Annotated in this window: 89 protein-coding genes, 5 tRNA genes and 1 pseudogene (1 of these 95 only partly in view); 15 read left to right on the forward strand and 80 right to left on the reverse strand. The window is 64.4% G+C overall.

What is annotated here, in order from left to right:
- The 56 genes and pseudogenes from EPO34_04430 to EPO34_04705 all read right to left on the reverse strand — a co-directional run.
- Positions 1-949: the 5' portion of an aspartate--tRNA ligase gene (locus EPO34_04430; protein ID TAK03282.1), read on the reverse strand. It extends 473 nt beyond the left edge of the window; only the first 949 of its 1,422 coding nucleotides appear in the window; the start codon lies at positions 947-949; its stop codon lies off the left edge, out of view.
- A 1-nt stretch (position 950) separates the two neighbouring features.
- The gene (locus tag EPO34_04435) at positions 951-2,246 is read right to left on the reverse strand and encodes an asparagine--tRNA ligase (GenBank protein ID TAK03283.1); all 1,296 of its coding nucleotides are present in this window, start codon (positions 2,244-2,246) and stop codon (positions 951-953) included.
- 140 nt (positions 2,247-2,386) lie between these two features.
- Complete coding sequence (locus EPO34_04440; GenBank protein ID TAK03284.1) at positions 2,387-3,049, reverse strand: hypothetical protein; 663 nt, start codon at positions 3,047-3,049, stop codon at positions 2,387-2,389.
- A 190-nt stretch (positions 3,050-3,239) separates the two neighbouring features.
- The gene (gene recO, locus EPO34_04445; GenBank protein ID TAK03285.1) at positions 3,240-4,013 is read right to left on the reverse strand and encodes a DNA repair protein RecO; all 774 of its coding nucleotides are present in this window, start codon (positions 4,011-4,013) and stop codon (positions 3,240-3,242) included.
- Positions 4,013-4,285, reverse strand: a complete 273-nt coding sequence (locus EPO34_04450; protein ID TAK03286.1) for a hypothetical protein — start codon at positions 4,283-4,285, stop codon at positions 4,013-4,015. Before EPO34_04450 ends, recO begins: the two co-directional genes overlap by 1 nt.
- Positions 4,286-4,441: 156 nt before the next feature.
- A complete protein-coding gene (ruvX, locus tag EPO34_04455; protein TAK03287.1) occupies positions 4,442-4,846 on the reverse strand; it encodes a Holliday junction resolvase RuvX in 405 nt (134 codons plus the stop codon).
- Positions 4,843-5,619, reverse strand: a complete 777-nt coding sequence (gene map, locus EPO34_04460; GenBank protein TAK03288.1) for a type I methionyl aminopeptidase — start codon at positions 5,617-5,619, stop codon at positions 4,843-4,845. The genes ruvX and map overlap by 4 nt, the downstream gene beginning before the upstream one ends.
- 2 nt (positions 5,620-5,621) lie before the next feature.
- Positions 5,622-6,254, reverse strand: coding sequence for a nucleoside monophosphate kinase (locus tag EPO34_04465; GenBank protein ID TAK03289.1), 633 nt, complete (start codon positions 6,252-6,254; stop codon positions 5,622-5,624).
- A gap of 101 nt (positions 6,255-6,355) precedes the next feature.
- Positions 6,356-7,627, reverse strand: coding sequence for a preprotein translocase subunit SecY (gene secY / locus EPO34_04470; GenBank protein TAK03290.1), 1,272 nt, complete (start codon positions 7,625-7,627; stop codon positions 6,356-6,358).
- A gap of 67 nt (positions 7,628-7,694) precedes the next feature.
- Positions 7,695-8,135, reverse strand: a complete 441-nt coding sequence (gene rplO / locus EPO34_04475; protein ID TAK03291.1) for a 50S ribosomal protein L15 — start codon at positions 8,133-8,135, stop codon at positions 7,695-7,697.
- 10 nt (positions 8,136-8,145) lie between these two features.
- A pseudogene (locus tag EPO34_04480) lies at positions 8,146-8,631 on the reverse strand (30S ribosomal protein S5).
- A gap of 163 nt (positions 8,632-8,794) precedes the next feature.
- Positions 8,795-9,181 (reverse strand): 50S ribosomal protein L18, encoded by a 387-nt coding sequence (locus EPO34_04485; protein TAK03292.1) that lies wholly within the window; start codon positions 9,179-9,181, stop codon positions 8,795-8,797.
- 13 nt (positions 9,182-9,194) lie between these two features.
- Complete coding sequence (locus tag EPO34_04490; protein ID TAK03293.1) at positions 9,195-9,749, reverse strand: 50S ribosomal protein L6; 555 nt, start codon at positions 9,747-9,749, stop codon at positions 9,195-9,197.
- A gap of 1 nt (position 9,750) precedes the next feature.
- Positions 9,751-10,143, reverse strand: coding sequence for a 30S ribosomal protein S8 (locus EPO34_04495; protein ID TAK03294.1), 393 nt, complete (start codon positions 10,141-10,143; stop codon positions 9,751-9,753).
- Between the two features lie 11 nt (positions 10,144-10,154).
- Entirely contained in the window at positions 10,155-10,340 is a 186-nt protein-coding gene (locus EPO34_04500; protein ID TAK03295.1) for a type Z 30S ribosomal protein S14, read from the reverse strand.
- A 7-nt stretch (positions 10,341-10,347) separates the two neighbouring features.
- A complete protein-coding gene (locus EPO34_04505) occupies positions 10,348-10,893 on the reverse strand; it encodes a 50S ribosomal protein L5 (GenBank protein TAK03296.1) in 546 nt (181 codons plus the stop codon).
- 4 nt (positions 10,894-10,897) lie between these two features.
- The gene (gene rplX / locus EPO34_04510; GenBank protein ID TAK03297.1) at positions 10,898-11,224 is read right to left on the reverse strand and encodes a 50S ribosomal protein L24; all 327 of its coding nucleotides are present in this window, start codon (positions 11,222-11,224) and stop codon (positions 10,898-10,900) included.
- A 6-nt stretch (positions 11,225-11,230) separates the two neighbouring features.
- On the reverse strand, positions 11,231-11,602 hold the full coding sequence (locus EPO34_04515; protein TAK03298.1) for a 50S ribosomal protein L14: 372 nt from the start codon (positions 11,600-11,602) through the stop codon (positions 11,231-11,233).
- Between the two features lies 1 nt (position 11,603).
- The gene (locus tag EPO34_04520) at positions 11,604-11,855 is read right to left on the reverse strand and encodes a 30S ribosomal protein S17 (GenBank protein TAK03299.1); all 252 of its coding nucleotides are present in this window, start codon (positions 11,853-11,855) and stop codon (positions 11,604-11,606) included.
- 10 nt (positions 11,856-11,865) lie between these two features.
- Positions 11,866-12,069, reverse strand: a complete 204-nt coding sequence (locus EPO34_04525) for a hypothetical protein (GenBank protein TAK03300.1) — start codon at positions 12,067-12,069, stop codon at positions 11,866-11,868.
- Between the two features lie 10 nt (positions 12,070-12,079).
- A complete protein-coding gene (locus tag EPO34_04530; protein TAK03301.1) occupies positions 12,080-12,499 on the reverse strand; it encodes a 50S ribosomal protein L16 in 420 nt (139 codons plus the stop codon).
- A gap of 9 nt (positions 12,500-12,508) precedes the next feature.
- Entirely contained in the window at positions 12,509-13,186 is a 678-nt protein-coding gene (locus tag EPO34_04535; GenBank protein TAK03302.1) for a 30S ribosomal protein S3, read from the reverse strand.
- A gap of 1 nt (position 13,187) precedes the next feature.
- Complete coding sequence (locus EPO34_04540; GenBank protein ID TAK03303.1) at positions 13,188-13,634, reverse strand: 50S ribosomal protein L22; 447 nt, start codon at positions 13,632-13,634, stop codon at positions 13,188-13,190.
- 6 nt (positions 13,635-13,640) lie between these two features.
- Entirely contained in the window at positions 13,641-13,973 is a 333-nt protein-coding gene (locus EPO34_04545; protein ID TAK03304.1) for a 30S ribosomal protein S19, read from the reverse strand.
- A gap of 12 nt (positions 13,974-13,985) precedes the next feature.
- Positions 13,986-14,843 carry a 50S ribosomal protein L2 gene (locus EPO34_04550; protein ID TAK03305.1) on the reverse strand — a complete coding sequence of 286 codons (858 nt, stop codon included), beginning with the start codon at positions 14,841-14,843 and terminating at the stop codon, positions 13,986-13,988.
- 1 nt (position 14,844) lies between these two features.
- Positions 14,845-15,273 (reverse strand): 50S ribosomal protein L23, encoded by a 429-nt coding sequence (locus EPO34_04555; protein TAK03306.1) that lies wholly within the window; start codon positions 15,271-15,273, stop codon positions 14,845-14,847.
- Position 15,274: 1 nt separating this feature from the next.
- Positions 15,275-15,910: a 50S ribosomal protein L4 gene (locus EPO34_04560; GenBank protein ID TAK03307.1), complete on the reverse strand. Its 636-nt coding sequence runs from the start codon at positions 15,908-15,910 to the stop codon at positions 15,275-15,277.
- The gene (gene rplC, locus EPO34_04565; GenBank protein ID TAK03308.1) at positions 15,898-16,524 is read right to left on the reverse strand and encodes a 50S ribosomal protein L3; all 627 of its coding nucleotides are present in this window, start codon (positions 16,522-16,524) and stop codon (positions 15,898-15,900) included. Before rplC ends, EPO34_04560 begins: the two co-directional genes overlap by 13 nt.
- Positions 16,525-16,828: 304 nt before the next feature.
- Positions 16,829-17,164, reverse strand: a complete 336-nt coding sequence (locus EPO34_04570; protein ID TAK03309.1) for a 30S ribosomal protein S10 — start codon at positions 17,162-17,164, stop codon at positions 16,829-16,831.
- A gap of 31 nt (positions 17,165-17,195) precedes the next feature.
- Entirely contained in the window at positions 17,196-18,389 is a 1,194-nt protein-coding gene (tuf, locus tag EPO34_04575; protein TAK03310.1) for an elongation factor Tu, read from the reverse strand.
- A gap of 129 nt (positions 18,390-18,518) precedes the next feature.
- Positions 18,519-18,989, reverse strand: coding sequence for a type II toxin-antitoxin system Phd/YefM family antitoxin (locus tag EPO34_04580; protein TAK03311.1), 471 nt, complete (start codon positions 18,987-18,989; stop codon positions 18,519-18,521).
- Between the two features lie 260 nt (positions 18,990-19,249).
- The gene (locus tag EPO34_04585; GenBank protein TAK03312.1) at positions 19,250-20,761 is read right to left on the reverse strand and encodes an ATP-dependent DNA helicase RecQ; all 1,512 of its coding nucleotides are present in this window, start codon (positions 20,759-20,761) and stop codon (positions 19,250-19,252) included.
- Between the two features lie 104 nt (positions 20,762-20,865).
- Positions 20,866-21,867 carry a hypothetical protein gene (locus tag EPO34_04590; protein TAK03313.1) on the reverse strand — a complete coding sequence of 334 codons (1,002 nt, stop codon included), beginning with the start codon at positions 21,865-21,867 and terminating at the stop codon, positions 20,866-20,868.
- 41 nt (positions 21,868-21,908) lie between these two features.
- On the reverse strand, positions 21,909-24,005 hold the full coding sequence (gene fusA, locus EPO34_04595) for an elongation factor G (protein ID TAK03314.1): 2,097 nt from the start codon (positions 24,003-24,005) through the stop codon (positions 21,909-21,911).
- Positions 24,006-24,026: 21 nt separating this feature from the next.
- Positions 24,027-24,494 carry a 30S ribosomal protein S7 gene (locus EPO34_04600; GenBank protein ID TAK03315.1) on the reverse strand — a complete coding sequence of 156 codons (468 nt, stop codon included), beginning with the start codon at positions 24,492-24,494 and terminating at the stop codon, positions 24,027-24,029.
- Between the two features lie 121 nt (positions 24,495-24,615).
- Positions 24,616-25,041, reverse strand: coding sequence for a 30S ribosomal protein S12 (locus tag EPO34_04605; GenBank protein TAK03316.1), 426 nt, complete (start codon positions 25,039-25,041; stop codon positions 24,616-24,618).
- Between the two features lie 59 nt (positions 25,042-25,100).
- The gene (locus tag EPO34_04610; protein ID TAK03317.1) at positions 25,101-25,790 is read right to left on the reverse strand and encodes a site-2 protease family protein; all 690 of its coding nucleotides are present in this window, start codon (positions 25,788-25,790) and stop codon (positions 25,101-25,103) included.
- A 12-nt stretch (positions 25,791-25,802) separates the two neighbouring features.
- Positions 25,803-27,107: a UDP-N-acetylglucosamine 1-carboxyvinyltransferase gene (murA, locus tag EPO34_04615; protein ID TAK03318.1), complete on the reverse strand. Its 1,305-nt coding sequence runs from the start codon at positions 27,105-27,107 to the stop codon at positions 25,803-25,805.
- A 92-nt stretch (positions 27,108-27,199) separates the two neighbouring features.
- Complete coding sequence (gene uppS, locus EPO34_04620) at positions 27,200-27,913, reverse strand: di-trans,poly-cis-decaprenylcistransferase (protein ID TAK03319.1); 714 nt, start codon at positions 27,911-27,913, stop codon at positions 27,200-27,202.
- A gap of 158 nt (positions 27,914-28,071) precedes the next feature.
- Positions 28,072-28,147 (reverse strand) — tRNA-Pro (locus tag EPO34_04625).
- A 472-nt stretch (positions 28,148-28,619) separates the two neighbouring features.
- On the reverse strand, positions 28,620-29,144 hold the full coding sequence (locus EPO34_04630) for a hypothetical protein (protein ID TAK03320.1): 525 nt from the start codon (positions 29,142-29,144) through the stop codon (positions 28,620-28,622).
- A gap of 315 nt (positions 29,145-29,459) precedes the next feature.
- Positions 29,460-30,596: a hypothetical protein gene (locus EPO34_04635; protein TAK03321.1), complete on the reverse strand. Its 1,137-nt coding sequence runs from the start codon at positions 30,594-30,596 to the stop codon at positions 29,460-29,462.
- A gap of 95 nt (positions 30,597-30,691) precedes the next feature.
- The gene (locus tag EPO34_04640) at positions 30,692-31,159 is read right to left on the reverse strand and encodes a nucleoside-diphosphate kinase (protein TAK03322.1); all 468 of its coding nucleotides are present in this window, start codon (positions 31,157-31,159) and stop codon (positions 30,692-30,694) included.
- Between the two features lie 39 nt (positions 31,160-31,198).
- Complete coding sequence (locus EPO34_04645) at positions 31,199-32,104, reverse strand: MBL fold metallo-hydrolase (protein TAK03323.1); 906 nt, start codon at positions 32,102-32,104, stop codon at positions 31,199-31,201.
- A complete protein-coding gene (locus tag EPO34_04650; GenBank protein TAK03324.1) occupies positions 32,080-33,246 on the reverse strand; it encodes a ComEC/Rec2 family competence protein in 1,167 nt (388 codons plus the stop codon). Before EPO34_04650 ends, EPO34_04645 begins: the two co-directional genes overlap by 25 nt.
- Complete coding sequence (locus EPO34_04655; GenBank protein TAK03325.1) at positions 33,224-34,675, reverse strand: UDP-glucose/GDP-mannose dehydrogenase family protein; 1,452 nt, start codon at positions 34,673-34,675, stop codon at positions 33,224-33,226. The genes EPO34_04650 and EPO34_04655 overlap by 23 nt, the downstream gene beginning before the upstream one ends.
- A 148-nt stretch (positions 34,676-34,823) precedes the next feature.
- Positions 34,824-35,120 (reverse strand): GIY-YIG nuclease family protein, encoded by a 297-nt coding sequence (locus tag EPO34_04660; protein ID TAK03326.1) that lies wholly within the window; start codon positions 35,118-35,120, stop codon positions 34,824-34,826.
- 211 nt (positions 35,121-35,331) lie between these two features.
- Positions 35,332-37,755, reverse strand: coding sequence for a leucine--tRNA ligase (locus tag EPO34_04665; protein ID TAK03327.1), 2,424 nt, complete (start codon positions 37,753-37,755; stop codon positions 35,332-35,334).
- Between the two features lie 3 nt (positions 37,756-37,758).
- A complete protein-coding gene (locus tag EPO34_04670; protein TAK03328.1) occupies positions 37,759-38,100 on the reverse strand; it encodes a rhodanese-like domain-containing protein in 342 nt (113 codons plus the stop codon).
- Positions 38,101-38,120: 20 nt separating this feature from the next.
- A complete protein-coding gene (gene trxB, locus EPO34_04675; GenBank protein TAK03329.1) occupies positions 38,121-39,047 on the reverse strand; it encodes a thioredoxin-disulfide reductase in 927 nt (308 codons plus the stop codon).
- A 70-nt stretch (positions 39,048-39,117) separates the two neighbouring features.
- A complete protein-coding gene (gene trxA, locus EPO34_04680; GenBank protein ID TAK03330.1) occupies positions 39,118-39,438 on the reverse strand; it encodes a thioredoxin in 321 nt (106 codons plus the stop codon).
- A 3-nt stretch (positions 39,439-39,441) separates the two neighbouring features.
- A complete protein-coding gene (locus EPO34_04685) occupies positions 39,442-41,463 on the reverse strand; it encodes a translation initiation factor IF-2 (GenBank protein TAK03331.1) in 2,022 nt (673 codons plus the stop codon).
- A gap of 130 nt (positions 41,464-41,593) precedes the next feature.
- A complete protein-coding gene (locus EPO34_04690; protein ID TAK03332.1) occupies positions 41,594-42,049 on the reverse strand; it encodes a hypothetical protein in 456 nt (151 codons plus the stop codon).
- On the reverse strand, positions 42,046-42,453 hold the full coding sequence (locus tag EPO34_04695; protein TAK03333.1) for a response regulator: 408 nt from the start codon (positions 42,451-42,453) through the stop codon (positions 42,046-42,048). The genes EPO34_04690 and EPO34_04695 overlap by 4 nt, the downstream gene beginning before the upstream one ends.
- Entirely contained in the window at positions 42,438-42,962 is a 525-nt protein-coding gene (locus EPO34_04700; protein TAK03334.1) for a response regulator, read from the reverse strand. The genes EPO34_04695 and EPO34_04700 overlap by 16 nt, the downstream gene beginning before the upstream one ends.
- Positions 42,859-44,043, reverse strand: coding sequence for a HAMP domain-containing histidine kinase (locus EPO34_04705; GenBank protein ID TAK03335.1), 1,185 nt, complete (start codon positions 44,041-44,043; stop codon positions 42,859-42,861). Before EPO34_04705 ends, EPO34_04700 begins: the two co-directional genes overlap by 104 nt.
- A 29-nt stretch (positions 44,044-44,072) precedes the next feature.
- Between EPO34_04705 and truB the strand changes: the two genes are divergently transcribed.
- Together truB and rny are read left to right on the forward strand one after the other, a co-directional pair.
- Positions 44,073-44,798: a tRNA pseudouridine(55) synthase TruB gene (gene truB, locus EPO34_04710; protein TAK03336.1), complete on the forward strand. Its 726-nt coding sequence runs from the start codon at positions 44,073-44,075 to the stop codon at positions 44,796-44,798.
- Between the two features lie 214 nt (positions 44,799-45,012).
- Complete coding sequence (gene rny, locus EPO34_04715) at positions 45,013-46,602, forward strand: ribonuclease Y (protein ID TAK03337.1); 1,590 nt, start codon at positions 45,013-45,015, stop codon at positions 46,600-46,602.
- 102 nt (positions 46,603-46,704) lie between these two features.
- On the opposite strand, the gene EPO34_04720 is transcribed toward rny, so the two are convergent.
- The 5 genes from EPO34_04720 to EPO34_04740 all read right to left on the reverse strand — a co-directional run bounded on the left by EPO34_04720 (position 46,705) and on the right by EPO34_04740 (position 49,689).
- On the reverse strand, positions 46,705-47,001 hold the full coding sequence (locus tag EPO34_04720; GenBank protein ID TAK03338.1) for an HU family DNA-binding protein: 297 nt from the start codon (positions 46,999-47,001) through the stop codon (positions 46,705-46,707).
- A gap of 79 nt (positions 47,002-47,080) precedes the next feature.
- Positions 47,081-47,590 (reverse strand): hypothetical protein, encoded by a 510-nt coding sequence (locus EPO34_04725; protein TAK03339.1) that lies wholly within the window; start codon positions 47,588-47,590, stop codon positions 47,081-47,083.
- A gap of 1 nt (position 47,591) precedes the next feature.
- Complete coding sequence (locus tag EPO34_04730; GenBank protein ID TAK03340.1) at positions 47,592-48,869, reverse strand: hypothetical protein; 1,278 nt, start codon at positions 48,867-48,869, stop codon at positions 47,592-47,594.
- A gap of 49 nt (positions 48,870-48,918) precedes the next feature.
- Positions 48,919-49,506 carry a hypothetical protein gene (locus EPO34_04735; protein ID TAK03341.1) on the reverse strand — a complete coding sequence of 196 codons (588 nt, stop codon included), beginning with the start codon at positions 49,504-49,506 and terminating at the stop codon, positions 48,919-48,921.
- A 107-nt stretch (positions 49,507-49,613) separates the two neighbouring features.
- Positions 49,614-49,689, reverse strand: a tRNA-Lys gene (locus tag EPO34_04740).
- Between the two features lie 70 nt (positions 49,690-49,759).
- Here EPO34_04740 and EPO34_04745 point away from each other — a divergent pair.
- Positions 49,760-49,836: transfer RNA gene (locus EPO34_04745), tRNA-Arg, on the forward strand.
- 62 nt (positions 49,837-49,898) lie between these two features.
- Positions 49,899-50,450: a methyltransferase domain-containing protein gene (locus tag EPO34_04750; GenBank protein ID TAK03342.1), complete on the forward strand. Its 552-nt coding sequence runs from the start codon at positions 49,899-49,901 to the stop codon at positions 50,448-50,450.
- A 47-nt stretch (positions 50,451-50,497) separates the two neighbouring features.
- Here EPO34_04750 and EPO34_04755 read toward each other — a convergent pair whose 3' ends face one another.
- Entirely contained in the window at positions 50,498-50,953 is a 456-nt protein-coding gene (locus tag EPO34_04755) for a type II secretion system protein (GenBank protein TAK03343.1), read from the reverse strand.
- Between the two features lie 193 nt (positions 50,954-51,146).
- Here EPO34_04755 and EPO34_04760 point away from each other — a divergent pair, with 193 nt between their 5' ends.
- Genes EPO34_04760 through EPO34_04785 form a run of 6 tightly spaced genes read left to right on the forward strand, consistent with a single transcriptional unit; the run spans position 51,147 to position 56,304 of the window.
- Complete coding sequence (locus EPO34_04760) at positions 51,147-52,448, forward strand: type II/IV secretion system protein (GenBank protein ID TAK03344.1); 1,302 nt, start codon at positions 51,147-51,149, stop codon at positions 52,446-52,448.
- Positions 52,449-52,451: 3 nt separating this feature from the next.
- Positions 52,452-53,585 (forward strand): type II secretion system F family protein, encoded by a 1,134-nt coding sequence (locus EPO34_04765; GenBank protein TAK03345.1) that lies wholly within the window; start codon positions 52,452-52,454, stop codon positions 53,583-53,585.
- 1 nt (position 53,586) lies between these two features.
- Complete coding sequence (locus EPO34_04770) at positions 53,587-54,036, forward strand: prepilin-type N-terminal cleavage/methylation domain-containing protein (GenBank protein TAK03346.1); 450 nt, start codon at positions 53,587-53,589, stop codon at positions 54,034-54,036.
- Complete coding sequence (locus EPO34_04775; GenBank protein TAK03370.1) at positions 53,996-55,426, forward strand: prepilin-type N-terminal cleavage/methylation domain-containing protein; 1,431 nt, start codon at positions 53,996-53,998, stop codon at positions 55,424-55,426. Before EPO34_04770 ends, EPO34_04775 begins: the two co-directional genes overlap by 41 nt.
- A 1-nt stretch (position 55,427) precedes the next feature.
- The gene (locus EPO34_04780) at positions 55,428-55,922 is read left to right on the forward strand and encodes a hypothetical protein (GenBank protein TAK03347.1); all 495 of its coding nucleotides are present in this window, start codon (positions 55,428-55,430) and stop codon (positions 55,920-55,922) included.
- On the forward strand, positions 55,915-56,304 hold the full coding sequence (locus EPO34_04785) for a hypothetical protein (protein ID TAK03348.1): 390 nt from the start codon (positions 55,915-55,917) through the stop codon (positions 56,302-56,304). The genes EPO34_04780 and EPO34_04785 overlap by 8 nt, the downstream gene beginning before the upstream one ends.
- A 40-nt stretch (positions 56,305-56,344) precedes the next feature.
- Here EPO34_04785 and EPO34_04790 read toward each other — a convergent pair whose 3' ends face one another.
- From EPO34_04790 to EPO34_04845, 12 genes are all read right to left on the reverse strand, one after another.
- Positions 56,345-57,388, reverse strand: a complete 1,044-nt coding sequence (locus EPO34_04790) for a type IV pilus twitching motility protein PilT (GenBank protein ID TAK03349.1) — start codon at positions 57,386-57,388, stop codon at positions 56,345-56,347.
- A 12-nt stretch (positions 57,389-57,400) separates the two neighbouring features.
- Positions 57,401-58,090, reverse strand: coding sequence for a ribonuclease III (gene rnc / locus EPO34_04795; protein TAK03350.1), 690 nt, complete (start codon positions 58,088-58,090; stop codon positions 57,401-57,403).
- 19 nt (positions 58,091-58,109) lie between these two features.
- Positions 58,110-58,613, reverse strand: coding sequence for a transcription antitermination factor NusB (gene nusB, locus EPO34_04800; protein ID TAK03351.1), 504 nt, complete (start codon positions 58,611-58,613; stop codon positions 58,110-58,112).
- Positions 58,614-58,670: 57 nt separating this feature from the next.
- A complete protein-coding gene (locus tag EPO34_04805) occupies positions 58,671-58,952 on the reverse strand; it encodes a 50S ribosomal protein L32 (GenBank protein ID TAK03352.1) in 282 nt (93 codons plus the stop codon).
- A 192-nt stretch (positions 58,953-59,144) separates the two neighbouring features.
- Complete coding sequence (locus EPO34_04810) at positions 59,145-60,200, reverse strand: hypothetical protein (GenBank protein ID TAK03353.1); 1,056 nt, start codon at positions 60,198-60,200, stop codon at positions 59,145-59,147.
- Between the two features lie 32 nt (positions 60,201-60,232).
- The gene (gyrA, locus tag EPO34_04815; protein TAK03354.1) at positions 60,233-62,716 is read right to left on the reverse strand and encodes a DNA gyrase subunit A; all 2,484 of its coding nucleotides are present in this window, start codon (positions 62,714-62,716) and stop codon (positions 60,233-60,235) included.
- 3 nt (positions 62,717-62,719) lie between these two features.
- Positions 62,720-63,106 (reverse strand): hypothetical protein, encoded by a 387-nt coding sequence (locus EPO34_04820; GenBank protein ID TAK03355.1) that lies wholly within the window; start codon positions 63,104-63,106, stop codon positions 62,720-62,722.
- Between the two features lie 2 nt (positions 63,107-63,108).
- Complete coding sequence (locus EPO34_04825; protein ID TAK03356.1) at positions 63,109-63,732, reverse strand: hypothetical protein; 624 nt, start codon at positions 63,730-63,732, stop codon at positions 63,109-63,111.
- A 135-nt stretch (positions 63,733-63,867) separates the two neighbouring features.
- A tRNA-Ala gene (locus tag EPO34_04830) sits at positions 63,868-63,944 on the reverse strand.
- 175 nt (positions 63,945-64,119) lie between these two features.
- On the reverse strand, positions 64,120-64,617 hold the full coding sequence (locus EPO34_04835; protein TAK03357.1) for a metal-dependent hydrolase: 498 nt from the start codon (positions 64,615-64,617) through the stop codon (positions 64,120-64,122).
- Between the two features lie 356 nt (positions 64,618-64,973).
- Entirely contained in the window at positions 64,974-65,651 is a 678-nt protein-coding gene (locus EPO34_04840) for a hypothetical protein (GenBank protein ID TAK03358.1), read from the reverse strand.
- A gap of 143 nt (positions 65,652-65,794) precedes the next feature.
- A complete protein-coding gene (locus EPO34_04845) occupies positions 65,795-67,102 on the reverse strand; it encodes a hypothetical protein (GenBank protein TAK03359.1) in 1,308 nt (435 codons plus the stop codon).
- Between the two features lie 286 nt (positions 67,103-67,388).
- Here EPO34_04845 and EPO34_04850 point away from each other — a divergent pair, with 286 nt between their 5' ends.
- From EPO34_04850 to EPO34_04865, 4 genes are all read left to right on the forward strand, one after another.
- Positions 67,389-68,513 carry a S1 RNA-binding domain-containing protein gene (locus EPO34_04850; GenBank protein ID TAK03360.1) on the forward strand — a complete coding sequence of 375 codons (1,125 nt, stop codon included), beginning with the start codon at positions 67,389-67,391 and terminating at the stop codon, positions 68,511-68,513.
- A 39-nt stretch (positions 68,514-68,552) separates the two neighbouring features.
- On the forward strand, positions 68,553-70,376 hold the full coding sequence (locus tag EPO34_04855; protein TAK03361.1) for an ATP-dependent metallopeptidase FtsH/Yme1/Tma family protein: 1,824 nt from the start codon (positions 68,553-68,555) through the stop codon (positions 70,374-70,376).
- Between the two features lie 27 nt (positions 70,377-70,403).
- On the forward strand, positions 70,404-71,384 hold the full coding sequence (locus tag EPO34_04860; protein ID TAK03362.1) for a hypothetical protein: 981 nt from the start codon (positions 70,404-70,406) through the stop codon (positions 71,382-71,384).
- 96 nt (positions 71,385-71,480) lie between these two features.
- On the forward strand, positions 71,481-73,193 hold the full coding sequence (locus tag EPO34_04865) for a type II/IV secretion system protein (GenBank protein ID TAK03363.1): 1,713 nt from the start codon (positions 71,481-71,483) through the stop codon (positions 73,191-73,193).
- 20 nt (positions 73,194-73,213) lie between these two features.
- Here EPO34_04865 and tsaE read toward each other — a convergent pair whose 3' ends face one another.
- Complete coding sequence (gene tsaE / locus EPO34_04870; GenBank protein ID TAK03364.1) at positions 73,214-73,651, reverse strand: tRNA (adenosine(37)-N6)-threonylcarbamoyltransferase complex ATPase subunit type 1 TsaE; 438 nt, start codon at positions 73,649-73,651, stop codon at positions 73,214-73,216.
- A 5-nt stretch (positions 73,652-73,656) separates the two neighbouring features.
- Positions 73,657-74,679 carry a tRNA (adenosine(37)-N6)-threonylcarbamoyltransferase complex transferase subunit TsaD gene (gene tsaD, locus EPO34_04875; protein ID TAK03365.1) on the reverse strand — a complete coding sequence of 341 codons (1,023 nt, stop codon included), beginning with the start codon at positions 74,677-74,679 and terminating at the stop codon, positions 73,657-73,659.
- Between the two features lie 72 nt (positions 74,680-74,751).
- On the opposite strand from tsaD, the gene EPO34_04880 reads away from it, so the two are divergent.
- Positions 74,752-74,826: transfer RNA gene (locus EPO34_04880), tRNA-Glu, on the forward strand.
- A gap of 37 nt (positions 74,827-74,863) precedes the next feature.
- Here EPO34_04880 and EPO34_04885 read toward each other — a convergent pair.
- From EPO34_04885 to EPO34_04900, 4 genes are read right to left on the reverse strand one after another with little or no spacing between them, the layout of a single operon-like run.
- Positions 74,864-76,657: a hypothetical protein gene (locus tag EPO34_04885; GenBank protein ID TAK03366.1), complete on the reverse strand. Its 1,794-nt coding sequence runs from the start codon at positions 76,655-76,657 to the stop codon at positions 74,864-74,866.
- Complete coding sequence (locus EPO34_04890; protein TAK03367.1) at positions 76,618-77,541, reverse strand: hypothetical protein; 924 nt, start codon at positions 77,539-77,541, stop codon at positions 76,618-76,620. The genes EPO34_04885 and EPO34_04890 overlap by 40 nt, the downstream gene beginning before the upstream one ends.
- Positions 77,542-77,544: 3 nt before the next feature.
- Positions 77,545-78,858: a hypothetical protein gene (locus EPO34_04895; GenBank protein TAK03368.1), complete on the reverse strand. Its 1,314-nt coding sequence runs from the start codon at positions 78,856-78,858 to the stop codon at positions 77,545-77,547.
- Positions 78,859-78,861: 3 nt separating this feature from the next.
- Entirely contained in the window at positions 78,862-79,332 is a 471-nt protein-coding gene (locus EPO34_04900; GenBank protein TAK03369.1) for a hypothetical protein, read from the reverse strand.
- Positions 79,333-83,926 lie beyond the last annotated feature (4,594 nt).

Consider the following 83,926-nt stretch of genomic DNA (forward strand, 5'->3'; position numbering starts at 1 on the left):
TCTCAAAGAACGGGAAGTCGATCACCCAGCAGAACGCGAGCAGGTTCGGGTCATTCTTGTCCTCGCGGATGTCCGGCCGATCATTCCCATATTTCTCCATCGACTCCTTGTAGCTCATGCGCGGGAACGGTACTTGCTGGATGCGTTTCTCCGGCGACTGCTCCTTCACGAGCTTCACGAGCATCCCCTCGATGAGCCCCATCACGTCCTCGCGCTCCACGAAGCTCATCTCGAGATCCACCTGCGTGAACTCCGGCTGGCGGTCGCCGCGCTGGTCCTCGTCGCGGAAGCACCGGGCGATCTGGAAGTAACGCTCCTTCCCGGCCACCATCAGGAGCTGTTTGTGCTGCTGGGGCGACTGCGGGAGCACGTAGAACTTGCCCGGATGCACGCGGCTGGGCACCAGGAACTCGCGCGCGCCCTCGGGCGTCCCCTTGGTGAGAATCGGGGTTTCCACCTCGGTGAAGTGCTCGCCATACAGGTGTTCGCGGATGAACCGCGTGATGGCGCTACGCTTCCACATGTTCCTGTGCATCCGGTCCGAACGCAGGTCGAGGTAGCGATACTTGAGGCGCAGCTCCTCGTTGATCCCGCTCGTGTCCTTATCGATCTCGAACGGCGGCGTCTCGCAGGCGTTGAGGATCGCCACGCGCTTGGCCGAAAGCTCCACGGCGCCGTTGCGCTCCCCTTCCTTCGCCTGCTTCGCGCCGCGCGCCTTCACCTCGCCCTCGATCTCGAGCACGTACTCGGTTTTGATCGAGTCCACCGCCGCGGCCACTTCAGGCGACAGGTCGGGCTTGTAGCAGACGACCTGAAGGATGCCGCTGCCGTCGCGCAGGTCAATGAACACCAGCTTGTCGCCCATCACGCGCACCGACTTCGCCCACCCCTTGAAGGTCGCCGTCTGCCCGGCCATGTCCGCCGCGTCGTGAATCCAGGTTCGTTCCATATTACGGGGTGAGTCGGTTAATGAGCCTCGGGAACGGGATGGTCTCGCGGATGTGCTGCACTCCGCAGATCCAGCCCACGATGCGCTCGAGGCCGTAGCCGAAGCCGCTGTGCGGGACCGAGCCGTACTTGCGCAGGTCGAGATACCACTGGAATTGGTCGACGGGCAGCGCGTGCTCCCTGATGCGGGCGAGCAAAGCGTCGTGGTCGTCCTCGCGCTGGCTCCCGCCGATGATCTCGCCGTAGCCTTCGGGCGCGAGCAGGTCGGCGTTGAGCACGCGCGTGGGATCGGCCGGGTCCCGCTTCATGTAGAACGCCTTCACGACGGCCGGGTACTTTTCCACGAAGATGGGGCGGTCGTACTGCTTGGTGAGGATCGTCTCGTCGTCGGCGCCCAAATCGTCCATGTCGCCGATGTCGCTGCCCAGCTCGCGCAGCTTCTTCACCGCCTCGGCATGCGTCATGCGCACGAACGGGGCCTGCACCTTCTTGAGCGGCTCGACGTCACGCTCCAAGATCTTGAGCTCGTGCGCATTCTTCGCGAGCACGTCCGCAACGATGCGGCATATGAGCCCTTCCTGGATGGCGAGGTTCCCCTCGTGCTCCACGAATGCGGCCTCGGCGTCCATCATCCAAAACTCGGTGAGGTGCCGGCGCGTCTTCGATTTCTCGGCGCGGAACACCGGCCCGAAGTCGAAGCAGCGCCCGACGCTCATCACGGCAGCTTCAAGATACAGCTGCCCTGACTGCGACAAGTACGCCTTGCCGAGCTCGAAGTAATCCATTTCGAAAAGCTCGGTCGTCCCTTCGCACGCGTTCGGTGTGAGGATCGGCGAATCGATCTTGATGAATCCCTGCTCGTTGAGATAAGCGAAAGTAGAATTGATGATCGTGTTGCGCACGCGCTGGATCGCCCACTGCTTCTCGCTGCGCAGCCACAGGTGGCGCTGGTCGTGGAGGAAATCCGGCCCGTGGTCCTTCTTGCCGATCGGATAATCGTCCGGCGCGATTTGGATTGCCTTGAAGGAGGTCCCGTCAAGTTCAAACCCGGTCCCGGCACGATCCGGCTTCACCGTCCCCGTGACGATGACCGACGACTCCAGGCGGATGCTCTCAAGGATCGCCCACTGCTCTTGCGAAAGCGCCGCCTTGGAATAGACGACCTGCACGCGCCCGGTCCCGTCGCGGAACTGCAAAAAGAAAATCTTCCCGCTGGAGCGGAAGTTGTACGCCCAGCCTTTAAGCTCGATTTCTTGGCCAACGTGAGCGCCGATTTCGGAGACGGTCGTCGAGGTCATAGCATCCAAAGTCAGCGCAAATTGTAGCGAAAAGACTCGGAAAAGGCAATGAAAAAACTCGGAGTCTAGGGTTGGGGCCCATAGAGATCCGAGCTTTGAGCAGTTCAAATCACAGGTTCACCGTGAAGAGTCGGTTCAGATCAGGGGAAGTGACCATACTTCTCAAATTCCCCCGGCTCGGCATCGAGTTTGTAGCCACCAAGCTGGAGCGCGGGGTGGTCGGCGTTGTGGCCGATGTGCTCATGGTAGAGCCAAACGATGGTGAGACTCTCATCGGTAAAGGTGTACCACATGGTGGAATACTTGGCATAATCCACCACAGCCCACTCCACTGTGGGTTTGTGGTTGTCGGTGTCATGACCCATCAGGCGGTTCTTGCCGGATTTCAGACAGTCCAAGCGTCGCGTAAGAAATCCGCGCACGCGCTCGATGCGGTTCGCATGCATCTCGAAGGTCTGCTCGACTCCCTTCTCCCCTTCCCCTTTGCGGATGCGTAGGGTGAGGAACGTTTGGCGGCCCTTTGGGAGCTCCGGTGCGCTCTTCGCGAGCGCGTCGAACGTTTCTTCGCCGTATCCCCAGCCCTCTTCCTCGTTGGCGATCCGGAACCGATTGATGAGCTCCTCCACCGGCAAGGCGAAGGGGTTGGAGTCCCTAAACGACCGATAGGACTCCAACATTTGGCCGAACAACGACGGGTCCTCAACGATGTTTTTGACCTCCTCGGCCGTCATGTTCGACGCAACGATCACGCGCTCGAACGCCATCCATTCTCCGAGGGTCAATTCTTTCGGAAGGCGAGCCATGTGGCGAGCCCCTTTCTTGTTGCCGCGTGGCGAGTATGAGTCGTCCAACCATCTGAACACCCATGCGAACCATTGTTTGAACGCGGCCATTTATGGCCGAGATTCAGCCCCAAATTACCGCGTTCAAGCACGACTCTTTATTAAAAGAACGACTGCTAAGAGTAGATGAAAAGGAGACTTTTGTCAACCCTTAGACAATGCACGCGGCGCGGAGGGAGTTCGCTGGAATCGTCGGGAAATGGGAGATGATGAGGCTTTCCACGGCCTCGTGGAACGCCTCAAGCGTGTCGGCGGGGAGGTGCGGGCGCAGCTGGTGCTCGAACCGTTCGGCAAGCGCGAAGCGGATGAGCTTGAGCGTCTCGTCCTTCATGGGCCGGGCGGCGAACCATTGCGAGGCGTCGCGCGTGGCGCACCCGTCGCACACCACGCCGCCTTTGGGGGCGTACCAGCGGTAGGAGCCGGGGCGCAGCGCGTCCTTGCACGCGAGGCAGTTGGCGAGCTCGGGACGGTAGCCGATGATGGCGAGAAGCTTGAGCGCGAACGCGGCGAGCAGGAACCCGGCGCGTTCGGCGGAGAGCGCCGGCGCCTCGTCCACGGCCGAAAGGAATCGCTTGAGTTCGTCGTAGAGCACCGGATCGGCCTCGTGCGGCTTGGTGCCGATGTCCACCAGGTGCAATGCGCCGGAAACGAGCGTGAGCTTGCCGGGGTCGGTGTACAGATTCGAGAACGCACGCACGCGATCCGACGCGGCCACGGTGAAATATTGCCGCCCGTCGACCAGTAACAGGTCGATCTCGGCTGGCATCTCAAGGTGCGGCGTCAACTTCGCAAGCGGCTTGTGCCCGCCGCGCGCCAAAAACTCCACCTTCCCGTACCCGTCCGTGAACGCCGAATACCACCGATCGGCTTCCCGGTGGTCCCGCCGCGAAAGCACGACGCCGGTTGTCCGAAAGAGGGTGGCCATCAGGGGGACGTCTTCGCGGGCATCTTTTTCCTCACGACCAAGACCGCCACCCAGGCTCCGGCCATAGACGGCAGCGCCTGGACGGCTTGGTGGAGCCTGTCGTCCGCTGACGCGAGCAGAGATACGGAATATAGCGTGATGAACGCGGCGAGCGAGACGGCTGTCCGCATCTTATGGCCGGGTGCCGTCGCGGTGCCGAAAAAGACGAAACAGAAGGCTGCCAAGCCCCAGACGAGCGCGAGGATCCCCTCTCGGACGAGAAGGTATCTCATAAAGCCGCTCGTCCATGAGACGCCGAACTCCGGGATAAGCCGCGCGAGCAAGAATGCCAAAGGGACGATGCAAATGACGAACAAGCATCCGGCAGAAAGGAAGGCGACGGGAAGGATGAGGACCCATCTCAGGATGCGCGTTGATCGGTTCATAGCCTAGGTGCGTTCGATCCGCCGGCCCAAATACTGCTGCACGATGAGCATCGCCGCGAGCGCATCCTCTTCCGCGTCCGACCCCTCTTCGCGCTGGAGACGGATGCTTTCGGCCGTCGTATAACTTTCGTCTTCTTCGACAACGGGAATCGAGATAGCTCCCTCAAGGGCTTTGATGAACGCGCGCGTCTTGTCGAGCTGCGCCGAGCTGTGATGCCCGCCGGTCGAAAGTGGGACCCCGACGACGATCATGTCGATATCCTCCGCACTGACCCGCTTCGCGAAGACGCGGATCGTCTCCTCCCCACGGTTCGGCACCACGTCGAGCGGCACAGCGACACCTACGGTGCTGTCCCCGAACGCGAGCCCGATCTTCTTGTCGCCGTAATCGATGCCGAGGATCCTCATACGGGCAACGGCGTGATGATTTCCGGCCCATCCTTTGTGACGACGATCGTCACCTCAAAGTGCGATCCGCGCTTGCCATCCGCCATCACCACGGCCCAACCGTCGTCGGCGGTCTTCACGCGGTAGTCGCCTTCGCCAAGCATCGGCTCGAGCGCAAGCACCATCCCCTCCTTGATCTTCACCTTGGGGTGGTGCGGGCTCGTGAAATTCGGCACGTGCGGCGCCTCGTGCACCTTGTGGCCCACGCCGTGGCCCGTGAGCGCGCGCACGATCCCATACCCGTGCGGGCCCACGGACCTCTCCACCGCGCGGGCGACGTCTTCGATCTCCCCGCCGACCTTCACGGCCGCGACCGCGTCCATGAGCGCCTGACGCGTCACGCGAATCAGCTTCGCCGCCGCCGCGTCCACCTTCCCGACCGGAACCGTGACGGCCATGTCCGTGCACAGCCCCTCAAACCAGCACCCGATGTCGAGCCCCACCACGTCGCCTTCCTTGAGCGTGAGGTCGCGGTTCCCCAGGCCGTGCACCACTTCCGCATTGATGGATACGCACACCGTACTCGGGAATGGCGGGTCGTCCTTGTCATTCTGATAGCCAAGGAACGACGGCGTCCCTCCCCCGTCACGGATCACCTTCTCCGCGACCGCGTCGATGTCTTTCACAACGGCCCCCGGCTTCACGGCATCCACCGCCGCCTTCAATGCGCGCGAAAGCAGCGCCCCGCCCCGGCGCAGTTTCTCGATCTCTTCCGGGGTCTTGGTCATGGACATAGCTACCGATCGATTGCCTTCACGATGCGATTGTGGATCTCCTCGACCTCGCCGACCCCGTCGATGCGGCGCACCAGCCCTTGGCCGCCATACACCGCGATGAGCGGTTCGGTCTCTTCTTCGTAGATCCTGAGGCGCTTCTCGATGGCCTCTGGCGTGTCGTCCTTGCGCACATCCATGCGACCGCCGCATTCGCAGGCGTCGCCCGGCTTGCGGCCGTCCTTCATGCTGTACACGGTGCCGCATGTGAAACAGGTCAACCGACCGGACAGGCGGCGCAACGATTCCTCTTTCGGGACCTCGATGACGACCACGTGCGTGGGCTTGTCGAAGGTGAACGCCTTGGCCTGCTCCTTGCTTCGCGGATAGCCGTCGAGAAGATACCCGTTCTTGACATCCGACTGGCCGAGACGCTTGCGCAGTACGCGCGCCGCGGTCTGGTCGCTCACCAGGTTGCCGGGGGCGATGATGGCGTCGATTTCCTTGCCGAGCGCCGAGCCGGTGGCGATCTCGTCGCGCAACAGCTGCCCCATGCTGAACGCCGGGATCCCGAGCTCGCGGGCGACGAGCTTGGCTTGGGTCCCTTTGCCGCTTCCTTGCGGGCCGAGCAGGAGGATTTTGAGGGGGGCATTCATACGAAACCGATGATAGCAGCGTTACGAACCAAGGAACAGCTACTAAACAACGAAACTACGATCAGTTCGTAGTTTCGTAATAGTTCGTTGGTTCGTAACGATTACAGCTCGTACTCCCTCATCGTCAGCTGCGCCTCGATCTGCTTCACCGTGTCGATCACGACCGAGACCACGATGAGCACCGAGGTGCCGCCGATGATCAGGCTCGCGTTCCCGCTGGTCGCCTGGACGACGTTCGGCAATACGGCGACGATGGCAAGGAACGTGGCGCCGGCGAGCAGCAGGCGGTTGGTGATCCACCCGAGATACTGGGCGGTCGGAACCCCCGGACGGATGCCCGGGATGAACCCGCCTTGCTTCTGGAGGTTCTCCGCCACGCGGTCCGGATGGAAGATCACGCTCGCGTAGAAGAAGGTGAAGGCGAACACGAGGACCGCGAACGTCGTCGCGTACACCGTCTGGTTCTCGAACATGCGTATGATCCACTGGGCGGCCTCGCGCACGGCCGGGGTGGTGGCGTTCACGAAGAACTGGGCGAGCGTGGTCGGGAACAGGATCATCGAGATGGCGAAGATGATCGGGATCACGCCGCCGAGGTTCAGCTTGAGCGGGAGGAAGCTTGAGACCGCGCCGGCGAGCCGGCTGCCGCGCATCTGGCGCGCGTATTGCACCGGGATCTTGCGTACCGCCTCGTTCATCACCACGATGGCGACCACGGTGACCACGACCACGGCCGCGAACCCGAGGACGGTGACGAGCTGCGAACGGTCGTACGTGGCGAACGCCTGCGAAAGCCCGCTCGGAAGCCCGGCGATGATGCCGGAAAAGATGATGATCGAAATGCCGTTGCCGACGTTCTTCTCGGAAATGAGCTCCCCGAGCCACATGAGGAACACCGTGCCGGCGGTCATGGCCGTGATGGCGAGCACAACGGTGAACGCCGTGCTGTCGGTGAAGATGGCCTGGCCGGAGGCCTGGGAGCCGAACAGGAGGATGAGGCTGTACCCCTGGAGGAACGCGAGCGGCACGGTGAGCAGGCGGGTCCAGCGGTTGATGCGCGCGCGTCCCTGCTCCTCCTTCTGCATCTCCTCCATGCTCGGGACGATCATCGCGAGGAGCTGGAAGATGATGGACGCGGTGATGTACGGGCCCACCCCGAGGGCGACCACGGAAAAGTTCGTGAGCGTGCCGCCGGAGACGAGGTTCAGGAGCCCGAACAGCTGGTTGCCGCTCGCGAGGCTCGTGAGCGCGTCCGGGTTCACCCCCGGCACCGGCACGTGCGCGGCGAACCGTGTCACCACGAGCAGCGCGAACACGAACAGGAGGCTCTTGCGGACCTCGGGGGATTTCCAGATGCGGCGGATGGGAAGCATAGGGGGATATTTAGAATGTAGGATGTAGGATGAAGGATACCATCCTACAGTCTTCATCCTTCAGTCTTCAGTTCAAGATGCTGCCGCCCGCCTTCTCGATCTTCGCCCTGGCGCCGGCGGACACCGCGAGGCCGGACAGGGTGAGGGCGATGCCGATCTTCCCGTCGCCGAGCACCTTCGCGGGAGCGGTCGGCGAGGAGATGAGTCCCTTCTTGCACAGGAAGGCCGGCGTCACCTTGGAGCCGTCCGCGAAGGCGCGGGCGAGGTCGGAGACGTTCACGGCTTCCACCTCTCGCGCGAGGCTCTTGAACCCGCGGCGCTTCGGGATGCGCATCATGATGCGGCGCAGCCCCATGAGCTTGAGCCCGGCCTTGCCGCCGGCGCGGGCGCGCTGACCCTTGGCGCCCCGACCTGAATACGTGCCGCCTTTGGACAGGCCGCGGCCCACGCGCTTGCCAGCGCGGCGGGAACCCTTCTCAGGCTTGATGGAATGCAGGGTCATCGACATAGGATTGGGGTTAGGCCTTGGGCTCTTCCGTGGGGTTCTCCGCCTTCGGCGAGCGGGCCGGACGGGCGCGCAGCTCGCGGATGGCCGCGAGCGTGGCCTGGGCGATATTGATCTTGTTGCTCGAGTTCATCACCTTTGAGACCGCGTTCGGGACGCCGGCCATCTCGAGCACGATGCGCGCGGCCCCGCCGCACTTGAGGCCGACCCCCTTCGGGGCGGGCTTCAGCAGCACCTCGGCCGAACCGAACTTGGCATGGACCGCATGCGTGATCGTGTCGTTCTCAAGCGTGATGCGCACCATGTGCTTCTTGGCCTGGCGGTACGCCTTGTCCATGGACAGCTGCACGTCGGCCCCTTTCGCGACGCCCAGGCCCACGCGACCTTTCTTGTCGCCGATCACGAGCGCGGCACGGAAGGACATGCGCTTCCCGCCGGCCGTGACGCGCGTCACGCGGTCGAGCGCGAGCGTCTTCTGCTCGAACTCCCTCGCTTCACGGTCGGAACGGCCGCCGCTCCTGCGCGGACCGCCGCGACCGGCACCGCCGCCTTGTCCGCCGCGACCGGGAGCGCCACCGGGGCGCGAGCTTCCGCGCGCGGAGGCGCGAGGAGCGGAGCCGGCGGCGGGAGGCGTTGCGTTGGGTTTCTTGTCGTCCATAGCATTAGAAATTCAATCCGGCTTCGCGGGCGCCGTCGGCAAGTGCGGCCACGCGGCCGTGATAACGGTAGCTCCCGCGGTCAAACACGGCCATGGTGACGCCGAGCGCCTTTGCCTTCTCGCCAAGGGCCTTCCCCACCGCGCGGGCGACCTCGACCGGCTTCATATGTTCCTTTCCGCCGGAGGCGGATCCGCCTTTGGCGGACACGTCGCGATCGGAAGCGGCACAAAGGGTGCGGCCGGCCCCGTCGTCGATGAGCTGCACGTACACGTGCTTGGCGCTGCGCTTCACCGTGAGGCGCGGAGCTTCCTTGGTGCCGCGCACCACGGCACGCACCCGGGCGGCGCGGCGCATGGCGGAAGCGCGTTTCTTCGCAATGAGGTTGGTCATACGGGATTCGCGTTTATTCGGCGGCCTTGCCCGCGGCCTTTCCGGCCTTGCGGCGGATCGTCTCGTCCAAGTACTTGATCCCTTTGCCCTTGTACGGCTCCGGCTTCTTCAAGGAGCGGATCTGGGCCGCGATCTCTCCCACCTGGATCTTATCAGGCCCGCTCAGGGTGATCACGTTCTTCTCCACCTTGGCGGTGATCCCTTCCGGGATCGGGAAATCGATGTCGTGGCTGAACCCGAGCGCAAGGACGAGCTTCTTGCCGGAAAGGGTCACGCGGAAGCCGACGCCGTTCACTTCGAGCGCCTTGGTGAACCCGGCCGTGACGCCTACCACCATGTTGGCGATGTTGGCGCGCCAGGTCCCCCAGAGGGAGCGCTCAAAGACGTCCTCCTGGTCCTTCACCGTGAGCTCCACGGCTTTCCCGCCCTCCGCGAGGGTCACGGACACGGCCGGGTGCACGGTGGCGCGAAGCTCGCCCAGAGGCCCCTTCACGCAGACCTGCTGGCCGTCGATCGTCACCGTGACAGCCTCGGGGACGGGGATGGGTTTCTTGCCGACGCGGGACATATCAGGAAATTTCGCAAATCACCTCGCCGCCGAGCCGGCGGGAGCGCGCTTCGCGGTTCGTCATGAGGCCGTTGGGGGTGGAAATGATGGAGATGCCCATGCCGGACATCACCGGGCGGATCTCGCCGGTCTTCATGTACACGCGGCTTCCGGGCTTGCTCACGCGCCGCAGCGTGCGCAGGCGCGGACGGTCGTGCTCGTAGGCGAGCGCCACGCGGATCATCGCATGCGGGACCTGCCCGGTCTTCTCGACCGAGGACAGGTACCCTTCGCGCTTGAGGATGTTCGCGATGGCCTCCTTGAGGTTTGAGTGCGGCAGCTCCACGACGTCGCGACGCACGGCAAGCGCGTTGCGCAGCCGGGTGAGCATGTCGGAAACGGGGTCGGTGATCATAGGAGGTGGGCTTACCAGCTGGCCTTCGTCACCCCGGGGATTTCCCCGCGGTTCGCGAGCTCGCGGAAGCAGATGCGGCACAAGGCGAACTGGCGCATGAACGCGCGCTTGCGCCCGCAGCGCCAGCAGCGGTTCACCACGCGCGTGGTGAACTTCGGCTTGCGGGCGGACTTGGCGACCTGGTTTTTCGTGGCCATAGGGGGTTTAGGCGTTCTTCTCCTCGATGGGCATCCCGAGCGCTTTCAGGAGCGCCAGGGCCTCGGGCTTCGTCTTCGCGCTGGTGCCGATCGTCACTTGCAGCCCGTGCACCACCTCGATCTCGTCGCTGCGGATCTCCGGGAACGCGATGTGCTCCTTGAACCCCATCGTGTAGTTGCCCTGGCCGTCGAATCCCCTCTCCGGCAGGCCGCGGAAGTCGCGCATGCGCGGGATGGAAACCTTGATGAGCTTCTCCAGGAAATCCCACATGCGCGCGCCGCGCAGGGTCACCTTCATCCCGATCACCATCCCCTCCCGGATCTTGAAGTTGGAGATGGAGATGCGGGCCTTGGTCTTTACCGGCTGCTGCCCGGTGATGCGCCGCAGCGTGGACTCGGCGGTCTCCAGGAACTTGGCGTCCTTGAGCCCCTTGCTCAATCCGACGTTGAGGGTGACCTTGGTGATTGCGGGCACCGCATGCACGTTCTTGTACCCGAACGCCTGGCGCAGGGCCGGGATCGCGACGGTCTTGTAGTGTTCTTTCAATGCCATACGGTTAGCCGATATCCTCCGTTCCGCCCTTCGTCCGAAGGACGCGCACCTTCGTCCGCTTGCCGGCGGTCTCGAGGAACTTGTAGCCGACGCGGCCCGTCTTCCCGCCCTTCCCGACCACCATCACGTTGGAGGCGTGGAGCGGCGAGGGGAACTGGATCTTCTGGCCTTTCCCGCCGGAGGCGCGGTTGCCGCGCAGGTGACGCGTGGCGAGGTTCACGCCCTCGACCACCACGCGATTGAGCGACGGGAACACTTGCAGGACCTTGCCCTGCTTGCCCTTGTCCTTTCCCGCAATCACGCGGACGATGTCTGTGGTCTTGAGTTTCATAGGGGTCTAGAGCACTTCCGTGGCGAGCGAGATGATCTTCCCGAATCCGCGGGCGCGCAGCTCGCGCGCCACCGGCCCGAAAATGCGCGTCCCCTTGGGGTCCTTGGTCTTCGGGTCGACGATGACGCCGGCGTTCTCGTCGAAGCGGATGTAGGTGCCGTCCTTGCGGCGCGTCTCCTTATGGGCGCGCACGATCACCACGTGCACCACGTCGCTCTTCTTGACGGTGCCGTGAGGCGCGGCTTCCTTGACGACGGCGTTCACCACGTCGCCGATGCCGGCCACGTCCTTCTTGTACCCGCCGCGCACGCGGATCACCTGGAGCTTCTTCGCCCCGGTGTTGTCGGCCACTTTCAGCATTGTGCGATGTTGCACCATATCAGGCCTTGTTGATCACGCGCCACCGCTTGTCGCGGCTGAGCGGGCGGGTCTCCACGAACGAGACGGTCTCCCCGGCCTTGTGGACGTTCCCCTCGTCGTGCACCTTGAACTTCCGGCTTTGCACGTAGCGCTTGCCGTATTTGGGGTGCACGACGGTGCGGTCCACCCGGACGACGATGGTCTTGTCCATCTTGTCCGAGACGACCGTCCCGACGAACGTGCGGGCCGTGGTCTTTTGAGGATGTTCCATAACGGGTCGGTTAGGCGGAAGCCTTCTCGGCGAGGACCGCGTTCACGCGGGAAAGGCGCAGGCGCGTCTCGCGCACCTCGCGCACGTCCTTCACCTGGTTGCTCGAGAGCTTGAACGCGCGGTCGCGCAGCCGCGTGCGCAGGATCGCCCGCTCGCGCACGAGCGCCTCGGACGACTTGCCGCGCAGCTCCTTCAATTCGTCGGTACGCTTCATATCGCGGGGGCTAGAGGACGTCGCGGGTGACGACGCGGGTCTTCATCGGGAGCTTGTGCCGCGCGAGCTCCATGGCCTCGCGCGCCACCTCGCTCGTGACGCCGTCCATCTCGAACATGACGGTGCCCGGGCGGACGATGGCCACGTAATGGTCCACCGCGCCCTTCCCCTTGCCCATCGGCATCTCGGCCCCCTTGGTGGTGACCGGCTTGTCGGGGAAGATGCGGATCCACAGCTTGCCGCCGCGCTTCATCGCGCGGGTCATGGCGCGGCGCGCCGCCTCGATCTGGCGCGAGCTCACCCACGCCTCGTCCATGGCCTTGAGCCCCCACGAACCGAACGCGAGGCGGATCTTGCGGGTCGCGACGCGCTTGCCGCGCGCGCGGCCCTTGTGCCACTTGCGATGCTTTACTTTTTTGGGGATAAGCATACGGGGACGTTAGGCGGCCCTGGCTTCGGCCTGGGCGGCGGTCTTGGCCGCGAACTTCTCCCCGCGATTCACCCATACCTTGATGCCGATGGTGCCGTAGATGGTATAGGCGGTCTCGCGGGCGAAATCGATGTCCGCGCGCAGGTTGTGCAGCGGGATCTTGCCGCTCGCGAGCGTCTCCACGCGGGCGATCTCGGCGCCGTTGAGGCGTCCGCCGATGGTGATCTTCACCCCCTCGGCGCCGCTCTTCAGCACCCGCTCGATCGCCATCTTCATGCTGCGACGGAACGGCATGCGCTTCTCGATGTCGGCGGCGATCTGCTGGCCGATCAGGGAGGCGGAGAGCGACGGCTGGGCGATCTCCTTCACGTTCACCGTGAGGTTCACCTTGCGGCCGCGGAAGAACTCTCCCTTGATCTTCTTCACGAGCTCCTCGATGCCGGCGCCGCCGCGGCCGATGACGATGCCGGGCTTCCCCGCATGGACGTTGACGGCAAGGATGCCGCGGCTGCGGTCGATCACGATGCGGTCGACCAGCGCGTCCTTGAGCGCCTTCTTCAGGAAGCGGCGGATGGAGACGTCCTCGCGGAGGTTCTGGCGGAACGCGTCCTTGGACGCGAACCACGTGGCGTCCCAGTCCTTGGTGACGGCGAGCCGGAAGGATTTCGGATGGACTTTGTGACCCATATCAGGTGGTGGCCTTGGCCTTCTTCATGGCCGCCGGCTTTCCGACGGAGGCGGATCCGCCTTTGGCGGGCTTGGCGGGTTTCTTTTTCGTCTCCGGCGCCTTCCCTTCCATCCCCGCGATGGGCGCGAGCGTGACGCTCACGTGGCTCATGCGCTTGCGGATGGGGGCCGCGCGGCCGAAGGCGCGGGCGCGCCAGCGGTGCAGGACCGGGCCGCCGTCGGCCATGATCGACTTCACGTACAGGGAAGAGGCGTCGAGGCCGAAATTGTGCTGCGCGTTGGCGGCCGCGGAGTTGATGAGCTTGATCACGGGGAGCGCCGCCGCCTTTTTCATGAAGGTAAGCTGCGCGATCGCGCGGGCGACCGGCATGCCGCGCACGAGATCGATAATGAGGCGCACCTTGCGGGGCGACACGCGGACGTAGCGGGCTTTTGCGTGGACTTCCATAAGCGGTTACTTCTTCGCGGCCGGGGCGGCCGCAGCGGGCTTCGGCGTGCCGCCGGCTGCGGCGGCTTCGGTGTCCTTCTGGAGCTTGCCTCCGTGGCGGACGAACTTGCGGGTCGGGGAGAATTCGCCGAGCTTGTGCCCGACCATGTTCTCGACGACGCGCACCGGGACGTGGTCGCGGCCGTTATGCACCGCGATGGTGAATCCCACCATCTCCGGCGTGATCGAGGAGGCGCGCGCCCAGGTCTTGATCACCGTCTTGTCGCCGGCCCGAAGCTTCCCCACTTTCTTGAGGAGCTTCTGGTCGACGTACGGGCCTTTCTTGGAACTGCGAGACATAGGGAGTACGGCTTAGGCGCCCACGAACCGGCCCTTCGGGCGGCGGGAGACGATGAACTTGTCCGAGGCCTGCTTGCGGCGGGTCTTCACGCCCAGCGCGGGCTTCCCCTGAGGGGTCTTGGGATGGACGAGGCCGATGGAGTTCTTGGCCTCGCCGCCGCCGTGCGGGTGGTCGACCGGGTTCATCACCTTGCCGCGCACGCTCGGGCGGATGCCGCGATGGCGCATGCGTCCGGCCTTGCCCCAGCGGACGAGGCGGCGGTCCTGGTTGGACGCGCTTCCGATCGTCGCCATGCACTCGCGCGCGACGAGGCGGACCTCGCCGGACGGGAGCTTGAGGGTGGCGTACGCGCCTTCGACGGCCATGAGGGCCACGGAGGCGCCGGCGCCGCGGGCGATCTGGCCGCCCTTGCCGGGCATGATCTCCACGTCGAACACGTTGATGCCGGCCGGGATGTGCTCGAGCGAGAAGCGGTTGCCCACCTTGATCTCGCCCTTCTGCTTGGAACACACGATCGTCTCGCCCACGGGGAGGTCCGCCGGGGCCACGATGTAACGCTTCTCGCCGTCCTGGTACTGCAGCAGCGCGAGACGCGCGCCGCGGCTCGGATCGTACTCGATGGCGATCACGCGCGCGGGCACGTCGAACTTGTCGCGAACCGCGTCGACGACGCGCAGGCGGCGCTTGGCCCCGCCGCCCTGGTGACGGACGGTGATCTTGCCGCTTGCGTTGCGGCCGGCCTTGCGGCGGCGCGCCGTGGTGAGCTTCTTCTCCGGCCCCTTCTTCCCTTTCTTCGTAAGGTCGGCAAAGGCGTCGACGCTTGAGTGGCGGCGACCGGCGGTGGTCGGGTTGTATTGTTTCACGGGCATATCAGACTCCTTCGTACACGTCGATCGTCTTGCCCTTAGGCAGGGTCACGACCGCCTTCTTCCAGGTGCTGCGCATCCCTTCCCGGCCGCCGAAGCGGACCACCTTGCCGCGCACGCGCATGATGTTGACGCTCGTCGGCGTGACGCCGTACATCGCCTTCACCGCGTTGCGGACGTCCACGCGGGTGGCGTCCATGCTTACGACGAAGGAGTACTGGCCCGCATGCGCGATCGTCGCGGCCTTCTCGGTGACGAGCGGCGCGGTAATGACGTTCACCAGATTCTCCGGGAGCGCCTTGCTCGTGGCCTTCGGCGATACGCCCTTGGCGGACGGCTTCCCTGCGGCCTTCTCGGCCTTCTTGGGAGCCGCGGCGACGTCGCCGGCGATCTCCTGTTCCTTCTTTGATTTGAATCGGTCAAGGATTCCCATATCAGGCGCGCTTATAAGTCTTCACGAGCGCTTCGAGCGCGGCCTTGGAGGCGACGATCGTCTCGTGGGACAACAGGTCGACGACGTTGAGGCTCCCGACGGAGATGGTGGACACGCGCGGCAGGTTCTTGGCCGCGCGGGCCACGCCCCGGTTCTCGGCCTCGACCACGATGAGGGTCTTCGAGCCTGCAAGCGGAAGCTTGGCAAGCATGAAGGCCACGCGCTTGGTCTTCGCCTCCGGAAGCGCGAGCGAATCCACCGCCACGAGCCTCTCGCCGGCCACCTTGTCGGAAAGCACCATCGCGAGCGCCTTGCGGCGGGCGGCGCGGTTCATCTTCACCGAGAAATTGCGCTCGCTGGTGGGACCGAACGTGACGCCTCCGCCCACCCAGATCGGGGAGCGGCGCGACCCGTGGCGGGCACGACCGGTGCCTTTCTGCTTCCACGGCTTCTTGCCGGTGCCGGCGACCTCGCCGCGGTCCTTGGTGTGCGCCGTGACCACGCGGGAGTTGGCGGTCTGGGCCACCACCGCCTCGTGCACGAGCGCCGGGTTCGCCTTCACCTCGAAAAGCGCCGGGTCGAGCGCGAGCTCGCCCACCTTGGCGCCTTCCTGGTTATAGAGGGTTACTTTTGCCATACGGTCTTCCCTTCACGGCCGACGATCATGAGCAGCGTCCCATGGGCTCCTGGCACCGCGCCTTTGATGGCGAGCGTGCCTTTCGCCGCATCGACGGCAACCACTTCGAGGTTCTTGACGGTCACGCGCGAGGCGCCCATGTGGCCGGCCATGCGCTGGCCCTTGCTGACCGGACCCTGGCGCTGCGAGGCGATGGATCCCGGCATGCGCATCTGGTCCTTCTGGCCGTGCGTAGCCGGACCGCCGGAGAACCCGTGGCGCTTCATCACGCCCTGGAACCCCTTTCCCTTGGAAATCCCCGTCACGTCGACCATGGTGCCGGGCACGAACGCGTCGACGGTCACCGCGTCGCCCCGCTTGAGGTCGGTCGCGGAAACGCGGAATTCGCGCAGGGTGCCGACCTGCGGCAGGTCCTTAAGGTGTCCCGCTTCTGACATGGGCAGGGCCTTCTTCACGCCGGTCCCGATCTGGACGGCAGAATACCCGTCAATCTCGGTGGTCTTCACCGCCGTGACGACGTTGGGCTGCGTGGTGACGATCGTGACAGGCACGACGGTCCCGTCCTCCCTGAAATGTTGCGTCATTTCGAGCTTGCGCCCGATGATGAATGGCATAGCGTCCATGTATTGGTCCGTGGATGGTCACGGACATACCCCGGCTTCCTAAGCGAAAAGCCAGAAGTCGAGAGACATCCGCACGATGCATCCCGGCTTCTGACCCTTGTTTTCCCACAGACAGGCGCGGGAAAGGCAAGGTTGTATGGGGTCGATGGTAATGAGAGGGACTCCTGAATGCAGCCGTTTGAAGCTCCGGAAGGTTTTCCAATGGATCTTTCTTCCGTGTTCTTCGAGCTGTTCGCGGGATGGACCCACGGAACGGGCCGGGTCAACGACCTAGCCACATCCGTGGATCAATCACTTAGGTCTTTATCTCTACGTCCACTCCAGCCGGCAAGTTGAGGCTCATGAGCGAATCCATGGTGCGCTCGGTCCATTCGCTGATGTCGATGAGCCGCTTATGGATGCGCATCTCATACTGCTCGCGGCTGTCCTTGTCGATGAACGTCGACCGGTTCACCGTGAACTTGCGCTTCTCCGTGGGGAGAGGCACGGGCCCCAGGATCTTCGCTCCGGACCGCTCCGCCGTCTTGATGATGGTCTGGGTGGCCTGGTCAATGATCTTGTGGTCGTACGCGCGGATCTTGATGCGGATCCTCGACTTCTCCTCCTGGTCCTTTTTTGCTGGTTGCGCCACAGGGGAAGGAACGGTTAACCGGAACGGTGAGTTACTTGAGGATCTTGGTCACCACGCCGGCTCCGACGGTGCGGCCACCTTCGCGGATGGCGAACTTGGACTTCTCCTCGAGCGCCACCGGGACGATGAGGGCCACCTTCAGCTTCACGGTGTCACCCGGCATCACCATCTCCACGCCTTCCGGGAGGGTCACCTCGCCGGTCACGTCGGTGGTGCGGATGTAGAACTGCGGCTTGTATCCCTTGAAGAACGGCTTGTGGCGGCCGCCTTCCTCCTTGGAGAGGGCGTACACCTCGCCTTCAAATTCGGTGTGCGGGGTGATGGAACCGGGCTTGGCGAGCACCATGCCGCGCTCGACGTCTTCCTTCTTGACGCCGCGCAGGAGCAACCCGGCGTTGTCGCCGGCCATGCCGGACTCGAGCTGCTTGTTAAACATCTCGATGCCGGTGACCACGGTCTTCGTGGCCTCCGGTCGCAGGCCGATCATCTCCACGTCCTCGTTGATCTTCACCTGTCCGCGCTCGATGCGGCCGGTCACGACGGTGCCGCGACCCTCGATGGAGAACACGTCCTCGATCGGCATCAGGAACGGCTTGTCGGTCTCGCGGACCGGGTCCGGAATGAAGGAGTCAAGCGCGGCCACGAGGTCGAGGATCGGCTTGGAAGCCGCCGGGTCGGACGGGTTGGCAAGCGCCTTGGAAGACGAACCGCGGATGACCGGGGTGGTGGCGCCGGGGTATTGGTACTTGGTAAGGAGGTCGCGGACTTCCTGCTCCACGAGGTCGATGAGCTCCGGATCATCCACCATGTCCACCTTGTTGAGGTACACGACGATGGCGGGAACGCCCACCTGGCGGGCGAGCAGGATGTGCTCGCGGGTCTGCGGCATGGGGCCGTCAGCAGCGGACACGACGAGGATCGCGCCGTCCATCTGGGCGGCACCGGTGATCATGTTCTTGATGTAGTCGGCGTGTCCCGGACAGTCCACGTGCGCATAGTGGCGCTTTTCGGACTCGTATTCCGTGTGGGCCGTGGCAATCGTGATGCCGCGGGCCTTGGACTCCGGTGCCTTGTCGAGATCATCCACGCCCTTCTTCTGGGCAATGCCGCCGTGCGCGGCGAGCACGGCCAAGATGGCCGCCGTGGTGGTGGTCTTGCCGTGGTCGACGTGGCCGATGGTGCCGACGTTCACGTGCGGCTTGCTGCGTTGAAAGACGTCTGCCATACGCGTAATGAGGTCGAGCCCAATGGGCGAAAAGAGCTCTTTAATTAGCGAATTATTGATGTAGATGAAAGATGTGGCCAAGTATAGCAGGGCCCCCTGAACTGCGCAAGTTTGCTGGGGTCCCTGCGTTTATTCTACCGGTTCGAGGTAAAACTGATCCTCATCGAAGGAGTCTTTCTTGGCTGAATTAAGGTTCATTCCAGGGCTCTTGGGGGCGTCTTTCTCCTCCTCGCCCTGATAGGCCATGAACTGGCGAAGCACGTCCTCCCGTTCGCCGTCGCTCATTTTGCCTATATCCCAGGTGTCTCCGGCCTCGTTTGCCGGTTTCATGAGGTCAAAAAGGTCCGGCGGAGGCGCATCTTCGTCCTTAGGCTGCAATGGTCGGATGTCCCGATCTTGACGTAGGCTCGGACCATCCATCCTCCCCGTCCTTTCCACCTTTTCAGTATTTTCGACCCTTTCAACCTTTCCGGGCCCCAAAAGCCCTTCATACTGGTCCAAACCCATCACCACGAAGGCGTCCTCGCCTTCCGGATCGGTGATAATCACCCGATCTCCGGTGCGTTTCGACAGTTCCAGGATGCGGCGGATATTCTTCATAATGCGAGCATCTTACCGTTCGCATCTCCCCTGTCAACCGACCAAATATTGGCTAACCTTGGCATAAGGGTTGACAAAATCCCCTCGGTATGGTATTCTACCCCTCGTGCTGAGTTATCTCAGGTCTGAGAGATCCTCCGAATACGAAGGAATCTACACAGGACTGGAAGAAACGACAGGAAATAGAAACATTGTTTTAGCCTGACTTACGAGCTTCCCTCTTAGACAACAAACCCCCGGCCTAGGCCGGGGGTTTTGTTTTACGTCCTTGCGCGCCGCGGATGTATACGTTCAGCGAGTCGGTGCGAACGTGTGTACGTCTGGATGTGCCCGAGAAACGTCTCGCCATACTGCGCGAGCTTCCGAGAACCGACGCCGAACACCTGCGCGAGCGCGCCGAGGGTCTGCGGAAGGTAGTACGCCATCTCCTGCAGCGTCCTGTCGCCGAAGATGACGAACGGCGGGACGTTCTGCGCGTCGGCCAACGTTTTCCGTTCCCGGCGGAGGATCTGGAACAGGTCTGCCTCGAACGGAAGTCCTTCGGGAGATTTCGAGGGGGCGACGACGGCATCGATCGCCTGTTTTGGCGGAGGGACGCAGACATCGCACGAATCACACGTCGCGGATTCGCCGCGTTCACCGAAATATTCAAGAAGGAACTTGCGGCGACAGGTGCGCGTCTCGCAATACGAGATGACCTGGGCAAGTTTCTGGATCGCGAGCGCCTTTTCCGGCCCGTTCTCCATCATGTTGATGAAATAATCCTGCTTGCGCTTGTCACCATACGTGTAGAACAACACGCACTCGCTCGGGAGCCCGTCGCGGCCCGCGCGGCCGGTTTCCTGATAATACGACTCGATGGTCTTCGGCAAATCCATGTGCACGACCAGACGCACGTCGGGCTTGTCGATGCCCATGCCAAACGCGATGGTGGCGACGATGACGGGAACCTCGTCGCGGATGAACTTGTCCTGCGTCTGCGCGCGCACGTCGCGATTCAATCCGGCATGATACGGAAGCGCCTGGAACCCGGCGCGACAGAGTTGCTCGGCGACCTCTTCCGTGTTCTTGCGGGAAAAGCAATATACGATCACCGGCTTTTCCTTATATGATTCCAAAAGCCCGACGAGCTGCCCGACCGCGTTCCTTTTTGGACGGACGGCATACCGAAGGTTCGGTCGGTTGAAACTCGACAGGAACACGGATGCATCTTCCATCCGGAGTTCCTTCAGGATGTCTTCCTTGACCCTCGGCGTGGCCGTTGCCGTAAGGGCGATTACCGGCACGCCGGGAAACACCCTCCGCAGCTCCTTCATGTTGCGGTAATCCGGCCGGAAATCGTGTCCCCACTCCGAAATGCAGTGCGCTTCGTCGATCGCGATGAGGGAGACGTTCAGATGCGACAAAAATACTTGGAACGCGGGCTGGGCCAACCGTTCCGGGGCTACGTACAGCAGCTTCAGCTCGCCTGACAGCGCACGCGCCTCCACGTCGTCTGACACGTCGCCATCCAACGTACTGTTCAGGCAGGCCGCACTGATTCCGTTTGCCGTGAGGGCATCCACCTGGTCCTTCATGAGCGCGATGAGCGGCGAAACGACGAGGGTGATCCCTGGAAACTTGAGTGCCGGCAGCTGAAAACACAGCGACTTCCCTCCACCGGTCGGCATAAGCACCAACACGTCCTGCTTCTTAAGGACGGTGTCGATGATTTCTTCCTGCAATGGCCGAAATGCGTCGTAGCCAAAATGCGTCTTAAGCAACTCCCGCATAAATAAAATTACTGGCCCGGTGAGCCAGAGTGTTTGAAAGCTTGATGAGACAAGCGTACCCGTTTTTTTCGTCGTTGTCAATCGAGATGTGTGGATATCCTGTATCAGCGTAGCAGCTCCGCAACCCTTTCACTGAATTCGTCGCGATGCTTGGCGAGATACGGATACAAGCGCGACCTTCGCTCGATGTTATCACGCATCTGGAACTGACCGCTCAGGTATTCCTTCTCGGCCCAGAGCGAAAACAACCCCTTACGGAACCCGCATTCGAACGCCAGCTCGCGTTCGAGATCGGTAAGCGCTGCTTGCTTTCGGTACGCGCCGAGATACGTCTTCACGCGATCCCAATCCAATGTTCCCCGGGCCATCCGGCAATTGAACATCACGGAACGCATCACCTCGAATCCGCGCCAGCCCCATCCGGCCTTTTCCCAGTCGAGCACAGCGGCCACCTTCCGTCCGCGCACGAGCACGTTCATGATGTGATAATCATTGTGGCAGACGCGGACCGGGAGGCGACGGAACGCTTCCTTGTCCCAGCCGCCGATCGCGACCGCGTTTTCGTGCGCGTCGAGGGAACGGGCGACCGTCTCCCGGACGACCTTCGGCTTCGACCTCAGCGAGCGCCGCATGGAGACGATTTCGGACAAGAATGATTCCGGATTCCACGAAGCCATATCCTCGAATGCGGGCTTCTGCATTCGGAATTTGAACGTCTCGAGCGTCGCGTCGATGCGTCCAAGCATTTCTCCCATGGGCCGCATGAGCGGCGCATTCCGATACCGTGACGGATGCGTCCCTTCGACGAAGGGGTACAGGGCGACGGCATGGCCGCCCACCTCTCCGCTTGCGACCGGCAACGGGACCGGAATGCCCTTTCCGACGGCATGCGCCATCATCCGATGCATCTCGCGCATGGCCTTCAGCGAGACTTTCGGCCGATAAGCTTTCAAGACGTACCGTTCGCTCCCGACGCGAACGACAAGGTTCTGATTAAGAAGACCGCTCAGAAGCGGACGCATCGAAACGCGCCGTGCGGGAAACACGGCTTGAACGAATTCCTTGAGATGATCATTCGGGACAAAGGCGAGCATGGAACAAAGCATAACAAAAGGCCCCGCGATCAGCGAGGCCTTTCCTCTTACGATCAGGCGGCGCGACGCGTCACTCCCGAACGCTCCTCGATGATCTTCTTGCTCACGTTGCCGGGCACTTCCTCGTAGTGGTCGAATTCCATGGAGTAGCTGGCGCGGCCCTGGGTGTTGGAGCGCAGCGTGGTGACGTAGCCGAACATCTCGGCAAGCGGCACGAACGCGGTGACGATCTTCGCCCCCCCGACGCGGTCGCCCATCTCCTGGATCTGGCCGCGCTTGGCGTTCAAGTCGCCCACCACGGTGCCCATGAACTCCTCGGGCATCACCACTTCCACCTTCATCATGGGTTCAAGCAGCGAGATGCCGGCCTTCTTGCAGGCGTCCTGGAACGCCATGGACCCGGCGATCTTGAACGCCGCCTCGTTGGAGTCCACGTCGTGGTAGGAACCGTCGAACACGGTCACCTTCACGTCGATGAGCGGGAAGCCGGCGAGCACGCCGCGGTCGGCCGCCTCCTCGGCGCCCTTGGCGATCGGCTTGATGAACTCGCGGGGGATGGCGCCGCCCTTGATCTCCTCGACGAACTCGAACCCCTTGCCAGCCTCGTTCTTTTCCACGCGCAGCCAGCAGTGGCCGTATTGGCCGCGGCCGCCGGACTGGCGGATGTACTTCCCTTCGCTCTCGGCTTCGCCCTTGATGGACTCGCGGTAGGCCACTTGCGGCTTGCCCACGTTCGCTTCCACGTTGAACTCGCGCTTCATGCGGTCCACGATGATGTCGAGGTGGAGCTCGCCCATGCCGGAGATGATGACCTGGTTGGTCTCCTCGTCGGTGCGCACGCGGAAGGTGGGATCTTCCTCGGCGAGCTTCTGCAGCGCCACGCCCATCTTCTCCTGGTCGGCCTTGGTCTTGGGCTCGATGGCGATGGAGATGACCGGCTCCGGGAACACGATGGACTCGAGCACGATCGGACGCTCCTGGTCGCACAGCGTGTGGCCGGTGAAGGTCTCCTTGAGGCCCACGGCCGCGGCGATCTCGCCGGCGTACACCTCGTCCACGTCCTCGCGGGTGTTGGCGTGCAGGCGCACGATGCGGCCGATGCGCTCCTTTCCGCCGGTGCTCGAGTTGAGCACGTAGGAGCCGGCGGCGATCTTGCCGGAGTACACGCGGAAGAAGGCGAGCTTGCCCACGAACGGGTCGGCGGCGATCTTGAACGCGAGCGCGGCGAACGGCTCGTCATCGGAGGCCTTGCGCTCGATGAGCTCCTCCGAATCCGGGGCGTGTCCCTTGACCGGAGGGATGTCAAGCGGGCTCGGCAGGAATTCCACCACGGCGTCGAGCACCTGCTGCACCCCCTTGTTCTTGAGCGCGGAGCCGGTGAGCACCGGGAAGATGTCATTCGCGATGGTGGCCTTGCGCAGTCCGGCCTTGAGCTCCGGGACGGGAATCTCCTCCCCGGCCAGATAGCGCTCCATGAGCGATTCGTCGGTCTCGGCGATCGCCTCGACCAGTTTCTTCCGCCACTCCTCCACCGATGCCTTCATGTCCTCCGGGCAGTCGGACACCTCGATGTCCTTTCCGAGGTCATCCTTGAAGATGTAGGCCTTCTTGTCGAACAGGTCCACGATTCCCTGGAAATTGGATTCCGACCCGATCGGGAGCTGGATGGGGTGGGCCTTCCTCGACAGGCGGGTGTGGATGGACGCGAGGTCCTTGAAATAGTCCGCGCCGGTGCGGTCGAGCTTGTTGATGAAGCACACGCGCGGCACGGCGTAGCCGTCGGCGTAGCGCCAGTTGGTCTCGGACTGCGGCTCCACGCCGGCCACGCCGTCGAACACGACGAGCGCGCCGTCGAGCACGCGAAGGGAACGCTTCACTTCCACGGTGAAGTCCACGTGCCCGGGGGTGTCGATGAGGTTCATCCGATGTCCCTTCCAAAAACAGGTGGTGGCGGCGGCCGTGATGGTGATGCCGCGTTCCTGCTCCTGCGCCATCCAGTCCATGGTAGCTTCGCCCTCGTGCACCTCGCCGATCTTATGCTTTTTGCCCGTATAAAACAGGATGCGTTCGCTCGTGGTGGTCTTGCCCGCATCGATGTGGGCGATGACGCCGAAGTTGCGCGTCTTTTCCAGGGAATACTCGCGTGCCATAGGAAAAAAGGGGCGTGGGGATTAACGGGCGAAGTGCGCGAAGGCGCGGTTGGCCTCGGCCATGCGCTGCACGTCCATCTTCTTCTTGACCGCGTCGCCCTCGCCCTTGGCCGCGGCGATGAGCTCGTCGGCGAGTTTCTGGGCCATCGGGCGGCCCTTCTTTGCGTTGGTGGCCGCGAGGATCCAACGGTAGGCCAGCTGGTAGCGGCGTTCGCCGCGCACGGGCATCGGCACCTGGTAGTTGGCGCCGCCCACGCGCTTGCTTTTCACCTCGAGGCTCGGCATGGCGTTCTTGAGCGCCTTGTCGAGGGTGTCGACCGGGTCCTGCTTGGACTTTTCCTGGATGAGCTCGAACGCCTCGTACACGACCGCCTGCGCCGTGGCCTTCTTGCCCTTGCGCATGATCATGTTGATGAGCTTGGAAACGTAAATGTTCCCGAACTTGGGGTCGGGAATCTGTTCGCGCTTTGGTGCCTGCTTGCCACGCATAGTGTTATTCGTTTGGGCCGGTTATAAGGCTTCCCCCTGCGTAGAGGTACTCCGGCTTGATTCATTTTCACGAGATCCTTCGGACCTGATGGTCCTCAGGATAATTCGGCCTAAGGCCGAATTACTTCTTTTCCTTGGGCTTCTTTTGTCCGTACAGCGAGCGGCCGCGGCGGCGATCGGCGACGCCCTGGGTGTCGTAACGCCCGCGCACCACGTGGTAGCGCACGCCCGGAAGGTCCTTCACGCGGCCTCCGCGCAGCATCACGATGGAGTGCTCCTGCAGGTTGTGGCCTTCGCCCGGGATGTACGCCGTGACCTCGATGCCGTTTGAGAGACGCACGCGGGCGATCTTGCGGATCGCCGAGTTCGGCTTCTTCGGGGTCATCGTGGTGACCTTCACGCACACCCCGCGGCGGAACGGGCTCCCCTTGGCGAGTTCGGTGCGGCGGCGGTGGAGCGAATCGAGCCCGAACTGCATGGCGGGAGACTTGCTCTTCGCCTTTTGGGAGTGACGCCCCTTGCGGATGAGTTGAGAGATGGTGGGCATATCGAAATAAAGATGCGCGAAGGTTAGCATGGCATCCCCGGAGCGTCAACCTATGCCCGTCACCGGGAAACGGCGCTCAACATCGCCCCAAAGAAGCCGCGGCAGTCCTCGGACAGCAGGAAATCACAGGCGGCCTGGGTGGGGATGTCCACGAAGAAGAACGGGTTGAACGGGGTGACCAGCGACAGGACGACGAGCGCCATGAGGATCTGGGACCCGTACGTCCCCACGATCCGACGAAGCTCGAAATGCTTCGGGTGGTTGAACAGGACGAAGAACATCTTCGACCCGTCGAGCGGATGCACCGGGATGAAGTTGAAGAACGCGAGTCCCAGGTTGATGAACACGAGCAGGAACAGGAAGATGACCAGAAGGTTGAGCGATGAGACGATCCCGCTCCAAACGAGGAGCCGGAGGACGAGCGCGGCGACCGTCGCGAGGATGAGGTTCGAGACCGGGCCCATGAGCGCGACGGCCACCTGGTCCCACTTGGCGTCCTTCAGGTTGTTGGGGTTGTACGGCACGGGCTTGGCCCAGCCGAACCCGACGAGCAGCAGCGACAGGAAGCCGATCGGGTCGATGTGGGACAACGGGTTCAGCGTGAGGCGCCCTTCCCACTCGGCCGTGCGGTCGCCGCGGAACTTGGCCATGAGCGCATGGCTGAACTCATGCACCGTGAGCGCCGCGAGGATGGCGGCGACCCACGCGAGCGCGATGGCCGGAGCGGCGGCGAGGAGGGTGAAGAGCATAGGAAGGCTATTTTACATCTTCACGCGCTCGATGCGGGCCCCGATGCCCTCGAGCTTTTCCTGAAGTCGCTCATATCCGCGGTCGAGGTGCTCGATGCCGGTGAGCGTGGAAGTGCCTTTGGCCACCAACGCGGCCACGACGAAGGCGAGACCGGCGCGGATGTCGGGGATGTCGACCGTGGCCGATACGAGCTCGCGCGGCCCCTGGATGACGGCGCTGTGGCGGTAGTTGCGCCCCTTGAACCGGCACGGGATCTCGCCCAGGCAGTTGCTGAACAAGGTGACGTCCGCGCCCATGCGCTTGAGCGCGTCGGTGTAGCCGAACCGCTCTTCCCACACGGTCTCGTGCACGATGGACGTGCCCTTGGCCTGCGTGAGCACGGCGACGAGCGGCTGCTGCCAGTCCGTCATGAATCCAGGATGCGTGTCCGTCTCCAATTCTATCCCGCGCAGGTCCGACGTCCCGCGAAACCGTATGCCGTCATCCTGCACCTCGTATTCCCCGCCGATCTTCCGTACGGTGTTGAGGAAGGTGATGAGATGCTCGTGCTGGGCTTCTCGCACGAAGATGTCGCCACGGGTCCCGAGCGCCATGCACGCGTAGCTTGCCGCCTCGATGCGGTCGGGCATCACCCGTTCTCGGCATCCGTGCAGCTTCTCTACCCCCACGATCTCGATGGAACGGTCGGCGCCCACCTGGATGATCGCCCCCATCTTCTGGAGCATCATGATGAGCTGCTGAACTTCGGGTTCCACCGCCGCGTTCGTGATGGTGGTGCGGCCCTTGGCGAGAACGCCGGCGAGCAAGGCGGTCTCCGTGGCGCCCACCGACGGGTACGGGAGGTCGATGCGCACGCCTCGCAACTTCCCCTTCAGGGCAGCCCGATACCCTTCGGGCGTCTGCTCGACGGTCGCACCCATCATCTCGAGCGTATCCAGATGGAAATTGACCGGTCGCGGGCCGATCGCGTCCCCGCCGACGCGAGGGAGATACGCCTCGCCGGCACGATGCAGCAGCGGCGCGAGAGCGAGCACGGAAATCCTATTCTTGCGCGATTGGCCCATCACGGAAGTCGATCGGATGTCCGACGTCTTCAGGCGCAACTCGTGGTCCCCCGTCCACGACGCTTCCGCGCCGATGGTCGTCACGATCTCACGCGTCAGTCCGGTCTCGTGCTGGCGCGGGACGTTTTCCAGTTCGACGGCCTCGTCCGTAAGCAAAGACGCGACCATCAGCTTGCTGGCCGCGTTCTTGGCTCCGGAGAGCGTCACTTCGCCTGTGAGCGGCACCCCGCCCTCGATACGAAAAGCGTCCATACAATGGACGCTATCGTACTGTTTTTTGGCGATAGGTCAAGCCTCGCGTTCGTGATCGCCGCATGCGCCCTCCCCCGCTCCTTATCCATGAATCACTTCCCGTGTCGACGTTCGCGGGAGCGGTAGTCCTTGAGGGCGGCGAGGAAATCCTCTTCGCCGAAATCCGGGAACATCTTCTCCGAGAAATGGAGCTGCGCGTCGGCGATGTCCCACATCATGAACCCGCCGCTCAAGTGCGGCTCCCCGCCCGTGCGGATCAGCAGGTCGACGGGAGGGAGGTCCTTGGTGAGCAGGTGCCGCTTGATGGTCTCGACATCAACGCGGAGCGACGGATCCTTGCGGCCTTCTTCTACGATCTGCTCCACCGCTTGCGTCATCTCGCTGATGCCGTCGTAGCCGTCGAAAATGTTCAGCAGGTGCCGGTCGTTGGATTTCGTCTTCTCAATGACGCCCTCGATCGCCTTCACGAGGCTCGCCGGCTGGGATTCACGCCAGGACCCGAACGCCTGCACTCTCACGCCATATTCATGCACCTCCGGCATCTCCTGGAGATCCAGAAAAAATTCCTCAAGCACCTTATACAGGAAGTCGATCTCGATTTTCGGACGGTTCGTGAGATTCGAGACGGAGGCGACCCAGGCGGATACGCAATATACGCCCTCCTTGAAGGCGGCGTTCAGGATCGGCCGGAACCGGCGCGCGCCGGCGTCATGGCCTTCCCACGGGTTGAGGCCGTGCGCCTTGGCCCACCGGCGGTTGCCGTCGGGGATGATCGCGACATGACGCGGGGTTTGGTCGTCTGGCATATCAGATTCATCGCGCGACCCTCCGCGTCGTTGCTCATCGAACGTTCTGTCGGGCTAGCGGGACTTGAACCCGCGGCCTCCCCCGACGCCCCTGATGGGGGTCGGGGCTCCGACCTCCCCTCCGGGAGCGTCGGAGTTGCACCCCATGCTTCAAAATTTGGTCGGGCTAGCGGGACTTGAACCCGCGGCCTCTTGCACCCCATGCAAGCGCGCTACCAACTGCGCCATAGCCCGACCAAATTTTTAAGCATCCCGAGCGCGTACCAGGTCCGACGCGCTGATGCGGTCGGACCCCCGACCTCCCCCGACGCTCCGCTGCGGCGGAGGTCGGGGGAGCGTCGGGGCTGCGCCATAGCCCGACACAAGGTTCGATGAGTCGCGTGAACTCTAGCCGAAAACGAAAAAATGGCCAAGGCCATGGCGCCTCGCCAGTCGATCGGACCATTCGCGGAAGGATCCGATACGGCTACGGCACGTCCGGGTCACGATGATGAGAGCTTGTCGGCCCACCATGCACGTTCCCGTACGCCGGTTTCAGTCAGGGATGCGAAGTGATTCTGGAACGCATCCGATCGACTGGGAGACTCCTACACCGTACCAGACCATCGAAGGCTGGCAAGCGTCGGAGCCGGACCATTATCCCCGAACTGTCCACGGAGTTATCCACATGGCATTTCATCGCTAAGACAAAGAAAAATCCCGACAGCTAGTGTCGGGAAAGCGGGATGGACGACTCGCTTAAGAGCGAGGAGAACGGGACGAGCATCACCGTGAGGCGCGCGGGCAGCCGTGCCGGATGGCCTTGCACGCGCGCGTACAGGTCGTCGAGCATTTCGGCGTGCGCGAGCATGCCCGGCAGGTCCTGGTCGTCCACCACCAGGTACACCGGATGTCCCGACTCGATCGCCTCGCACAGGACGACGAGGAACAGGTCGAGGACGTCGCGACGCAGGCCGCTCCCGGCCGGGCTGACGGACTTCACGAGCTTGGCACGGGCACCGAGATACGCGCTGCGCGTGAAGGCCTGCGCCTTGGGGTACGCCTTGCGCAGGTCCGCGAGCGCCTGCTCCGACGTGGCGTCTGGACACAACAGGCGGAGGCCGGCTTTCGCGAGCGCGCGATCCGCGAGCAGCGACGCATCCTTCGCGATCCGGAGCACGCCGCGGCCGGACGCCTGCTCGTTCGTGAGGTCGCGCAACGAACAGCGCTTGGTAAAAAGGGCGATACGCATGTGTTTCTCCGTCTTCAGAGGTAGGTCGCGGCTTCTCCCCTGTGGAGCAGCCGCGATGGAACATCTGAAAAGCCACCGCGCGAGACGGTGGCTTTTGCATGTCAGCGTAAGAGTCCGTGGGCTCTACCTGTCATGTGCCACCGCGCTTCCCTTCCAATCAAAGGAGACGCAAACGACGCCGAGGCAAATGCCCGTCGTCATCGTCGCGTACATGTTGCTGGCGGTGGTTGCCATAACGATATCCATGCTAATCCCGCCCCAGAAGGGCGTCAAATGAAAAACGACTTGCCTTGTGGACAAGTCGTCGTGCCGTCTTCAGTCGTCCCACTCTACGTGCCGGCACACGTGCCGATACATCTTGCGCCGCACGCCGCGATCCCGGGTGTCCACGCCGTAGATGGACGCGGGGAGCAGCCGTTCGATGGGCCCGCCCTCCGCCACGCCGCTCATGAACTCGTACATGAGGTGGTTCACGGTATCGGAGGCGTAGAGGCTGGAGAGGCTTCCCTCGAACGTCATGATCTGGATCTCATAGCGCCGTTTCTGCCAGCGCAGGAGCATCTTGATCATGCGGTGGTCGGGCGAAGAATGCGGGTTGCTCGCGTCCGCCGGATTGCCGCCAGCGAGGTTGTTCTCGACCTTGTCCACCGTCGCGTCGATGCGACCGGCGAACCGCTTGAGCGCCTCGCACGCCCCTTCCGCCTCCGCGACGTCCGGACAGATGAACCGGAATCCGAGGTGGTCGGTGAGGTCGAAGGGGTTGCGTCCCTTCGCGTGGCGGCTCCATTGCTTGAGCACGACGCGGAACGCCTTCTTCACGCGCGCGTCCATCGATGCCCGGAACCCGCCGACGATCCGGCACGGGAACTCGGTGCGCATGTGCATCTGGGCGATGGACGGCTCAAGCTCGCGGTCGATCGCGAGCTCCACCACGTGATGCGCCCGATGGATGCCATGCAGCGAGTCCACCACGAGGTCGACGCTGCGTTCCTCGAACAGGAGCTCGCGCATCTTGGCGATCATCGCGCGCAGGTCCGCCTTCTTCTCCCGCAGCGGATACCGGCTCTCCTCGGCCTGCATGTCCACGCCGATGTCCGTGAGCGAGATGGCCTCGAACCGGCCTTGCCGCTGCAGCGTGCTGTGGCCGTACGTACGGGCCCACTGATAGCGCTCCCGCACGTCGTCGATGCTCTCGACCTCGGACTCGAACCCGAGCGTGCGCCAGTACTGCGACGGGAAGAAGGTCTTCACGAGCTCCTCCCGCGACTCGTACGCCTTCACGGCGTTCGTCGCCGCGCCGTCGAGGTCCGCTTCGTCCCAATCGGCGAGCAGCGCGGTGCGCCACTCGACGGCTTCCTCGAACTGCTCCTTCGATTCGGACAACCAGTCGCTCGATCGCTTCAACAGCTGAAGCCGTGTGGCCTCATCGACCAATTCCTGCCTCTCGCTCATGCATCCTCCGCGAAACGGGAACCTACGGGCGGCCTGACGGTAGCGGACGAAACGAAAACGCGCAAGGCATGTTTCCCGCGCGTCCCGATGTCCCTTTAGACCCCCTCGCCGAACACGTAACGGTCGGTGATCTTCTCGTAGCTGAACAGCTCGTCGTCCTTGAAGAAGCGCTTCACCTCGGCCAGGGCGGCCTCCGGGGAGTCGGAGGCATGCACCAGGTTGCTCGGCACGTTCATGGACAGGTCGGCGCGGATGGTGCCGGCGTCGGCCTCGCGCGGGTTGGTGGAACCCACGATCTTGCGCACGCTCTCGATCGCGTCGAGCCCCTCGAGGATCATGGCGCACACCGGGGTCTGCATCATGAACTTCTTGAGCCCGGGGAAGAACCCCTTCTGCGCGAGGTGCGCGTAGTGCTCGTCGAGCAAATCGTCGGTAAGGTGGATGAACTTCATCGCGACGATCTTGAGCCCCTTGCGTTCGAAGCGCTGGATCACCTCGCCCAAGAGGTCGCGCTGGAGCGCGTCGGGCTTCACGAGGACGAGGGTTTTCTGGACAGCGGCCATAGCGCGGGAGTTCATTGCGCTGAAGCTACCACCCTGCGGCTAAAACGGCAAGGGGGCCGGTTCGACGATCGGCTCGCCGCCGGAGCTGCGGATGAGGATGTCGCCTTGAAGGTCGGTGCGGAACGTCCCGATGCCGAGGTCGGCGAACCGCGCGAGCACTTCCTCGTGCGGGTGGCCATACGAATTCTTCGCACCGCAGGAGATGACCGCGACTTCCGGCGAAACGGCGGACAAAAGCGCGCGCGAAGACGAGGTGCGGCTACCGTGATGACCGGCCTTCAGCACGTCCACGTCGCCGACCTGCGCGGCATAGGCCACTTCCTCCTCGACTTCCGTGTCGGCGGTGAGCAGCACGCTCGTATCCCCGTAACGGACGAGCAGCACGATGCCGACGCGGTTCGTGTCGGAAACCGTCTTCCCGTCGAGCACGCCGTCGGGCCAGAGCACGTCGAACGTGACGCCGTCGACCTTGAACGCGTCGCCGGCCTTCACGAGACGGCGCTGTGCCCCCTCGTCGCGGATTCCCTCCGAGAGCGCCGTCGCGACCCGCGTGTCCTTGATGAGCCCGGTCTCGTACACGGCCGCCACGTCGTAACGCGCGAGCACGGAAACGAGCCCGGCGACATGGTCGGAGTCCGGGTGCGTGGGGACGATCGCGTCGAGCGTGCGATCCGTGGGCGGCATCAGCTCCCCGAGCTTCGTGAGCACGGCGTTGCCCGGTCCGCCATCGACGAGGATTTGGCGCCCGTGCGGCGTCTCGATGAAGACGGCGTCCCCTTGTCCCACGTCGAGCACCCATATGCGCAGATCGCCCGTCGAAGCCATGATCGGACGCCTGGCATCTGACACATACAATGCAAACGCGGCAGCACATGCGACGACGAGCGCACTAAACCCCGCGAGCGGAAACCATGTTGGGATCAAACGCTTCTCAAGCGACGCCATAGGAAGAGGAGCGGAACCGTCGAGATGAGCGCGAGGACGCGCGCGTTGGGAACTGACACGCTCGCGTGCGGCACCGCATCAAGCCAAGAGACGACGTGGAGCATGAGGGAGGAAAGGGCCCAGGCGGGGAGAGCCAGAAGGGTGATAAGGGTCGGAAGGGTTTGAAGGGTGATGGAGGCGGCGAGGGCGATGATGCCGGAAGCGATGGCGTAGGGGACAAGTGGGAGGACGACGAGGTTCGCGATCGGGGCGATGAGGGAGACGGTGCCAAAGTGCCACAAGACGATGGGCATAGTGATCGCGATCGCGGCGAGGCTCCCCGCGAGCGACTCGCGCAACCCGAACCGTTCGGGAAGGAACGCGAGGCGTTCGCCGACGGGACCGGCCCAGGCCATCATCGCGTAGGTCGCCGCGATCGAGAGCTGGAACCCGATGTCTTCGCGCAGGAGCGTGGGATCGAACGCGAGCATGAGCGTGGCGGCAAGGAGAAGCGCGTTGTGCGGGCTGGCACGGCGGCGCATGGTCTCGCCCAGGAGCACCACGCTCCCCATGATGGCCGCGCGCACGATGGCCGCTCCGGCTCCGGCAACGAAGACGTACAAGAGGAGCAGCGCCGCGGTCACGCGCGTCCCCCACCGGCGGCCAAGCGGGGTGGTGATGACGAAGTTGAAGAAGATGAAGGTGGTGAGCGCCACGTTGCTCCCCGACGCGGATAGGATGTGGCTCAACCCCGTGGTGCGGAACGCCTCGCGCAACCCGTCCGGGAGCGCGGAGCTGCCGCCGAAGATGAGCCCGGTGAGGAATCCGGCGTACGGCTCGGGGAGTGCCGCGGCCATGCGTTGCCCGATCCATTCCCGCAGCGCCGCGGCCTCGGGCGGCACCGGGATCGCGAGCGCCGGCGCGAACGTGCGCGCGGCGCCGAATCCGAATGCCGCTGCCATGACGCACGCGAGCAAGGCGGAGCGCGAACGGACGGACAACGCGAACGCGGCGAGCAGGATCGCGACGATCCAGGTGAATGCCGGCGACACGACGGCCAGCAGCGGCCCGAGCGCGATGCCCAAGCAAAACGCGCTGAGGACCAGCGCGAGGCTTTTCGACGGAGACGAGGCGAGGGCCTCAAGCCTGGATGCCGACCCCATAATAGGTGAATCCCTTTTTTGGCAAACCGAGGTCCGCCAGGAGGTTTCTCCCGTCGAACACGCATGGCCCGAGGAGGCGCTCGCGCACGGCGTCGAACGACACGTCGCGGAACTCGGCCCAGTCCGTGAGCACGACGAGCGCCTCGGCGCCGTCGCAGGCGTCCACCGCCGTGGGCGCCATGATGATGCCGTCAGGCAACGCGTCGGCGGCCGCGCTCGTGGCCTGCGGGTCGTACGCGACGATTTCCGCGCCGCGGCCATGCAACGCACGCACCACGTCGACGGCCGCCGACGCGCGCGCGTCGCCCGTTCCGCCCTTGAACGCGAGCCCCCACACGGCCAGGCGGCGTCCCTTGACGCCGCCTAGCGTTCGTTCGAGTCTTTCCACGAACCGCTCGCGCTGACGATTATTCACGTCGATGGCCGCCGAGAGCAGTCGGAAGTCGTACCCGTTCGCTCCGGCCATGCGATGCAACGCGCCCACGTCCTTGGGAAAACAGGACCCGCCGTAGCCGATGCCTGGACGCAAGAAGTCCGCGCCGATGCGCGGGTCGGATCCGAGCACGTCTTCCACATCGCGCACGTCGGCGCCCGTGCGCTCGCACAGGTTCGCCATCTCGTTGATGAAAGAAACCTTCGTCGCGAGGAAAGCGTTCGCCGCGTACTTTGCGAGCTCGGCGCTCTCGTGGGACATGATGAGTCGCGGCGCCTCGATGCCGGCATGGAGTGAGTCCACGAGCGCGCGCGTCTCCCCGTCGTCGCTGCCGATCACGACGCGATCGGGCTGGAAGAAATCCTTTAGCGCCTGCCCTTCGCGCAGGAACTCCGGCACGCTCGCGAGCCGCACCAGGTCACCCTTCCCCGCCCGCTCGAACCGTTCGCGCAGCGCCGCGGCCGTCCCGCACGGCACCGTGCTCTTCACGATGAGCAGCAGCGGGTGCGACAGGTGCTTGGCGATGTCGTCCGCCGCCGCATGCACGAAGGAAAGGTCCGGCGCGCCGTCCTCGCTCGGCGGCGTGCCCACGCACAGGAGCGCCGCCTCCGCGCCGTTGATGACGCTCCCGAGGTCGCCCGTGAACACGACGCGCCCGGCCTCCTGCATGGAGCGCAACAGCTCCGGCATCCCCGGCTCGAAGAACGGCATCCGCCCCACGTCGAGCTTGGCCACCTTCCCCGCGTCCGCGTCCACGCACGCCACCCGATGCCCGAGCTTGGCAAAGCCCAGGGCATTGGCGAGTCCCACGTATCCGCACCCCACGACGACGAGGTTCATACGCGGTGAGATTAGCAAATGCGGCCCAAACGGCAAAGCCGCCCGATTCGGGCGGCTTTGGCGGTCCGGGCCCGAGCCTTTCGGCTCGCCAGCCGAAGCTCCGCAGAGCGAAGGATGGTGGACCCGACGGGAATCGAACTGACACATCAGTGTCATCCTGAGCGGAGGCCCTCAGGCCGGAGCGAAGGACCTTGGTCTGGAGGCCACCGGACGTTTTTCTTCGGGATGACCATCTGGGGGGTCACCGACGATGATCCTTCGTCAACCATTCAGACTCAGGATGACAATGAAAAATCGGATGATATCAATACAGATTACCACTCACGTCCGCCCAGATGGGATTCATCGAATCGATAAGGGCGATCTTTTTCCTTCGGACCCATCCTTTTATTTGTTTTTCCCTAGTGATTGCCTCGTAAGCCCCGGCGGATGCTTCGAAGTAGACCAGCTTGTTCACGTTATATTTAGCCGTGAAGCCCTTCACGACCTTCTGACGATGCTCGTATACGCGACGGACAAGATTATTCGTGATGCCCGTATACAGCACACGGTTGGTGACATTCGTGAGGATGTAGACGAAATATTGTCGGTCGTTTGCCATAGATGATCCTTCGTCGGCTGAGGCCTCCTCAGGACGACATGAGTGTCGCCTTCATGGGCCCGTTTTCCAGGCCCGGGAAAACAAAAAAGACCCCCTCAATTTGAGAAGGTCGTTTTTGTGACACCAGAGAAGTTCCCATGGAGGAACCCTTATCTGCTTAATGGCATTTCATCATGAAATCACCTTTCTGTCAACGGATGGCTGTGGATAGTTACACCACGATATTGATCATCCGGCCCGGGACGTAGATGACCTTCTTCGGCTTCGCGCCGGCGAGGTACTTTTCCACGTTCTCGGTGGCGAGGGCGCGAGCGACGGCTTCTTCCTGCGGCAAGTCGGGGGCAATGTCGATGGTGGCGCGCACCTTGCCGTTCACGGACACGGCTACCTTCACGATGGCGTCCTTGATGAGCGACGCGTCGGCAACGGGCCAGGACGCCTGGAACACGGACATCTTGTGCCCGAGATCCGTCCAGAGTTCTTCTGCGAGATGCGGGGCGAACGGGGCGAGGATCGTCACGAATGTCGCGAACAGACCACGCGGGACCGCCTCGACGGCGGCGAAGGCGTTCGTGCAGATCATCAGTTGGGAGATGGCCGTGTTGAACTTGAGCTGGTCGAGGTCGTCGCTCACCTTCTTGATCGTCTTGTGGACGACGCGCGAGAGCTCCGGGTCCGTCGCGTCCGCGAGCTTCGTGCGACACGCCCAGGCCTTGTCCAAGAACCGACGCACGCCAACGAGCCCTTTCGTGTCCCATGGCTTGGCATCTTCGAGCGGACCCATGAACATCTCGTACAGGCGCAACGCGTCGGCACCATACTCGTGCACGATGTCATCCGGATTGATGACGTTCCCTTTGGACTTGCTCATCTTCTCCCCGTCGGGCCCGAGGATGAGTCCTTGGTTTCGCAGTTTGAGGAAGGGCTCGTCGAACTCCACGTAGCCGAGATCCCTGAGCGCGTAGCAGACGAATCGCGAGTACAACAAATGCAACACCGCGTGCTCGGCGCCGCCCACGTACAGGTCGACCGGCGACCAGTAGCGCAGCTTCGCCTCGTCGGCGAACACGGCGTCGTTGTGCGGATCGCAATAGCGCAGGAAATACCACGAGGAGTCCACGAAGGTGTCCATGGTGTCGCTCTCGCGGCGCGCGGCCTTGCCGCACTTCGGGCAGTCCACATCCTGGAACGATGCCGACCGCTTGAGTGGCGACTCCCCTGTGGGCTTGAAATCCACATCGGTCGGGAGTTCGACCGGCAGCGATTTCGGCTCCACCGGCTGCGCGCCGCAGTCGTCGCACCAGACGATCGGGATCGGCGCGCCCCAGTAGCGCTGGCGCGAGACGAGCCAGTCGCGCAGGCGGAAGAAGGTGATGCGTTTGCCACGGCCTTTCGACTCCAGTTCCGCCGCGATCGCGCCGACCGCCTCATGGCTTGTCAGGCCATTGAAACTGCCCGAGTTCGTGAGGACTCCCTCGTCGACATAGGCCTGGTCGGCCACCCGATCGTCTTGGTTCGGACTGGCCACGACCCACTTCACCGGCAGGTCGTACTTCTTGGCGAAGGCGTAATCGCGGTCGTCGTGCGCCGGCACGCCCATCACGGCGCCGGTGCCGTAGGAGGTGAGGACGTAGTCGGAAACGTAGAGCGGCACGTCTTCGCCGGTGAGCGGATGCTTCGCGTAGGCGCCCAGGAACACGCCGCTCTTGTCACGCTCGAGCTGCGTGCGCTCGAGCTCGCTCTTCTTGCGCGCCTGGTCGCGATAGCGCACCAGCTCCTCGCGCTTCTCCTCGATGCACAACTCGTCCACGAGCGCGTGCTCGGGCGCGAGGACGACGTACGACACGCCGAACAGCGTATCCGCGCGCGTCGTGAACACCGGAATCGAAAATTCACAGTCGCCTTGCGTGCCATGGAACTCGATTTCGACCCCTTCGCTCTTGCCGATCCAGTTGCGCTGCATCGACTTGATGCGCTCGGGCCAGTCGAGCCTGTCGAGCCCCGCAAGCAGGCGGTCGGCGTACTTGGTGATGCGGAAGAACCACTGTTCCAATTCCTTTTGCACGACGACGGTCCCGCAACGGTCGCACGTCCCGTCCACCACCTGCTCGTTGGCGAGCACGGTGTGATCGGACGGGCACCAATTCACCGGCGCCTTGGCGCGATACGCCAGGTCGTTCTTGTAAAGCAGGAGGAACAGCCACTGCGTCCACTTGTAATATTCCGGATCGGCCGTCGAGATCTCGCGCGACCAGTCGAAGGAGAGCCCGAGCGACTTCATCTGCCGTCGGAAATTCTCGATGGCCGCCTTCGTGGTCTCGGCCGGATGCACGCCGGTCTTCACCGCGTAGTTCTCGGCCGGGAGCCCGAACGCGTCGTAGCCGATCGGGAACAGCACGTTCTTCCCCTGCATGCGCGCGCGGCGCGTGAGGATGTCGAGCGCGGCGTAGCTTTCCACGTGCCCCACGTGAAGCCCGGCGCCGGACGGGTACGGGAACATCACCAGGTGATAGAGCTTATCCTTCGCTCGTGCCGGATCCTCGGGAGCTTCCCCTGCCCGCCGAAGCCTTGGCGAAGGCGGGTCCCACTTCGCCTGCCATTTCTTCTCGATCGAACGATGGTCGTAGCTCGCCATAGGTCACGACTCCTGGCCGCCCTCTATCGTGCCGCCCGCTTCCATCCAGCCCATGAACCCGCCCATGAGACAGCGCGCGTCGGCGTACCCGGCCTTGGTGGCAATCTCGCACAGCGTCTTCACGTGCGCGTCATCCGCCTCGTGGTCGGCGTAGAGCACCAGATGCGCGTCCGTGCCGAGGGCCGCCGCGGAAAGCGAGGTACCGAAATCGTCGGTCGCCGGGGCGTTGATGGCTCCGGGCACGTGCTTTTCGGCGTATCGCGCGGGCGGACGCACGTCCAGGACGGTCAAGCCCCCGTCCTTGGCCATGATCTCCTTGAGCTGCGCAGCGGTGATGGTCTTCATACCTCCGAAGGGTATCCCTTCTATCCCTTGCTTGCCAGCCACCGTTCGGCCTCGAGGGCGGCGGCGCAGCCGGTGCCGGCGGCGGTGATGGCCTGGCGGTACACGTAATCGGCCACGTCGCCTGAGGCGAATACGCCGTCGACGCTCGTCTGCCGCGTCCCCGGCTTGAGGACGACGTATCCTTTCTCGTCGAGCTCGACCTGGCCCTTGAAGATTTCGGTGTTGGGCTTGTGGCCGATCGCCACGAACAGGCCGTCGGCGGACAGGTCGCCGGCCGCCTTCGTCTTGTTGCCCATCGTCTTCACGCCGGTCATCTTCTTCCCGTCGCCGACGACCTCGGTGATGCTCGTGCCGAACAGGAACGCGACCTTGGGATTTTTCATCGCCCGCTCGGACATGATCTTGCTGGCGCGCAGCTCGCTCCCGCGCACGAGCACGGTGACGGAGCTCGCGAAGCGCGTCAGGAAATCCGCCTCCTCCATGGCCGCGTCCCCGCCGCCCGCCACCAGCACCTTCTTGTCACGGAAGAAGAACCCGTCGCAGGTGGCGCACGCGCTCACGCCGCGGCCGGAATATTCCGTTTCTCCAGGAATGCCGAGCCACTTGGCCGAAGCGCCGGTCGAGATGATGACCGATTCGGCTTTCATCTCCTGGCCTGCCGTGCGCACGATGAACGGGCGCGCCGAGAAATCGACGGACACGACGTCGTCCGCGACGAGCTTGGTGCCGAACCGTTCGGCTTGTTTTCGAAAAAGCGGCATGAGCTCCGGACCTTGGATGCCGTCCGGAAACCCCGGGAAGTTCTCCACCTCGGTCGTGAGCATGAGCTGCCCGCCGGCCTTGAGCCCCTCGAACAAGACGGGCGCGAGCATGGCGCGGGCGGCATACATCGCGGCCGTGTACCCCGACGGCCCGCTGCCGATGATGACAAGCTTCTCAGGAATCACAGGGGGTAGGGGGTAGTGCGTAGGGGGTAGGCGAAAATTACCTACGCACTACCAACTACGGACTACGCACTTAAAGGTGTTTCTGCAATCTCGCCTTCAATGCCTCTTTCGCCATGGTGCCGGAAAACTGGTCCACGGGCTGGCCGCCCTTGAAGATGATGAAGGTGGGGATGGAAAGCACGTTGAACCGCTGGGCGAGCGACGGATGCTCGTCCACGTTGAGCTTGGCCACGAGCGCGTCCGGCACCTCGCCGGCGACCGTATCCACGAGCGGGCTCATGGTCTTGCACGGGCCGCACCAAGGGGCCCAGAAATCCACGAGCACCGGCTTGCCGCCCTGCAGCACGTTCTGGTCGAAGTTCTCCGCCGTGAGGATGAGTTCGTTGGACATAGGTCAGCGTTTAGAAATCCCTTCGATGACGAGCTGCTGCGTCTTCTTCTCTTCCGTGTACGCCTCAAGGACATCGCCGATCTCGGCCTTCACCTTCCCCTTGTAGCGCAATCCGCATTCCTGCCCGCCGTGCGCCTCCTTGATCTCGGCGCGCCCGAGCTGCAGCGCGAGCAGTTCCCCTTCGCCCACGTACTCCTCGCCGCGCTTGAGGCGCAGCTTGGCCTTGGGAAGGAGCTTTCCGCCCATCACCTTGCCGCCCACGATGAACCCGTCGTCCATCTTGCGGAAGTTGGCGAGCACCTCGAGCTTGCCGATCTCGGTGATGATCGTCTCGCTCGGGAGGAGGGCCTGCAGGTCCTTGAGCACGTCGTCGAACATCTTGTAGATCACCTGGTAGGTGCGGATCGGGACGTTCTTGTCGCGCGAGAGCGATTCGGCCGTGGCCGTGGGCTTCACGTTGAAGCCGAGGACGATGGCCTTGGACGCTTCGGCGTTCTGGACGTCGACGTCGGTGATGTTGCCGAGCCCCTTCCCCACCACCTTCACGCCCACGCTCCCGTGGCGGACCGTGTCGAACATGCCGAGGATGGCCTCGAGGGACCCGAGCACGTCGGCGCGGATGATGAGGTTCACCATCTGCTTGCCCTCGACGTTTTCCGAAACGACCTGCGGCTTGATAGTGGCCATCTGTTCGGTGGCCTTCGCCTCGCCGCTCTTCACCTTCTCGAGCGCCTTGGCGTCCTCGGGGACCTCCATGATGTCCCCCACGCTCGGGGCGGCCTTCCAGCCGATGATCTCCACGGGGGTGGACGGCGGGGCCTTGCCCACGACATCGCCCTTCCAATCGTGCATGGCGCGCACGCGGCCGAAATTGAGCCCGCGCACGCCCAGCACGTCGCCCACGCGCAAGGTGCCGGTCTGCACGAGCACGGTCGCGACCGCGCCGGTGCCGGCGTCCACGTGGCTCTCGATGACCGTGCCGATCGCGCGGCGCGACGGGTTGGCGCTCACGCGCTCCTTCTCGATGTCGGCCACAAGGAGCAGGGTGTCGAGCAACGCGTCGATGCCGGTGCCGGCCTTGGCCGACACGGGAACGACCGTGACCTTGCCGCCCCATTCCTCAGGAATGAGGCCGATCTCGGACAGCTGCGTCTTCACGCGCTCGGGATTGGCGTCCGCCTTGTCCACCTTGTTGAGGGCGACGACGAACGGCAGGTGCGCCGATTGGATGATGTTCGCGGCTTCCTTGGTCTGCGGCTGCACGCCGTCGTCGGCGGCGACCACGAGCACGGCGATGTCGGCCACCTTGGCGCCGCGGGAGCGCATCACGGTGAACGCCTCATGCCCGGGCGTGTCGATGAAGGTGAGCGCGCGGTCATGGCGTTCCACCTGGTACGCGCCGATGTGCTGGGTGATGCCGCCGGCCTCCTTCTCCATCACGTTGGTGGAACGGATGGTGTCGAGCAGCTTGGTCTTGCCGTGGTCCACGTGGCCCATGATGACGATCACCGGCGCGCGCGACACGAGGTTCTCGGCTTTCTCGTCGGCGATGGCCTGGCGCAGCACGTCGGTCGCCGCGACGTCCTCGATGACGGACGCCTTCTCCTCCGGCACGGCCTTGAAGCCCAAGTCTTCCGCGAGGATGGCGGCCGTGTCGAAGTCGATGCGCTCGTTGATGGCCGCCATGATGCCGTTGCGCATCAGCTCCTGCATGACGCGCGGCACGGGCACGTCGAGGAGGCTCGCGAAATCGCGCACCGTGATGACGGCGGGCACCTGCACGGGGCGGGTCTCGGCCGTGGCGCGGCGCGCCTCCCGGGCCTCGGTGGCCGCCTTCTGCTCTTCCATCTTGGTGGAGAGGCGCTGCTTGCGGCGCATCTCGCCCCAGGCCTCCTGGATCTGGCTCGCGACGCGGTTGTCGATCTTGATGGCGCGCCGGCCGATCGCGAAACCGAGCCCGGGGAGGGCATCCCTGAGCTCATCGGGGCTCGTGCGCAATCGACGGGCGAGTTCGGTGAGGTTCATGGCGGGGAGGATACGGGAACGAAGGGTTTCCGTCAACGAAAATGACCCCAAAATCACCTGGGGTCATCCTGAGCCCCGACGTGATGTCGGGACGAAGGAACTTCCCGTTTCCGGGCCGACTCTTCGATGCCTAGCGTTTCACGGAAATGCTCGCGGCGAGCTCCGGATCGCAAGCGACCACCTCGACCGCGCCGGAAACCTGGAGGTTGACCGCATACCGGGTGTTGCCAGATGAGCCGGTGAGCGGATCGAACGGCAATCGCCCGAGCGCTTCGCCGAGGTCGGCGCAGGCGCTTCCGGTGACGACCGTGCCGCAGGAGCGTTCGCATCCGGACCGATCGGTGCCCAATACCTGGAACCCGGACGGATCGGCATCGAAGGCGCCCGGATACGCGCCGCCGTGCTCCTGCGCGTAGGAGACCGCGGCCATGAGCACCTCGCGCACGTCTCGGCGGCGGGCAGCGTCGCGGGCCTGGCTCAAACGCCGGGCGGGGTCGATGGCGGCCACGACGGCAATGAACAGGACGGCGACCACCCCGACGATGACCAGGACCTCCTTATTCGTGAAGCCCCGCACGTCCTTCATAGGGCCGCGGCGTGCGACTTGATCTTCTTCACCATCTCGGAAAGCGAATAGTCGGCCTTCACCAGGTATTCGCGCACGCCCAGCTTCTCGATCTGGTCGATGTCCTCCTGTTGTCCGAGGTTCGAGAGGACCACCACCGCGAGCTTGGCCGTGGACGCGTTCTTGCGGATCTCGGTGAGCACCTCGAACCCGCTCTTCTTGGGGAGGATGAGGTCGAGCAGCACCAGGACGGGCTTGAGGCTCCCGACCTGGTCGATGGCCGATTGCCCGTCGGAGGCCACGGTCACGTCGAACCCTTCGTCGGACAGGCGCTGGGACAGCACCTTGTAGAGGAAGGGGTCGTCCTCCACGAGGAGGATTTTCTGTTGTTTGGAGGCTGGCACACGGGTCACCCTTTCAATAATTTAGCGACGGCATCATACAGCGTTTCCGGCGAGATGGTGGTCTTCACCAGGTACATGTGGGCGCCCAGCGTGAGGCCGCGGCGCTGTTCGAAATCCTGGTCGAGGCTCGAGAGGATCACCACGGGAAGCTTCTCGGTCTTCGGGTTCCTCCGGATCTCGGTGAGCACCTCGAACCCGTCCTTCTTGGGGAGCAGCACGTCGAGCACGAGGGCCGCGGGCGCCTCATGGAACGCCATCTGGATGCCCGTGAGGCCGTTGTCGGCCGTGATCACCTCGTATCCCTTGGCCTTGAGCCAGGTCGCGTACATCTCGCGCAACGCCTGTTCGTCCTCGACGACGAGGATGCGGGTCTTGTGGTGGGTCGTTGGTTTCTTCAAGGCCATACGTCGGCAAGTATATCCCAAGTCAGGCCCCTTTGCGAGGCGCGCGCGGATGCCCGGCCACCGGGAGGGAGAAGCACATGGTGGTGCCGTGCCCCGGACGGCTGGTGAACCACATCTGGCCGCCATGCGTGCCCACGATCGCGCGCGCGAGCGTGAGCCCGAGCCCTTTCCCGTCGACCCACACGTCGCGGGCGCGCTCCCCACGGAAGAACGGGCGGAAGACGCTGCGCGTTTCCGCGGCCGGGATGCCCATCCCCTGGTCGGACACGGAAACGACCACGCTATCCTTCACGCCATGGGGAATCGACCATTTCTTCACGGCCTCCGGCGACACCTTGGAACCCACCGCGATGGCGCGCACCGTGACCGTGCGCTTCTCCGGGGAGTACTTCACGGTGTTGTCGATGAGCACGCCTAGCACCTGCTCGATGCGCTTGGGGTCGCCCAGCACCAGGGGAAGGCCTCCCGCGTCGGGGTGCCAGGCGAGCTTGAGGCTCTTGCGCCGCAGATCCACGGCCCAGGCCCCGGCAGCCGCGTCCACGATCGCGCCCACGTCGCAGGGCTGGGCGCGCATGTGCAGCGGGTCCTTGCGCAGCACGATGAAGGCGTCCTGCAGCTCGTCGGCGACGCTCGCGAGCTTCACGCTGGAGTACTCGAGCTTGTCGAGGAGCTCGCGCTGCCCTTCCGTGACCTCCCCGCTCTCCTCGTTCTTGAGCGATTCCACGGTCCAACGGATGGCGTTCACGGGGGTGCGCAGCACGTGCGCCGTGTAGTACATGAAGTCCGACAGGATGCCGCCCGTCTCCGCGGCCTTGTCCCGGCAGAGGTCCGCCTCTTCCTCGACCGAGGCGCTCAAGGTGCGGATGCGCCAGCCGTACTCGGCGAGCGCTTCGGCGAGTTCGTGGGTCTCGCGCGTACGTGCCGCGAAGGAAGGGGGCGGGACGGGCGAAGGCGGCGTGGTCGCGTTCGCGTCCACGACCGCGCGCGAGAGCACGCGGATCTCGCGCGTGATCGCGCTCGACAGGTGCCAGGCGAACCCGAACACCAGCAGGCAGATGAGCGCCAAGAACGTGATGCCGACGGCCCATCCGTCGGACACGGCCATGACGAACGCGACGAGGACGACGAGGGCCAAGCCAAAAGCAAGAAAGGCCGAAAGGATCCTCCCCCGAATGCTCGGCAGTGGTGCCCGAGGCTTCTTGTTCATATCCTCCTGTGCGCCTAGTATAGCACGACATGGTCGGTTTCCTCCTCATCGACAAGCCCGCCGGACCAACCAGCCACGACATCGTGGACGCGGTTCGGCGCGTCACCGGTGAAAAACGGGTGGGGCATGCCGGCACGCTTGATCCGTTCGCGACAGGGCTGCTCATCGTCGGCGTCGGACGCGAGGCCACGCGCGAATTCCCGAAATTGGTCGGGCTCGACAAGACATACGAGGCCACGATGGTGCTGGGCGCGACGAGCGACACGCAGGACCGGACGGGACGCATCGAGCCGACAGTCTTCGACTCCGAGGTCGCTCAGACTCGAGGAGCCGTCAGCCGTCAGCCGTCAGCGGACGAGCTGCGGGACGCGTTCATGCGCTTCACGGGCACGATCCGACAGACGCCGCCGATGTATTCCGCGAAAAAGGTCGGCGGACGAAAACTCTATGAACTGGCTCGTCAGGGCATCGAGGTCGCTCGCGAGCCTGTCGACGTCATCGTCCACGCGCTCGAACTCCTCTCCCATGACCCGCCGCGCGCCACGATCCGAGTCTCCTGCTCGAGCGGAACCTATATCCGTACGCTCGCCCATGACATAGGCCAGGCGTTGGGGTGCGGCGCGTATCTCGAGACCCTCCGACGCACGAAGATCGGCCCATTCGACCTTTCGTCATCCGTTCCCCTTGCCACGCTCACCAAAGACGCCGTCTCCGCGCATCTTCAACCCGTTTCGACCATTCTCAGCCATATTTAGGCCATTCGGCCCCTTCTCCCCCTTCAGCCCCTTTCCACCCTCCCCGCTCCCTGCTACATTAGGGCTGTAACTCATGTCAGCGAATCCGAGCGGCGCGATGAGCGCGAGCGACTGGGTACGATTGGTTCCGATTTTCCCTGTGACTTCATCCAAAAAGACCGTTTCACGTCTGTTGGACTAGCCACAAACCCCGCCTGCGGCGGGGGTCGTTCGAATGTCCGTCGCGTTTCTCGGAGAGAGAAACGCCTTTATGGTATTCATCTACGCGATCGCGGCCGCGCTCCTCGGGGCCGCCGCCGGATACGGCGCCCGGCAGGTGCTGGGCAAGCGTACCCAGGACAGCGCCGAGGCCAAGGCAGAGAGGATCCTTTCCGAGGCGAAGTCGAAGGCCGCCGAACTCGAAAGCAAGGCGAAGCAGCAGCAGGGCGAGATCCTGCTGGAGGCCAAGAACCAGTCGCTCAAGCTGGTGGAAGACGCCAAGCGCACCGAAGCGGAGATCCGCAAGGACCTCACGGAGACGCAGCGCCGATTGGAAAAGCGCGAGACGATGTTCGACCAGAAGCTCCTCGAGCTCGAGGACAAGAAGGCCGGGCTCGAGACGCAGGAGAAGGACGTAGCCGCGGTCAAGGAAAGCGTGCTGAGGATCAAGGAGGAAGAGACCGTCCGGCTGCAGGCGATCGCCTCGCTCACCAAGGAAGAGGCGCTCGCGCGGCTCATGGGCAACGTGGAACATGACCAGAAGGAAGCGCTCATGGCGCGCATCCGCAAGCTCGAGCAGGAAGGCGAGGAGGAGCTCGAACGCAAGAGCCGCAACGTGCTCGCGCTCGCCATGTCGCGCTTCGCCTCGAGCGTCTCCGTGGACGGCACCACCAGCTCGGTGGAGATCCCGAGCGACGACATGAAGGGCCGCATCATCGGCAAGGAAGGGCGCAACATCAAGGCGATCGAGCACCTCACCGGCACGGAAATCATCGTGGACGACACCCCCAACGCCATCACCGTGAGCGGCTTCTCCCCGATCCGCCGCCAGGTGGCCAAACGCGCCATCGAGGCGCTCGTGAAGGACGGCCGCATCCAGCCGGCCCGCATCGAGGAGGCGGTGAACGAGGCCAAGAAGAACCTGGCGAGCGACCTCAAGAAGGCCGGCGAGGAGGCGCTCTACGCGCTCGGCATCCCGGTGTCGTCCATCGATCCCAAGCTGATCTCGATCCTCGGGCGCATGAAATACCGCACGAGTTACGGCCAGAATGCGCTCCAGCACTCGATCGAGGTGGGCCAGATCTCGGCCATGATCGCCGAAGAACTGGGCGCCGACGTGTTCACGTGCAAGAAGGGCGGATTGTTCCACGACATCGGCAAGGCCGTGGACCACGACATGCAGGGCGCGCACCCGGAGATCGGGTACAACATCATGAAGAAGTTCGGGTTCACGGAGGAGCTCGCCTATCAGTCGATCGCCCACCACGAGGACCGCCCGCGCACGATCGAGGGCGCCATCGTGAAAGCCGCCGACGCCATTTCCGGCGCCCGCCCCGGCGCGCGCAAGCAAAGCATCGAGCAGTTCATCCAGCGCATGGAGCAGCTCGAAGCCACCGCCACCAACTTCGACGGGGTCGAGAAGGCCTACGCCATCCAGGCCGGCCGCGAGGTGCGCGTGTTCATCAAGCCGGAAACCATCGACGACCTCGGCGCCTACAAGCTCGCCCGCGACATCGCCAACAAGATCGAAGCCGAGCTGTCGTATCCTGGCGAAGTGAAGGTCACGGTGATCCGCGAGACGCGCGTGATAGAATTCGCGAAATGATTCGGCCTAAGGCCGAATCACCCTGAGCGCCATCAGGCGCGAAGGGTCTCGTGCAAGAACATAAAGACGGCCCGCGAGGGCCGTCTTCTTGATGCTCATGGACTAGCTCCCCGGCTGGCGCTTGCCCTTCAAGGCGTCCTTGAGCGCCTTGCCGGCCTTGAACTTGGGGACGATGACCGACGGAATCTGGATCTTCTCGGTGGGCTTTTGCGGGTTGACCCCCATGCGGCCGGCGCGTTCGCGGGCCGAGAAGGTGCCGAATCCGGCGATGGTCACTTCCCCTTTCTCGACGAGCGTCCGGGTGACGATCTCCTCGAACGAGGCGATGAAATCCTCTCCCAGCTTCTTCGCGATTCCGAGCTTATCCGCGATCCTGCCGGCCAATTCCGCTTTGTTCATAGTCAGTGGATTGATGTCTTTGCCGTAAGCATAGCCACGAAACGCCTGTCGCGCAAGCCCGGTAGCTGCCGGGCAAGCCCTACGGCCGATACGCGCGGAAGGTCTCAAGGATGGGCGAAAACGCCTCGCCCTGCGTGAGGAACACCGAGACGATGATCGTCTTCCCGTCCCGGTCGAAGAGATAATGCGCCTTTTCTTCCCCGGACTCGGTGGTGCTCACGACCTTGGTCATCCGGATTCCCCCGCGCTTCTCGCTCTCGCGCGACGTGACCGCGATGCCCGCGCCGCTCCCCGTAAGCGCGGCCGCGAACGCGTCATCGGTGAGCCCGGGAACGGCGTAGAACGCGGCGATGTTGAGCGGTTTGGCTTCCTTCACGGTGTCGCGCAGCGTGGCGAAGAAATCCACGTCCAGGCCGAGGTACTGCGTCTCACGTACGTCATCGGGCCTCGTGCGCACTTCCATGTCGGACGGGTAATTGAACGCGAACCCGTACTCGGCGTTCTCGTATGCGGTCCCTTCGAAGGACGGCGCGAAACATCCGGCACCGGCAAGGACGATGAGCGAGAGGATGGGAAGAAGACGTTTCATATCAGGAATTCATGAACGTTCGCACGTCCTCCAAGACGTCCTCGGACTTCACGAGTCGCGACGCGCTCTCCTGTCGCACTTTCCACTCCACGGCTCCTTCCGCGGAGGTCTTCGGCGAAAGCACGAGGCGCAGCGGGCAGCCGATGAGGTCGGCGTCCGCGAATTTTTCTCCGGCCGAGGCGTTCGTCCGATCGTCCCAAAGCACGTCCGCGCCGGCGGCCTCCAGTTCCGCGACCAGCCCTTCGGCCGCGGCGACCAGCTTCTCCTGCTCGGCCGGATCCTTGGCCGGGAGCGACACGAGGTGCACCAGGTACGGGGCGATCTCCTTGGGCCACAGGATCCCCTTGCCATCATTGTGCACTTCAACCGCCGCGCCCATCACGCGGCTGGGCCCGATGCCGTAGCAGCCCATGAGCACGCGCACCGGCTTCCCTTCTTCGCCCGTGACGTCAAACGCGAACGCGTCGGTAAAGCGCGTCTTGAGTTGGAAGATGTTCCCTACCTCGATCGCCTTGACCTCCCTCACCTGGCCGCCGCAGCCGGGCGGGCAGGCATCGCCGTTTTTGAGCTGGCAGATCTCCTTATTCTGCGCCCAGTCGCACTTCACGCAAGAATACACCGTGTCCTCGCCGGCCTCCGTAGGCACCTGGAACTCGTGGCTATACTTGGAAAACGCGCCGCCCGAAGCCTCAACCATGAGGGCGTCGAGCCCGCAACGCTTGAACGCGCGCTTATACGCCTGTGCCGCCTTGGCGTAGAACGCCTCGAGGTCCGCTTCCGTGAGGTGGAAGCTGTACAGGTCCTTCATCGAAAATTCGCGGCCGCGCAGCAGGCCGGACTTCGCGCGCGGCTCGTTCCTGAACTTGTCCTGGATCTGGAACACGGAAAGCGGGAGGTCGCGATAGCTCTTCACGTATCTCTGCACGAGCGGGGTGACGACCTCCTCATGCGTCCAGCCGAGGCCGAACGCCTTGTCGCCGCGCCCTTCGAATTGGAACATCACCTCTTTCCCCGGATCTTCCCAGCGGCCGGTCACCTTCCACGGTTCCGCAGGCTGAAGCGCCGGCATGAGGATCTCATTCGCCCCGAGCGCGAGCATCTCCTCCCGGATGATCCCTTTCACCTTGTCGAGCACCCGCAAGCCGAGCGGCAGGTAGGTATAGATGCCCGAGGCGAGCTGGTCCACGAACCCGCCCTGCACGAGCAGTTTGGCGTTCGCGCTGTCCGCGTCGTGCGGGGCGTTCTTGTTGGTTTTTCCGAACAGATGTGAGTACCTCATATACGCCGCGCAATGTAGCAATAAAAGACGGCGGGAGCAACCCACCGTGTCATTCGCCCTCTTCTTCGGACCAACGGGCCATGTCCGTGAGGGTCGACAGCCCGCACGCCTCCTCGATGTCCGCCCGGATCATCAGTTCGAGGTCGGTCCATGCGTCGGCCGTCCGCACCTCGGGACCGAGTTCCGGCACCGGCTTGCCTTCGGCAAGATACTTCATCTGCGCGTCGAGCGCCGGACGGAACAGATAGAGGTACAATTCGCGCTTTCGCGGCATCGCGAGGAGCACCTCGCGGCGGTCATCCACGATGTGCGTCGCGCGCAAGACCTTGCACCACCAGCGTTTGTCATGACGCGATCCGCAGAACTTGACGTTCGACCACGGGATGCCGGTGCGTCCCTCGAAATTCCGCGCCCGTAACCATCGGGTGCGCCGCCCGGTCGCTTCCGAGCCGCCGGAAGAGAGCATGTAAATGGTGATGCCCATGTCGGCGAGCTCGCGCAGCGCCTCGAACGCATGGGTCACCTCGGGCAGCTCCGGATCGCCGCGGGAGTACCGCATTCCTCTCAAGTCGGTCGCGTACTTGTCGATGACGACGCCCCCGAGGTCAACCACGAGGACGATCTGCTTGCGCAGCATGGTTCCTCCGTGGAAACAGGTGGGGGACCCTCAAACCCTGTCGGAAAAAGCGCGACCTGTCAAGGGATGGGGACAGCGCAAAACACCCCCGGGGCGGGAGTGTTTCATGGTGCATCGGGTGGGACTCGAACCCACGACCAAGGGATTAAGAGTCCCCTGCTCTACCAGCTGAGCTACCGATGCAAAAAGAATGTCGGAAGTATGCCAAGACGATTGACGTGAGTCAAGAAATCGGGTATATTCCTGCCCTGACGCGGGCGTAGCTCATTTGGATAGAGCGCCTGGCTTCGAACCAGGAGGCAGGGGGTTCAAATCCCTCCGCCCGCACCAGAAAATCCATCGCTTCGCGCGATGGTTTTTCTTTGTCCCAAGTGCTACCATCCCGGCACCATATGTCCCTCTTTTCCTTCCTGAAATCCCTCATCCGTGACCCGCGCACCGTGGGGACGCTCTCCCCTGCCTCTCCCTTCACGGCGCGTCGCGTGGCCGATGCCATTCCTGCGGGAACGAAGAGCGTGCTCGAGCTGGGAGCCGGCGACGGCGCGCTCACGCGCGAATTGCTCAAGCGGCTCCCCTCGGACGGACGCGTGTACGCGGTGGAGGTGAAACCCGAGTTCGCCCGCGCGCTCGAGGCGATCGGCGACCCGCGGCTCGTGGTGTTCGAGGGCGATGCGCTCGACGTGCGTGCGGATGCGGCCAGGCACGGGGTGACCTCCTTCGACGCGGTGGTGAGCAGCCTCCCGTTCGCCCTTTTCGCCGAAGGGGCGCGCGACCGGATCATCGCCGACGTCCATGCGATGCTCGGCAGCGGCGGGACGTTCATCGTGTGCCAGCACCTCCCCACCTTGCTGCCCGCACTCAAGAAGCACTTCTCGGTGGACACTTCCTTCGAGCCCCTCAACCTCCCGCCCTACTTCATCATCAAGGCCACGCATCAGGACTGAACGGAAACGAAGACCGCCCGGAAGGGCGGTCTTTCGGTCGCGACGGCTTAGCGGGTGAGGCTGATGGTCGCGGAGAGCTCCGCGCCCGGGGCCGCGATGGTGATGCGGTCAGAGGCGTCCTCCGAGATGTCGTACCCGGTGTCGTAATCGGTCTCGCTGGTCCAGTGCGCGCCCGTGGCCGACGGGTCGTACGGCATGGTGGACATGTACTCCGTGACCAGGCACGGGGCGATGTCATAGTTCCCGACGCCATTGGCCATGTTCGTGGCCGTGGCCGGAATCGCGCCGGCGGCGCAGGTGAACACGCCGTTGTTCTCGGCCATGTTCGCGCTGATGGCGTTGCTGATCACGGTGACGTGCGCATACCGGGTGGAATTGCGGGCGTTCGCGAACTGGCGGCCCGGGTTGAGGGCGGCGAGCGCGATGCCCACGAGGATGGCGATGAGCGCCATCACGATGAGGAGTTCAAGGAGCGTGAACCCCTTCTGCGAGGAACGTGTCATACGGAAATCCAATTGGTTGGATTGATGAATAATTGTCCACATGATACCGCGAACATAATCTTCAGACAACTCCGACGCTCCGGTGAGCCGGAGGTCGGAGTCCGACCCGCCAACAGGCGGCGTCGGACCTGTCAATCCACAGGCCGAACGGCTATACTGTACGCGACCGGCCGCAACGGACGGAGGATCCGTTATGCCAACCAGACTGAAACGCAAGCCAACCGCCGCCGAGGGGGATTCCGACGCGTCTTTCGAGTCCGTCGTGAAGGAGTCCGTCAAGCAATCGCAGCGCCTGCCGGACCTCAAGGGCCTGGAACGTTTGGCGTCGGCCTCGGCGCGCGACCTGGTGGACGGCATGGTGGCGTACGCCTACCGTTCCGGTACCTCCGACATCCATGTGGACCCGTCCGAGACCACCGTGGTCATCCGCTTCCGCATCGACGGGATCCTCCACGACGCGCTCGCGATCCCGAAGAAGATGCACGCCATGGTGGTGACCCGCATCAAGGTGATGTCCGAGCTGCGCACCGACGAACACCAGACCCCGCAGGACGGGCGCTTCCGCGTGATCATGGAATCGACCCCGGTGGACCTGCGCGTGTCCATCGTCCCCACCTTCTACGGCGAGAACGTGGTGATGCGCCTCCTCGTGGGCCAAGCTCGCGCGCTCGCGCTCGAGGAGCTCGGGTTCGGCGCGGCCGACCTCCCCAAGATCGAGGACAACATGCGGAAGTCGTACGGGATGATCCTCGCCACCGGCCCGACCGGATCGGGCAAGACCACCACCTTATATTCCATCCTGCGGATGCTCAACGCCCGCGAGCGCTCCATCATCACCATCGAGGACCCCATCGAGTACGCCATTCCCGGCCTCACGCAGATCCAGGCCAACCCGCAGGCCAACCTCACCTTCGCCAACGGGCTGCGGTCCATCGTGCGCCAGGACCCCAACATCATCATGGTGGGCGAGATCCGCGACGAGGAGACCGCCGGCATCGCCACCAACGCGGCCATGACCGGCCACCTCCTGCTCTCCACGCTGCACACCAACGACGCGGCGGTCACCCTCCCGCGCCTGCTCGACATGGGGATCGAGCCGTTCCTCATCGCTTCCACCGTGAACATCGCCATCGGGCAGCGCCTCATCCGCCGCCTGTGCCCGGGGTGCGCCACCACGCGCAAGCTCACGGCGCTCGAGCGCCAGAGCCTCAAGGGGCTGGTGCCCGCCGACGTGCTTTCCGAGTTCAAGGAGTTCGCCGAGCCCAAGGGCTGCGAGAAATGCAACAAGACCGGGTACGCCGGCCGTATCGGCATCTACGAGGTGCTCGAGGTCACCGAGCGGGTGCGTCACGCCATCATGCGCCGCGAGAACGCGGACGGCATCCGCAAGGTGGCCATGGACGAGGGGATGACCACCATGCTCGCCGACGGCCTGCGCAAGGCCGGCACCGGCGCCACCTCCATCGCCGAGGTGCTGCGCGTGATCCACGAATAAGCTATGGCCGTTGGGAGAAAAAAGCGGCTGGACGTGGACCTCAGGGAAGAGCCGGGGCATTGGAGCACCCGGATGCCGCTGTTCGCGCGGCTGTCCGTGAAGGACAAGATCTCCTTCTTCAAGTACCTGGCCGTGATGACCGAGGCCGGGATCCCGCTCGAGAAGGCGCTCATCGCCATCCACAACCAGGCGCGCAACGTGGTGATGCACCGCGTGCTGCACATCCTGCTCAACGACGTGGCCTCCGGCGAGTTCCTGTCCATGAGCCTGCGCAAGATGCCAAAGATCTTCGAGCCGCTGCACACCGGGCTCGTGGAGGTGGGCGAGAACTCCGGCACGCTCCCCGGCTCGCTCTACCGCATCGCCGAGCAGCTGGAAAAAAGCAACGACCTCAAGGGCAAGGTGCGTTCCGCCATGCTCTATCCGGTCATCGTCCTGTTGGTCACCGGCGCGGTGGGCGCGTACCTGGTGTTCTTCCTGCTCCCGCAGATCACCCCGCTGTTCGCCTCGCTCGACGTGGAGCTCCCCTTCGCCACGCGCGCCGTGCTGTACCTGTCCGCCTTCGCGCTGGAGAACGCCATCCTCCTCTCGGCCCTTGCCGTGGCGTTCGCCGTGGGCTGCGCGCTGCTGCTGCGCGTGCGCTCCGTGCGCCGGGCCGCGGACCGCGCGCTCTTGCTCGTGCCGGTGCTCGGGCTCCTGATCAAGCGCGTGCAGATCACCCAGTTCGCGAGCGTCACCGGCACGCTCACCAAGTCCGGCATCACCATCGTGGAGGCGTTCCGCATCGCGAGCTCCACCATGACCAACCTCACGTACCAGGACGCGCTCGCGCGCATCTCCGACGGCCTCCAGGAAGGGGCCAGCATCGGCACCTACCTCGCCAAGCACCGGGAGCTGTTCCCGCCGTTCGTGACCCAGATGATCAGCGTGGGCGAGGAGACCGGCAAGCTCGACGACAGCTTCCTGTTCATCGCGCAGTTCTCCGAGAAGGAGGTGGACGAGCAGGTGAAGGCGCTCACCACCGTGCTCGAGCCCCTGCTCATGGTGGTGATCGGCGCCGTGGTGGGGTTCATCGCCGTGGCCATCATCTCCCCCATCTACGAGATCACCAAAGGCGTGCAGCCGGGCTCGGTATAGTATGCCGAAGGGATTCAGCCTGGTGGAGACGATGATCACGGTCGCCCTGCTGCTTGCGCTCGTGGGCGGCGGCGGGATCCTTTCCGCGCGCTATCTGCGCGGGCGGTACGTGCGCGCGAGCGCCGAGACGCTCCTCTCCGAGCTGCGCGCGGCCCAGGGCGAGGCACGCGCCCAGCTGGGCGACGCCGCGCACGGGGTGAAGGCGTTCCCGGACCGCGTGGTGCGCTTCACGGGCGACTCCTACGCCGCGCGCGCGAGCGCGAGCGATGTCACCACCGCCTTGCCTGCCGCGATCGCGATCGAAGGCGCGGACGAGGCCGTCTTCCCCAAAGGCGGCGTCGCGCCCGCCTCCCCCGCCACCTTCACCTTCTCCGACCCGCATCTGACCGTCGACGTCGCCGTTTCCGCCTATGGACTCATCACGCTCACGCCGCGGCCAATCAGCGATTGAGGTGTTGGTGGCCCTCGCCTTGCTGGGCATCTTCGCCACGGCGAGCGCCGTGCTGCTTTCGACCGCCGCGTTCGAGAGCCGCGTCGCGGGGATGCGCGCGCGCGCGAACGCGCTCCTGCAGGAAGGGTTCGAGGCCGCGCGCCAGGTCCGCGACCAGGATTTCGACCTGCTTGCCGACGGCCCGCACGGGCTCGCGCTTTCCATGGGGATCTGGTCGTTCGCGGGCACGGAAGACGTGACCGACGGCCGCTTCCACCGCGCCGTGACGGTCGCCGACGCCGGAGCGGGCATGAAGGACGTCACCGTGTCCGTATCCTGGACGCCCGTCTCCGGCCGCCCTCTTTCGCTCTCCGGCGTGACGCGCCTCACGGACTGGCGGCTCGCCGACACGCCAACGGGCAGCAACTGCTACGATACGCTCGCCACCGGCGACTGGACGCATCCGGTCTCGATCGGGAGCGCGGACCTGGGTCCGGGCAACGCCGGGACGGACGTGGTGGTGCGCTACCCGTACGCGTTCGTGAGCGGCGTGGCGTCGAGCGCGAACAAGCCCGACCTGTTCGTCTACGACGTGTCGAACCCGGCCTCTCCCCAGCTCATCAAGTCCCTCGACATCGGCTCGGACGGGATCAACGCCCTCTCGCTCTCCGGCGATTCCCTCTACGCCGCATCCAGCAACGACGCCAAGGAGCTGATGGTGTTCGATACCGCGACGCCAGCCACGACCGCGCTCATCGCCACGCTCAACCTTTCCGGCGACGCCGACGCCATCACCGTGCACGCGGTAGGCGACCTCCTGGTCGTGGGCCGTGCCTTGAGCTCCGCCTCCGAGGTGGTGTTCTACGACGTGGCGAACCCGGCCTCCCCGTCGGGCCTCGCGTCGTTCCAGGTGGCCGACGCGGTGAACGACTTCGCCAACAGCGAACAGTACCTGTTCGCCGTGAGCGACTCCGAAACCGAGGACGTGACCGTGTTCGACATCACGGACCCGCTCGTGCCGGCCTGGGCCGCCACCTACGACCTCCCGGACGGCAGCCCGGACTTCAGCGTGGCCTACGAACCGCCCGGCACCCTGTTCATCGGCAACGCGGCGAGCCAATTCGTCACCGTGGACGCCTCCGACCCGCTCGCCATGCAGATGCTCTCGGCCACCGGCACCGGCGGCGAAGTGCGCGACATGGCCTGCCTGACCGGGAACCTCCTGTTCATCGGCACCAACAACTCCACGCAGGAGTTCATGATCCTCGACATCGAGGACCTGGAGGCGATCGGGCAGTATTCCAACCTCAACTTCCCGCAGGTGGCAACGGGCGTGGACATCGCCAACGGCCTCGTATACGTGGCCGTGCGCAGCAACGACGCGCTGCGCATCATCGGCCCCGGGCCCTGATATGAAGGCCTCCACGAAAAACGGGGGGTATTCCCTCATCGGCGTCCTCCTCTACGTGGCCATCGCCTCGGCTTCGCTGTTCGCGCTCGCGAGCCTGTTCCGATCCGGGCTTGAGACCAGCCAAGACGTGCGGGGCGCGCTCGACCTGCGCGAGGCCATGTCGTTCGCGCTCGACCGCGTGCAGGAACGCCTCGAAGAGGCGGGTGCCGTCACCACGCCGGGCAGCGGCACGAGCGAGACCCTTTCCATGGACGCCCCGGATCCCTCCGACGCGCCCGTGACCTTCTTCGTCTCCGCCGGGCGGCTCATGCTGCAGCTGGGCGCGCAGGAAGCGCAGCCGGTGACCCCGGAGGACGTCACGGTCACGGCGTTCACGGCCGAACGCCTGGCCGGATCGCCCGCGTCCGTACGCGTCACCCTCTCGCTCTCGCGAGGGGCAATCCCGATCCCCGCCGCGCTCACCTCTTCGGTCATCGTCACCTTGCGCTATGACTAGGCAGGACGGCTACGTGATGCTCATGAACGTGCTCGTGGTGTCGGTCACGCTCATCACCGTGTCCGCGGCCGTGGCGCTCGCGCTCGCGCGCGGCGGCACCCGCGGCCCCGTGACCGAACGCTCGCGCGCGGCGCAACGCCTGGCCGAGGCGTGCGCCGAAGTGGCGCTCTACGAGCTCCAACAGAGCCCTTCCTACGCCGGGAACGAGACCGTGACGATCGGCGGGCTCCCCTGCACGATCCGGCCTGTCATCGCCGGGCCGCCCTTGCGCCTGCAGGCGGAGGCGACCGCCGACCAGGAAACCTACCGCATCGAGATCCAGGTCGACGACCCGCAGGGCGTGGGCATCGGGTCGTGGAAACGCGTCGCGACCTTCGACTGAAGACTCCCGCCCTCTTGGGCGGGAGTCTTTCCCTTGGGATTCAGCGCCGGCGGCGCGTCCGGTCGCCCGTCCCGAGGTACGGCGCGACGGCTTCCTCCTCCACGAGCCCCTCGTCCACGAGGTCTCCGAGCGCCTTTTCCATGGAAATCATCCCGTCCGCGCGGCCGGTCTGGATGGCCGAGGCGATCTGCTCGACCTTGTTCTCCCTGATGAGGTTGCTTACGGCCGCATTGTTGACCAGGATCTCGCGCGCGGCCACGAGCCCGCCCTTCTTGGCCGGCAACAGCGTCTGGGCCACCACGGCGCGCAAGGAGAGCGAAAGCTGCTGGCGCACCTGTTCCTGCTGCGGGCCGGAAAAGCTGTCCACGATGCGATGGACGGCCTGCGCCGCCGACGAGGTGTGCAGCGTGGAGAAGACGAGGTGCCCGGTCTCGGCCAACGTGAGCGCCGCGGCGATCGTCTCGGGATCGCGCATCTCGCCCACCATGATCACGTCCGGATCCTGGCGTAAGGCGCGCCGGAGCGCCTCGGCGAAGCTCGCGGTGTCGGTCCCCACCTCACGCTGCTTCACGAGCCCTTTCCCCTGCGGGAAGACGTATTCGATCGGGTCCTCCAGCGTGACGATGTGGCCCCCGCGGCGCTCGTTGATGTCCTGCAGCATGGAGGCGAGCGTGGTGGACTTGCCCGTGCCGGCCGGCCCCGTGATGATGACCAGCCCGTTGGGAAGGTCCGTGAACGCCTGGATGCTCTCGGGCAATCCCAGCTCCTCGTAGCTCGGGATCTCGTGTGGGATGAGCCGCGCGGCGAAGGCCGGACGCCCCTGCTCCACGTGCAGGTTCACGCGGAAGCGCGCCTGCGCGGTGTCAAACGCGAAATCCTCCTCGTGGGAGGCCGTGAACCGCTTCCAATGCGCCTCGCCCGCGATCTCGCGCGCGAGCGTCTCCACCGCCTTGCCCGTGAGCTCCGGAGCCTTGAGCGGCACCAATTCCCCGTCCACGCGCAACATCGGCGGGTGCCCCGCCGCAAGATGCACGTCCGACGCTTTCCGCTTGACCGCCTCCTTGAGGAGAGCCTCCATCCCCATATCGGTCCCATCTTACCACCCTTTCGCCTTGATGGCCGCCTCGGCCGCGGCGACTTGGGCTTCTTGCTTGCTCGTGCCCATGCCGGAGGCGATCAGGTCTTTCCCCACGAACACGCCCACCTCGAAGTTCTTGGCGTGGTCGGGTCCCGCCTCGGAAATCACCTTATAGTTGGGCGTGACGCCCAGCTTTTCCTGCGCGGCCTCCTGGAACCGGCTCTTGGGGTCGACGTACAGGCGGTGCTCCAGGATGTTGGGGAGCTCGGAAAGCACCGTCTTGGTGACGAACGTCTTGGCCGACTCCCAGCCATGGTCGAGGTAGATGGCGCCGATGAGCGCCTCGAAGGCGTTCGCCAGGATGTAGCGCCGCGCCTTGCTGCCCGCGTCCTTGCTTTCGCCGCGCGAGAGGAACAGGTGCTCCTCCACGCCCAGGCGCGCGCAAATGCCGGAAAGCATGTCGGCGTTCACGAGCGCCGCGCGCCAGTTGGTGAGCTCCCCTTCGGGGTTCTCGTAATTGGCGTACAGGTATTCCGTGACGACCAGCTCGAGCACGGCATCGCCCAAGAACTCCAGGCGTTCGTTCTGCCCGATCGGGAAATCCGGATGCTCGTTCAGGTAACTGCGGTGAACCAGCGCTTGGCGCAACGTGTCCTTGTCCTTGAACGTCACGCCCAAGGCTCGTTCGAGCTTTTCAAGTTCAGCCATAGTCTCATCCAGTCGTCCATTACTTTTCCTGACCACCCGCCATAGCTCCATCAGGAGCGGCGGCGGGCTTCACCGGACTCGCCTTATCCACCTCCTTGATCTCCCCTTTGGCGATCATGTCCTTGTAGATCGCTCCGAGCACCCCGTTCACGAACCGTCCCGACGCTTCGCCGCCGAACCCCTTGGCAAGCTCGATCGCCTCGTTGATCGCCACCTTGCTCGGCACCGTCTTCGAGAACTTGAGCTCGTACACGCCTATGCGCAAGACGTTGCGGTCGACCACCGTGATGGTCTCCACCGGCCACTCCGGCGCGAAGGAAGTGATGATGCCGTCGATGTCCGCGATGCGCGCGAGCACCCCTTCCACCAGTTCCCTGATGAACCCCTCGTCCTCGAAGTTGGGCGCGAACTCCCCCTTGCAGAACGCCATGATCTCCGGCACGCGTTCCATGGGCTTGCCGTTGAAATCCCACTGGTACAGGGTCTGCATGGCGATGGTCCGCGCGAGATGGCGATTGGACATAGGATGAGGGGATTGTAACAGAAAGACGCTGATCCTGTCAGACCAGCGCCCTCTCCGTTACGTGTGATCGTGGCCTTCGTGCTCATCCTTGGCCTCGGCCTTGGCCGTCTTCTGGGCGGCCGGGGCGGCGGCGCGGGCCTTTTTGACGAGACGCTTTGCCGCGCGCGTCTTGTCGACGACGATGCGCCCGCCATAGCTGCCGCAGCCCTTGCAGGCGCGATGCGGGGCCACGGGCGCCTTGCAATTCGCACAGGTGGCAAGGGTCACCTTCTTCATCGCGAAATGCGCGGCGCGGCGGCGCTTATGCGATGAAGTCCGACGATGTCCAGGAAGGCCCATAGGAAGGGAAAATCAATGCGCGGATGGTAACAAAGGCGTTCCCGTACGTCAACCCATCCTTTATAAAAACTTGAAAACTTGAAAACTTGAAGGACCAAAGGTCCATGAAAAGGACGAAGGGATAAAGGATGAAATATCAACCTTCATCCTTCAACCTTTCCGTCACCCTTTGGTTCTTCAAGATTTGGTTCTTCAAGTTTTCGTCTCAGACGGGGCCTTCCAGACCTCCCGGCAGAACGGCACCGGGTCGCTTCCCAAGGTCTCGATGCGCCGGGCGTTGCTTTCGAACAGCTTCATGTGGGTGGTGAGCCCGTGCAGCAGGTAATGCCGCTCGAGCCAGGTGGCGTGGAAGCAGTCGATCATGAACATGCGCATCCCGTTCACGAACTCCTCGAAGGACATCGGGTATTTCGACCGGTACGCGGCGAGGAACAGCTGCGCGTGGCGGATGTTCCGTTCCTCCAACCCGTCGTCGCAGCAGTTGATGAGCACGCTGCGCGCGAGCTCGAACGCGCGCGGGCCGAAGCTGACGCGCTCGAAGTCGAACACCTGGCTCACGCGCCCGTCCGGGGCGAGGAACACGTTCGTGTAGATGAAATCGCCGTGCAGGAGATGGTAGGGGGACAGGGGAAAGTCCTGCGGGGTGAGCGTGTTGGTCGCGACGAACGCGGCTTTGCGTTCGAGCACGTCGGCCATGCGCCGCTCCACGCTCCCGAGCGGCTTGCGCCGGTTGAGCGCGTGCATGAGCTCGGCATACTCGAGCTCGAACGCGTCGCGGTCCCACATCCATCGCACCTGGAACGTCCGGCGCGCGACGTCGCGGCCGGAAAGGTGGATCTGCGCGAGCGTCTCCCCGAGCGACACGACGGTCGCGTCGCTCATGGTGGCGGGATCCGCCTTCGCCTCCTCGACGTAGGGGAACAGGCTGTACCAGTAGTTGTCGAACCAGAACGCCGTGCGCCCGAACGCGTCCTTTATGGGGAGCACGACCGGCACCCCGTGGCTCGAGAAATACCGCTCGGCGAACTTGATGTCCGGCACCCATTGGCGCAGGTGGTTCTGGTACTGCTTCAAAAAGAAACTTCCGGCGCTCGTTCGCAGCCGGAAGTTCTGGCACGTGTATCCGCCATGGACCGGTTCGCACGCAAGGACCGGCCCCAACGAGAACAGCTCATGGAGCCGCTCAGAGAGTCCCTCCAGGCGCATTGGGGTTGATCCCGGCATACAGGTCGGGCCTGATGCAGCCATTAGGCCCGGCGTGCCCCGGACGTGTCAAGGGCCTACACCACCGTGCTCGTGGCCACCGTGTCGTTCTCCTTCTTGAAGCGCATCACGCGCACCCCTTGAGTGGAGCGGCCGAGCACGGCCACGGAGGAGAGCGGCGAGCGGATCACCTGGCCGGCGGCCGAGATCACGAACAGGTCGCGGTCGTCCTTGGCGCTTACGACGCACGCGGCGACGATGGGGCCGGTCTTCTTCGTGACGGCCGCGGTCTTGATGCCCGAGCCGCCGCGCCCCTGCACCTTGTACTCGGTGACGTCGGTCTGCTTGCCGTAGCCGTTTTGCATGATGACGAGCAGGTGCAACAGCCCGGATTTCTTGGCCGCGCCCTCGTCGATCACTTCCATTCCTACCACCAGGTCGCTCCCCTTGAGCTTGAGCCCGCGCACGCCGGCGGCCACGCGTCCCATCGGACGCACGTTCTTTTCGGAGAAACGGATGGACTGCCCGTGCGAGGTGACGAGCATCACGTCGTCCTTGCCCGTGGTGGGCTTCACCCACTCCAGGTTCTCGCCGTCCTTCAGCTTGATGGCGATGAGGCCGCTCCTGCGCACGTTCTCGTACGCGGAGAGCTCCGTCTTCTTGATCGTCCCCTTGTTGGTGACCATCAGGATGTATTTCATGTCTTCCATGCCGTCCATGGCCATGGCGGCGGACACGTTCTCGCCCGGGGCGAGGGAGAGGAAGTTCACGAGCGCCTGGCCCTTGGCCGTTCGGCTGGCCTCCGGCACGTCGTAGGCCTTGAGCTGGAACACGCGTCCGCGCGTGGTGAAGAACAGCAGGTCCTTGTGCGCGGTCGTCGAGAACATCTGGTCGATCTCGTCCTCCTCCTTGGTGGTGAGGCCGGCGACCCCCTTTCCGCCGCGCAGCTGCACCTTGAAGGTGTCGGGCGGCAGGCGCTTGATGTATCCGCCGGAGGTGATCATCACGACCGTGGCGTTGTCGGGCACCACGTCCTCCATGGAGAACTCCTTCACCCCGTGCTTCACGATCTGGGTGCGGCGGGGCGTGGCGAAAGCGGCCTTGATCCCCTTCACCTCTTCCGCGACCACGCCGAGCATGCGCTTCTCGCTCTTGAGGATCGCCTCGAGCTCCTTGATGAGCTTCGTCTTCTCGTCGTACTCCTGCTCCACGCGCAGCCGCTCGAGGTTGGCGAGCTGTTGCAGGCGCATCTCGAGGATGGCCACGGATTGCGGGTCGGTGAGGCGGAAAAGCTTGATGAGGTTGAGCTTCGCCTCGTCCTTGTCCTTGGACTTCTTGATGGTGGCGATGATCTTGTCGATCTGGAGCATCGCGATCTTCAGCCCTTCCAGGATGTGGGCCCGGTCCTGCGCGCGCGTGAGGTCGAACTGGGTGCGTCGGCGGACGACGACTTTGCGGTGCTTCACGTACTCCTCGAGGATGTTCTTGAGGGAAAGGATGCGCGGCTGGATCCCATCGACCAACGCGAGCATGTTGAAATGGAAGGACTCCTGCAGCGGCGTGGTCTGGTACAGGCGGTTGAGCACGTTCTTGGGATACGCGTCCTTCTTGAGCTCCACGACGATACGGATCCCTTGCTTGTTGCTCTCGTCGCGCAGGTCGCGGATCCCTTCGAGCTTCTTGTCGCGCACGAGGAAGGCGATCTTCTCAAGGAGCGCGGACTTGTTCACCTGGTACGGGATCTCGGAAACGATGATGGAGAAATTCCCCTTGGCGTCTTCCTCGATCTCGGCCTTCGCGCGCACCACCACCCCGCCTTTGCCGGTCGCATACGCGGCCTTCAGTTCCGATCCGCCGTACACGATGGCGCCGGTCGGGAAATCGGGACCTTTCACGAATTGGAGCAGGTCATCCACCTCGCAATCCGGATGCTCCATGAGGTGGAGCGCGGCGTCGCACACCTCGCCCAGGTTGTGCGGCGGGATGTTGGAGGCCATGCCCACGGCGATCCCTACCGTGCCGTTCACGATGAGGTTGGGAAGCTTGCCGGGAAGCACGCGCGGCTCCTTGTGCGTGCCGTCAAAATTCGGCATGAAATCCACCGTCTCCTTCTCGATGTCTCCCAAAAGCTCCTCCGCGATCGCGGTGAGCTTGGCCTCGGTGTAGCGGTACGCGGCCGCGCCGTCGCCGTCGATGGAGCCGAAGTTGCCCTGCCCTTTCACGAGCGGGTCGCGCAAGGAGAACTCCTGCGCCATGCGCACGAGCGACTCGTACACGGCGGAGTCCCCGTGCGGGTGGTATTTGCCCAGCACGTCTCCCACCACCGTGGCGCACTTCTTGAACTTGGCGCCGGAACGCAGCCCGGTCTGCCACATGGAATACAGGATGCGGCGGTGCACGGGCTTGAGCCCGTCGCGCACGTCGGGGAGCGCGCGCCCCACGATCACGCTCATGGCGTAATCGAGATACGACGTTTCCATCTCGGACACGATGTTCTGCGGGGCGATCGTGCCGATGTTCATTTCCTCCGGCGTCAGTTCGCGTTCTTCCTTCTTGGCCATAGCTTACGGGGTCGTCGTTGCGGGTGAATCATGCGTCGGTGCCGACGCGGCTTCCGCCGGGAGCGCCAAGGAATCCTTCATGGCTTGCGCCGCTTTCTGGAGGAGCGCGTCTTCCGGCGGAGGTTCCGTCGTCGCCGGCTCTGGCGCCGGAGCCGGCTTGAACGCCTGGCGCATCGCCTCGCGATCCGCGGCCGTCTTGTCGGCGATCTCCTGCGCCGCCCTAGAGGCCTGGACGAGCCCCTCCTGCGCCGCCGCGAACCCTTCCTGCAGCGAGCGCCCGACCGTCGCGACCCATCCCACGGCGATGGCCGCCGACACGAGCACGACGCAAGCCGCAATGATGCGGCGCGTCCTGGCAGGGATGGGGCGGACGTAGACGTGGTGAGGCATACCTATCTCGTCAGGACCACAAGCAACATGTCCTCCTGCGGGAGGTCCTTCTTGGTCACCTTATACTTGCCGGTCTCCTCCTTGCGCGCGGCGCCGAGCGCCTTCACGAAGACCGAGAGGTCGTCGAGCTTCTCCTTGAGGCCGTCCACGGCATAGGTCATGGGAATCACCACGCGCGGTTCGACGGCCGCCACCAGCTCGGCCGCCTTCTTGCCGTCGAGCACGCGCCCTGCGCCCACCGGCACCATCAGGATGTCCACCTTCTGCAATTTCTCGAGCTCCTCATTGGTGAGCTCGCGGTCAAGGCTCCCGAGATGCGCCACGACCATATCCTCGCTCTCAAGCCGCGTGATGAGCGTTGTCCCGGACTTCGTCGGAGCCGCCGTACAATACGCGAACACCCCTTTCACCTCGAACTCGCCCGGCATGTCCACCACGAACGGATGGTTGCCAAGCGACGCCGTGTTATCCGCCCCCTTCCCGCTCACGGTAACCATGTGCGCCTCCATGCTGCGGGTACGCAAACCCGTCGATGGATCGTACGGGTCCATCACGACGGTCACTTCGCCCACGCTCGTCTTCGTGACGATCTCAAAACAGCTCAATCCATGCCAGGAAATCTGCATATTTCAACCGAATCGGAGGGTCATTCCAGGCAAAATCTTACCATGGGGATGGTGTGGAAACAAGGGCAAAAACCCTCGGACGAACCGAGGGTTTTTGCATCCCGGGCCCGAGCATATGCTCGGCCCCCTCTCAGGTGGTGGATCCAGCGGGAATCGAACCCGCATCTCGGGGTGGCAAACCTCGCGAGGTTAGCCATTACCTCCATGGACCCCTGATCCAGCCCGGGATTTTTCGTACAAAAAACTCCCCGATGGCCCGTTTAAGCCGGAAGGGAGTCCCTTGTTGCCACCCCGATGGGTCCTGACTCGGACCTCGCAAGGTTGCGTGTATTTAATCACGGAAACGGCTTTTTGTCAAAGCCTGTTCTGTGGAAAACTAGCGGGCGGTCAGGCCACTGCGGACCGCATTACCCAGTCGCTCCTCAACTTGATGCAGGCGGCCACAATGATGGCAATTTCCGCCAAGAACGTCCAATGAAGCAAGAAACTCCATACCCAGAATGCCTGCGTAGCTGGAACCGTTACGAGAAAAGACACCTTGTCTGAAAAAGGGTATAGCCAAGCGATACCGCCTACGAATGTGTCGAGAACAAAGTGGAGCATTATGTTTGAGAACACGATGCCAACAATCACCATCGCCTTCCGATTCCTCAAGAGGAGGGCGAGCGAGGCACAGACCCCCAAAATGGCGAGCCAGACGATCGGCACATGCGTCCAATATTCATGATGGAGCGTTTGACGATGATCGATAAAATAGAAATATAAGATGTCGATGTCGGGAAAAATGCTTGCCACTAACCCGATCCAAAGGAACGAACGAACCTTTGTCCTATCCTGGATCCAACGTGTCAGCAAATAGCCGGCAGGCAAATGCGCGATGAACATACTTCAGCTGCGTCGCTGGTCCGACCTATACATCCAATATATCATCAGGACGATTGGATAGAGTGGAAAGAAAAGTACGAGCGCATCGAGAAGCTGGTTGCGAGGACTACTTCTATCATTGAACAGGCTTAAGCAACCAATGCACGAATCCGTGTTTACTCCCGCATCAAAATAAAAAGGAAGCGGCCACCCCCATTGTCGTTGATCCTCCTCACAAAATTCAAAACGACATGGCTTTGGATATCGATGCTGCGAATCGACGCGCTGCTCGACCACCAACGTCGCATACGTTCCGAACCAGGCCAAAACGGCTGTCAGCCCCAAAAGCCACCCGAGTTTTTTGAGTTTCATTTTCGTCACAACCCCTCCCCGAACGTGTCCTTCCAATACTCGATTTCCTTCTTCACTTCCTCCAATTCCGGATCCTGCTCGGTGACCGAAAACCCTTCGCGAAAACGCTCCACCTTTGAGAGGATCTCATCCTTCCATTTGGGGTCCTTGTCCGCGAGCGCCTCGAGCTCGTCGATCTTCGCCTTGATCTCTTCGGCATGCTCCTGCCACTTCGCCACCAGCTTCTTGTACTTCTCCGACAAAGGATCGATCGCCTTCGCCATCTCCTCGCGCACGTGGTCGGCCGCGTCGAGCAACCCGTCTTCCACCTGATAGCGCTCCGGGCCCGTGAACTCGGTCTCGAACAGGTCGCTTCGGACGATCTCGACGAGCGGGACGCCGGCGTCCAGATGCTTCTTGAGCTTCGTACGCACGTTCTCGTCCACATGCTCGAGCACGAGCGCGAGGCGCGTATCCTCCTCGAGCTTCCCGGCCATTTCCTGGCTGGCCTTGCGATGCGGATACTCGGCCATGCCCGTTTGCGCGAGCGCGGCCTCGATTTCCTCCTGGGAGGCGTTCTCGTTGCCGAGCAGCTCGGCATGCCGCTTGAGCGCCTGCGCCTTCACCTCCGGCGGGACGGAGGGGACGATGTGGTCGATGGCGATCTGGAACTCCTTGAGGATCGAGGCGTGAGGATGGGACATAACGGATTGGTTTGAAGGGTGGGAAGGGTTTGAAGGGAAAAACGGAGACAGGAGGATTATCCACCACCCTTACGACCCTTACAACCCTTCAGACCCTTCCCAATGAAAAAGCCGCCCATGTTCCCATGGACGGCCAGACACACTCACGCGGCGACGAGCGTCGAGCGCGGCAGCGGCTTGGCACGGACCACCGTCCCCCATTTCGGACGTGCCACCGCATCACGGTCTTGGATCAGGAGGTCCCCGTCGTCGGACCTGTACATCACGACCGGCGCCGGGGCGCCGAGCAGGTCCCACGCGCGCGCCGCGCCCTTCGGGAGCAACTCCGGGAACAGCGTGGCGAGAGCCAGCCCTTCGCGGGGGAACAGGGATTCCTCCATCGGCGACAACGACTCGATCGCGACCGAAGGGTCCACTCCCAGGTAATTTCCCCCGTCGTCACAGAAGATCCAGTACGGGTCCGACCCCTTCATCGGATACCCCTCTTCCAGGTCGTCTTCCCACATGTCGCTCAGCCAGTCCGCCTTCGCGGCCACCGCCGCGTCGATAAGCGGGACGTCCGGGAGCACGAGCGCCACGTACCGATACCGCAACATCCACGACAGCGGGATGTCCGGGATCGGCGGCACCTTGGCACGCAGCGCCTCCAGGCTGCCGCGCTCTCCCTGACGCAAGGCCTGCGGCGCGCACGCCGCGAACGCCGCATGCATCCGCCTGATCAACAGGTCGGACAGCTCCTTGTCGACGTACCATTCCCCGCCGCACAAGATGCCGCGCCGCTTTGGCATGAGCATCAATGGGCGTGCGACGGGCGGCGTTCGCGTCTTCGCCCGCTTGGGAGGCTTCCCGAGCGCGCTCACGACCGTCGGGCTGGCCACGGAGGGCGGGGCGACCGTCCTCCCCGGCTCCTTCTTCGTGGGCTCCGGAACGGTCGGGAGGCGGGACGCCACGGGGGGCGCGACGCGGGGGGGAAGCACCTGACTGATCATGATCGCGGGATCGGTGGGGACGTCGTCGAACCCATCGTCCAGCGACACATCGAATCCCTCATCCAGCGCCTGCATCTCAGGATCGGTTGGAACATCCTCGAATCCCTCATCCGGCTGGGACTCGGCGTGCGCGCTCACTCCCCGCGCCGTCGTCGGCTTGGGGTCGACATGGGGCGCCGAGTCAGCGGCGATGTCCGGCTCGGGCGCCGTGAAGCGGATCTGCGACGGAACGGGAGAGGGCGGCGTCTTTTCGTCAAACCCGTCCTCTTCGATCGGCTCCGTGTCCGTGACGGGTGCCGTGAAGCGGACGGGAACGGGCGGCTTCGGGACGATCGGGAACGCCGGAGGCGCCTTCGACTCCGCCTGCCGGTATCCCGCAAGAAGACGCAGGTTCTTTCGCACGTCCCTCCAGATGAGGAGGAGCAACGTCGTGTGCATGAGAGCGATGAAATACAGTGACATGCGACTCCTCGATTGTGAAGGAATGGGATACGGGGCCGCCGTATCGGGTTTTTCACGCGAAAAACATCTTAAGCTAGCCGATTTTGAGTGCCCTGTCAAGCGAAACACCTGAAAGAGGGCTGATTCTTGCCTAATTCCGGCCCTTCCGCTACACTCGCCTCACTTATTAACTCTTAGCACCGATGGGACCAGAGGCATGAAGGCCGCAGGCGAGAAGGCATGAGGGTATTTCCCTGAAGCCTTGTCCGCCTAAAGCCTGAGGCCTTCGCTCCTCCCGGAACACGCTATGTCCACGATGCAGAACGCCGCCTCCAAGTCCCCCGAGCTCGCCAAGCTCCTCGAGGAGGGGCCGTACTTGAACATTCCCGCCACCGGTGACGTGGTGAAGGGCAAGATCGTCACCGCCAGCCGCCGCGAGGTGAAGGTGGACCTTGGCGGCATCCTCACGGGCGTCGTGCGCGGGCGCGAGCTGTTCGCCGAGTCGTCCGACTACGCGAACCTCGCCGTCGGCTCCGAGGTGGAGGCCACGGTGATCGACCTCGAGAACGAGAACGGCGAGATCGAGCTTTCCTTCCGCTTCGCCGGCCAGAAGAAGGCGTGGGAGGAGCTGAAGCGCCTGTTCACGACCGGCGAGCCGGTGGAAGGCCGCATCCTCGAGGCCAACAAGGGCGGATTGCTCGTGAAGGTGGGCCACGTGACCGGCTTCCTGCCCGTCTCCCAGCTCTCCCCGGAGCACTACCCGCGCGTGTCCGGCGGCGACAAGAACAAGATCCTCGAGAAGCTCAAGACCTACGTGGGCAACGGGCTCGACGTGAAGGTGATCGACGTGAACGAGGCCGACGAGAAGCTGATCGTCTCCGAGAAGGCCGTGTGGGAGGAGAAGCAGAAGAACGTGCTGGCCAAGTTCAAGGTGGGCAACCGGGTGACGGGCGAAGTGACCGCGCTCGCGGACTTCGGCGCGTTCGTGCGCTTCGACGCGCTCGAGGGCCTGGTGCACATCAGCGAGATCGCCTGGCAGCGCATCGACCACCCGCGCGACGTGCTCAAGGTGGGAGCGCTCGTGGACGCCGAGATCATCGGCATCGAGGGAAGCAAGATCTTCCTGTCCATGAAGAAGCTGATCGAGGACCCCTGGAAGAACATCGGCGCCAAGTACAAGGTGGGCGACGCCGTCGAGGGCACCGTCCTCAAGGTGAACCCGTTCGGGTTCTTCGTGGAGCTGGATCCGGAAATCCACGGCCTCGCGCACGTGAGCGAGCTGTCCGAGACCCCGGTCGCCGACATCAACGCGCTCGGGAAGCCCGGCGACAAGATGACCTTCAAGATCGTCTCCATCGAGCCCGCCGAGCACCGCCTCGGCCTCTCCATCAAGGCCCTCACGGCAAAGCCCGAGGAGAAACCGACCGAATAATTTGATCCTTCAAGTTTTGGTTCTTCAAGTTCTCATCGCATGAAGCCCCTCGTCAAAAACCTGTTGCTCGCCGCCCTGGTCGTGACGGTGCTCGGTGCCGCGTTCTCCACCTACACCCTCGGCACGGACCGTGCCGAGGAGGTGGGGTTCGGGACGCTCGTCGAGCGCATCCAGGCCGGGGAGGTGAAATCCATCGACGTGACGGGCGACGACGTGACCGCCACGCTCAAGGATGACAAGAAGGTCGTTTCCCGCAAGGAGCCCGACGCCTCGTTCGCCGAGGCCGCGAGCCGCTACGGGGTCACCGCGGACGAGCTCAAGGCCGCGCACGTGAACGTGAAGAGCGAATCGGGGCGTTCCCTGCTCCTTTCCGCCTTCTTTTCCACCGTGCCGCCGCTCATCGTGATCCTGGTGGTGTTCTGGTTCATGGCGCGCCAGATGCAGGGCGCCAACACCCGCGCGATGACGTTCGGCGCCTCCGGCGCGCGCGAAGCGGCCCCGCAAGGCAAGAACCGCGTCACCTTCGCCGACGTGGCGGGAGCGCGCGAGGCCAAGGAGGAGCTGTCCGAGATCGTGGAGTTCCTCAAGAACCCGGGCAAGTTCGCGGCCCTCGGCGCCAAGCTCCCCAAGGGCGTGCTGCTCATGGGCCGCCCGGGCACGGGGAAGACCTTGCTCGCCCGCGCCGTTTCCGGCGAGGCCGACGTCCCGTTCTTCCACATTTCCGGCTCCGAGTTCGTGGAGATGTTCGTGGGCGTGGGCGCCTCCCGCGTGCGCGACCTGTTCGCGAAGGCCAAGAAGAGCGCGCCGTGCATCGTGTTCATCGACGAGATCGACGCCGTGGGCCGCCAGCGCGGCGCGGGCCTCGGCGGCTCCCATGACGAGCGCGAGCAGACGCTCAACCAGATCCTGGTGGAGATGGACGGGTTCGACCCCAACCTCGGCGTCATCGTGGTGGCCGCCACCAACCGCCCCGACGTGCTCGACCCGGCGCTCTTGCGCCCGGGCCGCTTCGACCGCCGCGTGACGCTCGACCTGCCGGACATCGCCGAGCGGGAAGCGATCCTCGCGGTACACGCCAAGAACAAGCCGCTCGCCTCCGACGTGGACCTGCGCCGCGTGGCGGAACGCACCGTCGGGTTCTCCGGCGCGGACCTCATGAACCTCTTGAACGAGGCGGCCATCCGCACGGCCCGCAACGACCGGGTCACGGTGACGCAGGAAGACGTGCTCGTGTCCATCGAAAAGGTGATCCTGGGACCCGAACGCAAGAGCCGCGTCCGCAACGACCAGGAAACGAAGGTCGTGGCCTACCACGAAGCCGGCCATGCGCTGGTCGCCCGGATGACGCCGGACTCGGATCCGGTCCATAAGGTCTCCATCATCGCGCGCGGGTCGGCAGGCGGCTACACCCTGAAGCTTCCCACCGAAGACCGCCACCTCACGCGCCGCGCGGAATTCATCGCCGACCTGGCCGTGGGCCTCGGAGGCTACGTCGCCGAAAAGGAAACGTTCGGCGACGTCACGACCGGCGCGTCGGACGACCTGAAGAAGGCGTCGCGCCTTGCCCGCGAGATCGTCACGCGCTACGGCATGAGCGAAACGCTCGGGCCGGTCGTGTACGGGGAGCCGGACGAGATGGTGTTCCTCGGCCGTTCCATCCACGAGAACCGCAACTACTCGGAGAAGACCGCCGAACACATCGACGCCGAAGTCTCAAAGCTCGTCCATGGCGCCATGGAGGCCGCGCGTGCTATACTCACCAAAGAAAAAGGGCGTCTCGACAAGATCGCGGACACCCTTCTCAAGAAAGAGACCATAGAGAAGGACGAGTTCGAAGCGCTGTTCGCCCAGAACGCGGCTTAACCAACCGACGACCCATAGTGGAGGACTATGGCTGCCAAGCCCACCCCGACGTATCGCCCCTTGCTGCGCGAGGCCCTTCGCCTCACGTGGGAGCGCAAGTCGCTGTGGGTTTTCGGTCTGTTCGCGAGCCTCCTTTCTACCGGCGGGATCGTGGACGTGGGCGCGCGTGGCCTGCGCCGGGTAGAGGACGGGAGCGACCTGTTGCTGAACGTCGTGAACGATACCTTCACCGGGGCCGACACCTTCGGCGCGTGGATCCGCCAGGTGGAGCTGCTCGAGCCCGGTCGCGTCACCCTCACGGTGACCGCCGCGTTCGTGCTGGTCCTCGCCGCGCTCGTGGCCGCGTTCCTCTCCCAGGCCGCGCTCATCCGGGGTCTCGCCTGCACGGACCCGCAGCCGTTCCATCACCACATGCGCGAGGGCCGGCCATTCTTCTGGCGCCTGGTGTGCCTCACCCTCGCCGGCAAAGCCGCCCAGGGGGTGCTCCTGCTCATGGCGTCCCTCCCGCTCGTCCTCGTCGTCGCGCGCGGCACATACGCGGACGGGCTCCTGTTCGTCGCCTGCTTCCTGATCGCCTTCCCGCTGTCCATCATCGCGAACCTCGTCACGGCGCTCGCGGTGATTGACGTCGTGCGCGACGACCGGAGCGCGGCACATGCCCTCTTGCACGCTGCGGGCCGCTTTGCCGGCCACTGGCTCGCCGCGCTTGAGCTGGGCGCCGTGGCGTACCTCGCGATCACCGGCCTTTGGGTGATAGGCGGGGCGGCCATCATCCTCGCCTCCTTGCCCTACGGCGCGCTCGTGGCGCTTGCCCTCTATCTGGGTTCGCCCGTCCTGTTCGGCCTCGTGACCGTGGCGTTCGGCATCGTCGTGGGCGCGATCGCCTTCGCGGCCATCGGGGCGGCCACCACGCTCCAATATGCCGTTTGGCTGCGATATTCCCTTCGCGCCGAAAACAGGCGATCCCCCCTGGTCGCGAAACTCGAGAGGCTCTGGCGGAAGTGGTAGCAAAGCCATAGAATGCAAGGCATTAGGCCGCAGGCGTGAAGGCCGCAGGAAGTCCCTGAAGCCTTGTCCGCCTGAGGCCTGAAGCCTTTTGTTGTTATGGAGACACAAAGCATCGAATCCCTGCTGAAGAAGACCGGGGCCGCCACGGCCGCCGGTGGCGTCGTAGAGGGGAAATTCGAGGAGAAGATGCATGAGATCCGCCTGCGGGAAAAGGAAGAGGAAACGCAGAAAACTGCGGCGGCGACCGGCATCCCCTATGTGAACCTGAAAGGGTTCCCCATCTCCCCGGAGGCGATCTCCCTGATCCCGCGCGAACAGGCCAGCGCCCTCAAGGCCATCTGCTTCCTGTATACGGGCGCCGACGTGCGCCTCGCGAGCGTCACCCCCGAGGACCCGGCCGTGAAGGAACTGCTCTATCAGCTTGAGGAACGCCTCGACGCCAAGGGCGGCCTCTATCTCATCTCCGAGGAGAGCTTCCGCATGGCCGACAAGCTCTACGACGCGCTCCCCAAGGTGCGCGCCATCGTGAAGGGGGTGAAAGTGACGGATGAGGAGCTGGCGCGGTTCCAGTCCGAGCTCAAGGGCTATGCCGACATCGCGCGCGTGCTCGGGAAGGCCTCGGTCACCGACGTGCTTACGATCGTGATGGCCGCGGCGTTCGCGTTCGGCACGAGCGACGTGCACATCGAGGCGGAGGAGAAGGGCGTGGCCGTGCGCCTGCGCATCGACGGCGAGCTGCAGGACGTGGCCACGCTCCCGCACGAGATGTGGAAGAAGCTCATCGCGCGCGTGAAGCTGGTGAGCGGGCTCAAGATCAACGTCACCGAACGGCCCCAGGACGGACGTTTCACCATCTTCCTCAAGGGGGGCGACACGGACGTGCGCGTATCGAGCATCCCCACCAATTGGGGGGAATCGGTCGTGATGCGCCTGCTGAAGCCCACCTCCATCGCGGTCGATTTCGCCGCGCTCGGGTTCCGCGCGCCGGTGGGCGCCAAGCTCGAGCGCGAGATCGGGAAGCCGCACGGCATGGTGATCACCACGGGCCCCACCGGAAGCGGCAAGACCACCACGCTCTACGCCATCCTGCGCAAGCTCAACACCGCGGACGTGAAGATCATCACGCTCGAGGACCCGATCGAATACAAGCTCGAGGGGATCAACCAGTCGCAGATCGACCAGTCGAAGAACTACACCTTCGCCTCGGGGCTGCGAAGCATCCTGCGCCAGGACCCCGACGTGGTGATGGTGGGCGAAATCCGCGACCTCGAGACGGCCGAGGTGGCGATCAATGCCGCGCTCACCGGCCACCTGATGCTCTCCACCCTGCACACCAACGACGCCTCCGGCGCGCTCCCCCGTTTCATCTCCATGGGCGTGAAGCCGTTCCTCATCGCCCCGGCGCTCAACGCCATCATCGGCCAACGCTTGGTGCGCAAGATCCACGAGGCGTGCAAGGAGCCGTTCACGCCTCCGAGCGAGCAGATCGAGACGGCCAAGAGGATCCTCGCGAACCTCCCGGCCGCTTCCGGAGAAACCGTCCCTCCACCGGAACAATGGAAATTCTTCCACGGCAAGGGGTGCGACGCGTGCAACGGCTCGGGCTTCAAAGGTCGCGTGGGCGCCTACGAAGTGCTCGTGATGGACGACACGATCCGCGAAGCGCTCACGGAGACGCTCTCGGAATACAAGGTGCGCGAGCTCGCCAAGACGCAAGGGATGGTGACGATGCCCCAAGACGGGATGCTGAAGGCGCTCGACGGGCTCACCACCATCGAAGAGGTGCTGCGCAACGTGGGCGAAGGATAGGGAACGAAAAACGACCGCGATCAGGCGGTCGTCTTTTCGACGGTGATTTCCCGCGGATCCGTCCCCGTCCCACGGATCGCCACGCGGACGACCGGCGTGCCGGGCGATACGGGCAGCGTCTCGGGCGGCCACTCGGCGGCCACCACCGCGTCGGCGCGGCCGAGCCAGTCCTCAAGGCCGAGCGCGTGCACCTCTTCGGGCTTCGCAAGGCGATAGAAATCGAGGTGGACGAGCTGCTTCACGGACGGATGGTCCGTCGGATAGATGTTCATGACGGTGAACGTTGGCGAACGGGCGGACGTTTTCGCGCCAAGCGCCTCGGCGAGCCCCTGGACGAACGTCGTCTTGCCGGCCCCGAGCGCGCCGTCGAGCAAGACGAGTTCGCCGCCCGTGAGCGTCAACGCAAGGTCCTTCGCGACCCGCTTCGTCTCATCGGCCGTCCGACAAATCTTTTCCATACCCTTCAAACCCTTTTCGCTAACCGCATGTTCGGGTCCGCCGCGAGCGTGAGCGGGTCCGTGAAATCCTTGGCGAGCGCGCGGAACGACCCGGCGGCCGCGATCATCGCCGCGTTGTCGCCGGTGAACGCGAGGTCGGGAACATGATACGTCGCGTCAGGCCGCGCCGAGGCGACGGCATCGCCAAGGCGCGCGCGCAACGACGCGTTGGCGGCCACGCCGCCGACGAGGCTGACGGACGCCGGATGATGTTTCATGACCGCCGCGACCGTCTTCGTCACAAGCGTATCCACGACCGCTTCCTGGAACGAGGCGGACACGTCAGCGACCGACGCGTCAGGGTGCTGCTCAAGATAGACGGCAACGGCCGTCTTCAATCCGGAAAAGCTGAAGTCCAGGTCCCCGCTCTCGAGCATCGGCCGCGGGAACGCGATGGTGGACGGGTCGCCTTCTTTCGCAAGCTTGGAAATCGCCGGCCCGCCCGGATACGGGAGCCCGAGCAGTTTCGCCACCTTATCAAACGCCTCGCCGGCCGCATCATCGCGCGTGGCGCCGAGCAGCTCGTACTGCCCGTGACCCGTCATCAGGATGAGTTCCGTATGTCCGCCGCTGACGAGCAGCGCAAGGCAGGGAAACGCCGGATCCATTTCAGCCCCCCCTCGAAGCCACACGCTATACAGATGCCCTTCCAAGTGGTTCACGGCCACCAGAGGCTTTTTCCACGCCCAGGCGAGCGTCTTTGCCGCTTCGACGCCCACGCGCAGCGCCGGGACGAGCCCGGGGCCGGCCGTGACCGCAATCGCGTCAATCCCCTTCCCGTCGCGCGGCACGCCCAGCTGCTCAAGGAGCGGGAACAGGACGTCCACATGGCTGCGCGCCGCCACCTCGGGGACGACCCCGCCATACTTCACGTGGATGTCGACTTGCGAAGAGACGAGGCTTGAGACGACGCGAACCTTGCCGTCCTCGTTGTCCACGAGGGCGACCGCGGTCTCGTCGCAACTGGTCTCGATGCCGAGGATGCGCATATCGACGCGTCATCCTATGATACCAAGAGGCTTGACGCAAGGGTGTTTTCTTCGTATTCTCCCCGCATTGCCGGCCCCATCGTCTAGCGGTTAGGACATCGCCCTTTCAAGGCGGTAATGCGGGTTCGACTCCCGCTGGGGTCACCACCAAAAAACCGTCCTCCACGAGGACGGTTTTTTGCCGTCAGGCCGTCGGCGGCTTCTTTTTCGCCTTTCGCTTTTGCACGGCGGTCTGCACGAGGCGCACCACCTTGGGGCGGCGAACCTCGCCGCGCTCCTTGTCGCGCTCGATGCGCTGCACCTCCATCTCGAGCTCTTCCTCGTTTTCCTTGATGTCCTTCTTCAGTTCCGCCAGGGTCTCGTCGCGGCGGAGGATCTCGGCGGTGCGCTCCACGTGCGCATGGCTCACGCGGCTTTCGGTGACCAGGAGGCTCGAGAGCCACAGGAGCTTGCGCCAGATGAAGGCGAGCAGCCAGCCGGCGGTGAACAGGAGCGAGAGCAGCACCACCATGGTGACGAGCAGGCGCACGGCCATGTTGCCGATCTCCTCCACCGACGCGGCCACCACGCGCAGCGGCTTCTCCTCGGACGGGAGGGTCTGCGCGCCCAGCTCGTCCACGGCCGTCACCCAGATGCGGTAGTCGTCGCCCTTTTCCAGGTCGCGGTCGTACACGATGGTGTAGAGCCCGCGCACGTCGGCCTGGTCCTGCGCGGTGTCCATCACGCCGGACTCCCCGCGCTGCACCCACACGTTCACGCGCGCGTTGGGGAACGCCCCGCCGCGAACGATGAGCGGCTCGTCGGAGCGGATGAGCGCGGTGTAGGAATGGATGCTTGGCGCGGGCAGGGCCGTGACCGTGGCCTGCGCCTCGCGTTCGAGGGAGTTCCCGGCGAGGTCGACGGCGCGGATCGTGAGCGTGTGCGAGCCGGGCGGGAGCGGCGGCGAACGGTACTGGTGCGTTCCCGGATCGACCCAGCGGTCGAACTCGCGCCCTTCCACGAAGATCTCGTAGTGCGAAATGCCGGACGTCGCGTCGTAGGCCGAGAGCTTGAACCGCGCGAGCGGGTCGTTGGCGCTCACGCTCGGGAGCGCGGTCGCCGTGAAGCTCGACGGGGAGGTGCCGTCCACCTGCACGCGGAAATGCGAGATGCCGCCCCAGCCGTATTGGTTCTTGGTACGCACGTGGAAATACCAGGCGCCGTCCGTGAGGACCCCCGAAACGAACGAGGATGGGGTCCCGTCGGCGGCGCTTGCCGGAGTCGAGTTCGGACGACGGTCGAGCAGGTACGCCACGGCGGTCGTCTCGGGCGGGACGTTCCAGGTGAAGGTCGCCACGCGGCCCGGATACCACGCCGTGGGACTCGGGTGCGACGGGGAGGCGACCTGCGGCCCGCCCGGGGCGCCTGGAGTCTCTACGGGCGTGGTGGCTTCCGGGACCGGCGGGGCGACGGAAGGCGCGTTGACGGTGTACGTCCCTTTCGAGAGCCCGGTGATCACGTTCGTCCCCATGCCGTCGTTTGCCAGGATGGCGCCGGAGGAAAACGCGACGTCGGCGTTGCCGTTCCCCTTGCCGCGCAAGGTGACGGTGAACAATCGCGCGCCCGGCCCTTGATAGCCGGGGTTGAGCACGACCCCTTCGAACCTGATGGTCCCGTTCTCGTTGGAATACTCCGGCTGCTGGAGCCACAGCGAGATGACCGAACCGTTGACGGAAACGCCGGACACTTCCAAAAGCTCGGTCGGGAACCGGATCGTCCCGTTCACGGCGTTCACGGCCTGGTCCGGGCTCGACAGGAGGACCTCGAGCGTGATCGGGTCATTGATCTCGATTTCGCCGCTGGGCGGATTGACGTACATGCTCGCCGCCTGCGCCGCGTGTGCCGCCGACAGGAACGCGCATGACAAGACGAGGCCGAACAGGGCGGCCATCAGCCGGATCAGCGGGAACGAGGGGTGTTCTTGGGAGGTTTCCTCCATACGAGGCGCCAAGCCAAGAGGCCGGCAATGATAAGGACAAGTATACCGTAAAGGAGAGCGGGGCGGAACATGCCGGCTGTGGGCAAAGACGTGCGGGATCCGGCGGCGACCACGGACACGCGGGCGTTCCCCGCCCGGTCCACGGCCTTCACGTACAGGCTGCTTGCAAGCGTCTGGTCAAGAAGCAGGTACGGGCTGTCCGCGCGCTGCCAGGCAAGCCCGTCAATGGGCCCGGGGGGGCCGAGGCGCTCCGCGACCTCGTAATGGTCGATGCCGGTCTGCTTGTCCATGGCCGAGAACGCGGCCGCGACGCGGCCGTCGTAGAGCCTGGGATCGTTGACGATGGTGACGGTGAACGGGGTCGGCGGTTCGACGTCCGGCGCTTCGGACAAGGGGACGGCCGTGCGGTCGGAACGGACGGAGAAGACGATGGGGGAGATGTCCGCGCCGGCATCCGTCCCCTTCCCGTCATCGATGAGCGCCCGGAACCCGTCCGCGGAAACGGACGTCTTGCCGGGAACGAGCGCCGTGAACACGAGGCTGAACAGCGGGGCGCGCGGGTGCGAGATCCCGCCCGGGATCGCCCCAGCAAACCGCACCCGGCAACCGTCCGGGCAACCCGAGAGCGACGGGCGCTCGATCCACAACGGGACGACCGACTCGCCGTCGCGGACGGCCTCGAGGCGAAGCGCGCGGCCGTCGAACGTCACGGAGCCCTCGGTCGAGTTGATCTCCTCCCCTTGTGCGTCCAAGAACACGCCCACGGCGAACGATTCGCCCAAGGCGACCTCCGGAGCCGCCGCGCCGAAGAACAGCTCGGCGGCACTGACGGAGGCCGGAGCGACGAGCCACAACGCGATGACGGCCATCCACGCCGGTCTCATAGGTCAGCCCGTCCAGTGGAACACCAGGATGGAGAAATCCGTGAGGTCGATCTTCCCGTCCCCGCTCAAGAATTGGCGCTCGTATTCCACCATGTCCCCTTCCAATGTCCGGCCGTACCAAAACGCGAGGATGGAAAAATCCACGAGGTCTACGCGCCCGTCCAGGTCCGGGTCGGGCCACACCCCCGGCGGCAGCGTCCCGCGCTCGTATTCCACCGTGAGCTGTTCGAACCGGCTCGTGGGGCTCACGAGCGCGCCTGACGTGGTTTGCGCGTACAGCTCATACGCGCCGGTCGCGAGCCCGGTCGTGTCGATGGTCGCGAGGTAGCTGCCGTCCGCGGCGCTTTCGACCGTCGCGTCATGCTCCGGATACCCGGCGACCCGGACGACGACCTGTGCCGCGGGAGCCGTCGTGCCCGAGACGGCGAGCAAATCGCCCGGAGGGACGCTCGTCGGATCAAGCGAGATGGAAGGAGCGATGAACACCCCTCCCACGGCCGTATCGGCCCCGGCGACGACCGTCACGGGAAGGCTGAACAGGTTGGAGCGGCGGCCCGCCGCGTCCGTCGAGTAGAACGTGAGCAGGTACGTGCCGGCCGTGAGCGACTCGAGCGTCACGACGGAGAGCCCGTCGGCTCCGGAAATCACCTCCGCCGCTTCTTGGCCGTCCAAGAGCACCTTCACGGGAAGGTTCGGGTACCCGAGCACGCTCGGCGCGAGGATGCGTCCGGTAGTGATGCCGGGCCCGCCTCCGCCCCCTCCGCCTCCGCCCCCTCCGCCTCCGCCCCCGCCGACCGACGGAGACGCGGTCACCTCGGCGCTGGTCGCGATCACGTCCCCGAACGCGTCGAGTACCTGGACGACGAAGTAGTAGTCGAGCCCGTTGGTGAGCGTCGTGAAGGTGTTGGAAAGGGTGAGCCCCGTATTCGTGAACGTGTACGGCCCGCCGGAGGCCGTGGCGATGCCGGCCTCATAGGAAGTGACCGTGAGCCCGAGCGCGCTGGTGGCGGCCGTCCAGGTGAGGTCCACCTCCGCGTCGCCCGGGGTCGCGGTCGCGACCGGGGTGCTCACGAACGGGTAATACAGGAACCCCTCGTTCTCCGAGAAGCTCGCCGAGGTCCCCTGCCCGATCGCCGAACGCTCTGCGGTCGAGCTCACGTACTGGAAGCTCGCGCTGGTGGCGTACACCGAACCGCCCGAGGACATCATCGGGTCGCGCAGGATGAAGTTCAGGCTGGTGTAATCCGTCGCCCGGGCCATCGATGCGAAGAGGCAGGAGGCGAGGATCACGACGGCCGACAGGAGGCGACGCGTCATACGTTACGGGGCCGTTGCCGGCGCCGTGGCGGCAGGCGGCGAGCTCAAGTTCACGTTCGCCACCTCGATGACCTGCTTCAAGGCCGGCGAATAGAGGATCGCCTTCTTCGATTGCGTATAGATGAGCACCTTGTCCCCTTCGCTCGCGTTCTTGAAGAACGCCTGCTCGCGCAGCTTCTCGGGGTCCGACACCGTGGCGACCGTCGGCGCCTCGTCCTCGGGGAGCCGGATGAGCTTCCCCACCTCGGCGACGAGCTGCGCCGTCTCGTCCGGCGCCGGGACTTGCACGGCCTGTTGCCGAGCCTCGCGCAGTTGCGTCCACAAGACGGCGATCACGACCAAGGCGATGACCAACGACGCCCCGAAAACGAACAGGGCCGATTTCGGGATGCCCTTCGGCTTTTTCGCGGCGGGGAGCGGACGCGAGAAGAATGAGGACGGCGAGGATGTCGGCTTCACGCTCGGAGACTCCATAATCGTCCGTTATGCCGGCGTCTCGCTCCCCGCCGGAGCTTCAGCGGCGGCGGGCTCCGTCGCTGGCGGTGGTTCAGGGGCGGGCTCTTCCACGATTGGCGCGGGTTCCTCGACAATGGCTGGCTCCTCGGTCGGAGTTTCTTCGACGACCGGTTCTTCCTCGGCCGGCGCAGGCTCATCCCCCGAAGTCTCGACGAGGGGGGATTCCTCGACGGCCGGCTCTTCCGCAGGAGTTTCCTCAACCACCGGTTCTTCCTCGGCCGGGACCTCGCTCCCCGCCGGAGCTTCAGCGGCGGCGGGTTCGATGACCGGTTCTTCCTCCGTCGGGATCGGCTCTTCCGTCACGGGGGCCGGTTCTTCAACGACGGGTACGGGCTCTTCGGTCACGGGGGCCAGCTCCTCGGCAGGCGGCAACGGGACGATGGGCTCGAAGTATTCCACGACCGGGGCGGATTCGCTCTTGAAGGTCTTCGCGTCGCGCACGGCGAACGCCATCCAGGAGAAACGCAGGTCCGCGGGTGCCGACTTGTTGAGGATGATCGAGAACCCATCGACGGACACGCCGCTCACGATGAAGCTGATGTCATTGGACAGCACCACCTGTTCGGTCGCCACCTGCGAGCCGTCCTCGGCAAGCGCGAGCGTGAGCGTCGCAGAAACCACGGGCGCGTCCTTGAACGGCTTGTCGAATTCCACCTTGACGATGCGGTCACCGAAGGTGACGTCCGCGAACCCGGCCGTGTCGTTGCTAAACGTCGGGCGGCCAACGAACTCCACGTCGCCGGAAAGCACCAGCAGGTTGCCGAGGGAGCCGATGCGGTCCACCACCAGGCCGTCCTGCACGACGAGCGTGCCGTTCACCGTGAGACCATGGTCAATGAGGGAAAGGTCGAGGGTCGTGGGCTCCGTCGTCGGTTCCGTCGCGGCTGCTAGGGCCGCGGCTTCGAGCGTCTCGATGCGCGCAATGAGCGCGGCGACCTCGTCGGTGTTCGCGCTCGCGCTCCCGGACACTGCCTCGATGGACGATCGGATCGCGTCGATGGCCGGACTCGCGATGTCGCCGGCCGTGAGCATGCCATCGACCGCGACCGAACCCTTGAAGGACGCGTCGCCTTCCACGATGAGCGCGCCGGTCACGGTGAGCGTCTCGAGCGTGTCGATCGTGACCGACGTTGGCGCCTCGGTTCCGTCCCCCGTGATTTCCACGAAATCCGTCGTCGCGGCGTCAGACGGCGCGTCGGCCGTAAGCCCGTCCGGCAACGGCGCGCCGGCGTAATAGAAGTTCTTCACGAAGGCGAGCACGGATCCGATGCCTTCTCCTGCGTAACCGACCATGGCCTGGCCCACCACGGGCCCGGGCCCAGTCGCCTTCATGGCCACGCCGGGCGTGGACGAAGAGGTGAGCAGGTCGCCCGGCTCGATCGGGCCGTTCTCCGTCGTCACCTTCACGGGCACGCGCCCGGCGAGCGCCACCGGGAGCGCTCCGACGCCTTCCTTATCGACGCTCCCCATGACGAGCCCCGGCCTGGTCGCCACGATGCCCAATGTCATCGTGGCATAGGGGGCGCGCGTCTTCTTCATGCCGGTCTTGAGCGTCGGGTCCAATTCAACCACATCAGCCGCCTCGATGGAGGCATCGTTGGTCGTGTAGAACTCGGCCAGGTCGGCGCCCGTGTCAATGACCATCGCGACCGCGATACCGCCAAGCGCAACGCCGCTCGCCGTGGTGGAATAGGCGCACACGACGTACGTTTGCGACGAAGCGCCTGGGTCAACGACTAAGCCCGTGACGAAAATGGCCGGTCCGTCGCCGTTATCCGTCAATATGGCTGGCTCGTCGTTGACGAGAGCTCCCGCGTTACAGGCCGCTCCGGTCCTGATTTCGACCGTAACCGTCTGGTCGGTTGCGGATGCGCTGTTCGACCAAAGATTCGTATATACATACACGTCTCCAGTGGCCGTGGTCGGCGTCACTGCGACCGTGCCGAGCGATGTGGCTGCGGCCGAGGTCGTCCCGGTGATGGTCGTTGCTCCAAAAGACGAAAGAGACTGTTGCAGGTCGGTCCCGCCCGTGCCGCCGCCGATGCAGTCGGTCCACGTGGCGTCTTGGAAGCAGCGGAACTTGTTGGAGCTGTTGTTGTAGTACATCGCCCCTTCGAACCCCGTCGGGTCGCCGGCATCGGACTTCACGTCGAGCCCGAAGAGGTCCGGGGTGGTCGACCCGGCCCCGCCGGCGCCCACCTGGACCTGCGCGGTCGTGCCGGTTCCCGCCGGCTGGAAGTTGACGTTGCCGGTGCCGGATTGGATCGTGGTGGTGGACGTGGTGTTGGTGGAACCGAGATTGACGGTGTGCGCGGCCGCGCCCGTGCCGATGTTCACGGTCTTCGCGACCGAACTCGTGAACAGGTTGCCGGTGGTGCTGGTCGCGCCGGCCGCGGGCAGGTCGAGGGTGAGCACCGTGTTGGTATTGTCCGTGTTCACCACCAGGTAGTTGTTGGCGCCCTGGCTGATGGTGAAGCCGGTCGTGCTGTTGTCGATGATGTCGAGGTCGGTGGCCGCGGCCGCGACGGACACGGTTCCGCCGTTCACCGTGAGGGTGCCGGTCGCGGTGAGGTTCCCGGCGGTGCCGCCGTCGGCGAGGGTGAGCAGCGTGTTCGTGCCGTCGGAGAAGGTAAGCGTCTCGGTGTTGGTGATCACGACCGTCGGGGTGGCCGCGGAGAAGGTGATGTCCCCGCCGAGGTCCGAGGCCGCGTCCACGTCGAGCGTGCCGCCGGTGTGGAGGTTTCCGGTGGTGTCGGCCACCGTGAACACGCCGCCGTCGGCCGTGATGCCGCCGTTGACCGTGAGCAATCCAGACCCAGTGATCGTCCCGCCCGTGAAGGTGGTGGTGCCGGCCGTGCCGATCGTGCCCGTGGTGGTGATCGCGTCCGCGCCCACGTCGATCGAGCCGAAGTTGGAGGTGATGGAGCCGCTGTCCAAGGCACCCACGGTGGTGAGCGAGGAGGTGACCACGCCGGAATTGAGCGTGGTGCCGGAGAGGTCGTTGGCCGCGTTCACGGTGATGGTGGCGTTGGGGAAGGTGATGGTGCGGTCGGCCGTGGGATCCGTGATGGCGAAGGCCGTCTCGTTCGTGTCGTTCGTGGAGCCGTCGAAGAAGATGGCATTGGTCCCCTGCACCGCGCCGGTCATCGTGACGTTGTCCGTGACGGCGTCACCAAGGGTCGCGTCGCCGTTCACGACGAGCGCTCCGCCCGCGGTGAAGGTGCCCGTGCCCGTGGTGATGGCGCCGTTCCCCGTGGTCTGCAACGACAGGGTGTTGGCGCCGATGTCCCAGGTGGACGCCGCTCCGCCCGTGAGGGTCAGCGCGTTGCTCCCGTTCGCGGACACCGTAAGCGCCCCGGCGCTGGTCGGGGTGATGGTGGAGCCCACCGTGATGTCGGCGGCCGTGACCGTGAGGGTGCGGCTGGTGGTGCCGCCGGCCACCGTGAACCCGTCGGCCGCGGAAGCGAGCGTGAGGCCGTTGACCGCGCCGGAGGTGATGGCGCCCGTGCCGGCGTTGATGGAACCGTTGTTGGTGACGATGGCCGTGTCCCAGTTGGCCGAGATATTGATGGCGGTTTCCGAGGCGCTGCCAAGCGTGGTGATGCCGTCGATCTGCAGCCCCACGAGCGTGCCGGCCGTGTTGCCGGAGTTCACCGGGGTGAGGCGCGCCAGGTTCTGCGTGGTGGAGGCCACCGTCTGGGCCACGCCCGTCACCTCAAGGCCGTTCATCACGTCGCTCGCGTCCACCGGCGCGTTGCCGATCACCGCGTGCAGGGCCGAGTTGTTGGCCCCGGCGCCTGTGGCCGTGAAGATGGACGCCGAGAGCGCGTCCACGTTGTTCGCGGTGGCGCCCACGCCCGTGTTGGTGATCGCAAGCATGTCCACCCCAGGGGCCGAGGAAGCCGTGATTTGCAACTGGGTGTCCGCGTCCGCGGAAACGAGCACGTCGCCCGTGCCGTTGGGCGAAAGGGTGAGCGCCTCGTTGGTGCCGGTCGTGACGTCGGTCGCGACCCCCGAGAACGTGAACGTGCCGTCAGTCGTGATCGCTCCGATGCCGGTCATGGCGCCGGAGGTGGAAATGTCCCAGTCCGAGGAGTTGACGGCGACCGTATCCCCGTTGTCACCCAGCGTAAGGGTGCCGTTCCCTGTGAGCGGACCGTCGACGGTGAGCGTTCCGGACCCGAGGAAATTGAACGAGGGGTTGGTCGTCGTATTGCCGAACGAGATGTTTTCCGTGCCGTTGGCCGTGCTGATGTTGATGTAGTTATTCGTCCCCTCCTGGATATCGAGGGCGTCGGCGGTGTTGTCCGTGAGCGTGGAGCTGATCGTGTCGGACAGGAACGCCACGGTGCCGGAGGCATTTTGGAAGGTGATGGTGCGGTCGGCCGTGGGGTTCGTGATGGCGAACACGGTCTCGTTCGTGTCGTCGGACGAGCCGTCGAAGAAGATGGCGTTGGTCCCCTGCACCGCCGCGGTCACGGTGAGGTTGTCGGTGACGGCGTCGCCGAGCGTGACGGTGCCGTTTGCGGCGAGGGTGCCGTCGAGCTGGACG

The sequence above is a fragment of the Patescibacteria group bacterium genome (assembly GCA_004297215.1).
In the GTDB taxonomy this organism is placed as follows: domain Bacteria; phylum Patescibacteriota; class Patescibacteriia; order UBA9934; family GWF2-40-263; genus 2-01-FULL-63-20.

Bases quoted from the DNA above. Each gene is read 5' to 3' on its own strand.
- EPO34_04790 (TAK03349.1), bottom strand. From the start codon at position 57,388: ATGGGGATGGAGGCTCTCCTCAAGGAGGCGGTCAAGCGGAAAGCGTCG.
- EPO34_04465 (TAK03289.1), bottom strand. From the start codon at position 6,254: ATGAATGCCCCCCTCAAAATCCTCCTGCTCGGCCCGCAAGGAAGCGGC.
- EPO34_04700 (TAK03334.1), bottom strand. From the start codon at position 42,962: ATGGCGGCCAGATGTGGTTCACCAGCCGTCCGGGGCACGGCACCACCA.
- EPO34_04600 (TAK03315.1), bottom strand. From the start codon at position 24,494: ATGCGTGGCAAGCAGGCACCAAAGCGCGAACAGATTCCCGACCCCAAG.
- EPO34_04605 (TAK03316.1), bottom strand. From the start codon at position 25,041: ATGCCCACCATCTCTCAACTCATCCGCAAGGGGCGTCACTCCCAAAAG.
- EPO34_04760 (TAK03344.1), top strand. From the start codon at position 51,147: ATGCCAACCAGACTGAAACGCAAGCCAACCGCCGCCGAGGGGGATTCC.
- EPO34_04850 (TAK03360.1), top strand. From the start codon at position 67,389: ATGTCCACGATGCAGAACGCCGCCTCCAAGTCCCCCGAGCTCGCCAAG.
- EPO34_04885 (TAK03366.1), bottom strand. From the start codon at position 76,657: ATGGAGGAAACCTCCCAAGAACACCCCTCGTTCCCGCTGATCCGGCTG.
- tuf (TAK03310.1), bottom strand. From the start codon at position 18,389: ATGGCAGACGTCTTTCAACGCAGCAAGCCGCACGTGAACGTCGGCACC.
- EPO34_04855 (TAK03361.1), top strand. From the start codon at position 68,553: ATGAAGCCCCTCGTCAAAAACCTGTTGCTCGCCGCCCTGGTCGTGACG.
- EPO34_04810 (TAK03353.1), bottom strand. From the start codon at position 60,200: ATGGCTGCATCAGGCCCGACCTGTATGCCGGGATCAACCCCAATGCGC.
- EPO34_04485 (TAK03292.1), bottom strand. From the start codon at position 9,181: ATGACCAACCTCATTGCGAAGAAACGCGCTTCCGCCATGCGCCGCGCC.
- EPO34_04440 (TAK03284.1), bottom strand. From the start codon at position 3,049: ATGGCTCGCCTTCCGAAAGAATTGACCCTCGGAGAATGGATGGCGTTC.
- recO (TAK03285.1), bottom strand. From the start codon at position 4,013: ATGGCCACCCTCTTTCGGACAACCGGCGTCGTGCTTTCGCGGCGGGAC.
- tsaE (TAK03364.1), bottom strand. From the start codon at position 73,651: ATGGAAAAGATTTGTCGGACGGCCGATGAGACGAAGCGGGTCGCGAAG.
- EPO34_04685 (TAK03331.1), bottom strand. From the start codon at position 41,463: ATGAACCTCACCGAACTCGCCCGTCGATTGCGCACGAGCCCCGATGAG.
- EPO34_04805 (TAK03352.1), bottom strand. From the start codon at position 58,952: ATGGGCCTTCCTGGACATCGTCGGACTTCATCGCATAAGCGCCGCCGC.
- rplX (TAK03297.1), bottom strand. From the start codon at position 11,224: ATGAAACTCAAGACCACAGACATCGTCCGCGTGATTGCGGGAAAGGAC.
- EPO34_04555 (TAK03306.1), bottom strand. From the start codon at position 15,273: ATGGGAATCCTTGACCGATTCAAATCAAAGAAGGAACAGGAGATCGCC.
- nusB (TAK03351.1), bottom strand. From the start codon at position 58,613: ATGTCCAATCGCCATCTCGCGCGGACCATCGCCATGCAGACCCTGTAC.
- EPO34_04435 (TAK03283.1), bottom strand. From the start codon at position 2,246: ATGACCTCGACGACCGTCTCCGAAATCGGCGCTCACGTTGGCCAAGAA.
- EPO34_04820 (TAK03355.1), bottom strand. From the start codon at position 63,106: ATGCCTCACCACGTCTACGTCCGCCCCATCCCTGCCAGGACGCGCCGC.
- EPO34_04640 (TAK03322.1), bottom strand. From the start codon at position 31,159: ATGGCCGCTGTCCAGAAAACCCTCGTCCTCGTGAAGCCCGACGCGCTC.
- EPO34_04860 (TAK03362.1), top strand. From the start codon at position 70,404: ATGGCTGCCAAGCCCACCCCGACGTATCGCCCCTTGCTGCGCGAGGCC.
- gyrA (TAK03354.1), bottom strand. From the start codon at position 62,716: ATGGCCAAGAAGGAAGAACGCGAACTGACGCCGGAGGAAATGAACATC.
- EPO34_04765 (TAK03345.1), top strand. From the start codon at position 52,452: ATGGCCGTTGGGAGAAAAAAGCGGCTGGACGTGGACCTCAGGGAAGAG.
- EPO34_04755 (TAK03343.1), bottom strand. From the start codon at position 50,953: ATGACACGTTCCTCGCAGAAGGGGTTCACGCTCCTTGAACTCCTCATC.
- fusA (TAK03314.1), bottom strand. From the start codon at position 24,005: ATGGCACGCGAGTATTCCCTGGAAAAGACGCGCAACTTCGGCGTCATC.
- EPO34_04645 (TAK03323.1), bottom strand. From the start codon at position 32,104: ATGGCGTCGCTTGAGAAGCGTTTGATCCCAACATGGTTTCCGCTCGCG.
- EPO34_04500 (TAK03295.1), bottom strand. From the start codon at position 10,340: ATGGCCACGAAAAACCAGGTCGCCAAGTCCGCCCGCAAGCCGAAGTTC.
- EPO34_04540 (TAK03303.1), bottom strand. From the start codon at position 13,634: ATGGAAGTCCACGCAAAAGCCCGCTACGTCCGCGTGTCGCCCCGCAAG.
- EPO34_04545 (TAK03304.1), bottom strand. From the start codon at position 13,973: ATGTCTCGCAGTTCCAAGAAAGGCCCGTACGTCGACCAGAAGCTCCTC.
- EPO34_04865 (TAK03363.1), top strand. From the start codon at position 71,481: ATGGAGACACAAAGCATCGAATCCCTGCTGAAGAAGACCGGGGCCGCC.
- EPO34_04490 (TAK03293.1), bottom strand. From the start codon at position 9,749: ATGTCCCGCGTCGGCAAGAAACCCATCCCCGTCCCCGAGGCTGTCACG.
- secY (TAK03290.1), bottom strand. From the start codon at position 7,627: ATGCTTCCCATCCGCCGCATCTGGAAATCCCCCGAGGTCCGCAAGAGC.
- EPO34_04785 (TAK03348.1), top strand. From the start codon at position 55,915: ATGACTAGGCAGGACGGCTACGTGATGCTCATGAACGTGCTCGTGGTG.
- EPO34_04580 (TAK03311.1), bottom strand. From the start codon at position 18,989: ATGAAGAATATCCGCCGCATCCTGGAACTGTCGAAACGCACCGGAGAT.
- map (TAK03288.1), bottom strand. From the start codon at position 5,619: ATGTCCATGACCAAGACCCCGGAAGAGATCGAGAAACTGCGCCGGGGC.
- EPO34_04550 (TAK03305.1), bottom strand. From the start codon at position 14,843: ATGCCCGTGAAACAATACAACCCGACCACCGCCGGTCGCCGCCACTCA.
- EPO34_04835 (TAK03357.1), bottom strand. From the start codon at position 64,617: ATGTTCATCGCGCATTTGCCTGCCGGCTATTTGCTGACACGTTGGATC.
- truB (TAK03336.1), top strand. From the start codon at position 44,073: ATGGTCGGTTTCCTCCTCATCGACAAGCCCGCCGGACCAACCAGCCAC.
- EPO34_04525 (TAK03300.1), bottom strand. From the start codon at position 12,069: ATGAAGCGTACCGACGAATTGAAGGAGCTGCGCGGCAAGTCGTCCGAG.
- EPO34_04660 (TAK03326.1), bottom strand. From the start codon at position 35,120: ATGGCAAACGACCGACAATATTTCGTCTACATCCTCACGAATGTCACC.
- EPO34_04720 (TAK03338.1), bottom strand. From the start codon at position 47,001: ATGAACAAAGCGGAATTGGCCGGCAGGATCGCGGATAAGCTCGGAATC.
- EPO34_04650 (TAK03324.1), bottom strand. From the start codon at position 33,246: ATGGGGTCGGCATCCAGGCTTGAGGCCCTCGCCTCGTCTCCGTCGAAA.
- EPO34_04895 (TAK03368.1), bottom strand. From the start codon at position 78,858: ATGACGCGTCGCCTCCTGTCGGCCGTCGTGATCCTCGCCTCCTGCCTC.
- rnc (TAK03350.1), bottom strand. From the start codon at position 58,090: ATGGCTGAACTTGAAAAGCTCGAACGAGCCTTGGGCGTGACGTTCAAG.
- EPO34_04585 (TAK03312.1), bottom strand. From the start codon at position 20,761: ATGCGGGAGTTGCTTAAGACGCATTTTGGCTACGACGCATTTCGGCCA.
- EPO34_04705 (TAK03335.1), bottom strand. From the start codon at position 44,043: ATGAACAAGAAGCCTCGGGCACCACTGCCGAGCATTCGGGGGAGGATC.
- EPO34_04635 (TAK03321.1), bottom strand. From the start codon at position 30,596: ATGAGCGAGAGGCAGGAATTGGTCGATGAGGCCACACGGCTTCAGCTG.
- EPO34_04900 (TAK03369.1), bottom strand. From the start codon at position 79,332: ATGGAGTCTCCGAGCGTGAAGCCGACATCCTCGCCGTCCTCATTCTTC.
- EPO34_04655 (TAK03325.1), bottom strand. From the start codon at position 34,675: ATGACACTGATGTGTCAGTTCGATTCCCGTCGGGTCCACCATCCTTCG.
- EPO34_04690 (TAK03332.1), bottom strand. From the start codon at position 42,049: ATGAAGGACGTGCGGGGCTTCACGAATAAGGAGGTCCTGGTCATCGTC.
- EPO34_04840 (TAK03358.1), bottom strand. From the start codon at position 65,651: ATGTCCCATCCTCACGCCTCGATCCTCAAGGAGTTCCAGATCGCCATC.
- EPO34_04530 (TAK03301.1), bottom strand. From the start codon at position 12,499: ATGCTTATCCCCAAAAAAGTAAAGCATCGCAAGTGGCACAAGGGCCGC.
- EPO34_04670 (TAK03328.1), bottom strand. From the start codon at position 38,100: ATGAAGACCATCACCGCTGCGCAGCTCAAGGAGATCATGGCCAAGGAC.
- rny (TAK03337.1), top strand. From the start codon at position 45,013: ATGTCCGTCGCGTTTCTCGGAGAGAGAAACGCCTTTATGGTATTCATC.
- EPO34_04505 (TAK03296.1), bottom strand. From the start codon at position 10,893: ATGGCATTGAAAGAACACTACAAGACCGTCGCGATCCCGGCCCTGCGC.
- EPO34_04520 (TAK03299.1), bottom strand. From the start codon at position 11,855: ATGGAACATCCTCAAAAGACCACGGCCCGCACGTTCGTCGGGACGGTC.
- EPO34_04825 (TAK03356.1), bottom strand. From the start codon at position 63,732: ATGCAGATTTCCTGGCATGGATTGAGCTGTTTTGAGATCGTCACGAAG.
- EPO34_04845 (TAK03359.1), bottom strand. From the start codon at position 67,102: ATGTCACTGTATTTCATCGCTCTCATGCACACGACGTTGCTCCTCCTC.
- EPO34_04750 (TAK03342.1), top strand. From the start codon at position 49,899: ATGTCCCTCTTTTCCTTCCTGAAATCCCTCATCCGTGACCCGCGCACC.
- EPO34_04535 (TAK03302.1), bottom strand. From the start codon at position 13,186: ATGGGTCACAAAGTCCATCCGAAATCCTTCCGGCTCGCCGTCACCAAG.
- EPO34_04560 (TAK03307.1), bottom strand. From the start codon at position 15,910: ATGGCAAAAGTAACCCTCTATAACCAGGAAGGCGCCAAGGTGGGCGAG.
- trxA (TAK03330.1), bottom strand. From the start codon at position 39,438: ATGTCCAACGAACTCATCCTCACGGCGGAGAACTTCGACCAGAACGTG.
- EPO34_04890 (TAK03367.1), bottom strand. From the start codon at position 77,541: ATGAGACCGGCGTGGATGGCCGTCATCGCGTTGTGGCTCGTCGCTCCG.
- EPO34_04775 (TAK03370.1), top strand. From the start codon at position 53,996: ATGGACTCATCACGCTCACGCCGCGGCCAATCAGCGATTGAGGTGTTG.
- EPO34_04515 (TAK03298.1), bottom strand. From the start codon at position 11,602: ATGGTGCAACATCGCACAATGCTGAAAGTGGCCGACAACACCGGGGCG.
- EPO34_04780 (TAK03347.1), top strand. From the start codon at position 55,428: ATGAAGGCCTCCACGAAAAACGGGGGGTATTCCCTCATCGGCGTCCTC.
- EPO34_04730 (TAK03340.1), bottom strand. From the start codon at position 48,869: ATGAGGTACTCACATCTGTTCGGAAAAACCAACAAGAACGCCCCGCAC.
- EPO34_04495 (TAK03294.1), bottom strand. From the start codon at position 10,143: ATGATCACCGACCCCGTTTCCGACATGCTCACCCGGCTGCGCAACGCG.
- EPO34_04630 (TAK03320.1), bottom strand. From the start codon at position 29,144: ATGCGTATCGCCCTTTTTACCAAGCGCTGTTCGTTGCGCGACCTCACG.
- ruvX (TAK03287.1), bottom strand. From the start codon at position 4,846: ATGAGGATCCTCGGCATCGATTACGGCGACAAGAAGATCGGGCTCGCG.
- uppS (TAK03319.1), bottom strand. From the start codon at position 27,913: ATGCCAGACGACCAAACCCCGCGTCATGTCGCGATCATCCCCGACGGC.
- EPO34_04735 (TAK03341.1), bottom strand. From the start codon at position 49,506: ATGCTGCGCAAGCAGATCGTCCTCGTGGTTGACCTCGGGGGCGTCGTC.
- rplC (TAK03308.1), bottom strand. From the start codon at position 16,524: ATGCCATTCATCATCGGGCGCAAGCTCGAAATGACGCAACATTTCAGG.
- EPO34_04610 (TAK03317.1), bottom strand. From the start codon at position 25,790: ATGCTCTTCACCCTCCTCGCCGCCGCTCCGGCCATCGCGCTCGCGTGG.
- rplO (TAK03291.1), bottom strand. From the start codon at position 8,135: ATGTCGATGACCCTGCATTCCATCAAGCCTGAGAAGGGTTCCCGCCGC.
- EPO34_04770 (TAK03346.1), top strand. From the start codon at position 53,587: ATGCCGAAGGGATTCAGCCTGGTGGAGACGATGATCACGGTCGCCCTG.
- murA (TAK03318.1), bottom strand. From the start codon at position 27,107: ATGGACGCTTTTCGTATCGAGGGCGGGGTGCCGCTCACAGGCGAAGTG.
- EPO34_04590 (TAK03313.1), bottom strand. From the start codon at position 21,867: ATGCTTTGTTCCATGCTCGCCTTTGTCCCGAATGATCATCTCAAGGAA.
- EPO34_04665 (TAK03327.1), bottom strand. From the start codon at position 37,755: ATGGCGAGCTACGACCATCGTTCGATCGAGAAGAAATGGCAGGCGAAG.
- tsaD (TAK03365.1), bottom strand. From the start codon at position 74,679: ATGCGCATCCTCGGCATCGAGACCAGTTGCGACGAGACCGCGGTCGCC.
- EPO34_04450 (TAK03286.1), bottom strand. From the start codon at position 4,285: ATGAGATACCTTCTCGTCCGAGAGGGGATCCTCGCGCTCGTCTGGGGC.
- EPO34_04725 (TAK03339.1), bottom strand. From the start codon at position 47,590: ATGAAACGTCTTCTTCCCATCCTCTCGCTCATCGTCCTTGCCGGTGCC.